The following is a 111,923-nucleotide window of genomic DNA, read 5'->3' as shown; positions in this document are numbered from 1 at the left end:
AAGGCGGCAAGCGCATGAGCGTTGCCGAGACCGGACTGAGAGAGCTGGAAGAGAGTGTGGACTCGCTGATCACTATCCCCAACGAAAAGCTGCTGGCGGTCATGGGCAAGAAAACCAGCCTGCTGGATGCCTTCGCGTCGGCCAACGATGTACTGCTGGGGGCGGTCCAGGGTATTGCTGACCTGATTACCCGCAACGGCATGATCAACGTCGACTTCGCCGACGTGAAGACGGTGATGTCCGAGATGGGCATGGCCATGATGGGTACCGCCCGCGCCACCGGTGAAAACCGGGCCAGGGAAGCTGCCGAGGCCGCTGTTCGCAGCCCGCTGCTCGAGGATATCAACCTGCAGGGCGCCAAGGGTATCCTGGTTAATATCACCGCCGGTATGGACCTCAACCTGGGCGAGTTCTCCGAGGTTGGCGACATCGTCCGGGAATTCGCCTCCGACTCTGCTACCGTTGTAGTTGGTACCGTGATCGATCCGGACATGACCGACGAGTTGAAGGTCACTGTGGTGGCTACCGGCCTGGGTGGCGACCGGGAGAAACCCACCAAGGTGGTGGACAACACCCGTACCCTGGATGGCACCACGGATTACAACCAGCTTGATCGCCCGGCGGTACTGCGTCGTCGTGCCGTATCCCAGGGGAATGTGGCGGTTGACCAGAGTCGGGACTCCGACGAACAGGATGTGGATTATCTCGATATTCCCGCATTCCTGCGCCGTCAGGCCGACTGATATTCTGGGTGCATGTGCGGTTAACAGGATGCGGGCCCAAGGGCCCGCTCTGTGACCCAAAACTCACGAACGACGAGACTTGGGGCGATAATGTCATTGTATCGCTGGTCAAATGGTATTCAGTCTCGTCCTCTGGTATCATCGGCGCAGTTTTTTGCATGATGATATCGTTCCTTTGTGAAGGAAATATGTACCGATGATCAGACAACGGACGCTTAAAAATACCATTCGTGCTACCGGCGTTGGCCTTCATTCCGGGGAAAAGGTGTACCTGACCCTGCGGCCGGCCCCGGTGGAAACGGGGATTGTTTTTCGCCGTACTGACCTTGACCCGGCGGTCGAGATCCGTGCCTGTGCGGAAAACGTGGGCGAAACCATGCTGTCGACAACATTGGTCAAGGATGGCGTCCGGGTTGCAACCGTAGAGCATCTGCTTTCGGCGATGGCGGGCCTGGGTATCGACAACTGTTTCGTGGAACTCAGTGCCGCCGAAGTGCCGATTATGGATGGCAGTGCCGGTCCTTTCGTGTTCCTGCTGCAGTCAGCGGGTATTGCGGAGCAGGAAGCGGCCAAGCGCTTCATCCGGATCAAGCGTGAAGTGACGCTGGAAGAAGGTGACAAGAAGGCGACCTTCCTGCCTTTCGAGGGCTTCAAGGTCAGCTTCGGCATCGACTTCGACCACCCGGTATTCAAGGGCCGCGCCCAGACCGCCACGGTGGATTTCTCCAGCACCTCGTTTGTGAAGGAAGTCAGCCGTGCCCGTACCTTTGGTTTCATGCGTGATATCGAGAAGTTGCGCGCCATGAACCTGGCCTTGGGCGGCAGCGTTGACAACGCCATCGTGGTGGATGACTACAAGATCCTCAACGAGGACGGTCTTCGGTACGATGATGAATTTGTAAAGCACAAGGTTCTGGACGCGATCGGCGACCTCTACCTGCTGGGCAACAGCCTGATTGGCGAGTTCCGCGGGGTTAAGTCCGGTCACGACCTGAACAACAAGCTGCTGCGCAAGTTGCGGGCGGAAGAGGATGCCTGGGAAGTGGTTACCTTCGATGACGAGGCGACCGCACCCATCTCCTACATGAAGCCTGTGCTGGCTGCATCGGCCTGAGGCGGGACGCCTCAGCCGGAACGGTCGCTTGCGTGACTGGCGAGTTTTTCGAGAACCTCGCGTAAAGCTTTATCCTTCGTGTGCCCGGCCTCCTCTTCGAGGAGCCGGGCATTTTCTTTGCTGAGGGTCATCGGTGAGGGCGGCTTCTTCAGTGAATAGCGTCCGGGGCGCACCTTCACCTTCAGTTTCCAGACGAATTCAAACGCTTCTTCCCGACGCAGGTCGGCCATGATTTCCTGTTGCCGGAACCGTAACTGGCTGGCCCGGGTCGCACTGTCGGTCTGCAGGACCAGTTCCCCGTCCCGGTAGCTGACGAAGCGAACGCCGTTGGCGAGCTCCTCCGGTACGGACTGCAGGACCCGCTGCTCCGCCTTCTGGTGCATCGTCGCCCTGGCCACCAGTTCCCTCAGGTGGTGGGACTGCTCCTGATTGTCAGGGGTAAGGGAAAGTGATGGTCTGGTCTTCATGACGGTTTCCGAATTCGACGTGATAGCTGTGGTTTGTATACACTAGTGTCCCTTGTGGCGCAGTTCCGTGACAGTCGGTGCCAAAGTATATCCCGCGCTATGGGAGCTTTGCCTTCTGTGCAAGTATTAGCCAGTCTTCGGGTGGCAGTGATCCGCGTATCACTGACTTCAACCGGTCTCTATGGCCCGTGGCGGGCCTGGAGGCCGTTAACAAAGCGTAACAGCCTGACAGCCAAAAGGAAGACATCCTTCTCCTTTTAATGGTCACGTCCGGTTTATGATCAGGCCAGATTTCAGAGTGACGACCAACCGGGGAGGTAAACGCTTCCGGGGTCGCCAGGGAAAGGAATCGGTCGTCGGGACAGGGATTGTTCATAACACGTTATTGGTTAGAGACAATGAACATCATCCTTGTAGGTCAGAACCACGGTCGTTCGAAAGTCTTCACGCTGCATCCTGGCGGTATCCTGGTGGCTGCGGCTTTCGCACTGGCTGTCGTGGCCCTGTGTGCCTGGGCCGGTTACCAGGCGGCTATGGCACGGGTTGCCGACCGCCCGGTGGTGCCCTCCTATATCCTGGCCCAGTGGCATGAAACTCTCCAGGATCAGGAAAAGCAACTGGCGGAACTGGAGCGGGATGCCCGCGAGCAGGTGGATGCCATGACCCTGCGGCTGGGTGAAATGCAGGGCCGCCTCCTGCGGCTGGATGCCCTGGGGCAGCGCTTTGTGGACAATGGCGCCGTCGCCGCTGACGAGTTCAACTTCGATGAAGCGCCTGCGGTGGGCGGTCCGGAGGAGGAAGCCGGCACGGCCCGTTCCTTCACCACGCCCCAGTTGACGCAACTGATCAACCAGCTTGACCGGCGAATCCGCGATCGGGAGCAGCAACTGCGTCTGCTGGATACGCTGATTTCCAATCGTCGCATGGAAGACGAGCGCTTTGTGGAAGGCCGGCCCATCACCTGGGGTTGGCTGTCGTCGCCATTTGGTTATCGGACCGATCCCTTCAGTGGCAAGCGTACCTGGCACAACGGTGTGGACCTCGCCGGCAAGGACGGCAGTGACATTATCTCGGTGGCCGCCGGTGTGGTCACCTTTGCCGGTGAGCGCCATGGCTACGGCAACCTGGTGGAGGTTGACCATGGTGGCGGCCTGGTTACCCGCTATGCCCATGCCAAGACCGTGGAAGTGGAGGTTGGCCAGGTGGTCCAGAAGGGCCAGGCCATTGCCACCATGGGATCCACCGGCCGCTCCACCGGCCCCCATGTGCATTTCGAAGTCTTGCAGAATGGCAAGGCCCGCAACCCGGTGACCTATATCCAGCGGGCGTCCCGTTAGGAGTCAGTGCGGCAGAAATCGCGCCCTGATGTGTCCGTGACCGGTCGATAAGTCGTCGGTCCGCCCGCTCCATGTGATCCAGCCCCGGTTTCCGGGGTATTTCCCGCCATGCCTGAAGTCGGCCGCCTTTTGTCCTCTTGCAAAATAAGGTTAGAATGCCGGCTTCCTCCGTTTAATCAAAGAAGCAGTGGTCTATGTTCACGAAGCTTGCAACGAAGATGTTCGGCAGTAAAAACGCCCGCGAGGTCAAAAGGATGCGTAAGGTGGTATCGCGCATCAACGCACTCGAGGAATCCCTCGAAGGGCTGTCAGACGATCAGTTGCAGGCCAGGACCACGGAATTCCGGGACCGTCTGGAGAAAGGCGAGACCCTGGACCAGTTGCTTCCGGATGCCTTCGCCACCGTGCGCGAGGCCAGCCGCCGGGTCATGGGCATGCGTCACTTCGATGTGCAGCTTATTGGCGCCATGACCCTCCATGAAGGCCACATTGCCGAGATGAAGACCGGGGAGGGCAAGACCCTGGTGGCCACCGCGTCGGTGTACCTGAACGCCCTGGCCGGTCGTGGTGTCCACGTGGTGACGGTGAACGACTACCTCGCCCGCCGGGACGCCGAATGGATGGGCAAGCTCTATCGTTTCCTGGGCATGACCGTGGGCGTGGTGGTGTCCGGGCAGCCGCCGGAAGAGAAGCGTGAAGCCTACCAGGCGGATATTACCTACGGCACCAATAATGAGTTCGGTTTCGACTACCTGCGCGACAACATGGCGTTCAGCACCCAGGACAAGGTCCAGCGCCCCCTGAACTACGCCATCGTGGACGAAGTGGACTCCATCCTCATCGACGAGGCCCGCACCCCGCTGATCATCTCCGGTGCCGCCGAAGACAGCTCCAAACTGTACCGGGAAATCAACACCCTGATCCCGTCCCTGGAGAAGGGTGAGGTACCCGAGGATGAGGGTGAGCCCACCGGCGACTTCACCATCGACGAGAAGTCCAGGCAGGTGGAGCTCACCGAATCCGGCCATGAGAAAGTGGAACAACTGCTCCTGGACCGGGGACTGCTGAAGGAGGGGGACAACCTCTACTCCGCCGCCAACCTGGCCCTGCTGCACCACGTCCATTCCGCCCTGCGTGCCCATCACCTGTTCCACCGTGAGGTGGACTACCTGGTACAGAATGGCCAGGTGGTGATCGTGGATGAGCACACCGGTCGCACCATGCCGGGCCGTCGCTGGAGCGAAGGCCTGCACCAGGCCATCGAGGCGAAGGAAGGGGTCGACATCAAGGCCGAGAGCCAGACCCTGGCCTCCACCACCTTCCAGAACTATTTCCGCATGTACGACAAGCTGGCGGGGATGACCGGTACTGCCGATACCGAAGCCTTCGAATTCCGCCAGATCTACGGCCTGGATGTGGTGGTGATTCCGCCCAACAAGCCGATCCAGCGTACCGACTACAACGACCTGATCTACCTCACCCAGGAAGAGAAGTTCCACGCCATCATTGACGAAATCAAGGATGTGACCGCGGAGAACCGCCCGGTGCTGGTGGGTACCGCCTCGGTGGAGGCATCGGAGGTGCTGTCGGCACTGCTCAAGAAGGCCCGTATCGAGCACAAGATTCTCAACGCCAAGCACCACGAGAGCGAGGCCCAGGTAATTGCCCAGGCCGGTCGCCCGGGGGCCGTCACCATCGCCACCAACATGGCTGGTCGGGGTACCGACATCATGCTGGGTGGTAACTGGGAAACCGAGGTGGCTTCCCTGGAAGAGCCCACCCAAGAGCAGATCGACACCATCAAGGCGGAGTGGGAAGAGCGTCACCAGCAGGTACTGGCGGCCGGTGGCCTACACATCATTGGTACCGAACGCCACGAATCCCGCCGGATCGACAACCAGCTCCGGGGCCGCGCCGGCCGTCAGGGGGACCCGGGTTCCTCCCGTTTCTTCCTGTCCCTGGAAGACAACCTGATGCGCATCTTCGCCCCGGACCGGGTCAAGAAGCTAATGCAGGCCATGGGCATGAAGAAGGGCGAGGCCATTGAGCACCGCATGGTCACCAACGCCATCGAGAAATCCCAGCGCAAGGTGGAAGGCCGCAACTTCGACATGCGGAAGACCCTGCTGGAATACGACGATGTGGCCAACGACCAGCGGACCGTGATCTACGAGCAGCGGAACGAGGTGATGGCCTCCGAGGATGTGTCGGAAATGATCGATGGCATCCGCGCCGACGTGGTGGAAGAGACCATCAGCGAGTTTATTCCACCCCAGAGCATGCCGGAGCAGTGGGATGTGCCTGGCCTGGAAACCCACCTGGCATCAGAGATGTCCATCGAGCTGCCCATCCAGCAGTGGTTGGACGAGGACAAGAAACTTTACGAGGAAAAACTGCGCGAACGCATCCTGGAAGAGATTGTCGCCGCCTACCGGACCAAGGAAGAGGTGGTGGGCGCCGATTCCATGCGCAAGTTCGAGAAGCAGGTTTTCCTTCAGGTGCTGGACACCCTGTGGAAGGAGCACCTGTCCAACATGGACCACCTGCGTCGTGGTATCCACCTGCGGGGCTATGCCCAGAAGAATCCCAAGCAGGAATACAAGCGCGAGGCCTTCAATCTGTTTGAGGCCATGCTGGACAGCATGAAGCGTGACATTACCCGGGTGCTCTGCCATGTGAAGGTCCAGACCCGCGAGGAAATGGAAGAGGTTGAGCGCCAGCGCCGCGAGCAGTTGGAGAAGGATCTGGCCGCCGCCCGCATGCGCCACGACCAGACCAGTGCGACCCAGGCTGAGCAGGGCAGCCAGGGGCAGGGTGAAGGTGACCGGGCCAGTGGAGCCACGCCGGAAACCTATGTCCGCCAGGACCGAAAGGTGGGCCGAAACGAGCCCTGTCCGTGCGGGTCCGGCAAGAAGTACAAGCAGTGCTGCGGCAAGATCGCCTGACGCCGCACTGAACCGAACCAGAATAACCCGCACCTCCGAACCACCGGGGCTGCGGGTTTTTTTATCTTCAGACACGATTTCAGAGGGCCGGTCCCGGACCGGTCGGCAAAGGAGGAAGTTATGGCGGTAGGTCCCGCAACGTTACCAGAACCCTTCCATCCCGTGGCGGGGGTCAGGCTCGGCATCGCCAGCGCCGGCATCAAGAAGCCGGGCCGAAAGGATGTGGTGGTCCTGGAACTGGCAAAGGGCAGCCGGGTAGCCGGCATCTTCACCACCAACCAGTTCTGTGCCGCGCCGGTCCATGTGACCCGGGAGCACCTGGCGGAGGGTGAGCCCCGCTACCTGCTGATCAATACCGGCAATGCCAATGCGGGTACTGGCGCCAGGGGCCTGAAGGATGCCAATAAATGCTGTGAGGCTCTGGCAGGGGAAGCGGGTGTGAAGGCGCATTCGGTACTGCCGTTCTCCACCGGGGTCATCGGCGAACCGCTGCCCGTGGACCGGATCGTGGCGGCCCTGCCGGACGCCCTGGCCAACCTGTCCGCCAACAACTGGGCCCAGGCCGCAGCGGGCATAATGACCACCGATACCCGCCCCAAGGGTGCCACCCGGCAATTGGACATCGATGGCCGCACGGTGACGATCTCGGGCATGAGCAAAGGAGCCGGCATGATCCGCCCGAACATGGCTACTATGCTGGGCTTTATCGCCACCGACGCTTCGATATCGCCGGCGGTCCTGCAGAGGCTGAGCAGTGAGTTGGGTGAGAAGTCCTTCAATCGCATCACCATTGATGGCGACACCTCCACCAACGATGCCTGTATGCTGATCGCCACCGGCCAGTCCGGTGCTGGCGTGGCCACGATCGAAAGCGAACACTATGAGTCCCTGAGGGACGCCTTGCAGTCGGTCTACCTGGAACTGGCCCATGCCATTGTCCGGGACGGGGAGGGTGCCACCAAGTTTGTCACCATCAATGTCACCGGCGCCGCTGGCCAGCGGGAAGCGCTGGATGTGGCCTATACTGTCGCCCACTCGCCCCTGGTGAAGACTGCGTTGTTTGCCTCCGACCCCAACTGGGGGCGGATCCTGGCCGCGGTCGGCCGTGCCGGTGTCGACGGGCTCGACCTGGATGCCGTGGAGATCTTCCTGGGGGAGGTCTGTCTGGTGCGGGAAGGTGGTCGTGCCGACGACTACACCGAGGAAAGGGGCCAGGCGGTGATGGACCAGGAGGAAATCACCATCCGCATCGATCTCAAGCGTGGACGCATTGAGGAAACCGTGTGGACCTGCGACTTCTCCCATGACTATGTCACCATCAATGCGGAGTATCGCACCTGATGGCCGAAGGCACCCGTAAGCTTGTCCACGTAGCGGTGGGGGTGATCTGGCGTGATGGCCGCATCCTTATCGCCCGGCGCCCCGACGGTGCCCATCAGGGAGGCCTGCTGGAGTTTCCCGGTGGCAAGGTGGAACCTGGCGAGGGTGTTCAGCAGGCCCTGGCCCGTGAACTGCTGGAGGAAACCGCCGTCAGCGTCTCCCCGGAAAGGCTGGAACCCCTGATTCGTATACGCCATGACTACGGCGACAAGGAAGTGCTGCTGGACGTCTGGCAGACCCATGATTCCACGGGATCACCCCACGGTGTGGAGGGCCAGCCGGTATTCTGGCTGGCGCCGGAGGAACTGACGGCCAGTGACTTTCCCGCTGCCAACCGGCCCATCATCAGCGCCATCCGGCTGCCACGACAACTGGCCATCACCGGTGACGTGAGCACGGTCGGGGATGCAGTCGAGGGCTGTGTCCGGGGAGCTGGAAACAAGACACCTCCATTGGTGCTCCTGCGCCTGCCATCCCTGACATCGGAGGCGTACACTGGAGCGGTGGGGCAAGGCCTGCAGCGCCTGCCTGATACCTCCGTGATGGTGCATGACTGCCCGGAACTGGTGGCGGATCTGCCGGTGGCCGGGGTGCACCTGAGCTGGCGTCGGGCGGCCCTGCTGACGGAGCGACCGGTGCCGGATGACCGCTGGTTCGGGGTGTCCTGCCACAACGCCGAGGAACTGGCCCATGCGGCGGCCATCGGGGCGGACTACGCCACCCTGGGGCCTGTGCTTGCCACCCCCTCCCATCCGGAGGCCGAAGGCATGGGGTGGGATCGGTTCGCCGAACTGACGGACAACGCGGTACTGCCGGTCTATGCCCTGGGGGGCGTCGGCCCGGATTATCTCGACAAGGCCATACAGGCCGGCGCCCAGGGCATTGCCGGTATCTCCTGGTGGTGGATCGCACCCGACAACAGACCGGAGGCAATATGAGCAAACTGACCCACCTGGATGACCAGGGCGCGGCCCGCATGGTGGATGTGGGCAGCAAGGAGGTGACCGAGCGTGAAGCGGTTGCCGAGGGGCGGATCCTGATGGACCCGACAACCCTGGCGATGATCGTGGACGGTGAGCACCCCAAGGGCGATGTACTGGCCGTGGCCCGGGTAGCCGGCATCATGGCGGCCAAGAAGACCCATGACCTGATCCCCCTGTGCCACGCCCTGAACCTGTCCTCGGTCAAGCTGGCGTTCACGCCACAGCAGGAGCCGTCATCGGTGCATATTGAAGCCCGCTGCAAGCTGGCTGGCCAGACCGGCGTCGAGATGGAGGCGCTGACCGCCGTCAGCGTTGCGGCGCTGACCCTCTACGATATGTGCAAGGCGGTGGATCGGGGTATGGAGATTACGGCCGTACGCCTGCTGGAGAAAAAGGGTGGTCGCAGCGGGCATTGGCAGGCGGAGTAGTGCTCGCATTTTGGTGGAGGGTCAGGTACCGGGTAGGGCTTTCCGGAACACGCCGTAGATACGTCCCTGTAGGCTCTTCAAAAACGTCCCTGTTTTTGAAGGTTCCGGAAAGCCCTACCCGGTACCTGCCCTTCATGCATGTGTGTAGGCCATCCGAATTTTCCTGCTAGGCGTATCTAGAAGGGTTTTCACACTTTCCATAAGCTTTGTGGGGGTATACGGGATATCTGGAACTACGCCGACTGGCCGCCATCTGCTAGAATGCCCCGCTCATTGCATTTAGGACTCACGAGGAAACACTGTGGCTGTTCGCTACATCCAGACCTGTCGCCTGCCCACGCCTTTTGGCGTTTTTCAAATGCACGGTTTCGAGGAACCGGACACGGGCAAGGAGCATGTTGCCCTGACACTGGGAGACCTGGACAGTGACCAGCCCATGCTGGCCCGTACTCACTCTGAGTGCCTGACCGGTGATGCCCTGTACAGTATGCGGTGTGACTGTGGCTACCAGCTTGAGGAAGCCTTGAGAAGCATCGCAAAGGAGGGGCGGGGGATTCTCATGTATCTGCGCCAGGAAGGCCGTGGCATCGGGCTGCTCAACAAGATCCGCGCCTACAAGCTACAGGACGAGGGTGCCGACACGGTGGAAGCCAATGAGCGCCTGGGCTTTGCTGCTGACCTGCGGGACTACAGCATGTGCAAGGACATGCTCGATCATCTGGGCATCCGCAGCCTCCGTCTGATGACCAACAACCCCCGCAAGGTGGATTCCCTGCGTGGCCTGGGTATCGATGTTGTCGAGCGGGTTCCCCTCCACGTTGGCCGTAACCCCCACAACGAACATTACCTGGACACCAAGCAGAGCAAGCTGGGGCACTGGCTGGAGACGCATCAGGACGACGATCCGGAGTAGTTTTTTTACACGCAGGAAGGCCAGGTCCGAAAGCGGCTGACTCCACAGGTCGTCTGACGGTGTCAGGGTGAGGGGAGCTTTCGGAGCGGCGACAAGGAGGTCGCGCTGCAAGGTCGGTCCAGGGACGGACCGTGAATTGCAGCGGAGAAAGCTCCCCTTACCCTGGCGCCAGCCCGCCATATCGGGATTCCATAAAGCTAGCGTCCACTTCCCCCGTCCGGGCTTACGGGGCAGCCTTCAGATCTGGTTTGCCGGCAGCCAGCCGCTTGCGAATAGACGCCTCGATGCCAGCGGCATCCAGCCCGACCTCAGTGAGCAGCTCCCCGTGCTTGCCATGGTCCACATAGCGGTCCGGCAGCCCCAGTTGTAGCACCGCCTTCGCGATCCCCTCCCGGTTCAGGAACTCCGTCACCGCACTGCCGGCCCCCCCGGCAACGGTATTCTCCTCCAGGGTCACCACCACATCGTGGGACGCCACCAGCTCCGCCACCAGGCGTTCGTCCAGTGGCTTCACAAAACGCATGTCCGCCACCGTCGCATTGAACTTGTCGGCCGCCTCCAGGGCCGCGGACAGTCGTGTCCCGAAATTCAGGATGACCACCGATTCGCCTTCCCGGACCACACGGCCCTCGCCAATCGGCAGGGTCTTCAGTTCCTGCTCGATCATCGCACCCGGACCGGTCCCCCGGGGGTACCGCACGGCGGCCGGGCCGTGGTACATCAGCCCGGTGTGCAGCAACTGCCGGGTCTCATTCTCATCCGACGGCGTCATTACCACCATGTTCGGCACGCAGCGCAGGTAGCTCAGGTCGAACGCGCCGGCATGGGTCGGGCCATCCTCGCCCACCAGGCCAGCCCGGTCGATGGCAAACAGCACATCCAGATTCTGGATGGCCACGTCATGGATCAACTGGTCATAGGCCCGTTGCAGGAAAGTGGAATAGATCGCCACCACCGGCTTGGCGCCATCACAGGCCAGGCCTGCTGCCAGGGTGACCGAATGCTGCTCGGCAATGGCCACGTCGTGGTAACGGTCCGGAAAACGCTTCGAAAAGGCCAGCAGGTCGGAGCCTTCGCACATGGCCGGCGTGATGCCGACGATGCGCTCGTCCTGCTCCGCCGCATCGCACAGCCACTGGCCGAATACGTTGGCATATTTCGGCAGTTTCGGCTTGGGCTTCACCGGCTCCGGCTTGCTCGGTGGCAGCGGTTCGATCTTGTTGATGGCGTGATAGCCAATGGGGTCGTCCTCCGCTGGTGCAAATCCCTTGCCCTTGCGGGTCACCACATGGAGGAACTGGGGGCCATCCAGCTCACGGATGTTCTGCAGGGTATCCACCAGCAGCGGCAGGTCGTGGCCGTCGATGGGGCCGATGTAATTGAAGCCCAGCTCCTCGAACAGGGTGCCGGGGGCAATCATGCCCTTGAAGTGCTCCTCGGTCTTGCGGGCCAGGGCCATCAGCGGCGGTGCCGCCTGCAGCACCTTCTTGCCGCTGTCCCGCACCTGGTTGTAGGTACGGCTGGACAGCAGGCGGGCGAAGTAGTTGGACAGGCCGCCCACATTCTTGGAAATGGACATGTCGTTGTCGTTCAGGATCACGAGCATGTCTGCATCCAGGTGACCGGCGTGGTTCAGGGCCTCGAAGGCCATGCCCGCGGTCATGGCACCATCGCCGATCACCGCGATGCTGCGGCGGCCGGTCTGCTGCTGCCGGGCAGCCAGGGCCATGCCCAGGGCGGCGCTGATGGAGGTGCTGGAGTGGCCCACGCCAAAGGTGTCGTACTGGCTTTCCGACCGCTTGGGGAAGCCGGCCAGGCCGTCCTTCTGGCGGATGCTGCCCATCCGTTCCTTGCGACCGGTGAGGATCTTGTGGGGGTAGGCCTGGTGGCCCACATCCCATACCAGGCGGTCTTCCGGGGTATTGAAGACATAGTGCAGGGCTACGGTCAGCTCCAGCACACCCAGGCCGGCACCGAAATGTCCGCCAGACTGCCCAACGGTCCAGAGCAGGAACGCACGCAGTTCCCGGGCCAGTGCCGGCAGTTCTTCCTCCGACAACAGGCGTAGCTGGTCTGGCGTGTCAATCCCGTCCAGCAGCGGTGTATGGGGGCGCTGGGTGGGGATTTCCTTGAAAATATCTGATTCCTGCATCCGTCCGGGTCTTGTCTCGGTGATTGAGGGGAACGTTACGGCCATGGTCCGACTGACGTCCCACAGGCTAAAGCGTCCATTATAGGCGATGGAGGGGGCGGTTTCAGTAGCGTCGCGACACCACGAATTCCGCCATGCCCCTGAGGGCGTCCGCTTCCGGACCAAAGTCCGCCAGGGTTTCCCTGCATTGTTGCAACAGTGTGGCAAGATAGTCCCGGGCACCGTCAACCCCCATCAGCGCCGGGTAGGTAGGTTTACTACGGGCCTGGTCAGAGCCCTGGGGCTTGCCGATCACGCTGGTGTCCCCCTCGATGTCCAGCAGGTCATCCTGTACCTGGAAGGCCAGGCCGATGGCCCGGGCGTATTGGGCAAGAGGCTCCTGGTGAGGGTTCCCGGCGCTGGCGCCCGCTACGGACAGTACGCCAAGTTGCACGCTCGCCTCGATCAGGGCACCGGTCTTGCGTCGATGCATCTGCTCCAGGTCGTCCAGGGACAGCTGCTGCCCTACCGCCCCCAGGTCGATGGCCTGGCCGCCCACCATGCCGGTGCTACCGCTGGCCAAGGCGAGCCGCTGCACCATCTCCAGGCGAGCCTCTGCAGTCAGTGACGGGTCGGTGGACAGCCATTCGAAGGCGAGGGCCTGCAAGGCATCGCCGGCCAGGATGGCGGTGGCTTCGTCGTACTGGATATGGGTGGTGGGGCGCCCCCGGCGCAGCTCGTCATCGTCCATGGCCGGGAGATCGTCGTGAATCAGCGAGTAGGCGTGGATCAACTCGACGGCACAGGCGGCCATCAGCGCCTGTTGCGGTTGCCCGCCCACGGCGGTGGCGGCGGCCATGGCCAGGGCCGGACGGATGCGCTTGCCGCCACCCAGCACGCTGTAACGCATGGCACCATGAAGGCGACGGGGCTCCGTGGTGTCATCGGGCAGGCGACGGGTCAGAGCGTCGTCGGTAAGGGAGGCGCAAGTGGCAAGGAAGTCACCGGTGGAGGCGTGGTGCATTGTCAGCCCTGCTCCCCATCGTCTTCCGGCGGATTGAACGGCTGGGCCTCCAGGCTGCCGTCTTCCCGCTCCACCAGTTGCTGTACCCGTTGCTCCGCCTGTCGCAACGCCTGCTGACATTCCCGGGTCAGCCTGACACCTCGTTCAAAGGCACCCAGCGACTGCTCCAGGGACAGCTCCCCCTGCTCCAGGTCCCTGACCAGCCCTTCCAGCTCGGCGAGGGACTTCTCGAAATCGGCAATGGATGTGGTTTCCGGGGTATCAGCCATGGGGCTCTCCGTCAGCTTCACGAGGCGCGTTGGGTTGCGGCAAGTATACCAGAGCGATCATCGGGGCCGAACCTTCGCCGATGAATGTCAGCCGTTACCTGGCACTTGCCAGCAGAAATTCTGCAGGTTGTCTGGAGCGCCACCCCGCGACCAGGTCTGCTCCGTCACCCGGACCTCGCCATCACGGCCAACCGTGATTATGGTGCTGGCCCGGGTTCCGTAGAGGTCGGAACGGATAAACGGCGACGACAGGAACCGTTCCTGTTCCAGCCCGATACCGGTATCGGGCAGCAGGTGATCCGGGGCCGGTGTCGTGTCCTTCAGCTGCGTCATCAGTGTGCGGTGCAGGGCATCCGGAGCGTCCGGGTTGCACTGGGCAAGGGTTTCCCGAAGCTGTTCCCGGAGTCGTACCAGTTTCGGCCAGGGGCTCTGCAGCAGGTGGTTGCTGACACCATAGCTGCCCCGGTGCAGGTTACGGCCCGGGTGGGCGTCCCGGTTGCTGTAGTACCAACCGTAACTAGAGTACCAACCGTGACGAGAGTGCCAGCCCTGTTCCGGGGTGACCTGGATCAGGTTGAAACCGGCGTACAGGTTGCCGTTGTCGGCCAGGTATTGCTGCACCTCCTGCCTGGGTTGCTGCTGGACCATCAGGGGCAGCTTGCCCCGCGTCAGCCGCCCGGGTTCGGCACTGCCTTCCCGCACGTTGGTTACGGCGCTGACCACGCCAGCCCGCGATATCGCCAGCCAGGTGCCGCCGGAGCGGTCATCACGGCCTGCCAGCAGGTCGCTGTCCGGCCACCAGTGCATGGGCGTGGTGGGGCGGTCATGGAACTCGTCACGATTGGCGGCCAGTACCAGGGGGAAGTCGCGGTGCTGGTCAATGGCAAAGAGGATAAGGCACATAGGTTTCCGTCTGATTGCTGGAGGGGGGAAATGCTGACCCCTGATGCTTTGTGTATGATACACGCTTTGATTTTCGATGGACGGTGGTGTGCATGTCCCTGGTTCTGGTATTCGGGCTCTATCTGGCCCTTGGCGCCCTGGCCGGCATCCTGGCGGGGCTGTTCGGTATTGGTGGCGGCCTGGTGATCGTACCGGTGCTGATCTTCAGTTTCGGGCTGCAGGGCATCAGTGCCGACATCGCTGCCCACCTGGCTGTGGGTACGTCCCTGGCGACCATTGTGTTCACCTCCGTCAGTTCCATCCGCTCCCACCACCAGAAAGGCGCGGTGCGCTGGGAGCTGTTTCGTCCCATGGTGGTGGGTATCGTGGTGGGTGCGGCACTCGGTGCCTGGACGGCGTCACTGTTAAGTGGAGAAGCACTGGAACTCATCATCGGTGTGTTTGTCATCCTGGTGGGGCTGAAGATGCTGCTCGACCTCAACCCGACAACCGCCAGGCCTGAGCCCGGCAAGCCGTTGCTGTCAGTGGCCGGCACGGTCATCGGCTGGGGATCGGCCATTTTCGGCATTGGTGGTGGCACGCTGACGGTGCCCTTCCTGAGCTGGCGTAGCGTGCGGATACAACAGGCAGTGGCCACCTCGGCGGCCTGCGGCCTGCCCATCGCTATCGCCGGTGCCGCCACCAACCTCTGGACCGGCTGGGGCAACCCGTTGTTGCCGGACTATGCCGTCGGTTTTGTCTACCTGCCGGCGATGGTGGGTATCGTGGCGACCAGTGTGATCTTTGCTCGCTTCGGCGCCATCCTGGCCCACAGGCTGGATGCCAAACTGCTGAAACGTCTGTTTGCCGTTCTGTTGCTGATTGTTGGCACCCGTTTCCTTTTCTGAGGTTTGTGCATGCTCAAACACCCGCAGTTCGATCCCGTGGCCATTTCGGTTGGTCCCCTGAAGATCCACTGGTATGGCCTGACCTACCTGGTGGGATTCGCCGTGGGCTGGTGGCTGGGCAAGGTTCGCGCCCGCAAGGAGTGGACCCCGCTTAACGAGCAGCAGGTGGGTGACCTGCTGTTCTATATCGCCCTGGGCGTGATCCTCGGGGGCCGCTTCGGCTATGTGGTGTTCTACAATTTCGACCAGTTTGTCGCAGACCCGCTGTGGTTGTTGCGGGTCTGGGAAGGGGGGATGGCCTTCCATGGCGGCCTGATTGGCGTCATGCTCGCCATGTGGTGGTACGGGCGCAAACTGGGCTGCGGTTTCTTCCGCATCGCGGATTTCGTGGCGCCACTGGTGCCCGTGGGTCTGGGGGCAGGGCGCATCGGTAACTTCATCAACGGTGAACTCTGGGGGCGCTCGACGGATGTGCCGTGGGGTATGGTGTTTCCCCAGGCGCCGGATGCGCTGGCACGGCACCCGTCACAGCTTTACCAGTTTGCCCTGGAGGGCGTGGCGCTTTTTGTTATTCTCTGGCTATTCTCATCGAAACTGCGCCCGACCATGGCGGTTTCCGGGTTGTTCCTGATCCTGTACGGCTGTTTCAGGGTTATCGTTGAATTCTTCCGTCAGCCGGATTCCCAGTTGGGTTACCTGGCCTTCGACTGGCTGACCATGGGGCAGTTGCTTTCGCTGCCGATGGTCATCGCCGGTGCCCTGCTGATGGTGTTTGCATACAGAGGCGTGAAGTCATGAAAGCCTACCTTGATCTAATGAACGATGTGGTCGCCAACGGCACCGACAAGGGGGACCGCACGGGGGTGGGGACCCGATCGGTGTTCGGGCGCCAGTTGCGGTTTGACCTGGAGCAGGGCTTCCCGCTGCTGACCACCAAGAAGGTGCACCTGCGCAGCATTATCTATGAGCTGTTGTGGTTCCTTCAGGGTTCCACGGACAATAACTGGCTCAAGGAACGCAAGGTCAGTATCTGGGATGAGTGGGCGCTGGACAATGGTGACCTGGGACCGATCTATGGCAAGCAGTGGCGCAGCTGGCAGTGCCCCGATGGCCGGGTGGTGGACCAGATCAGCGAGGTGATTGAGCAGATCCGCACCAAGCCAAACTCCCGCCGCCATATCGTCACAGCCTGGAACCCGGCCGAGTTGCCGGACGAGTCCATGAGTCCCCAGGATAACGCCCGGGAGGGCCGTATGGCCCTGGCACCCTGCCACTGTCTGTTCCAGTTCTATGTGGCGGACGGCCGGCTGTCCTGCCAGCTCTACCAGCGCAGTGCGGACCTGTTCCTGGGGGTGCCGTTCAATATTGCATCCTACAGTCTGCTGACCCATATGATCGCGCAGCAGTGTGATCTGGAGGTAGGCGAGTTTGTGCACACCTTTGGTGACTGTCACCTGTACCAGAACCACCTGACCGACGACATTGTGTTTGAGCAGTTGAAACGCAAGCCTGGGTGGTTGCCTACACTTCGGATTCTGCGTAAGCCGGATTCGATCTTTGATTACGAGTATGGAGACTTTGAGGTTGAGGGGTATGAGCCTCAGGGTGTGATTAAGGCGCCTATTGCTATCTGATTTGTGTTGGTGGTCTGAGTTGGGTTGGCCCGCTTGTTTTGGTGCATGTGCACGAGCCCCCGGGGCCTTTTTCTGAAACACGCCGCAAGTACGTCCATGTAGGCTCTTCAAAAAGGTCCCTCTTTTTGAAGGTTTCAGAAAAAGGCCCTGGGCACTCGTACACCCAAAGCATTGAGTAAGCTTCTCCAGCTTTGACTACACCGCCTAATGAAACTGAATCCAGCGTTGTCCTTCGGTACTTGAGGACATCGCCATTGTTTGGGGGCAGATGCCGGGTAAGGCTTTCCGGAACCTTCAAAAACAGGGACGTTTTTGAAGAGCCTCCAGGGACGGATTTACGGCGTGTTCCGGAAAGCCTTACCCGGTAGCTGTCCATGCACCAGTCCATGAAGGCCCGCTCCAATGAGAAAAGCACTAATAGTAGCCATGTCCCGAAACCGGGTCATAGGCCGCAACAACAAACTCCCGTGGTACCTGCCGGGGGATCTGAAGTATTTCAAGCAGGCCACCATGGGCAAGCCCATCATCATGGGCCGCAAAACCTGGGAATCCATTGGCAGGGCACTGCCGGGCAGGCTCAACATCGTGGTGTCATCAAAGGAACTGGAGTTGCCCGAAGGCGTGGCCAGGGTGGCGACGCTTGAGGAGGCATTCAAAAAGGCTGAAGCCCAGGCAATGCTCGATGGCATTGATGAGGTGATGGTGATCGGGGGAGGTCAGATCTACGAGGCCGTGCTGCCGGAAACCGACCGTATCTACATTACCCAGGTCCACGCCGAGGTTGAAGGGGATGCCTTCTTCCCGGAAGTGAACCTGGAGCAATGGCAGGAACTCGGACGGGAGGATTTCTCCGCGTCCGATAACAACCCCTACGACTACAGTTTCGTGGTCTACCAGCGCCCTCAGGCGTCCTGACGGCGTTTACCGGCGGGCTTGAAACCGTCCCGCTTGCCACCGGGTTTGCCACCCGGCTTGCCGCGATAACCGCCGGGCTTGCCCGAACCACCTTTCTTGAAGTTGCCACGAGGCCGGCCCTGCCGGCCGCCGGGGCCGCCCTTGCCCTTGGGCGGACGTGCCGACGGAATCGGCAGCTCGGACGGGGTTTCCAGGGGCAGTGATCCCGGCTGGGCCGATTCCATCCAGCAGGCCAGGGCACCGGCCAGCATGGCCATGTCGATATCATTGCGCTCGGCAATATCGTCCAGCAGGCCCATAGCCTTGGCCAGCTTGCCATCCTCGGCGAAGCCCAGGAGCTGTTGTTCGAACTGTTCCTGGCGCAGTTTCTGCAGGGCGGCCGGTGTCGGCAGTTCGTAGGATTCCATGGGCGAGTTGGTGGCCCGCTCCAGGGTGCGCAGCCAGCTCCGCTCCCGGGGGGTGACCAGCAGGATTGCCTTGCCGGTACGGCCGGCGCGACCGGTACGGCCTACACGGTGGATATAGGCTTCGCTGTCGTAGGGCACGTCATAGTTGATGACGTGGGTGATCCTGGGCACATCCAGGCCCCGGGCCGCCACGTCGGTGGCGATAATGATGTCCTTCTTGCCGCGCTTGAGGTCTTCCACCGTCTGTTCCCGCTGGCGCTGGTTCAGGTCGCCATTCAGGGGGGCGACGGAGTGTCCGCGGGCGGCCAGCTTCTCGGCCAGCAGGGTGGTTTCCGCCTTGGTGCGCACGAAGATGATCGCCGCATCAATGGGCTCCACCTCCAGGATGCGGGTCAGGGCGTCCAGCTTGCGGTCACCAAAGGTGGGCAGCACGAACTGGGAAATACGCTCGACGGTGCGGGTTTCGCTCTTGATCTTCACTTCCCGGGCATCGCTCAGGTAGGTGTTGGCGACCCGGGCGATGGCCGGCGGCATGGTTGCCGAGAACAACGCGCGCTGGCAGCTATCCGGCGTGGCGGCAAGGATTGCCTCCACGTCGTCGATAAAGCCCATGCGCAGCATTTCGTCGGCTTCGTCCAGCACCAGCGCCTTGATGTTGTTCAGCTTGAGCTTGCCGCGGCGCAGGTGGTCCAGCAGGCGGCCGGGGGTGCCGACAATGACCTGGGCACCCCGGTTGAGGGCCTTGAGCTGCGGTGCGAAGTCGGCGCCGCCATAGATCGGCAGCACGTGGAGCTGGCGGAAGCCGCTGGCATAGGTGGTGAACGCTTCCGCCACCTGGATGGCCAGTTCACGGGTGGGGGTCAGCACCAGAATCTGGGCGGACAGGTCGTCGGCATCGATACGGCTCAGCAGCGGCAGCGCAAACGCGGCGGTCTTGCCGGTACCGGTCTGGGCGATGCCCAGCAGGTGATGGCCTTCCAGTAGCACCGGGATGGCCTGGGCCTGGATCGGTGACGGGGTTTCATAGCCAACGGAACGGACAGCCTCAAGCACGGCCGGGTTGAGGCCGAGTTCAGCGAAGGTTTGTTCGGACATGTAATTACCTGGTATTCGGGGTGGGGGAGCCACAAGTCTGGTATCCGGGCCTGTAACAGGTCCGGTAAAAAAGGTGCGAGGCTCCTGAAGCTACCGGCTGAGCGCGTCGGGGTAGCTTGTTAATCTCACCCCATAAACCCGGCTGGTATCGTCACGGACCAGCCGCTTACGGGAAGGGGCGTCCATGGATCTGGTCATCGTGCTGACAATGACGGGGCGGAGTATACGCGGTTGTCACAGGCATTTATAGCGCCACCAGGTAGGTAGTTGCCGGTGCGACTTGTGCCGGGGGCGGATTTGGGGCAGTCTTTTTGCCTCAGATAATACGCATCCTTATTAATTAGCCGGAGTTCAGATTGCCATGACCCTTGAGGACATCCTTGCTTCCGCTTCCCGTAACGAAGTGATCATTCCCGCCAACTGGGCGCAGGGCCGGGCCACCTTTGGTGGACTGACCGGTGCGCTGGCCTGTGAACGGATGCAGTCGGTGGTCACCCCAGGGCGCCCCATGCGTGCCATGCAGGTGTCCTTCGTGGGACCGGTGGAGCCGGGTATTCCGGTGGCCCTGGAGGTGGAACTGTTGCGGGAAGGTAAGTCGGTAAGCCAGGTGCTGTTGCGCATGGTGCAGGATGGCTCTACCCGGCTGGTTGCCCTTGGCAGCTTTGGCAGTGGCCGTGAGTCCGAAGTGTCGGTATCGCCACTGCCGGCACCGGAGGCGCCCGCCCCCGAGGACTGTGAGCCGACCCCGTTTATCGAGGGTATGATGCCCAACTTTGCCCAGTTCATTGAAATGCGTTGGTGTTTTGGCAGCCGCCCGTTCAGCGGGCAGAAGCATCGCGATATGGGGGGATGGATGCAGTTCCGGGAAGCGCCCTCAAAGCTGGACGAAGCGGCCATCATGGCATTGATTGACGCCTGGCCGCCGGTTCCCCTGTCCCACCTGACCAGCTTCGCTCCCAACAGTTCACTGACCTGGTCGGTGGAGCTGATGGACCCGCTGCCGACGGTGAAGCCGGACGACTGGTTGCTCTATCACGCCTCCATTGACCGGGCCAGCGACGGGTACGGCAACGTGCATGCGCAGATCTGGAACCGTCAGGGAGAGCTGGTGGCTATCAGCCGTCAGACCGTGGCGGTATTCGGATAGAGCTGGCGGGTGGCAGCCGGTCAGGCCGCCAGGCTTGGCCGGCAGGCATCAATGATCACCCGGGCGAAGCTGTCGGAGGCGTCCTCCTGCAGGAAGTGACCGCCTGACAGGGTGACATGGGGCTGGCCCAGTGCCCCGGGAATACGCCGTTGTAATGGCCGGTGCCCGCCGCGGGTGCCCGCATCCGAATCGCTGAAGCAGGTAATGAACGGCTTCTGCCATCCTTCCAGGAAACGCCACAGGCGCTGACGGTTCAGGTCCTTGTGATGCTGTCGCAGGGCACGGGCGAAGGACCGTGCACCGGCTTTGTAACGGTCGTCCGGGAATGGCGCGTCGTAGGCGGCCAACTCGGTCCTGCTCAGCGGTCGGGTGGTGCCTAGCTGGATCAGCTGGGGTACCGGGAACCAGGGGCTATAGCGTGCAAACATCTGCCAGAGCCCGGAGACCGGCGCATGGTCCTGCCCGGCCCGGGGAATCACGGCGTTGGCGGCAATAATGCGCCTGAACCGTTCCGGCTGACGCATCACCAGCGCCAGGGCCAGCAGTGAGCTGCGGTTCTGGCACACCAGGGTGATGTTGTCCAGGTCCAGGGAAAGCAGCCATTTCTCCAGCCAGTCCAGGTGTTTTTCGAAAGAGTAGTCTTCCTGGCTTTCCGGCTTGTCGGATTTGCCGAAACCGATCATGTCCGGCGCCAGCACCCGCAGGCCGGCCCCGGCCAGCGACGGAATCATGTGCCGGTACAGGTAGGACCAGCCATGTTCGCCATGGAGCAGGACCACCGGGGCTGCCACGGTCGGGCCGTGGTCCACGTAGTGGAGGCGCAGGGGTGTGTCGGTGCCGACATCCGTGAATTGCGGCGGGTAAGGGAAGTCCGGCAGATCCCGGAAACGGGAGTCTTCGGTTCTCAGAATACGCATACCATCGACTGCTCTGGCTGATTGCAAGCGTGACCCCGGGTGTTCCGTCTGGTTAATGCACCGACTTCCAGCATGGCAGGCCTGCCGATGGCCTGCGTGCGCAGTGAATTAACCAGACGAAACACAGGATTGAATGGGGACAGCTTAGAGCAGATGGCGGTTTGTTGTGTGTGCTTTCAGTAACAGAGCGTTATCGATTTGAATCAGACGGCGATCCGGTTCTCGTGACGCTGCTGTTCTGCGCCCTTCATGGCTTCGTCGCAGCAGTTCACGGCACCGCAGTCGTCCGCTGAGCACAGGCCAATGGTCATGCAGGGAAGGTCATAACGGTTTTCACCGTCATTGGAAAAGATCCGGTTGGGTGACAGTATTGACCGGCAATGACCGCACAGCAGGGTTGGAACCGTGCTGTGTTCCGCCAGCCGTGCGACATAGAAATCGTGATGTTCAGTCATATTTTGCTCCTTTTCTTCGGGTGCTCCTTTCCGACGCTCACTGACTCAACGATAAATCGGACGGAACACAGGGTCCACCATACGGGGCCAATATGACAATTAAAGGTCTGACAGGTGGCCTGACAAGTACGTCAATATGCCTACGATCGGTTCACCGGCGGATAAACGACGGCCCATGGAGACCGCGTCAATTGGGCGGTGTCAGGATTCCGGTGGGGGGCGACGGTTGGAGCGCTTGTCTTCCCAGCTGAGTTCCCGGGGGTCGTACCAGTCAAGTTCCCGGCAGACCTGGTGTCGGGTGAGGTTGGACAGGGTGTCCCAGAGGGTTTCAAACTCCTCCACGGCGCGGTCCCTTTGTCGCTGTTGCCGGCTCTGCAGGCGGTTGATCAGTTGCGGCAATCGCAGTGCATCGCCCAGCTGGCCCGGCACAAGCACCTCCTGCCCCATGACCTTGCGGCGATGGGTCCGGCGCGCGAGAACCCCGGCCAGGGTCTCGGCGGCCTGCAATGCGGTTTCCTCATTAAAGCCGTTACCTGACACCGTTGTGACCTTTCCTGTGCTAACTGGTTCCGTTGCGGCCCCCAATCCGGTCATACTGTGTCGGGAGACATAGGCGGCCTTTATCGGAATTGTCCAAACCAATTACTATAACTCCATCGGGACCGTACTGGCCATGCTGCCGGCCGACCGGTCACGGGTCCCTGTCCGTCCACCTGTACAAAGGAATGATGTTCAATGAAGTACGAGAGCCTGGAGCGCTGGACCTTCCTGGCAAGCCTGCTACTGGTTTCGCTGGCTTTCCTTTTCCTCCTCAAGCCATTTACCGGGCCGATCTTCTGGGCCGTGGCCATTGCCGTGATCTTCCACCCCGTGCGTCAGTGGCTGTCGCGGCGAATTGGCGAACGGTCCGGTCTGGTGGCCTTCCTGACCCTGCTGATCTGCCTGTTCATCGTGATCATTCCGGTCATGATCCTGGTGTCCACCATGGTGGCCGAGGGGCTGGCCATCTATCAGAAAATCCAGGACGGCGATATTCGCCCCGGGCAGTACCTGGACCAGATCAACCAGTCGTTCCCGGCGATCGAGGCTTTCCTCGCCCAGTTCAATCTGGATTTCGCCGAACTGAGGGATCGTCTGGCCTCGGGGATTGCCGGCGCCAGCCAGTTCCTGGCCAAGCAGGCCCTGGGGTTGGGGCAGAACACCTTCCAGTTCTTCCTTAATACCGCCCTGATGGCGTACCTGGCGTTCTTTCTGCTGCGGGACGGTTCCCGCCTGGTGGAACTGCTGATCCAGGCGTTGCCGCTGGGCGACGAGCGCGAGCGCATGCTGTTTACCAAGTTCGCCGAAGTCACCCGGGCAACGGTAAAGGGCAACCTGTTCATCGCCGTTGTACAGGGGGCGCTTGGTGGCCTGATCTTCTGGATACTCGGTATCACCGGTGCCGTGCTGTGGGGCGTGGTCATGGCGATCTTCTCGCTGCTGCCCGCCGTGGGTGCCGCGGTGGTCTGGGTGCCGGTTGCGATCTACCTGGTGGCGATCGGCGATTATGTACCGGCCACCGTGCTGACGGTGTTTGGCGCTGTTGTCATTGGCCTGGCGGATAACCTGCTGCGTCCGATCCTGGTGGGGCGGGATACCAAGCTGCCGGATTACATCGTGTTGCTGTCGACCCTGGGGGGGCTGGTGATGTTCGGCATCAACGGGTTCGTGATGGGCCCCCTGGTGGCGGCGCTGTTCATGGCCTTCTGGGGACTGTTCATCCGGGAGTTCAGTGAGCAGGAGCCGGTGCAGACCAAGCCGTAGTAGTGGTCTGCAGGCCCTCTCCCCCGTCGGTGTTACAGCGCCGGGGGAGAGAGCGGAGCAGGTCAGTCCAGTTTGGTCAGGTCCCGCACCGCACCCTTGTCGGCACTGGTGGCCAGCAGGGCGTATGCCTTGAGGGCGGCCGACACCTTGCGGAGTCGGGGAGCCGCGGGCTTCCAGCCTTCCGCGTCCCGCTGCTCACGGCGGCGATCCAGTTCATGCTGGTCGATCTCCACATTGATGGTGCGGTTGGGGATATCGATGCGGATCAGGTCGCCATCCTCGATCAGACCGATGGCGCCGCCAGCGGCGGCTTCCGGTGAGGCATGGCCAATGGACAGCCCGGAGGTGCCACCGGAGAAGCGGCCATCGGTCAGCAGTGCACATTCCTTGCCTAGCCCCTTGGATTTCAGGTAACTGGTGGGGTATAGCATCTCCTGCATGCCGGGGCCGCCCTTGGGACCTTCGTAACGGATGATGACCACGTCGCCGCTCCTGACCTGGTCGCCCAGGATACCTTCCACCGCCGAATCCTGGCTCTCGAAGACCCGGGCCGGCCCTTCGAAGACATAGATGCTTTCGTCGACGCCGGCGGTTTTCACCACGCAGCCATCCAGGGCGATATTCCCGTACAGGACGGCCAGGCCGCCTTCCGATGAATAGGCGTTCTCCACCGAGCGGATGCAGCCGCTCTCCCGGTCACCATCCAGGGACGGCCAGCGGGTGCTCTGGCTGAATGCCTGCTGGGTGGGAATGCCGGCGGGGCCGGCCTTGTAGAACTCCACCACTTCCGGGGTCGGGTTGCGCATGATGTCCCAGGTGTTCAGGGCCTCGGCCATGGTCCTGCTGTGGACGGTGGGCAGGTCCGTGTTGATCAGGCCACCGCGCTCCAGCTCGCCCAGGATGCCCATGATCCCGCCGGCCCGGTGCACGTCTTCCATATGGTATTTCGGGGAGTTTGGGGCCACCTTGCACAGTTGGGGGACCTTACGGGAGAGTTCGTCGATCTCATTCAGGGTGAAGGGCACGCCGCCCTCCTGGGCCGCCGCCAGCAGGTGCAGGATGGTGTTGGTGGAACCACCCATGGCGATGTCCATGGTCATGGCGTTTTCAAAGGCGGCCATAGAGGCGATGCTCAGGGGCAGCACGCTGGCGTCGTCCTGCTCGTAAAAGCGTCGTGCGTTGTCCACGATCTGGCGACCGGCCCATTTGAACAGGCGCTCGCGGTCGGCGTGGGTGGCCAGGGCGGAGCCGTTGCCGGGCAGCGCCAGGCCGATAGCTTCGGTCAGGCAGTTCATGGAGTTGGCGGTGAACATGCCGGAACAGGAACCGCAGGTGGGGCAGGCACTGCGTTCGTACTCTTCCACCTGCTCGTCACTGGCGTTGGGGTCGGCGGCGATGACCATGGCGTCCACCAGGTCCAGTTTGTGCTCCGACAGCTTGGTCTTGCCGGCTTCCATGGGGCCGCCGGATACAAAGATGGTGGGAATGTTCAGGCGCATGGCGGCCATGAACATGCCCGGGGTGATCTTGTCGCAGTTGGAGATGCACACCAGCGCGTCGGCGCAGTGGGCGTTCACCATGTACTCGACGGAATCGGCGATGATCTCCCGGGAAGGGAGGGAGTAGAGCATGCCGTCATGGCCCATGGCGATGCCATCGTCCACGGCAATGGTGTTGAACTCCTTGGCAACGCCGCCGGCGGTTTCGATTTCGCGGCAGACGAGCTGGCCCAGGTCCTTCAGGTGAACATGGCCGGGAACGAACTGGGTGAAGGAGTTGGCTACGGCAATAATCGGCTTGCCGAAGTCGTCGTTGTTCATCCCGGTGGCACGCCACAGTGCCCGCGCGCCCGCCATGTTGCGCCCGGCGGTGGAGGTTCGTGAACGGTAGTCTGGCATGGCTTCAATCTCTCATCATCGTTATAGCAAACCGTTGAGGATACCAGATTCCGGTCCCGTCGAATGGTTGTTTATCGCCGTCGTGTTTACAATGGTTCACAGTCAGGGCGCATTACATCAGGAAAAGGACGTTGTCGATGACCGTTCGTGAAAACGTGGATCTCAGCCAACTGAGAGCATTCCATCCCCTCAACCGCTTGTCGGATGACCAACTGGTGGTACTGATAAACCGGGCCGAACGCCGGGTCAGTCGCCCCGGCCAGAAAATACTGGAGCGTGGCGCCCGTGACGGCATGGACTTCTTTTTGCTGAAAGGAGCGGTGGAACTGACAGCGGGGGACGGTCGTCAGACCACCGTCACGGCCGGTTCCGAGCAGGCGATGAATGCCATTTCCCGACTCCAGCCGCGGATGTTTGATGTCACGGCGGTGCAGCCCTGCCAGTTCCTGGTCATCGAGCAGTCCGTGCTCAACAACATGTTGCAGTCCGCGCCGCTGGAGCATTCCGACGACAAGGCGGGTGAGGACACGGATATGGACACAGACGAGGACCATCGCCTGCTGATGGAGTTCTACGCCGAACTGCGGTCCAACCAGGTGAGCCTGCCCAGTTTGCCTGACGTGGCCTGGAAAGTGCGACGGCTGGCGGACCGGGAGGATTCCTCGGTGGAGGATATCGGCAAGGCGATTACCGCTGATCCGGCCATGTCCGCCAAGCTGGTCCGGGCCTGCAACAGTGCGCTCTACCGTGGCTACAGTGAGGTGCGCAATGTCCACGACGCGGTGGTACGGCTGGGGGGGCGGACAACCCGGCAACTGGTGACGGTATTCGCCATGCGGGAAGTGTTCCGCAGCCGGCAGCCGGAACTCCAGAAGGCCATGGACGAACTCTGGCGGGAGGCCCGGACCGTGGGTGCCCTGGCCTATGTGCTGGCGGAGTCGGCGACGCGGGTGGCCCCGGAAGAGGCGCTGCTGGCAGGGCTACTCCACAATATTGGTGCCGTGCCCGTGCTGGTGCATGCCGAGCATCACCCCGCGTTGCTGGCCAGTCCCACTGAACTGCGCCGGGCGATGGCGGAACTGCAGTCGGACATTGGTTCCGCCATCCTGGAAACCTGGCGGTTCCCGGACACCTTTGTGGAGGCGGCACGCCATGGCGATGACTGGTTCTACGAATGTGCAAAGGACAGGCCGCAACTGGTGGACCTGGTGATCGTCTCGCGCTTGCATGCGCGCATTTCTGCTGACCAGAATGAGGGGCTGCCGGAATTCGAGCAGGTGCCGGCATACCGTCGCCTGGGAGCCCTGGAGCTGTCCGCATCCCGCAGCCTGAAACTGTTGACGGCTGCGCGGGAGCGGCTCGACCAGCTCCAGGATCTGTTATCGCCACGTTGAACATCCAGGATCGGAGAGACCATCGGTGACCCAATTACTGGACCATGTGCCGCTGTTTCCCCTGAGTACCACGGTGCTGCCGGGCGGTCGACTCCCGCTGCAGCTTTTCGAACCCCGTTACCTGGATATGCTCGCCACCTGTCTGCGGGAACAACGGGGGTTTGTGGTGCTGTTGTTGCGGGAGGGGAACGAGGCTGGCGCCGATGCCGTCTTCTACGACATTGGCACCTACGTACAGATCGTTGATTTTCAGCAACTGGACAATGGCCTGCTGGGTATTACCGTTGAGGGGCTGTGGAAGGTGGCGGTGCACCGGAGCTGGCAGGCCCCGGATGGCCTGAACGTGGGGCATGCCGAACGATTGCCGGACGAGCCGGAGGACGCCCTGCCCACCGGTCGCTCAGAGCTGGCGTCCGTGCTGCGGGCTCTGCTTCGACACCCGGTGGTCAATCGCCTTGAGCTTGAGGTGGACTTCTCCAGCGCCCGCGAGGTGGGCTGGCGCCTGATTGAGCTATTGCCCCTCAATGGCCAGGAGAAACAGCGCCTGCTGGAATACCAGGACCCGCTTGCCAGGCTGGACAGGCTGAGCGACCTGCTGGAGGCCATGGAATGATCATCAGGTCGGGGCGTAGGCCGCCACGGCGTCCGGCCACTGCCATAGGATGTAACCCACCAGGGTGCCCAGCCATAACAGGATGATCATGGCGATGATCGGGTCCAGGGTCAGCGGCACCCGGTCGTGACGGCTGAAACTGACCCGTACCAGTCCGCAAAGGGTCAGTCCGAGCAGCAGTCCCCCCACCATGTCAGAGAACCAGTGGACGCCCAGCACCACCCGGCTGAAGGCCACCAGTATCATGGGGATGCTGAAGGTCAGGTAGACCCGCCAGCGGCTGGATGGCTTCCATTCCCTTGCCACAAAAGCGCCGGCCAGGCCGAGGAACACCGTGATGCCGGTGGCATGACCGCTGGGGAAGGCATAGCTGGCAGGAGGTAGTTCGACCAGTGGCGGGCGTTCCACCGCCAGTCCGGTTTTCATCAGTGTGACACTGGCAGACGTTAGCACCAGGGCCCCGAGTACATGGCTGGCGGCACTGTAGTAGCCGCGGAACCCCAGAGCGGCGGCCAGCATCAGGGCGCCCGTTACCAGTATTGCCGGGTCGCCGGCCAGGGTCAGGGCGATGGCGGCCGGGTCGGTCAGCGAATTGCGCAGGATTCCGCTGATGTCGGCGAAGAAACTGTCCAGCGGTGCCAGTACCGCCGTTGCCTGGCTGAGCAGGGTCCACAGTACAAGGCTGCCACCGGCGCCAAGGGTCAGGATGATAGAGGCCAGGGGAAACTCCTCCCGGCCCTGTGGCCGGCTACTGGAGAACCGCTGCCAGAGATGGTGGGTGGTACCGTAGCGAATGACTTTCCCTTCCAGCCACTGATACAGGGGACTGCGGCTGCGAAGCCCGAGTTGGAGCCGGAAGAACAGGAAATAGGCCACCAGCAACACAATCACGGCTCCGGCGGCCAGGGCATACAGGCCCGGAGGGATGGGTTCGGGGCCAACCAGTGCCATGCCCACGCTGTAACCGGGCAGCAGGTAGAACGGCGCCCAGGCAAGTGCCGAGGCCAGGTTGACCAGGGTAAAGCGGCGGACAGGCATGCCGAAGGCACCGGCCACCATCGGGATCAGCGGTCGCACCGGCCCCACAAATCGGCCGATGACCACACTCTTGCCGCCGTGGCGGACGAACAGAAGTTCCGCCCGACGGAGCATGGCCGGATGTCGGCGGAAGGGCCAGACCTGGTGCAGCCGGCCCCGGAACTGTCGCCCGAGCCAGAAACTCAGGCCATCACCAACAATGGCGCCGGCCGCCCCCCAGGCCAGGATTTCCAGAACGGGAATGCCGGCCTTGCCGGCCAGCACCGCGGTCGCGAACAGGATGGCCACGCCGGGCACCAGGAGCCCCGCCATCGCCAGGGATTCCAGCAGTGCGGTCATGAAAATGGCTCCGGCCACCCAGCCGGGGTTGGCGGCCAGCCACGCCGTCAGCGCCTGGATAGCTTCCTGCATCAGGCTGCCCGGCGTGGATCGGCGGTAAACCAGACCCGGTCATGCCCCCGTCGGCCGGCTTCCTCCAGCGCGTCGGTGGCCCGTTGCCTGAGGCGTTCCGCCAGGGTGTCCTGGCTGATATGAGTGGTGGCTCCAATGCTCACCGTCATGCGGCCTACCTGGGGCCATTGCGCCTCTGCAATGCTGCGACGGATGCGTTCGGCCGTGACCCGGGCGCCTTCCTCATGGGTGAAGGGGAGAATCAGGCAGAACCGCCCCTTGCCCAGGAAGTAGAGGGTGTCGCCGGCCCGGATCAGGGTGAACAACTGCTCCGCCAGTCGGCGGTAGAGAGTCTGGGTCTGTTCTGTGCCAAGCAGTTCACGTACTTCGTCGTGGTGGTCGATGTCCATCATCAGGATCGAGACCGGGTGGCCGGTCGCCTTGGCGCGACTGATCTCCTTGTGCAGGGTCTCGTCCAGGAAGCGGGCATTGTGGGCCCCGGTGAGGGAATCGATGATCGCCAGGTCCTCGGCGGACTGGGCCATATGGTCATAGTGCCAGCTTGCCAGTCCGGCGCTGGCCACCAACAGCACAAACGCCATGATGGCCGGCAGGCTGTCGGCCAGGGGCAGGTCGAGGGCCAGCAGCAGCATCAGGAGTAGCGCGACGGGCAGGGTTACCTTGAGAGCGGCCCGCAGGGGCAGCACCAGGAACGCCAGGGCGAACACCGGGAAGCTCCAGAGGGCAGCGGTGGAGGGGCCGTCGACCCAGAGGGCGGCCAGCACGGGAAGTTCCAGCGCCACCACCAGGGGGGCATGGCCCCGGGCCCGGAGCTGATAGTTTCTCACCGCCAGGGTGTAGAGGCAGGCGCCGAGGCCAGTGGCTGCCAGGCCGGCCGCCAGGTAGAACAGGCCATAGAAGCCGAACCGCAGGTTCTGCATGGCCAGTATGGCGAAGAACAGGGCGCACAGGCCATAGGCGGCGGAACTGGTGATGGTTCGCAGTCTGGTCTCGGTCACGTTACCGGGCTCCCTTCGGCGTCGCCGGGTGGCGTGTGGGTCCAGGTGCTCCAGGACTGGACACGGTTGCCCCCCTTCTTCTGGGCACTTTGCAGGGCGCTGGCCACCGACTGCTGGAGTGTGTCCGCGTCATCGCCGATGTTCAGGCCGGCGACGCCAGCGCTGACGGTCACATCCAGGCTGTAGGACTCCAGCAGCGCCATCAGGCCCAGGCGTATCTGTTCGGCCCGTTTGCTGGCACCTGCGGTAGGTACCCCGGGCAGGATGATCAGGAACTGCAGGTCGGCCACCCGGTACCAGGTGTCGAAATCCCGCAGGCGTGAGTGCAGGTAGCGGCCAATACGGGGCAGCAGCGCCTGTATATCCGTGTCGGCGTCCGGTTCGCTCAGGTGGGCGTCCAGGCCCAGCAGCACCACGGACATATCCAGGCCTTCCCGCTCACTGCGCTGGATCTCCTTGTACAGGTCAGCGGACAGATACTCCCGGCTGGCCGCCTGGGTCAGCTCATCGGAGCGTCTCAGCGGAACCAGTTGGCGTGCCTTGTGTTCCCGCAGCAGGAAGAACAGGCCGGCCAGGATGGTGGTCAGTGCCAGTGTGCTGATAATCTGGTGCCGTTGCGGATCGCCCGCCATGGATGTCAGCGCCAGGAAGACAATCACCATTGAGACGATGGTCAGGGCTGGTGCCAGCCGGGGTGGTAGCAGTCCGAGGATGATCAGGGGCAGGGCATACAGCCAGTAGGTCAGGGGTTCATCGCCGAGCCAGAGAGCCGCCCCCAGGACCAGCGCAAGCAGCAGCACCAGCAGGTGGTTGGCCAGTTGCCACAGACGCTCATGCCGGAGCCTGGGCAGGGCAGGGCTGGTCCAGACAATGCCGGCGGTCACCACTGAGGCAAGGGCCGGGAACAGCTTGCCAAGGATCAGGCAGAATATGGCGAGTATCAGGAGTGCCAGGCTTCCCAGCCAGGCCAGTCGGCTCAGTACAAATCGCTCGGCCTTCTGGGCCATGGTGTCGTCCTTCCTGCTGTCGGTACTGGTGGCCGGGACAAACCGGTGATAAGAGCACTGGTACCTGCCGGTAACCACTGGCGGTCACAATGAATAATGATAACATCAATGTGCCAAATTCGCTGTGGTCGGGCATAATAACGCCCCGTTTCCCATTGATACAGCGCAGGGGCCGCATGGCAGGTCCCGGTCATCCGCCGGGTTACGCCAGGTGGTGATCTGTCCCCACAACCGGAGCTACCGATTCCATGGATATTGCAGCCTACATGGCCGATGTTGGTCAGCAGGCCCGTGAGGCCGCAACGGCCATCGCCCGTTCCTCGACGGCGATCCGCAACCAGGCCCTGCTGGCCACCGCGGACGCCCTTGATGCCGCCCGTGACGCCCTGGCCGGGGCCAACCGGAAAGACCTGGAGAGCGGGCGCGCCAACGGACTGGAGCCGGCCATGCTGGACCGCCTGGAGCTCACGCCCACCCGTATCGACAGCATGATCGAGGGCCTGCGCCAGGTGGCCGGCCTGCCGGACCCGATCGGTGCGATCACCGACATGGCCTACCGGCCCTCGGGCATCCAGGTGGGCAAGATGCGGGTGCCCCTGGGGGTAATCGGTATCATCTATGAGTCCCGGCCCAATGTGACCGTGGAAGCGGCCAGCCTGTGCCTGAAATCCGGCAATGCCACCATCCTGCGGGGCGGATCGGAAGCCATCCATTCCAACCAGGCCATCGCCGAATGCCTGGTGACCGGGCTGCGGGACGCCGGCCTGCCCGACACCTCGGTGCAGGTGATCCGCACCACCGACCGGGCGGCGGTGGGTGAGCTGATCACCATGCCGCAATTTGTGGATGTCATCGTGCCCCGGGGCGGCAAGGGGCTGATCGAACGCATCAGCCGCGATGCCCGGGTGCCGGTGATCAAGCACCTGGATGGCGTCTGCCACGTCTACGTGGATGCCCATGCTGATCCCGAGAAGGCGTTGAAAGTGGCGGTGAACGCCAAGACCCAGCGTTACGGCACCTGCAACACCATGGAGACCCTGCTGGTGGACCAGGAGATTGCCGAGGACATCCTGCCGCTGCTGGCAGGAGCCTTCCGCGAGCACGCTGTCGAGCTGCGGGGGTGCGACGCCAGCCGGGCCATCATCCCGGACATAGTGGCCGCCACCGAGGACGACTGGTACGAGGAATACCTGGGGCCGGTACTGGCGGTTCGAGTTGTCGACGGGCTGGACGGTGCCATTGACCATATCAACCGTTACAGCTCCCAGCACACCGACAGTATCGTCACCGAGAACTACACCCGGGCCCGTCGCTTCATTACGGAAGTGGATTCCAGCTCCGTGATGGTGAATGCCTCAACCCGCTTCGCCGACGGCTTCGAGTATGGCCTGGGGGCGGAGATTGGCATCTCCACCGACAAGATCCACGCCCGAGGGCCAGTGGGTCTGGAAGGACTGACCTCCCAGAAATACGTGGTTTTCGGCGACGGCCACATCCGGACCTGATATGCACCTAATCTACGGCGGTACCTTTGATCCCGTCCACAATGGTCACCTGCGGGTGGCCATTGAACTCCGGGAGCGCCTGGAGGTGGACTGCATCCACCTGATGCCCTGCCATATTCCACCCCACCGGGCCACCCCGGGAGGCACCAGCGAGGATCGCCTCGATCTGCTGACCCTGTCAGTAGCCGAAGAGCCCGGGCTGTCGGTGGATGGTCGTGAGCTGCGTCGGGGCGGCTCTTCCTACACCGCCGACACACTGCGTCAGCTACGCCGGGAACTGGGGCCGGATAAACCTCTGGCCATCGTGCTGGGCACCGACGCGTTCAGTGGTTTTGATCGCTGGGAGGAGTGGGAACAGATTCCGGAACTTGCCCACATCATCCTGGTCAGACGGCCCAACGCGGAACTGGAGCCCGGCTCCGTGCCGGAGCGTTTACTGGCCGAGCGTCGGGTTGAGCACCTGCACGAGATCAAATCCATGCCGGGCGGGGGAATCTATGAAATTGAACCTCCCATGCTGGACATTTCCGCTACCGGAGTGCGGGAGCGCCTGGAACAGGGGCGGTCCATAAGGTTCCTGGTGCCGGATGCGGTGGTGACGGAAATTCGCAGGCGGGGCCTCTACGGCGGTGAGCCCGGCCAATGATTGGTGATACAATAGAGCAATACCCACTCCCTGTAGCCGGCACTGGCCGGTTACACCAGACAGGATGATTATGCAGGCAGACGAGCTGAAAGCACTTGTTATTGATGCGCTTGAAGGGGTGAAAGCCCAGGATATCAGTGTTATCGATGTGACCGACCGAACCAGCGTTACCGACTACATGGTACTGGCTTCCGGCACCTCGGGGCGGCACCTCCGTTCCCTGGCGGAGGCCGTAGTCGCCGATATGAAGGAGCGTGGCATCCGGGAGGCCACGGTCGAAGGCGGTGACTCGAGCGACTGGATCCTGGTGGACCTGGGGGATGTGGTGGTTCACGTGATGATGCCGGCAACCCGTGAATTCTATGACCTGGAACGCCTGTGGCGTGACGCCCCCGGCCTCGGTGCCGCCGGCAGCGAATAGGTATGCGTCTGCGGCTGATTTGTGTCGGGCAGAAGATGCCCGGCTGGGTGACCGATGGTTATCAGGAGTATGTCCGCCGCATGCCGAGGGAAATGCCCCTGGAGCTGGTTGAGGTGCCCATGGCCCATCGGGGCAAGAACCCGGACGTGGCCCGGCTGATGCAGCAGGAAGCGGATGGGGTGCTCACCGCCGCGGGGGATCGGGACCGGGTGGTGGCCCTGGAAGTGGGTGGTCGCCCCTGGTCGACGGAGGACCTGGCCCGGCAACTGGAAAACTGGCAACTGGACGGTCGTGACGTCAGCTTTCTCGTGGGCGGCCCCGATGGCCTGCACGCCTCCTGTCGGGATCGGGCGGACCAGCAGTGGTCCCTGTCACCCCTGACGCTGCCTCATCCCCTGGTGCGCATCGTACTGGCGGAGCAACTCTACCGGGCCTGGTCGATTACCCGGAACCATCCCTACCACCGCGCTTAGGATTGATCCATGGCCTGGGGCGAATTCAAGGACACCGCCGCCGAACGGCGACTCTTCCAGCGTCGTGTCCTGGTGATGCTGGGGTTGGTGGTGGCGCTCTTTTGCGTCCTTATCGGCCGTTTCTACCAGTTGCAGGTTATTGAACACGACACCTACACCACCATTTCCGACCAGAACCGCGTGCAGGTACGCTCGGTTCCGCCCACCCGTGGCCTCATCTACGACCGCAATGGCACCCTGATCGCGGAGAACCGTCCGGTGTTCAGCGTGACGCTGGTGCCGGAGCGGGTGGAGGGCATGGACCGGACCCTGGCCAGGCTTCGGGACCTGCTGGCCATCTCCGATGAGGAGATGGAGCGTTTTCGCCGCCGCCTGCAGGAACCCCGCCGCCCGTTCCAGGAACTGCCCCTGCACTACGACCTTACCGAGAAGGAAATCGCCAGTATGGCGGTTCACCGCCACGAGCTGCCGGGCGTCGAGGTGAGTGCGGAACTGGTGCGCCACTATCCGTTCGGTGAGCTGAACGCCCATGCCCTGGGGTACGTGGGGAGAATCAACCGTGAGGAATTGCAGCGTATTGACCCGGTGAACTACGCCGGCACCAACTATATTGGCAAGTCCGGTGTCGAACGGGTCTACGAAGAGGCGTTGCACGGTCAGGTGGGCTATGAGCATGTGGAAACCAATGCCCGTGGCCGTACCCTGCGCGTACTGGAACGTGAGAACCCGGTGCCCGGCGAGGACCTGATGCTGCACCTGGACATGCGCCTGCAGCAGCGAGCCTTCGAACTGTTGGAAGGCCGTCGGGGTGCCATTGTGGCCATTGAGCCGGACACCGGCGGTATCCTGGCCCTGGCCAGCGTACCGGGATTTGACGCCAACCTGTTTGTCACCGGCATTGGCGTGGAGGAATACCGGGAACTGAGCAGTTCCCGGGACAAGCCCCTGTTCAACCGTGCCCTCCGGGGCCAGTACCCGCCGGGATCCACCATCAAGCCCATGATGCTGCTGGCAGGCCTGGACAGCGATACTTTTACCCGGGACAAGACCATCTGGGATCCCGGGTACTTTGAAATCAAGAGTGGCGGTCGTCGCTGGCGGGACTGGAAACGGGGCGGTCATGGCTGGGTTGATGGCCGGAAGGCTGTCGCCGAGTCCTGCGATATCTATTTCTATGAACTCGGTCTGGAGATGGGGGTCGATATCATGCATGACTATCTGTCCCGTTTCGGGTTCGGCATGGATGCCACCCTGGATGTGGGCGGGGCCCTGCCGGGGCTGCTGCCCTCCCGGGACTGGAAGCGGGGCATGCGGAATGAGCCCTGGTATCCGGGCGATTCGGTGAACATGAGTATCGGCCAGGGCTTCTTCCTGGCCACACCGCTGCAACTGGCCACGGCCACGTCCCTGGTGGCCAACCGGGGGGAATGGGAGCAGCCCCGCATGCTGAAGGATGTCGTGGGCGATACCGCCCTGGCGTCGGTGCTGCAGCCGGAATACCTGGACGACCTGACGGTCGACAATCAGGATACCTGGGAATACGTGGTGGATGGGATGGTGGAGGTCATGCACGGTCGTAAGGGGACCGCGCGGGGCGCGGCGGAAGGCGCAGACTACCGCATGGCGGGCAAGACCGGCACCGCCCAGGTGTTCAGCCTGGCGGAGGACGAGGAGTACGACGCCGAGGAGATCCGGGAGCGGCTGCGGGACCATGCCCTGTTCGTCGGCTTTGCGCCGGCGGATGACCCCCAGATCGTGGTGTCTGTGATCGTTGAGAACGGCGGCAGTGGCAGCGGTACCGCCGCGCCGGTGGCACGGGCCATGTTCGACGCCTGGCTCAAGGAGTTCAACGCGTCGGATGCTGTGATCAGCCAGGCGGAAGGAGAACAGCCATGATCGGCCGGTCCGCGACCGTGGAGGCCACCAGCAGCCTGCAGCGCCCGGTCAGCGTGTGGCACCGCCTGCATCTGGACCCATTGCTGTTGCTGTTGCTGTTGCTGGTATCCGGCGGTGGGCTGATTGTGCTCTACAGTGGTGCCGATGCCAGCATTGGTGTGGTTGAGGCGCAGGCCATGCGCCTGGGGGTTGCCTTTGTCGCCATGTTCGTCTTCGCCCAGTTGGATCCTTCGGTCTATCGGCGTTGGTCACCGTGGATGTATGCCGCCGGCCTGGTGGGGCTGGCAGCGGTACTGGTCATGGGGGTCGGTGCCAAGGGGGCGCAACGCTGGTTGGCATTACCTGGGTTGCCACGGTTCCAGCCATCGGAAATCATGAAGCTACTGGTACCCATGGCGGCCGCATGGTACCTGTCACGGCACTACCTGCCGCCACGGTTCCGCCATGTGGTGATCGGTGTCGGACTGGTGCTGGTGCCCATGGTGCTTATTATCCAGCAACCGGATCTGGGCACCTCGCTGCTGGTGGGGGCGGCCGGCATGTTCGTGGTGTTCTTCGCCGGCCTGAGCTGGCGGCTGATCACCGGTTTCATTGCGCTACTGGCGGTGGCGGCGCCGGCCATGTGGTTCTTTGTGATGCGGGACTATCAGAAACAGCGGGTGCTGACCCTGCTGGATCCCCAGAGCGATCCGCTGGGGGCGGGCTGGAACATCATCCAGTCCACCACCGCCATCGGCTCCGGTGGCTGGAGCGGCAAGGGCTGGCTGCAGGGTACCCAGTCCCATCTGGAATTCCTGCCCGAGAGCCATACCGACTTTATCGTTGCGGTGCTGGCGGAGGAGTTCGGTTTCGTGGGCCTGATGATCCTGCTGGCAGCCTATTTCCTGATCATCATGCGTTGCCTGTACATCGCCGTGAACGCCCAGGACTCCTTCAGCCGGTTGCTGGCGGGGGCTCTGACCATGACCTTCGTCGTCTATATCGTTGTCAATATCGGCATGGTGAGCGGCCTGCTGCCCATTGTCGGGGTGCCATTGCCGCTGATCAGCTATGGCGGTACCTCGATTGTCACCCTGATGTCCGCCTTCGGGGTACTGATGGCGATCCATACCCACCGCCGGATGATTACGGCCTAATGACCGGTAATGGTGCGTGCCTTGACCCCGTGGTAATCTCCCGGCAAACAAACTGACCCAGAAGCGCGAATGAAGCACCTGAATTCCCTGTTCTTTCTGCTGGTCCTGGTCTTTCTGCCGGCGCTCGCCCAGGCGACATCCGAAGGTTATACCGATCGCCCCGAGTTTGACGACTTTGTTGACAGCATGGTCCGTGAGCATGGGTTTGATGCGGATAAACTGAGCCAGTGGCTGGCCGAGGCCCGGCACCAGGAACGGATCATCGAACTGATCAGTTCGCCGGCCGAGCACACCCTGCAATGGCACGAGTACCGGACCATCTTTATCAAGCCGGAGCGCGTCGCGCAGGGCGTTGATTTCCTGCGGCAGCATCAGGGTGCCTTTGATCGTGCTGAAGAGGCGTTCGGGGTACCCCGGGAAGTGATTGCCGCCATCATCGGGGTGGAGACCTGGTACGGGCGTTACATGGGGTCCTACCGGGTGGTGGATGCCCTGTCGACCCTGGCCTTTGACTATCCGCCCCGGAGTCGGTTCTTCCGCAGTGAACTCGAGCAGTTCTTCCTGATGGCCCGTGAACAGGGTTTCGAACCGTCCCGACTCAAGGGGTCCTACGCCGGGGCCATGGGCTATGGCCAGTTTATTGCGTCGAGCTACCGCCACTACGCCGTGGATTTCGATGGCGATGATGTGGCCGATATCCTGGATAACCCGGTGGATGCCATCGGCAGCGTTGCCAACTATTTCAGCGAACACCGGTGGCGCCCGGGCGGCCCCGTGGCCATCCGCCTGGATGACGATATCCAGGTGCCGGAGCGCCTGATGACCCGGGAACTCCGGCCCCGGTTTACGGTCTCGGAGTTCCGTGAGGCCGGAGTGCCCTTGCCGGACTCCCTCGCCGGTGACGAACCGGCACGGATCATCCGGCTGGAAGGGGATGACGGGCCACAGTGGTGGCTGACGTGCCACAATTTCTATGTGGTTACCCGCTATAATCACAGCCATCTGTATGCCATGGCGGTACAGGAGCTTGCCGGGGAATTGGCAAAAGAGCTGGAGACCGTTGCGGAGTCAGGAGTCGGAGAATGACCGTGAAGTCACAGGACAGGTTGTCGATATTGAGCGTACTGGCGCTGCTTGCCACTTTGCTGGCGGGGTGCGCCTCTGACGGTGGTAACTCCGGGCGCTACAGCATGTCCCAGGACCGTGGCCCCGAAGCGGATGTGGATGTCAGCGGCGTGACCAATGCCGTGCCCCGGTATGAAGAACCCCGCAGCGCCGGCAACAAGTCTCCTTACACGGTCTGGGGTAAGAAATACTGGGTCATGGAGCACGCCAGTGCCGACGGTTATGTAGAAACCGGTATTGCGAGTTGGTACGGCAAGAAGTTTCATGGTCACCTGACTTCGAATGGCGAGACCTACGACATGTACAAGATGTCGGCCGCCCACAGGAGTCTGCCTCTGCCCAGCTATGCCCGGGTGACCAATCTCGATAATGGTCGTTCGGTGATCGTCCGGGTGAACGACCGCGGGCCCTTTCACGGCAATCGTCTGATAGACTTGTCCTGGGCCGCCGCCAAGAAGCTGGACTTCCTGGATAACGGCACCGCCAGGGTTGAAGTGGCGGCCATTACCGTGCGCCCGGACGGCAGCATGACCCTGGCCGGGCAACCGTGGCCAAAGGCCAGTGACGCGACTGCCGAAGCGCCCGCCGAGTCCGATGCCTCTTCGGGTGAGGCCCTGTTCGTGCAACTGGGTTCGTTCAGCCAGGTTGCACCGGCACGCCAGCTTGAGCAGGCGGTCCGTCAGCGCACCGGAGAGTCCGTACGGGTGCGCCAGATAACAACTACGTCCGGCGAGTTTCACCGGGTCCAGGTGGGCCCCTTCGGGGATTCGAAGGATGCTGAACGCGCCATGGAGCGGCTGGCCTCTGAAGGCTTCCCCCAGGCCATGGTGCTGACTGACAGTCACTGAGAACTTCGTCTTCGGGGTATTATTGGCCCCGCTGGTTCATCCATTGATCAAAACTGATGTGAACAACCTCATGACCCCTCAATACCTCTGTCGTTTCCTTGCCACACTCGTCCTGCTGGCCATGCTGCCGCTGGTATCCCAGGCCCAGCAGGTACTGATCCCGTCACCGCCGCAAATCAACGGCACCTCCTACGTCCTGATGGACCCGGCCAGTGGCAGGATCATCATGGAAGCCAACAGCGACGAGCGCCTGCCGCCGGCCAGTCTGACCAAGATGATGACCGCCTATATCGTCGAGCGGGAGCTGGATGAGGGCCGCCTGAGCCTGGATGAAATGGTGCCGATCAGCGTCAAGGCGTGGCAGACCGGCGGTTCCCGAATGTTTATCCAGGAAGGCTCGACGGTGAGTGTGGAGGAACTGCTCAAGGGCGTGATTATCCAGTCTGGCAACGATGCATCCGTGGCCCTGGCCGAGCATGTTGCCGGTTCGGAAGGGGCGTTCGCGGATGTGATGAACCAGCAGGCTCAACTGATCGGTATGGAAAATACCCGTTTCGAGACCGCCACCGGGTTGCCTCACGAGAACCAGTACTCCACCGCCTACGACCTGGCGCTGCTGGCCGCTGCCATCATCAACGACTATCCGGAAAACTATCCGCTATACGCCGAGAAGCACTTCACCTACAACAACATTCGCCAGCCCAACCGGAACTCCCTGTTGTGGCGTGATCCCTCCGTGGACGGCCTGAAGACCGGCCATACCGAGGAGGCCGGCTATTGTCTGGTGGCTTCTGCGGAGCGTGAGAACACCCGACTGATCGCCGTGGTCATGGGCACCGACAGCAGCGAGGCCCGGGCCCGTGAAGTGCAGAAGATGCTCAACTATGGTTTCCGTTACTACGAGACCGCCCGCCTGTTCGACTCTGGTGAGAGCCTGCTGGAAAGCCGCGTGTGGAAAGGTGAGCAGGACCAGCTTAACCTTGGGCTGGCGTCCGATATGGTGTTGACTATTCCCCGTGGCGCCCGTGATTCCCTGGAATCCGTGGTGGAAGTGGACTCGGTGATCGAGGCCCCGGTGTCAGCCGGCGACGAACTGGGCACGGTCACCATCAGCTTTGATGGCAAGGTACTGGCGGAGCGTCCGCTGGTGGCTATTGAGCCCGTGCCTGAAGGCGGCTTTTTCAAGCGCCTGATTGATGCCGTCAAGCTCTTCTTCCATAACCTGTTCAACTGAACCGGGCAGGAAATGCACCAGTAAGGCAGGGCCATCAGATGTCACAACCCAAAGCCCCGAAAATCGAGTTCCCCTGTGACTATGTCATCAAGGTCATTGGTCACGCCGCCCCGGATTTCACGGATTATGTGGTCTCGGTGGTGGAGGCGCATGCCCCGGGCATCCGCGAAGAGCACATATCGGTGACCGACAGTCGCAATGGCCGCTTCACATCGGTGCAGTTGACCATCGTCGCCACTGGTGAGCCCCAGCTCAAGGCACTGTTTGAGGATCTGAAGGCCAGTGGCCGGGTCCATATGGTCCTTTGATGGCGCACGCTGACATGCCGCTGGTGATCCGTGACCTGGGACTGCGTCCCTATGAGCCCGTGTGGGAGGCCATGAAGGCGTTCACCGCTGGTCGCGACCGGTCGGTGCCGGACGAGCTCTGGTCTGTGCAGCATCCACCGGTATACACCCAGGGGCAGGCTGGCAAGGCGGAGCACATCCTCGCGCCCGGCAATATTCCCGTGGTCCAGGCGGATCGTGGTGGCCAGGTGACCTATCACGGTCCGGGCCAGTTGGTGGTTTACCTGATGGTCGACCTGCCCCGGGCGGGGCTGGGTGTGCGCCAGCTGGTGAACATCATTGAGCAGTCACTGGTTTCCGTGCTGGCCACCGAGGGTATCGAGGCCGCTCCACGACCGGATGCGCCCGGTGTCTATGTGGACGGCGCGAAAATTGCGTCCCTCGGCCTGAGGGTTCGTCGGGGTTGTTCCTTCCACGGTCTGGCCCTTAACGTGGATATGGACATGGAGCCGTTCACCCGCATCAATCCCTGCGGGTTTTCCGGCATGTCCATGTGCCAGGTTCGCGATTTCAGTCCGTCCGCCAACCTGGATGCCCTGGCCATGCGGTTGACCGACACGCTCGCTGTCGCCCTTGGCCATGATACCCAGGCCGTGCAGCGTGAGCCGGATTTGCCCGGTGTCGGTCATAATCCGGCGTCCTGAGGCTGCTATCATCTGGTAGGGCAGTCCCCGGCACCGCCCGCCCAGACAGGCGCCCCGGGGCTCCTTCAAATCTTGGAACAGGGGGTGGTCGGCCACCCCTCAGGTGGACCATGTCCGGATCCCGTAAGCCAAAAACCGTTTCCCGTATCCGCACCGGCAGTTTTGAGCGCCGCCTCAGCATGACCCGTGCTGGACTGTATGCCGGTACCCGGATGGCCTCCCACATGGCCACAAGCTGGCTGTCCGGCTCCGAGCAACGGGAGCAGCGTCGCCGGGACATGCTTTCGAAGCAGGCACGTTTCCTGGTGGAGGAACTGGGTCAGCTCAAGGGCAGCGTGGTCAAGATTGGCCAGATGATGGCCCTCTACGGGGAGCATTTCCTGCCCGAGGAAGTCACCGAGGCCCTGCACACCCTGGAAGACCAGACCTCGGCACTGGAATGGAAATCGGTGGAGAAGGTCCTCAAGGAAGAGCTTGGCCCGGATCGCCTGGCCGAGCTGGAGGTGGACCCGGAGCCCATTGGTGCCGCCTCCCTGGGGCAGGTACACCGGGCCCGGCGTCTGTCCGACGGGCTGGAGCTGGTGCTCAAGATCCAGTACCCGGGCGTGGACCGGGCCGTGGACAGCGACCTGGACGCGGTCGCGCAACTGTTGAAAGTGGCCCGTCTGGTGTCCTTCGGGCCGGAGTTCCGGGACTGGCTGGAAGAAGTCCGGGAGATGATGCACCGGGAGGTGGACTACAAGCTGGAGGCATCCACCACCGAACGCTTCCGGGAACGCCTGGCCGACGATCCGCGCCTTGTCGTGCCCCGGGTACTGTGGGAATACTCCACCGCCCATATCATTGCCCAGACCTACGAGCACGGCCATTCCGTCAGCTCGGAAGCGGTACGCGCGCTGCCCGTGGAGCGACGCAGCGAACTGGGCCGGGCGGCGCTGGAACTGTTCTTCCGGGAACTGTTCGACTGGGGGGAGATTCAGACCGACCCCAACTTCGGCAACTATCGCATCCGGATCGCCGGGGAGACCGGGTCCGATTCGGCGCACGACCAGATCGTGCTGCTGGATTTCGGGGCAGTGCAGTCCTACAGCGACGAGTTCCTGGGGCCGGTCATCCAGATGATACGGGCTTCCTACGAACAGGACCTGGAGGCGGTCATCGACGGCGGTGTCAAACTGCACTTCATGAAGCGGGAATGGCCAGAGGACGTGCTGGACCAGTTTGGCCGGGTCTGCATGTCCGTGCTTGAACCCCTGGCGCCGGCCAACTACAACTGGCCCGACTACGCGGTCAATGCCGATGGCCAGTATCGCTGGAAGGAAAGTGACCTGCCGTCACGGGTCGCCCGGGAAGCGGCCCGCTCAGCCATAAGCCGCTATTTCCAGGTGCCCCCCAAGGAGTTTGTCTTCCTCAACCGCAAGCTGATCGGTGTCTACACCTTTATCGCCGTTCTGCGCGCCGAGTTCAATGGCGAACCGCTACTGCGTCAGTTCCTCTACGGCGACGACGGATCGACCTCCCGCTGAGACCTCGGTGGGCCCCTATGGTAAAGACCATCGCCGATGCCTATGATCGCCATTCAAAGCATCAACTGGGCATGCCATGACGTTGATGTCATGATTTTACGACCCTAAAACAGGTATTCCGGAGGTAACCCTTGGACAAGGTGACAATCTACGGTCGCATGAGCTGCGGCTTCTGTGCCATGGCCCGCCAACTCTGTGACCAGAAGGGCTATGAGCACGAATTCGTCGATATGCCCGCCCTGGGCATGACCAAGGAAGATGTGGCCGCAAAGCTTGGTCGCCCGGTACGCACCGTGCCCCAGATCCTGGTGGGCAACGAGTACGTAGGCGGTTTTGATGAGTTCTCGAGGTATGTGATGAGGAGTGTATAGAGAACTCCCCGGCTTCCCGCTTTAGGGAATCTTGTATATTCCGATGTTCGGGTTACCGTCAGGGCCTACCTCCTTAACGGCCACGAAGTGGCCATCGTTGCTGATGTGTTGGAATGCGTAGCCCCAACCTGTAGACCCACTCTGGGTTTTGGAAGGGGTGTATTCTTGTTGAGCTATCAGCTTCCAGGAGTTGACGTCCCAAATCTGGACATCCGTGAGTGTGGTGATAACCAGGCGATTACCTTGTGTTATCCCGACGTGGTGTACCTCACTGCTCAGATCAAATTCGGTGATGAGCTTGAAGGGGGCCAGGTCATACAGGAAGACACTTGTACCCGAGGCGATGGCAAAAACGTTCTCTTTAGGGTGCATCGCTAATTGCCGGTCGGGATTGACTGGTCCTTCAGCTGGAGTGCAGTTGCCGATGGGCTCTTGGGCCGTAACCTCCCATGCGGAACATTTGCCTTCCGCGCCGACAGCCACAATATAGTTTCTGTCTGCTGAAGGCTTCGGCAGTGGCATTAATAAATCGCTAGGCCAGGATTCCAGGCTTTGATCCGGAATGTGGAATCGGTGAATCTGCCCCTGTCGCTCCCCGAAATAGAACCAGTCATCCTGAGTCAGGCTTCCGCGTCTCGTCGGGATAGAGGGGATCTGGTGTATCTCGCCTGTCTTCCATTCGATTGCCGAGTCACCCAGCAAGAAACGGTCATTGCTTAAAGTGCCTCCAAAACGCCCGTTATAGGCTTGTGCGTTTTCTGGCTCCTCAAGGCTAAAGATATTAAGGCGTCCATCTGATGGAGGGGAGTCGTGTTCCTGCCGACTATCTCCTATAGTATCACCGTAAATAAAGAGGCGGTCATCGCTCAGAAAGCCAGCCAATTGCCGCCGGTAGGATTTTCCAAGTACATCATCAGGATTATATCGAACAGGGTTGCTGCCATCCTTGGTGTTTGAAACGAAGACTAGATGTTGAGATTCCCTTGTGTCTACATTCCAGAGTTCAATCTGTACAAGATAGCGGTCTGCGTCTTCCGAGAACTGAAGTCTTTCAATGGTAATGTATGTGTTATCAATATTTGCATCCGACACGCCTCCAAGGTTGAATGAAGACACTTTGTCCAGCGTGTTGTCAGAACTTTGTTTGGATGACTCGATAATATCATGGGGTGCTGAACAACCTGAAAGGCTGACAGCAGTAATGAGGGCAATATTGAGCAGTACATTCATGGCCCTATTTCTCCTTGGGCCTGGCCGAGACAAAGCCATGATAATATTTTGTGAATTTATCAGGTGTCATCTCGTTGATCCGGTTATTCACAGGATAGGGCTTTCCGTTGATTCCCCAACTGTGCAGGTCGAAGTCAAGAGAAGAATTGATGCTCTCTTCAATAGGTCGTGTGCCTGGGTGGGGGGGCTCTCTTTTGGTCAATCATCATCTGAGTGGTTTGGACAACCCAGTGATTTGGAATAGCTGCTGGACACGATAGTTGACGTGTGTTCTTCAATCTGTGTGAACAGTCCCGTTTCCTCGAACCAGGCTTCCAGGGCACCCGGAAACGTCATGCCTGCAATGTTTGAGCCCGGGCCATCCATACTGGCAAACAGGTTGGTGGAGTCACGGACACTGGCTAATGTTACCCAGTCTACCGGTGAAAAATTAAATCCATCATTATCGAGTAGAAGGCCATCTTTCGCATTCAGGCAGTCGTTACTGGGTTCGATAACGAGGTCACCAATCCGGCCTTTGCCATATAATGCCAGCTCCAATGCGTACCTTTCATACTGCTCCGGAAAGTGCTTTGCAATACAGTAGATGAAGGCCGCTGGTCCACAAAGCGGGGTGTTGCCTTGCCTTATGTGATAAGGATTCTGAAGCCTTTCCTGGATCTGCCGTTGGAAAATCGGGCCGGAGCTGATGCATTCGAACGCAAAGTCCGACGGACCCTTGCGTTTGATGGTGGTGCGTAGTTCGTGGAGTGTTTTTCTACGGAAGGAGGACGCGGTCCGAGTGCGCTCTGCGGTAGTCATTGAATATCCCTATTCGTCTGGTCACCGGCCCTACACCTTGTGACTTCTGCTTCACTCTGAGCCGTCTTTTATTGACGAATCAAAGCTATCGAAAGTCCTGATTGATGTCCAGTCTCATTTTTTAAAGTGATGCGGAGTTCATATATTGCTCGGTGGCTACAGCAGCCCGGTAACGGTCGGTTAGGCCCCGGAACTGTGGAATAGTCCCGGGGCTTGGTAACTTTCAGATATCAAACGGCGTCTTAAGCTTCTTCTCCGCCAGGACGTTCTCCAGTTTCGCCACCTTCGGAATACCATTCTCGAACGGCGGGAAGGCCTCCCCCTCGATCAGCGGTTGCAGGTACTGCCGGCAATCGTCGGTGATGCCGAAGCCATCATCGGTGATGTAGTGGATCGGCATCTTTTTCTCCTGGTTGGCCACCTCGCTTAGCGGCGCCTCACCGATGTGCCAGCGATAGGGGCTGGACTGCTCGCGGACGATGATGGGCATGACCGCCTGCTTGCCGGCCAGGGCCATTTCCACGGCCTTCTGGCCGACGGTGTACGCCTGCTCGACGTCTGTTGCGGAGGCGATATGGCGCGCTGCCCGCTGCAGGTAGTCGGCCACCGCCCAGTGGAACTTGTAGCCCAGGGCCTGCTTGACCATGTTGGCCAGGGTGGGGGCCACGCCGCCGAGCTGGGTGTGGCCGAAGGCATCCTTGCCGCCGGCATCGGCGACAAAACGGCCGTCTTCGTACTGGGCCCCTTCGGAGGCCACCACCACGCAGTAGCCATAATCTTTCACCGACTGTTCCACCCGGGCCAGAAATGCCTCGCGCTCGAAGGGAATTTCCGGGAACAGGATGATATGGGGCGGTTCGCCCTGGCCCTTGCCGGCCAGGCCACCGGAGGCGGCAATCCAGCCCGCGTGACGCCCCATGACTTCCAGGATGAATACCTTGGTGGAGGACTCACTCATGGACTTGATGTCCAGGCTGGCTTCCAGGGTTGAGGTGGCCACGTACTTGGCCACGGAGCCAAAGCCGGGGCAGCAGTCGGTGAAGGGCAGGTCGTTGTCCACTGTCTTGGGAACGCCGATGCAGGTAATGGGGTAGCCCATCTTGTCGGCAATCTGGGACACCTTGAACGCGGTGTCCTGGGAGTCGCCGCCGCCGTTGTAGAAGAAGTAACCAATGTTGTGGGCCTGGAAGACCTCCACCAGCCGCTCATACTCGCGGCGGTTTTCGGTCAGGTTCTTCATCTTGTAGCGACAGGAACCGAAAGCCCCGCCCGGCGTGTGCATGAGGGCCCGGATGGCTTCGTCGGACTCTTCAGTGGTGTCGATCAGCTCTTCCCTGAGAGCCCCGATAATGCCATTACGACCGGCGTACACCCTGCCAATCTGCTCCGGATGTTTGCGGGCGGTTTCAATCACGCCGCAGGCACTGGCATTGATAACGGCGGTTACACCACCGGACTGGGCATAGAACGCATTCTTGATGGCCATCTTGGGCTGGCGCCTCCTGCTGGTTGGACACTGGATTCGGAAACTGGCGATCCGGTCTGTCTTCCAGACCGGTTATAGGGGCGAATGATACGTGAATCTGCCATAGTTTTCATGACACCCACCTTGACGGAACCTGACGTATACGGGAGTCTTGAGGGCCTCCGCCGACCGCGATGCAGCGGTTATGAACGGCGGGTATTCATTGGCAACAACGATCGAGGGCGTCTGGCGCACTATGCACATCCATATTCTGGGAATCTGCGGTACCTTCATGGGCAGTCTGGCGGTACTGGCCAGGGAGTTGGGGCACAAGGTGACCGGATCGGACCAGGGCGTCTATCCACCCATGAGCACCCAACTGGAAGCCCAGGGTATCGGGCTGATGGAAGGCTATGGGCCGGACAACCTCAAGCCGGCGCCGGACCTGGTGCTGATCGGCAATGCCATGTCCCGGGGTAATCCCGAGGTGGAGGCGGTGCTCAACCGCAACCTGGATTACATGTCCGGCCCGGAATGGCTGGCCCGCGAGGTACTCAAGGATCGCTGGGTGCTGGCGGTGGCCGGCACCCACGGCAAGACCACCACCACCTCCATGCTGCTGTGGATTCTGGAACAGGCTGGCTTCGAGGCCGGCTACCTGGTGGGTGGCGTGCCCAAGGATTTTCCCGTGTCGGCCCGTCTGGGCAACAGTGACTTCTTCGTGATCGAGGCGGATGAGTACGACAGTGCCTTCTTCGACAAGCGCTCCAAGTTTGTCCACTATCGCCCGCACACCTGCATCCTGAACAACCTGGAGTTCGATCACGCCGATATCTTCGACAACGTGGAAGCCATCGAGCGCCAGTTCCATCACCTGGTACGCACGGTGCCGTCCAAGGGCGCGATTATCCGTCCGGCGGTGGATGAACACCTGGACCGGGCCCTGGCCATGGGGTGCTGGAGCCCGGTGCAGACCACCGCCATCGGCAGCGAGGCCGGCGCCCCGAACTGGCGGGCCGAACTGCTGGCGGACGATGGCTCCAGCTTTATGCTGATCCACCACGAGCAGCCGGTGGCTACGGTTAACTGGAACATGACCGGTCTGCACAACGTCCGCAACGCCCTGTCCGCCATCGCGGCGGCCCGTCATGTGGGAGTGACGCCGGACCATGCCGTGTCCGCCCTCAACCGGTTCGGTGGTGTCAAACGGCGGATGGAGTTGCTGGCGGACATCGACGGTGTCCGCGTCTATGACGATTTCGCCCATCACCCCACCGCCATCGCCACCACCCTGGAAGGCCTGCGCAACCGGGTGGGAAACGAGTTGATCATTGCCCTGGTGGAGCCTCGCTCCAACACCATGCAGCAGGGTGTTCACCGTGAGCGGTTACTGGGCAGCGCTGACCTGGCGGACCGGGTGATCTGGGCCAACACTGGCAAGGCGGAGTGGCTGACCACGCTGATGGAGGAATATCGCAGCGGTGGCGGCGACCCGGAGCGGCACCAGGTCGATGAGACCATCGACGGGCTGATCCACCGGGTTCTCGGCGAGGTGTCCGAGCCCTGCCACGTGGTTATCATGAGCAATGGCGGTTTTGGCGGTATTCACCAGCGCCTGGTTAGCCGCCTGGAGGAGAAGGCCGGTCATGGTCGCTGATGCTGCTGAAACCCGCGTGATCAACCTGGCCATGACCGGGGCCTCCGGCGCCCAGTATGGCCTGCGGTTGCTGCAGTGCCTGGTGTCCCAGGAGTGCCGGGTGAATGTCATGGTCAGCAAGGCCGCCCGGGTGGTGCTGGCCACCGAGACCGAGGTGCATTTGCCGGCGTCCACGACCGGCGCCCTGAAAGTCCTGCAGGAATACACCGGCGCCCGGGACGGTCAGCTCACCGTGTTCGGCCACGAGGACTGGTTCGCGCCCCCGGCGTCCGGCTCCGGCGAGAAGGCGCCCCTGGTGATCTGCCCCTGCAGTACCGGCAGCCTGTCAGCCCTGGCCACCGGTGCCAGCAACAATCTGATCGAGCGGGCCGGGGACGTGGCCCTGAAGGAGCGCCGTCCGCTGATACTGGTGCCCCGTGAGGCACCGTATTCCGAGGTGCACCTGGAAAACATGCTGAAACTGACCCGCATGGGGGCGGTGATCATGCCGGCAAGCCCCGGTTTCTATCACAATCCCGCGTCGGTGGACGACCTGGTGGATTTCATCGTCGCCCGCTTGCTGGACCACCTGGGCCTGCCCCAGGCGCTGGTGCCCCGTTGGGGTGAGGGCAAACAGGAATGATCGAGCAGTTCTCGGCAGAAATCGCACAACTGAACCTGTCGATGCCGGCACTTCGCCTGCTGGGCACAACGCTCGCTCTGTTGCTGATTGTGCTGGTGGTCCGGGCGCTGCTTTCGAAGGTGATCCGCACGAGCATCCAGTCCACGGAATTGCGTCGCAAGTGGCTGGTACAGACCCGCAATGGCCTGATCCTGGTTTTCCTGCTGGGTCTGGTGATGATCTGGGGCCAGGAATTGCGCACCCTCGCCCTGTCCATCGTGGCTATTGCCGTGGCGTTCGTGGTGGCCACCAAGGAACTGATCCTGTGTTTTATGGGGTCCCTGGTGAAGGGCGGCGCCCGCTCCTTCGACATTGGCGACCGCATCCAGGTAAAAGACTTCCGCGGTGACGTGATTGACCAGAACCTGCTGGCCACCACTATCCTGGAGGTGGGGCCGGGCAAGCTGACCCACCAGCGCACCGGGCGTGCCACGGTGATCCCCAATTCCCTGTTCGTGTCCGAACCGATAATTAACGAAAGCTTCACCGAGGATTATGTGTTGCACGTATTCACCGTGCCCTTCAAGCGGGAGGATAACTGGCAGAAGGCGCAGGAGGTGTTGCTGGAAGTCACCCAGGCCCAGTGCCAGCCCTACCTGGAATCCGCTCGCAAGTACATGCGCCGGCTAGGCGACCGGCGTGGTCTGGAGGTGCCGATGGTGGACCCGAGGGTCAGCATCCAGGTGCCCCTGGCCGGGGAAATCCATCTGGTGGTGCGTTATCCCTGCCGGCCTGCGCAGCGCAGTGCCATTGAGCAGAACATTCTGGCGGAGGTGTTTGGGAAGCATGATTTCCTGCCGGTCGCCAAGAGTGCCGGGAAAGTAGATGAAAGCTCCGAAGAGCAGTCGTTGGATTAGGTCTTGGGTCTGGAGTATCCGTGTGGGGGAGGTCGTTAGGATGCACGTACGAGCGACGGCTACGAACCAGCCGGTTCGATAAGATCACTTCAATATCGGGGGGGTTCTTATCTGCCACTTCCTGAGGGAGGAAGTGGTGCCGAGGAGAGGACTTGAACCTCCACGGGGTTGCCCCCACTAGCACCTGAAGCTAGCGTGTCTACCAATTTCACCACCTCGGCAGGTGACTACAACGTCTTGCTATCTTACTGAATTCGTAAATGAATTCAAGCTTTCCGTTGCCGGCTGGGGTGTGCCCCTCAACCGATGGCGCGTACTTTAATAATTCATTTGGGGTCTGTCAAACACTTTTTGAGGTCGTTCTGTAAAAAATTTCCGGGTCGTGTAGGCATGATCCCTTAAGGCGATTTCACGGCATTGTTAGGTGGCAGTGGGGGCAGGGCGTTATACTCCCGGTACATTCTGCCGGGTCTGGATGCCTTTGAATCATCTGGTCCGGGTAATTCGCCAGGGTTCTGGGTGGGTCTGACCACCAGAACGGAAGAGCTTTGCCGAATTAACCGGACAGCGGATCAAAGGTGTCCGGGCCTGGTTGCAGCCGATAATCGGCATTCAACCAGAGAAGAGAGGAATATGACTTCCAGAGAACAGACGGGTGATCCCCACGCGGATCGCGAAGCACAAAAATACGATAACCCCATCCAGAGCCGGGAATTTATCCTGGACCACCTGCGCCAGCGCGGCGCCCCCGCCACCCACGAAACCCTTTGCCAGGAACTGGGCCAGAACAGTGAGGAGGGCATCGAAGCCCTGCGTCGCCGGCTGATTGCCATGTGCCGGGACGGCCAGCTCATCTGCAACCGCAAGGGCCGTTACCTGCCCATTGACGAGGCGGACCTGGTGACCGGGCGCGTGTCTGGCCACAAGGACGGCTTCGGTTTCCTGATGCCGGACGATGGCGGCTCCGACCTGTTCCTGAGTGCGCGCCAGATGCGTCAGGTTTTCCACGGTGACCGGGTAGCCGCCCGTGTCGAAAGCGTGGATGACCGGGGGCGCCGTGAAGGCAAGATCGTGGAGGTGCTGGAGCACAAAACCACCCAGACCGTGGGTCGGCTGTTCCGGGAGAATGGCATCTCCTTCGTGGTACCGGAGAATCCCCGCATCAACAACGAGATCATGGTGGCCGAGGAAGACTGCGGCAAGGGCCGTCACGGCCAGTACGTGGTGGTGGATATCCTTCGGCAGCCGACCCAGCGGGCGAAACCCACCGGTCGGGTCGTCGAGGTATTGGGCGAGCATATGGCGCCGGGTATGGAGATCGATGTGGCCATCCGCTCCTACGACATTCCCCACGCCTGGCCACCGGAAGTGGGCCGGCAGGCCGCTGGCATCGCCGAGGAAGTGCGGGACGAGGACAAGCAGAACCGGGTCGATATCCGGCACCTGCCCTTGGTAACCATTGACGGCGAGGATGCCCGGGACTTCGACGACGCCCTCTATTGCGAGCGCCGCCCCCGGGGCGGTTATCGTCTGATTGTGGCCATTGCCGATGTGTCCCACTATGTCCGCCCCGGCTCGCCGCTGGACGAGGAGGCCATCAACCGTGGTAACTCGGTGTACTTCCCGGACCATGTGGTGCCCATGCTGCCGGAGAAGCTCTCCAATGGCCTCTGCTCCCTGAACCCGGGGGTGGACCGGCTGTGTATGGTGGCGGACATGACCATCAGCGCATCGGGACGACTCAGCAGTTACAGCTTCTACCAGGCGGTGATGCACAGTCATGCCCGGCTCACCTATACCAAGGTCAGCCAGATGCTGGAGCACCCGGACACCGAGACCGGCATCGGCCTGTGCCAGCTCTATTCCGATATCCTGCCCCAGCTCCACGACCTCTACGATGTCTACAAGGTATTCCGCAAGGCGCGAACCGAGCGGGGTGCCATTGATTTCGAGACCACCGAGACGCGGGTGATCTTCGACGCCAATCGCAAGATCGAGGAGATCGTGCCGGTGGTGCGCAACGACGCCCACAAAATCGTCGAAGAGTGCATGCTGTGCGCCAACGTGGCCACGGCCCGGTTCCTGAAGAAGTACCGGGTGCCGGCCCTTTACCGCGTGCACGATGCACCGTCGGAGGAGCGCCTGCAGTCGGTCCGGCTGTTCCTGGGGGAGCTTGGCCTGCAACTGGGTGGCGGTGACAAGCCGACCTCGGCGGATTACCAGGAGTTACTGAACAGTATCAAGGACCGCCCAGATGCCCATGTGATCCAGATGGTCATGCTGCGATCCCTCAGTCAGGCGGTCTACAGCCCGGAGGAGAGCGGCCACTTCGGGCTCGGGTTTGCCAGCTATGCTCACTTCACATCGCCCATCCGGCGCTACCCGGACCTGATTGTCCACCGGGCCATCAAATCCATCGTTCACCGCGAGGAAGGGGCGAAGGACGTGGTGCACCCGCCCGAGCGTGATCCGGAACTGGCGGAGTACCCCTACGACCAGGCCCGCATGGTGCAGTTGGGTGAGCACTGCTCCATGACCGAGCGCCGGGCCGATGATGCCACCCGCGACGTTATGGCCTGGCTCAAGTGCGAGTTCCTGCGGGAGCATGTAGGCGAAACCTACGACGGTGTTATCGCCGCCGTCGTGCCCTTCGGTTTCTTCGTGGAACTGGAGGGTATCTATATCGAGGGGCTGGTCCATATCTCCACCCTGGGGGGCGACTACTACCACCACGACTCCGCCAAGCACCGGCTGGTGGGCGAGCGTACCTCGACCAGCTTCCAGTTGGGCGACAGCGTGCGGGTCCAGGTGGTTAGAGTCGATCTGGACGACCGCAAGATCGATTTGGAGCTGATCAGCGAGCCCACCCGTCGTTCCGGTGCCAGGAAGGGCGGTCGCAAGTCGTCCGCCGCCAAGGCTCCCGCCGGTTCGGGGAAGGGCGGCAAGTCCGGTAGCCGGTCCAGGGGGCATGGTGGCAAGTCTTCGGCAAAGGACCAGCTCGTGGCTGATGCGGCCCGGGAGGCGGAGAAGAAGTCATCCGGCAAGAAGGGGGCTGGCGGTAAGGGCGGCAGCACGTCCGGCAGCAAGGCCGGTGGCGGCAAGTCCGCCACGCGCAAGGGCGGTGCCCGCGGGAAATCCGGTTCCGGTCGATAACAGGTAGGAAAGTTCAACGTGTCGGAAGAGTTTGTATTTGGCTGGCATGCCGTTGATGCCGTACTGAAGAAAGAGCCGGATCGCCTCCAGCAGGTGTGGATCCAGCAGGGGCGCCAGGACCGGCGGGTGCGGCAGGTTACCGAAAGCCTGGACCAGTTGGGGGTGCGCTGGCAGGAAGTCCACCGCAAGGAGCTGGACAAGCGGGTCTCCGGTGCCCACCAGGGCGTGGTGGCCCGGGTGTCGGAAAGCCGGGAATGGAGCGAGGACGACCTGTACGCGCTGCTGGCGGCCCGTTCCGAGTCTCCCTTGCTGTTGATCCTGGACGGCGTCACTGATCCCCACAACCTTGGGGCCTGCATGCGCACGGCGGACGCGGCCGGTGTGGCCGCCGTCATCGTGCCGAAAGACAAATCCGCCACCCTCAACCCGACAGCGCGGAAGGTGGCCTGTGGTGCTGCCGAAACCGTTCCCTTCGTGCGGGTGACAAACCTGGCCCGGTGCCTGCGGACCCTGCAGGAGCAGGGCGTCTGGCTGATCGGCACAGCCGGCGAGGCGGATGCCACCCTGTACCAGGCGGATTTCAACGGCCCGGTGGGGCTGGTGATGGGGGCGGAAGGCAAGGGTATGCGCCGGCTGACCCGGGAGCATTGTGACCATCTCATCAAGATTCCCATGCAGGGCCTGGTGGACAGCCTGAATGTGTCCGTGGCGACCGGGGTCTGTCTGTATGAGGCCGTGAGGCAGCGCCGCAGTATGTAGTTTTCGGCGTTGTGGCTTGCTTCTGTCGACGCGGGTGGTATATTTGCCGTCGCTTGCTGATAGGCAGGCATTTCTACATCCAATCGTCCATGGAAGGAGTCTGTATATGAGGCAGTTTCGTGTCTATCACCATGCCGATCGTGGCGCTGAAGCCGTTAAGGTCGGGTTTTCATGGCCCTGTCTGCTCTTTGGCCTGATCTGGCTGCTCGTTAAGAAACTCTGGAACGCTGCGGCAATTGTCGCCTCTCTCGTCGCCGCTTCACTGGTCGTCGATGTCATGACGGCCCAGGTTGGCCAACCAAACCCGGTTGGCCTGCTGTTGAACGCGGCATTCCTGATCGGCTGGCTGATTTTCTCGACCAAGGCCAACGAATATCGTGAGACAGTGTTGCAGCAGCGGCAGTATGAGTTGCTGGGACAGTTCGAAGCGGACACTCCCCAGCAGGCTGTCAGCCTGGCTCTGACCCAATCCGGCGGGGCGTCGGATGCGGGAGAAGGCGTCCTTTCCGGCTAAGCAGGCCCGTCCCCCCGATGGGGTCGGTTGCATCCTGATGAATTCAGTCATAGAATACCGCACCCCTTTTCCAAGGGTCGGGGTGCTATTGCCTGAAAACCGGTGGTAATACCGGCTTGGGCCATTACCCCAGAAACCGGCAGCCTGGCTGCCGACTCCTTGCTTTCCGCAGAGATAATACGCCTGCGGGAGGCTGTTCAAACCGTAGGGAGAAAACATGCGTCACTACGAAATCGTATTCATGGTGCATCCCGATCAGAGCGAGCAGGTGCCCGCCATGATCGAGCGTTACACCGGCCTCATCACCGATGATGGCGGTAAGATTCATCGCCTTGAGGACTGGGGACGTCGTCACCTGGCCTACCCGATCAACAAGATCCACAAGGCCCACTACGTCCTGATGAACGTCGAATGTTCTCAGGCAGCCCTTGACGAGCTGGCTCACAACTTCCGCTTCAACGATGCGATCATCCGTGAAATGGTGATCCGTCGTGATGGTCCGGATACTGAAATGTCTCCGATGAAGGCTGCTGAGTCCCGGGAAGACCGTCGTTCCGACGACCGTCCGCGCCGCAACACTGAAACCAGTGAGCGCCGTGAGGACCGTCAGGAAAAGTCGTCCCAGGACGAAGAAGAGTAATCACCCCATCCGGAGTTGAGGAGTTAATCAATGGCTCGTTTTTTCAGACGTCGTAAGTTCTGTCGCTTCACGGCAGAGGGTGTCAAGGAGATCGATTACAAGGATCTGGACACCCTGAAAGGTTACATCACCGAAACCGGCAAGATCGTGCCCAGCCGGATCACCGGCACCAAGGCCCGTTACCAGCGTCAGCTGTCGACCGCCATCAAGCGCGCTCGCTACCTGGCCCTGCTGCCGTACACGGACAGCCACGACAACTAAGATCGTTCAGGACCCGGGACCATGCGTGCACTGGCTCAGTATGTAATGCGCGGTCCCCTGCAAGCGGGCGGCGTTGCTGCCCTGGCAACCGCGATTCCCTACCTGTCATGGATCGGGGCTGCGGTTGTCGGCCTGGTAGTACTCAGGCTCGGGCCCGTTCAGGGGCTGAATATCGGCCTCTGGGCCCTGCTGCCGGCCCTTGGCTGGGCCTGGTTCGGCAACGAGCCGTCGGTTATCGCGGTCTTGTTGCTGGTCTACCTGATGGCGGCGGTGCTTCGCGGCACCATGTCCTGGGAGCGCAGCCTGCTGGCAGGCTCCGCCCTTGGCCTGGTCATCGGGCTGCTGCTGCCAAGCCTGTTTTCCGACATGCTGGCGGCCGTTACGGATGCTTTCCTGGAAATCTACCAGTGGGCCTATCCGGACATGGCGGCCCAGCTCGGTGAAGACTTCAGGCCGGCGGTACGCAGTATGGTGAATGGTCTTATGCCCGGTACCTATCTGGGCATGGCGGTGGCCGTGATCATGCTGTCCAGGTACTGGCAGGCAGCGTTGTACAATCCGGGTGGATTCCGCCGTGAGTTCCACGGTTTCCGCCTCTCCAGGGGCGTGGCAGCGGTCTGTGTCCTGCTGCTCCTGGTGGCCCCGATGGCCGGGATCAACCCGTTGCTGCTGGGGTGGGTGGCCGGTCTGCCGCTGCTGGTGGCCGGCATCGCGCTGGTTCATGGCGTGGTTGGCTTGAAGAAGGCCAGCAACCTGTGGCTGGTGGCGTTCTACGCCTTGCTTGTGGTTCAGGGTTTTACGATCAGTCTGTTGTTAATGCTGTTGGCAATTGTGGATAGCTGGCTGGATATCCGGAGACGCATCCGTCCTGCCGGGCCGGCTGAATAAAGCGCGAAGAGGTTAACGAGATGGAAGTTATTCTGCTCGAGAAAGTTGCAAACCTGGGTTCCCTGGGTGACAAGGTCAAGGTAAAGGCCGGTTACGGTCGTAACTTCCTGCTGCCATATGGCAAGGCGGTTGCCGCGACCGAGGAAAACCTGAAGGCGTTCGAAGAGCGTCGTGCAGAACTGGAAAAAGCGGCCGCCGATAAGCAGGCTGCCGCCCAGAGCCGCGCCGAAGCGCTGGAAGGTCAGTCCTTCACCATCAGCTCCAAGGCCGGTGACGAAGGCAAGCTGTTCGGCTCCATTGGTGTTCGCGATATCGCTGATGCCATTACGGCTGCCGGTACCGAAGTGGAGAAGAGCGAAGTCCGTCTGCCGGAAGGCCCGATCCGGGTGACCGGCGAGTACGAGATCGAGCTTCAGCTGCACACCGACGTAACCGTGACCGTTCAACTGGCCGTTGTCGCCGACTGATCCGGATTTCACCGTTATGTCTTGAGGGCCGGGCGGAGGTTTTCCGTTGGGTTCTCAGTTTCACAGGCCCGGGCTGCCTAGGCAGCTTCCGGGCCTGTGTGTTTCTGGTATCCTAGGAAAATATCTGGCAAATCTGGTCCCCGGCAATCGCCCGGATTCCGGCCCGTCGCCACCAGTCGTCTCTGTTTCAGCATCCGAGAGTTTGCATGGCCACCAGCAGTTTCAAGGCATCCAGCGCCGACCTGGAAACCTCCAGGATCAAGATTCCCCCCCATTCCGTGGAAGCGGAGCAGGCCGTGTTAGGTGGCCTGATGCTGGACAACCGTCGTTTTGACGAGGTGGCCGAGACTATCTCGGCGTCGGACTTTTACCGGCAGGATCACAGGCTGATCTACGCTGCGGTCGAGCGTCTGGCCTCGGAAAGCGAGCCACTGGACGTTGTAACTCTGGCGGAATATCTGGAGCGGGCGGGGGATATCGAGGATGCCGGCGGCCTGTCCTACCTGGCGGAACTGGCGGAGAAGACTCCCAGTGCCGCCAATATCCGGGCCTACGCTCAGATCGTGGCCGAGCGTTCCATCCTGCGGCAGTTGATCGAGGTGTCCGGCGGCATTGTCGACTCCGCTTTCAATCCCCAGGGGCGCACCAGTGCCGACCTGCTGGATGAGGCCGAGCGCAATGTGTTCCGTATTGCCGAGTCCCGCACCAAGGAGGGCTCGGGCCCCAAGCCTATCAACCCGATCCTGACCCAGGCACTGACCCGTATCGAGGAGCTGTTCGAGTCCGGTGAAAAGGTTACCGGTGTGACCACGGGCTTCACCGACCTGGACGAGTGGACCTCAGGCATGCAGCCGTCGGACCTGCTGATCGTGGCGGGGCGGCCGTCCATGGGTAAGACCACCTTTGCCATGAACATCGTCGAGAACGCGTTATTGTCCACCGGCGAGCCTGTGCTGGTGTTCAGTATGGAGATGCCGGCGGACTCCATCGTCATGCGGATGCTGTCGTCCCTGGGGCGGATCGACCAGACCCGCATGCGTAGCGGCAAGCTGGAGGAGGACGACTGGCCCCGGCTGACGTCGGCGGTCAGCCTGCTCAAGGACAAGCCCCTGTACATCGACGATACCCCGGGCCTGAGCCCCACCGAGATGCGCTCCCGGGCCCGCCGTGTGGCCCGGGAGAACGGCGGCAAGCTCAGCCTGATTATGGTGGATTACCTGCAGTTGATGCGGGTGCCGGGCAACACCGAGGGCCGTACCGCCGAAATCTCGGAGATCTCCCGTTCCCTGAAGGGCCTGGCGAAGGAACTGAGTTGCCCGCTGGTGGCCCTGTCGCAGCTTAACCGGAGCCTGGAGCAACGGCCCAACAAGCGCCCGGTGAACTCGGACCTGCGGGAATCCGGCGCCATCGAGCAGGACGCCGACGTGATCATGTTCGTCTACCGGGACGAGGTCTACAACGAGGACACCCAGGATAAGGGCATTGCCGAGATCATCATCGGCAAGCAGCGGAACGGTCCCATCGGGACGGTGCGGCTGGCCTTCATCGGCAAGTACACCAAGTTTGAGGATCTGGCCCACGGTGACTACGGCGGGGATTACTGATGCCGCGCGAGACCGTTGCCCGCATTAACCTGGACAGCCTGAGGCACAATTTCCGCATCGCCCGTGAACGGGCGGGCGGTGCCCGGGCCATGGCGGTGGTCAAGGCCGATGGCTATGGCCACGGTATCGAACGGGTGGCCCGGGCCCTGGCCGGGGAAACAGACCACTACGCCGTCGCCTGCCTGGAGGAAGCCGTGGCGCTCCGGGAGGCGGGGCTGACCCAGCCGGTGTTGCTGATGCAGGGGGTGCACCAGGCGTCCGACCTGGCGTTGTGTGAAGCCGAGGGCTTTACCGTGGTGGTGCACCACGAACACCAGGTTGAATGGCTGGAATCCGGCGGTGCCCGCCCCCGGGTATGGCTCAAGGTCAATTCCGGCATGAACCGCCTGGGCTTTGCGCCGGGGGAGGTCGCGGCGGTGTGCCAGCGGCTGCAACGCAGCGGTATCCGGGTGACCGGCGCCATGACCCATTTTGCCTGCGCCGACGACGACACCAGCGACCGCACCGCCGAACAGACCGCCCTGTTTGACGAGGCCACGGGGCCCCTGGGGCCCATTGCCCGCAGTGTGGCCAATTCAGCGGCCCACTTTCGGCCGGGGCAGCGGATGTATGACTGGACCCGCCCCGGCATCATGCTCTATGGCTCGTCCCCCATGCTGGGGCATCATGGGCCCGAACTGGGCCTGAAATCGGTGATGACACTGGAATCGCGGCTGATTGCCCTCCGCCACCTGGGGCCGGGGGAGGCCGTGGGTTACGGCGAGACCTGGCGCGCCACCCGGCCAACGGTCATGGGTATGGTCTGTGCCGGATATGGCGATGGTTACCCCCGCCATGCGGTCAACGGCACCCCGGTGGGGGTGCGGGGAACACGGGCCTCCCTGATCGGCCGGGTGTCCATGGACATGCTGGCGGTGGACCTGACAGGTGTCGACGATGCCACCGTGGGTGATCCGGTGGAGCTCTGGGGACCGAATATTCCTATTGACGAGGTAGCGGCCTGCGCCGGTACGATCAGCTATGAACTGCTGACAGGCGTGACCGGGCGGGTACCCCGGGTGGCGCTGGACAGTGGGTCCACAGGCGGGATGACGGGATCGGATTCGTGAATGTACTGGTAGTCCATAACAACGGGGTATTGGGGCGCCTGCTTCTGAAGCGGCTGGCCCGCACCCATCTTGAGGTGACACCGCTGCTGATCAGTGACCTGTCGCATCTGGACCTGTCCGGGGTACCGCAATGGATACCGGAGGGCACGGATGTAATCGTCAACGCCATGTGGCTGACCGATCCAGAGCCTGCCGAGGCAGATCCGGAACAGGCTCGCACCAAGGCTTTCTCACTGCCTATGGCCCTGGCGGAGTACGCTGCTGCAAAGGATATGATCCTGGTACAGCTATCCACCTCCTACGTCTTTGACGGCCGCAAGCAGAGCGCTTACCTGTCTTCCAATCCCGGCAATCCGATTGGCCAGCTTGGTATCTGGCAGTGGGAGTGCGAGCAAGTGCTGCGAACGGTCCTTCCCCGGCACATCCTGCTGCGCACCGGCTGGGGGCTGCAGCGGTTTATCCGCAAGGTGGTGGAGTCGGCGCGGCAGGGGGAATCCCTGTGCCTGTCGAGTCGGCACCGGGGGCAACCGGTGGCCGCCAGTGACCTGGCGCGGGTGATCAGTGCCATCCTGATGCAACTGGACTGTGGCGCCGAGGTCTGGGGCACCTACCAGTACGCTGGCGCCGAGGAAATCAGCCAGTATGAACTGGGCCTCGCCATTGCCGACAGGCCGGAGGTGAATGGCGACGGTGACGAGAAGGCGGTCCATGTGATGGATGAGCAGCCGGACTGGAGCGCCGTGGAACCGGAAAACGCCACGCTGGGCTGCACCAAGATACGCAATACCTTTGGCGTCAAGCAGCAACCCTGGCGGATCGCCCTGACCGAGGAGCTTGAGCTGTCAGGCCTGGGCGTTGCCCAGGGCCATGGCCTGAAGGGCCTCAATGTTGACTAGTTCGATGTCCCGACCGCGGGCCCGTATCAGGCCCTGATTCTGGAACCGGGTGAACACCCGGCTGACCGTCTCCACCGCCAGGCCGAGGAAGTTGGCGATGTCGTTGCGGGCCATGGGCAGGTTGAAGTGGGTGGGCGACAGCTTGCGGCGATAGAAACGGGTGGACAGGGACAGCAGCAGTGCCGCGATGCGTTCCTCCGCCGTATTCTTGCTTAGCAGCACCGATAGCTGATGGCTGTTGCGGATCTCCTGGCTCATCAGGTGCAGGATGTGGTGTTGCAGGCCCGGCATGATATGGACCAGTTTCTCCAACTGGTCCACCGGTATCTCGCAGACACTGGTGCGTTCCAGAGCCTTGGCCGAGGATGCGTGGGTGTCGTCACTCATGCTGTCCAGCCCCACCAGGTCGCCAGGCATGAAGAACCCGGTGATCTGCTCTTCCCCGGATTCGGTCACCACCGATGTCTTGATGGCCCCGCTCTTGACGGCAAAGCAGGAACGGAAGGGCGCATTCTGGGTAAACACCTGTTCACCCCGGTTGATGATGTGATCACGGTTGACCACGTCGTCCAGCCGGTTCATCTCACTGCTGTCCAGTGCCAGCGGCAGGCACAGGTTGCTCAGGCTACAGTACTGGCAGGAGGTCCTGGACTTGGCGGAGGCTTGGCGGACGTGTATGGGCTGATTCATGGCGAACCCTGGTAGCTGGTGACTGGTCCGTAATACTGACCCTCATTAAGCGACACATTAATACCTGCCGCGAGGTTTGCCAATGCCCGTGAGGCCAACAGGCCCCGGAAATATCGTTCCGGGGCCTGGGTGCTGCTGCTCGGATATTCACACTTTGCTGAAAACCAGCGATGCGTTGGTGCCACCAAAGCCGAAGCTGTTCGACATCACTCTGTTCAGGCTCTGCTCTCGGGCATCCGGGCCGACGATGGGCATCCCGGCCAGTTCCTCGTCCGGGTTCTCCAGGTTGGCGGTGCCGGCGATAAAGCCATTCTGCAGCATCAGCAGGGAGTAGATGGCCTCCTGTGCACCGGTAGCACCCAGGGAATGCCCGGTCAGCGACTTGGTGGAGGAAATCGCGGGTACCCTGTCCCCGAACACATTGCGAACTGCCTTCATCTCGGCCACATCCCCCACCGGCGTGCTGGTGCCGTGGGCATTGATGTAGTCGATGTCACCCTCTACGGTTGCCATGGCTTGCTGCATGCACCGGGCGGCGCCTTCGCCGGACGGGGCCACCATGTCGTAGCCGTCGGAGGTGGCGCCATAACCGGTCAGCTCCGCAATAATGTTGGCGCCGCGTTTACGGGCGTGCTCCAGTTCCTCCAGCACCAGCATGCCACCACCGCCGGCGATCACGAAGCCGTCGCGACCAGTATCGAACGGGCGGGAGGCCGCCTCGGGGGTGTCATTGTACTTGAAGGACAGGGCGCCCATGGCGTCGAACAGCATGGTCAGGCTCCAGTCCTCTTCCTCGCCGCCACCGGCGAAGACGATGTCCTGTTTGCCGTTCTGGATCTGCTCCATGGCGTGGCCGATGCAGTGGGCGCTGGTGGCGCAGGCCGAGGACATGGAATAGTTCACGCCACGGATCTTGTAGGCGGTTGCCAGGCAAGCGGATACGGTGGAGGTCATGATACGCGGTACCATGAACGCCCCGATACGCTTGACGCCCTTCTCCCGCATGATATCCGTGGCTTCCACCTGGCTGGAGCAGGAGGCGCCGCCGGAGCCGGCAATCAGGCCGGTACGGTCGTTGGACACCATCTCCGGTGTCAGGCCCGCCTGTTCAATGGCCTGTTCCATGGACAGGTAGGCGTACATGGCGGACTCACCCATGAAACGGCGGATCTTGCGGTCGATAACCGAGGTGTCCACGTCCACGGTACCGCAGATCTGGCTGCGAAAGCCGAGTTCCTTGTAGGTTTCGTTAAAGCGGATGCCGGACTTGCCCTGTCGCAGGCTGTCGGTCACCTCGTCGGTGGAGTTGCCAAGGCAGGACACGATGCCCATGCCGGTTACCACTACCCGTCTCATACAGTTCTCCTTGATGTCAGTCCGGCCCGTTCTTGGTGACCGGCCCTGAGGATGTTCCGGCGGATCCGGATTGCCCGCCCCTTCAATTCTGGTGTGGGAGTCTAGGCAATTTGCACGCTGATTGGTATTTGACCTTTGTCATGTTCGACCGTTCCCCAATCCGGGGAAAGGGGTTACCGGCGGCGTTTGCGGTTGGTCTTGCGCTCTTCCTTCCGGGTCGCTTCCTGTTCCTGGCGAAGCACTTCCCGGGCCTGCTCGGTTTCCACCATGGCCGGTGTTTCCAGGGATACCGTGCCGAGAGTGCCGGTCCGGAGTTCATTGAGCAGCACTTCCGAGACCTTGTGCAAGTCCGGGACACCGCCCCGGGCAAAGAAGCGGCGCCTGGCGGCGATGGCGTCCATCAGGGCCAGGCCGTCTTCCGGCACCCCGTCCAGGCCATACCGTTCACAAACGCGCTCAGGGTAGGCCTGGAGCAGGTAATCCGCTGCGAACAGGGCCACATCCTCGTACTCAATCACCGCCGCCCGGATGGCGCCGGTGACCGCCAGGCGGTAGCCGCACTCCTCGGGCGACAGCTTGGGCCAGAGAAAGCCCGGCGTATCATACAGCAGGATGTTGTCGGGCAGCTTGATGGCCTGTTGGGCCCGGGTGACCGCCGGCTCGTTACCGGTCTTCGCCACCGGACGGCCCGCCAGGGTATTGATCAGGGTGGACTTGCCCACGTTGGGAATGCCCAGGATCATGATGCGCAGGGCCCGGGTGTCGCGGATGCTGTCCGGCACCATCTGCTGGGCAAGCTTGAGAATCGCCAGGGCCTCGTCACGGTGGTTGTGGCTCAGGGTGACGGCCCGTATGCCTTTTTCCTGTTCCAGCCAACGTTGCCACTGTGCGGTGATGTCCGGGTCCGCCAGGTCGCGCTTGTTGAGCACCTTGATGACCGGGGTCTCTCCCCGCAGTGCCGGTACCATCGGATTTTCGCTGCTGAAGGGAATGCGCGCGTCCAGGACCTCGATGATCAGGTCCATTTGCGGCATGACCTGTTTGATCTCCTTGCGGGCCTTGTGCATGTGGCCTGGAAACCAGTTGATGGCCATGGTCTGAGCTCCTGGCGTGATTTGGCGGTTTGGGTGGTTTGCTGGTCTGGATTGTGACAGGGCGCCATTATGGCGGGGAATAAAGAATTTTTCACATTTCTCTGAAAGTCGCTCGTGACGGGGCCTGGAGCAATGTGTCCAGTATATATGTCGTCTTTGACGCTGGTTGCGGGGTGAATTCCGAGGTTGATTTCTTTAGGGTGAGCATGTTCCGATGCGACATCGACATCAGATTAAGAAAGTTACCACGGAGAAATACATGACCTTGATTCGTAACCTTGCCGTAGCACTGATTGCCCTGACCTTTGCGGGTTTCGCCGCGGCGCAGCAGCAGGACCAGGTATCCCAACTGGCCCAGATGGTAGGACTCAGTGATGAGCAGCAGTCAGAAATTCGCGGCATCATGGAAGAAACCCAGGGTGAGCTCCAGGAACTCCAGGCAGAGGCAAGGGAGATCCAGCAGCAGCTCCAGGCGCAGATTGGTCCCGACTATGACGAGGCCACCATCCGCGAAGACGCCGCCCGCCTGGGTGAGCTGAACGGTGAGATGACTGCACTGTCCACCCTGATGCAGGCTCGCATCGACAGCGTGTTCACCGAGGAGCAGCGTAACACCCTGGAAGAGCGCATGCGCCAGATGCAGCAACAGCAGCAGCAAATGCAGCAGCAGATGCAACAGCGCCAGATGCAGCAGCAACAGCAACAACAGGGCGGCGGCATGCAGTAAGGCCCCGCCATTGCCCGGACAGTCCTGTTCGGACACAAAAAACCGCACCGCCCCTCCGGGCCGTGCGGTTTTTTTGTGGCAGTCTGGTGGTGTTCCTGGGCTAGTGTCCCGGCGCATTCCTTGCCGCCGGGGCGATGGCTGTTATGGGAGGTTTCCCTCAGGTCCGAAGGGTTTGACCAGCAGGATCAGCCGGGGTAGCAGCATCAGCGCGCCCATCAGGGCCATGAACATGGCGAAGCCGGTGAACAGCCCGAAATAGATGGTGGGCAGAAAGTTGGACAGTACCAGGATCGAGAAGCCGATGATGATGGTCAGGGTAGTGTAGGACATGGCCCGGCCAATGCTCTGGTGGCAACGGTGCATGGTGGCGATGTAGTCCCGGTCCTTTTCGAACTCCACCCGGAACCGGTGAATGTAGTGGATGGTGTCGTCCACGGCGATGCCCACGGTAATAGCGGCCACGGTGATGGTCATCATGTCCAGCGGTATACCCAGCCAGCCCATCAGCCCCAGCACCGAGCCGGCGGCCAGCAGGTTGGGAGCAATGCCCACCAGGGCCAGTGTCAGGGACCGGAACAGCGCCAGGAACATCAGGCTGATGGCCAGGAACACGATGCCCAGGGTGCGGATCTGGGAATCGAACAGGCTTTGCAGCATGTTGTTGTACATCACCGTCATGCCGGTGAACAGCAACTGGTCCTCTTCGAACCCGAGTTCGCCGGTCAGGTGGTTGCGGATTTCCTTCAGCAGCTCATCCCGGCGCAGTTCGGGCAGGGAGTCGATCAGGCGCACGCTGATCCGGGCCTGGTGATGCTCCTCGTTGATGTAGGGGGTCAGCAGGATCGGTTTCAGATCGTCCGGCAGGAACGCCGGTACGAAGGCCACCTGCATGGCATCCAGGGGGGCGCCACCGTTGACGTCCGACAGCAGGCGCAGGGTGGTGGTGATGGACAGCACCTTGCCGGTTTCCGGCAGGCTGGCCAGGTACTCGTGCACCTGCTCCAGGCGCTGCAGTTTCTGCCACGTAAACCAGGTGTCCCGAAGGTCGCCGCCCTCGCAGTCGTCCACGAAGGGGTCGCAGTCACTGACGAAGGGATCGGCCTGGGACTCGTCCGGTCGCTGCAGGTCGGTAATCACGATATCCAGGGGTGTGGTGCCCCCCAGCTTGCGGTCGATCACCAGCATACCCTTGTGGATCTCCGTGTCGGACTTGAAGTAGTCGATAAAGCTGTTCTCCACCGACAGGCGGGCCATGCCGGCCACGCACAGTACCGCCAGCACCAGGGAGCCGATCAGCACGGTGCCGCCGAAGCGCTCGGTGACACGTGCGAAGGCATCCGTCACCGGCAGGCTGCCGGGGGCGAGCTGGCGGGGAGTCGGGTCCGGCAGCAGTGATACCAGCACCGGAAACACCAGGAAGCTGATGGCGAAGGCCAGGGCCAGCCCCAGGGTCATCATCCAGCCGAAGTCGATCACCGGGCGTATGCCGCTGAACGTGAGCGAGCCGAAGGCCACCATGGTGGTCAGTGCCATGTAGAAACACGGCTTGACCATGGCCGACAGGGTGTCCCGCAGGTGCTGTTTCTGGTCCTGGTCCGGGTTCTCCTGCTGGAACTCCCGGTAGCGCACCATCAGGTGGATGGTCAGCGAAAGGGTCATGATCAGCAGTAGTGACACGAAATTGGAGGAAATGACTGTCACCGGCCACTGCATCCAGCCCAGGTAGCCGGACACCAGCCAGACCGTGAGGCCGCAGCAGAGGATGGGGACCACAACCCACTGCCAGCGGCGGAAGATCACCACCAGGGTCAGTAGCAGGAACACCAGAACGCCAACACCGAAGGTGGACAGGTCGTTCTGGATAAAGCGGATCATGTCCGAGGCGATCATGGGCACGCCACCCAGGTGAATCTCCGCCTGATCCCGGTACTGGTCGAGGATGGTGCGGACATCGGCAATGGTCTGTGCCCGCTCCGCTTCCAGGCGCTCCAGCAGGGCAGTGAAATCATCCGATACCCGCTCCAGTTCCAGGGCCTGTTCCTCGTCCAGCTTTCCGGCCCGCTCCAGTTCCCTCAGTTCATTGCGTCGGAACAGCAGGTCGAAGTACTCGTCCGGGGTGGGCAGGTTCACCTGGATGGCGGTGGTGCTGGCGTCCTCGCTGATCAGCATGTTGGGGTAGAGGGGATTGGATAGCAGGGATTCCCGCGCCCGGTCCAGGGGCACATCGTTCTCGTCCAGGGTCAGTATTTCCGATTCCACCGTGTCCAGGGTGAGGTCGGGGCTGTGCAGCAGGGGGACGTTGAGGATGCTGTTGGTGGAGCCCACGGGCTCCAGGTCAGCGAGGTCATTACGCAGGTGGCGCAGGGTGTCGATGGCGTCCCGGGTGAATAACGCATCATGGGGCCGGTACGTCACCACCAGGAAGTCGTCGGAGGCACCAAAACGCTGGTTGACCGTGCGGTAGTCCTCCAGGGCGCTGTCGTTTTCCAGTACCAGGGACTCGGCGGAGGCATCCAGGCGGAACTGGTGCAGTTTCAGGCTGGCCACCAGCAGCACCAGGGCAAACAGCGCCAGGGTGATCCAGGGGTGCGTCAGTACGAGCCGGTCATAGAACCGATAGAGGGAACGCATGAGGTAAGCAGACTCCATTGCAATAAGGACACGCGAAGTCTGCCACAGTGATCACAAAATTGTGAAAAATCCCGTTAAATTAACTGGCTTCTGTTACCGACACCGCCCCGATATCACCCGCTACTGAACGCTGACCTGACGGGATACCTGCTCCAGCGAGTCGATCAGTTGCTTGAGGCGCTTGCCCATCTCGGCACTGGCGGCCAGTTCCCGGACCATGGTCTCGGTGGTCTCGCGGATGGCCTGGACATCCGCCAGTAATGCGTCCGTGCCGGCGGTCTGGTCGGCGGACACGCTGGCGATCTCGGCGTTGGTGTGGTCGATGCGACCGACCATGCCCTTGATGTCCTCCAGGGCCTGACGGCCCTCCATGGCCTCGTTGACGCAACGTGAGGCATCCGTGGAACTGGTGGTCATCTGGTCCACGGCGGCTTCCATCGCCTGTAGCAGACGGTCGATGGTGCCCTGGATCTGGTCGGTGGAATCCTGGACCCGCTGGGCCAGCTTGCGCACCTCATCCGCCACCACCGCAAAGCCCCGCCCCTGCTCACCGGCCCGCGCCGCTTCGATGGCGGCGTTCAGTGCCAACAGGTTGGTCTGCTCGGCAATGCCCTTGATCTCGGTTACCGCCTGGCGGATTTCCTGGCTGTTGTTGGCCAGGGCCTGGACCGAAGTGGCGGAGCTGTCGATGGCCCCGGACAGGGTCTGGATGGACTCGGCACTGCGGGCCACCCGGGCGCTGCCGTCCACGGCGGCCCGGTTGGCTTCGTGGGACAGGGTGTTGGCGATGCCCGCCTGCTCGGCAATGCCGGAGAAGCTCTGCAGCATGGCTTCCACCACCTGGGCGGAGCGTTCGGCACCCTGCTGCTGGCGGGTCAGTTCATCACGCCGGCGTTCGGCGGCGGCAGTGAGTTCCCGCACCTCGCCATGCAGCCGGCTGATAGCCTCCAGCATACCGCTGACCACATCGCCGGTGCGCTGCTGCATGGCGTTGAAGGCTTCCGCCATCTCACCGATCTCGTCGGTGGAATCCACCAGCGCCCGCTCGCTGAGGTTACCGGACATCTGCACGGATACCATGGTTTTCTTCAGGCGGTGGACGTGACGCTCAATGAACGAGATCAGCAGTTGGGAGCCGGCCATCTCCAGTAGCATCAGCAACGCCACGATACCCGCATAGGCCGGGGCGGTTTCCATGAAGACATCCCCGAATGTCTGCCCCGTCAGGGTGGCGGTGTTGTGCATGGCATAGAGCACCAGCAGGCACATCACTGCGAAAACCACAATGTTCAGCAGCCAGAATTTGTATTTGAGACGGGCGTTTTTCAGCAGAGTCAGCATGTTCAACCTGTTGTCGGGTGGTGTCCGCCCGTCGTGTCGGGCGACCCTGGTAACGGGGCAGCGGATAACCATAGCAGCAAACGATGAAAGCCTGATTGCCCTGGATCAGATAAGGAATCAGGTTTCACAAAGTCTTACAAAAAACTTGTCGGCCGGGGCAGAAAAAAATTGAGGGTGATCAGCGAAATATCGGGGAAGGCAGCGGGCAGGCGCCCGCTGCCGAGTCAGGGAACTCAGTCTACCTGGCGGACCGGGATGGCGCTGGTGTCCCGGGGCACCGCCGGAACCGCCAGGCCCAGGTTGTTCTTCTCGAACACCCGGTCGGCCCGGTAGCTGGAACGCACCATGGGGCCGGAGGGGACTTCCATGAAGCCCTTTTCCAGGCCGATGTCCCGGTAGTGGTTGAACTCCTCCGGGGTGACATACCGTTCCACTGGCAGGTGGTTCGGTGTCGGGCGCAGGTACTGGCCCAGGGTGAGGATGTCCACGCCGATGGCGCGCAGGTCATCCATGGTTTGCAGGATCTCCTCCTCGGTCTCGCCCAGGCCGAGCATCAGGCTGGTCTTGGTGAGCACGTCGGGGCGATGCTGCTTGGCGTGCTCCAGCACGCTCAGGGTCTTCTCATAGCCGGCCCGGGGATCTCGCACCCGGCGGGTCAGGCGGCGTACGGTTTCCACGTTCTGGGCGAAGACATCCAGTCCGGAATCCACCACCCGCTCCACGTGGGGCATGACGGCATCGAAATCCGGGGTCAGGGCCTCTACCGCCACTTCCGGCGTGCGCGCCTTGATGGCAGCCACGCAGGCGGCATAGTGGGCGGCGCCGCCGTCGTCCAGGTCGTCCCGGTCCACCGAGGTCAGCACGATATAGCGCAGGCCCATGAGTTCCACCGACTTGGCGGTGTTCTCCGGCTCCTCGTGATCGAGCCATCCCTTTGGGTTGCCGGTATCTACCGCACAGAACTTGCAGGCCCGGGTGCAGACGGAACCCATCACCATGATGGTGGCGGTGCCGTTGTTCCAGCACTCGCCGATATTGGGACAGTGGGATTCCTCGCAGACCGTGCTGAGGCGATGCTCATTGACGTTGCGCTTGACCGCCTCATAGCGTTCGCCGCCCGGCATGCGCGCACGTAACCATTTCGGTTTACGTTGCACGGGGGTATCCGAGTTGGCGGATTTCTTGACGCCGTCCTTGATGGCTGAGAATCCGTGTTCGTTACGGAACTTGGAGCCGCTGGTAATGCGGGGCTTGGCGCTGTCGCTCATGGCAAGCGGAGTCTCTGTGGGATGGGTGTATATGACAAGGTTAAGGGCACCAATCCATGGATACAAGCAAGATAGGGGAAATCCCGGTTGCCACTTTGGTCGATCACCCGGAGGTGCAGCGCTGTTGTGCCGCCAGTTCCTCGAGGCTTTCCAGCCAGCGATCAAGCCTGTCGATATCCAGGGCCGAGGCATACAGCCCCTGCTTGGTCCGCCGCCACAGGATATCCTCGGCGGTCACCGCCCATTCGTGGCGTACCAGGTACTGGACTTCCCGCTCATAGAGCGTGCCCAGGAAGTGGTGCCCCAGGTCCCGCAGGCTTTCGCTGGCCCCCAGCAGGCGGTAGCTGTCGGTGCCGTAGCATCGGACCAGGCGCGAGGCGAGCTTGTCCGGTAGCCATGGGTAACGGGCTGTCAGGTCGTCCCGGAGCTGCGGTTGGGTTTCGAAATCGCCGCCGGGCAGAACAGCGGTGCGTGTCCAGCGCCCCGAGGCCTGGGGGAAGTACAGGCACAGTTTATCGGTGGCGGCCTCGCTCAGCTTGCGGAAGGTGGTGAGCTTGCCGCCGAATACCGACAGCAGGGGCGTTTCCCCCCGGGGGGCGTCCACCTCGAAGGAGTAGTCCCGGGAGGCCTTCTGGGCGCTTTCCTCCTCGTCGTCCATCAGGGGGCGCACGCCGGAATAGGACCAGACCACGTCCTTTGACGTGAGCTGGTGCCGGAAGTAGTGGTTAACGATATCCAGCAGGTAGCGGGTTTCCTCATCGGATATGGCGGCCTCCGAGGGATTGCCCTCATAGTCCACGTCGGTGGTGCCCACCAGCGAGAAATCGTCCTCGTAGGGAATCACAAAGACAATACGCTGATCCTCGTTCTGCAGGATATAGGCCTCGGAGTCCCGGTTCAGGCGGGGCACCACGATATGGCTGCCCTTCACCATACGGATCATGCGCGGCGCCTGCTGTCCCAGGGTGGAATCGAACAGGCTGCTGACCCAGGGGCCGGCGGCGTTCACCAGGGCCTTGCTGCGGACCACCCGGGAATCCCCGGTGCGAGTGTCCAGCAGGGTGACCTGCCAGGATTCCGGCCCCCGCTCGGCCCGGACACAACGGGTGCGGGTGAGCACCGTGGCGCCCAGTTCCTCCGCCTTGCGGGCAGTGAGCACCACCAGCCGGGCATCGTCCACCCAGCCGTCGGAATACTCGAAACCGCGGGTGATCTCCGGTTTCAGGGGATCAGCCGGGGTGAAGGTGACCGAGCGGGAGGCGGGCAGGCGCTCGCGCTTGGCCAGGTGATCGTAAAGGAACAGTCCGGCGCGGATCATCCAGGCCGGGCGCAGGTGGGGCTGATGGGGCAGCCGGAAGCGCAGGGGCCACATGATATGGGGCGCGTTGGCGAGCAGCGATTCCCGTTCCGCCAGGGCCTGCCGGACCAGGCGGAACTCGTAGTGCTCCAGGTAGCGCAGCCCGCCATGGATCAACTTGCTGCTGCGGCTCGAGGTGGCGGACGCCAGGTCATTCATCTCGCACAGCAGCACTTTCAGTCCCCGGCCCGCCGCATCCATGGCGATTCCGGTGCCGTTGACGCCACCTCCCACCACCACGACGTCATAGTTCCCTGTTTTGCCGGTCATCTCTGTGTCCCCGCTGACTGGTCCGTCTCAACGTTTAACAGTATGGGAAAGGCGCCGGTATTCGTAAAGGAAAAACAGGGAAAACAAACGAAAATTTCAGCAAACTGTCATACCACGTGCAGTGCAACCTGGTGCTCCTGCAGCAAATGACGGATTTCCTCCGGCGGGGACCGGTCGGTAAAGACATGGTTGGCCTGGGTAATGGTGCCCAGCCGCACCATGGCGTTGCGTCCGAACTTGGTGTGGTCCGCGGCCAGGAGTACCTGGCTGGCGTTGCCGATTATGGCCTGGGCCACCCGAACCTCCCGGTAGTCGAAGTCCAGCAGCGAGCCGTCGTCGTGAATGCCGCTGATGCCGATAATACCGAAGTCCATGCGGAACTGGTTGATGAAATCCCGGGTGGCTTCGCCCACGATGCCGCCATCCCGATTACGCACCTCGCCGCCGGCGATAATGATGGTGAAATCCTCCCGGGCGGACAGGATCGATGCCACATGCAGGTTGTTGGTCACCACCTTCAGGTTGTTGCGGACCAGGAGGGCACGGGCAATGGTCTCGGTGGTGGTGCCGATATTGATAAACAGCGAGGCGTTGTCCGGGATCATCTCCACCAGGGCGGCAGCAATACGTTCCTTGGCCTCCAGCTCCATGATCTTGCGGGCCTGGTAGGCGGTGTTGACGGTGCTGGAGTCGATACCGGCGCCACCGTGGTGACGGCGTACCCGGTTCTGGCCGGCCAGCTCGTTGAGATCCCGACGGATGGTCTGGGGGGTGACCTGGAAGTGATCCACCAGTTGTTCCGTGGTCACGAACCCCTGTTGGCGAATCAGTTCCAGGATCTGGTCCTGCCGCTGATGCTGTGGCATGTGGTCTCCGGATGTTCGTCATCGAAAAGTCATGAAAGCGTCGGGAGTATAGCCCAATAAGGGCATGATGACGTTAATTCAGTGTGTTAACCGTGAGGGGCAGCGCAGCATTGCCCGTACTGTCTGTTATTCGCCGAGGATGCGCTGATTGTTTGCGAACATACGAACCCTGTACTAGAAACAATAGGATCGTTCACCGAAAACCGGACTCACCCCCGGTGGTGAGCATGACGAAAAGGAAAGCAGGCGGAACACTCCAACCTGCATAAGAACAAGTAAGGAAACCGGATGTCGCTGCAACTGGAGAATATCTCCCGTGCCGTGGACGGCGTGGATTATATCCGTGATGCGAACCTGACCTTCGAGGCGGGCTCGTTCAACGTTCTGCTGGGGCGCACCCTGGCGGGCAAGACCTCTCTCATGCGCCTGATGGCCGGGCTGGACCGGCCCGATGCCGGGCGCCTGCTCTATAACGGCAAGGATGTGACGGGGCAGAGCGTGCAGAAACGCAATGTCTCGATGATCTACCAGCAATTCATCAACTATCCGAACCTGACGGTGCACGAGAATATCGCCTCGCCGCTGCGTCTGGCCCGCATGGACCGTAGCGAGATCGACCGCCGTGTGCGGGAGACCGCCGCCATGCTGCGCATCGACAACCTGCTGGAGCGCTACCCACTGGAACTGTCCGGCGGCCAGCAGCAGCGTACCGCCATGGCCCGGGCCCTGGTCAAGGACGCCACCCTGATCCTGTTCGACGAGCCGCTGGTGAACCTGGACTACAAACTGCGGGAGGAGCTGCGGTCCGAGCTTCGACACCTGTTCCGGGAGCGCCAGTGCATTGCCGTCTACGCCACCACGGAGGCCAACGAGGCCCTGGCCCTGGGCGGCACCACCACGTTGCTCCATGAAGGGCGGGTGATCCAGACCGGGCCGGTGGCGGATGTCTACCGGCGACCGGTAAATACCCTGGCGGCGGAGCTGTTCAGTGAGCCACCCATGAACCTGATGCCCGGTCGGGTCAGCAACCGCAATGTCAGCTTTGATGACATCAGCAGCCATAGCCTGACCCGGGAGCTGGAAGGCCTGCCGGAGGGGGATTACCTGTTCGGCGTGCGCCCCAGCCACGTCGGGCTGGCACCGGCCAGTGACGATGACCTGAAGATCGACATGGAAGTGGAGCTGGGGGAAATCAGCGGCTCGGAAACCTTCCTGCATGTCCGCAACCGGGAACTGGAGATGGTGATTCAGGAACTGGGCGTTCACGCCTACCATCCGGGAGATAACGTGCAGGTCTATCTGCCCATGAACCGGCTGTTCGTGTTTGACCAGCAACATGCGCTGGTCCACACGCCAACGGATACGGGAGGTCTGAATGGCTGAGATCTCCCTGACTGCCATGGCCCACAGCTATAGCCGGGCCCCGTCCGGGCCGGACGACTATGCCATCCGGCACCTGGACCATGTCTGGCAGAAGGGCGGCGCCTACGCCCTGCTTGGCCCGTCCGGCTGTGGCAAGAGCACCATGCTCAACATTATCTCCGGGCTGCTGGCGCCCTCCGAGGGGGAAGTGCTGTTTGATGGCAAGCGGGTCAATGACCTTTCGCCCCGGGACCGCAACATCGCCCAGGTGTTCCAGTTCCCGGTGGTGTACGACTCTATGACGGTGTTCGACAACCTGGCGTTTCCCCTGCGTAACAGCAAGGTGCCGAAAGCCCGGATCCGTGAACGGGTGGAAGAGATCGCCGGCGTGCTGGAGCTGGAAAACCTGCTCGGTCGCAAGGCCCGCAACCTGACCGCCGACGAGAAGCAGAAGGTCTCCATGGGCCGGGGGCTGGTGCGGGAGGATGTGTCCGCGATCCTGTTCGATGAACCGCTGACGGTGATCGACCCCCAGCTCAAGTGGAAACTGCGCCGCAAGCTCAAACAGATCCATGAGCAATTCGATATCACCATGATCTATGTCACCCATGACCAGTTGGAGGCCTCCACCTTCGCGGACAAGATCGCGGTGATGTACGAGGGGCGAATCGTGCAGTTCGGCACGCCCACGGAGCTGTTCGAGAACCCCAACCACACCTTTGTCGGTTTCTTCATTGGCAGCCCGGGCATGAACCTGATGCCGGTCGGTCGCTCCGGTGACGGCGTCCGGTTCGGGCAGACGGACATCCCACTGTCGGCGGACCTGTGTGATCGGCTGAAGGGGCTGGACACCGACAACCTCAAGCTGGGCATCCGGCCGGAGTTCGTGGAACTGGCGGAACCGGGGCAGGGTGCTCATGCCGCCGTGGTGGAGGACGTGGAGGACCTGGGTACCTATCAGATCCTCAGCGCCCGACTGGAGGAGCAGACCCTGAAAGTGCGACTGCCTGAAGACACCCGGGTGGAACGGGGTCAGACCGTCCACCTGCATTTTCCGACCCGGTGGCTGAAACTCTACGCCGACGAGTACCTGGTGGAGGAGGCGTCATGAGCAAGATACCGGATAATCGTGCCTGGTGGCTGGTGCTGCCGGTATTCCTGCTGGTGGCGTTTTCCGCCCTGGTGCCGCTGATGACGGTGGTGAACTACTCGGTGCAGGATATCTTCGGCCCCGGCAATGCCTACTATGTGGGCACGGAATGGTTCCGGGATGTGCTGCGGGATGAGTATCTGCGGGAATCGCTGTATCGGCAGATAGGCTTCTCGGCGGCGGTGCTGGCCATCGAGATTCCCCTGGGCATCGGGATCGCCCTGATGATGCCCAAGGGTGGCATCCGCGCCTCCCTGTGCCTGATCCTGCTGGCGATTCCCCTGCTGATCCCCTGGAACGTGGTGGGTACCATCTGGCAGATCTTCGCCCGGGGTGATATCGGTCTGTTCGGCTGGGGGCTCAATGAGCTGGGGTTCAACTACAACTACACCGGCGACCCGGTGGATGCCTGGCTGACGGTGCTACTAATGGATGTATGGCACTGGACGCCCCTGGTGGCTCTGCTGTGCTACTCCGGTCTGCGGGCCATTCCGGAAGCCTTCTACCAGGCGGCGGAGATTGACCGGGCGTCCCGCTGGGCGGTGTTCCGGTACATCCAGTTACCACGCCTGCGCAATGTGCTGGTGATTGCCGTGCTGCTGCGGTTCATGGACAGTTTCATGATCTACACCGAGCCCTTCGTGCTCACCGGTGGTGGGCCGGGCAGTTCCACCACCTTCCTGAGCCAGACCCTGACCACCATGGCGGTGGGGCAGTTTGACCTGGGGCGGGCCGCCGCCTTCTCGCTGGTGTACTTCCTGATCGTGCTGCTGGTGTCGTGGCTGTTCTTCACCGCCATCACCCACATGGACAAGGACCGGTAGGAGGCCGTCATGAAGCAGAGAGTTCGCTCAAAAGGGGTTGGCATCACGGTCTTTATCGTGCTGCTGATGACACCCATCTACTGGTTGCTGAACATGTCGTTCAAGACCAACCAGGAGATCCTCAGCGGCCTGACCCTGTGGCCCCATAACTTCACCCTGGACAACTACCGGGTGATCTTCACCGACCCGAGCTGGTACTCGGGCTATATCAACTCCATGATCTACGTGGTCATGAACATGGGGATCACCCTGGTGGTGGCGCTGCCGGCGGCCTACGCCTTCAGTCGCTACCGTTTCCTGGGGGACAAGCACCTGTTCTTCTGGCTGCTGAGCAACCGCATGGCGCCGCCGGCGGTGTTCCTGCTGCCGTTCTTCCAGCTTTATTCGTCCATCGGCCTGTTCGATACCCATATCGCGGTGGCCCTGGCCCACTGCCTGTTCAACGTGCCCCTGGCGGTGTGGATCCTGGAGGGGTTCATGTCCGGGGTGCCCCGGGAGTACGACGAGATGGCGTACATCGACGGTTACTCCTTCCCCCGGTTCTTCGTGAAGATCTTCATGCCCATGATCCGCTCGGGTATTGGTGTCACCGCCTTCTTCATTTTCATGTTCTCCTGGGTGGAACTGTTGCTGGCACGCACGCTCACCTCCGTGGACGCCCAGCCCATCGCCGCCATCATGACGCGAACGATCGGCGCCAGCGGCATCGACTGGGGTGTGCTGGCGGCCGCCGGGGTGCTCACCATCCTGCCCGGCGTGCTGGTGGTCTGGTTCGTGCGCAACCATGTGGCCCGGGGCTTTGCCCTGGGGCGTGTGTAAGGGGGGCTTATGCTGGACTGGATGAACTGGACCCAACCCGTTGCCATTTTCTTCGCTGTTATCGCCGGCATCCTGGTGGTGATGTCGGTGTTCGAGATCGTTTCCCCCTGCGTCGAGCGCAAGGGTTTCCTGCCCATCGCCACCACCCGTGGCGACCGCCTGTTTATCGGGCTGTTGTCCGCCGCCTATATCCACCTGGTGTTCCTGGGGGTCAGTGAGGTGTCCCTGTGGATTGCCCTGGCGGTGTCGGTGGTGTGGGGGCTGGTGCTGTTGCGGTGGGGGTGAAACGGCCATGGATCAACCGGTTTCAGGGAGGATGAACGAATAGACAGGAACGCAGACGAACAGGTCCCCGTGACCAGTCAGATCGACAGGACGATATATCGTCGTCACTGCCAACAATAACCATCCGGCCCGATTCCCATGGGGTCGGAGCAAAGGAAGAGACGAGGTTGGATATGTTGAACAACAAGAAAGATCCGCGACTGCTGCTCCTTGGTGCCGCACTGATGGCGTTAGGAGCAGGCTTCACCGGGTCGGTCAGCGCCGACCAGTATGAAGATGCCGCCCGCAAGTGGGCGAAGGAGTTCTCCACCTCCACCCTGAGCGAAGAACAGCGGCTGGAAGAGCTGATGTGGTTCGCCAGGGCGGCGGAGGATTTCCGGGGTATGGATATCAATGTGGTGTCGGAGACCATCGCCACCCACGAATACGAGGCCAGCCGGTTGGCACAGGCATTCCGGGAGATCACCGGCATCAACCTGACCCATAACCTGATCCAGGAAGGGGACGTCATCGAGAAATTGCAGACCCAGATGCAGTCGGGCCGCAATATATACGATGCCTACGTTAACGACTCCGACCTGATTGGTACCCACTGGCGCTACGGCAAGGTGGTGCCCATTTCCGACATGATGGAGAACGAGGCAAAGGACTACACCCTGCCAACCCTGGACCTGGACGATTTTATCGGCCTGGATTTCACTACCGCGCCGGATGGCAAACTGTACCAGTTGCCCGATCAGCAGTTCGCCAACCTGTACTGGTTCCGGGCGGACTGGTTCGAGCGGGAGGACCTGAAGGAACAGTTCAAGGACATATACGGCTATGAGCTGGGCGTGCCGGTGAACTGGTCCGCCTATGAGGACATCGCCGAGTTCTTCACCGTACACGTCAAGGAGATTGACGGCGAACGGGTCTACGGCCACATGGATTACGGCAAGAAGGATCCCTCCCTTGGCTGGCGCTTTACCGATGCCTGGTTCTCCATGGCCGGTGCCGGCGACAAGGGGTTGCCCAACGGCCTGCCGGTGGACGAGTGGGGTATCCGGGTGGAAGACTGTCATCCGGTGGGTTCCAGCGTGACCCGGGGTGGCGCGGTGAATGGTCCGGCGGCGGTCTACGCCACCACCAAGTACCTGGACTGGATGGAGAAGTACGCCCCGCCGGAGGCTCCGGGCATGACCTTCTCCGAGGCAGGGCCGGTGCCGGCACAGGGAAACATCGCCCAGCAGATCTTCTGGTACACCGCCTTTACCGCCAGCATGATCGAAGAAGGCCTGCCGGTGGTGAACGAGGACGGTACCCCGAAATGGCGCATGGCGCCGTCGCCCCACGGTCCCTACTGGGAAGAGGGCATGAAGCTGGGTTATCAGGACGTGGGTTCCTGGACCTTCTTTGACTCCACCCCCGAGGAGCGTCGCCTGGCGGCCTGGCTGTACGCGCAGTTCACCGTGGCCAAGACGGTGTCCCTGGAGAAGACCCTCAAGGGCCTGACCCCGATCCGCGAGTCTGATATCAACTCCCAGGCCATGACCGATGCGGCCCCCAGGCTGGGCGGTCTGGTGGAGTTCTATCGCAGTCCGGCCAGGGTCCAGTGGAGCCCCACCGGCACCAACGTACCGGACTATCCGAAGCTGGCCCAGCTCTGGTGGCAGTATATCTCCCAGGCCGCCAGTGGCGAGGCGACTCCCCAGGAAGCCCTGGACGGCCTGGCGGAAGCCCAGGACAACATCATGATGCGCCTGGAGCGGGCCAAGGTCATGGAGACCTGCGGGCCACGGCTGAACGAGGAAAGGGAGGCCGAGTACTGGCTGGACCAGAACGGCGCACCCAAGCCCAAGCTGGAGAATGAGAAACCCCAGGGCGAAACTGTGCCTTATGATGAGCTGGTCAAGAGCTGGCAGGAAGCAAGGGAGAGTTGATCTGAAAGCTGCTCAGACTGTTAAACCATTGAGGGGCGCATTGTGCGCCCCTTTTTTATGATGGCCAATGGACTTGCCAGGATTTCCGTGGTGCAATGCCGACCATTGCGGTTGGTGCTGACAGGCGTCAGGTTGACCGACCCCCATGGATGTTGTCTGTCTCGACGCCGGAGAGTTATGAAGTCCAGCCTGGTAGGCCTGTTATTGTTGCTGTCGGCATGCCTTGTATCCACGCCTGTGTTGGCGGCGGAATTCCGTGTGGCGGTGAGCGAGAATGCGTCGGATATCATCCGCGTGGAGAACGGTGAGTTGGCGGGAATTGCGGCGCCGATCTATCAGTGCGTGTTCGGTGGCACAGGGTTTGATTTCTCGTTTGTGCAGTTACCGCTGGTCCGTAGCCTGTTCCACCTGGAGAACGGCGAAATCGCGGTGGCCATGCCGCTGGCAAGTTCACCGGATCGTGACCGGTACGGCGTCTTTCCCGGTAACCTCATCGATATCAGGTACCTGCTCCTGTCCTTCCGGGAATTACCGCCAATGGAGGAGGCCGGTGACCTGCTCTATGTGTTGCCCAGGGGGCATCTTGGGGCGCGCTTTGTGGAAAGTGTCCGGACAAGGAGGATTGAGGTGAGCTCCTGGCAGCAGGTGTTCACCATGCTCAAATTGGGCCGGGCGGACTTCACTATCGTGCCCCAGGTAATACTGCCGGACATCCTCCGGGAGGTGGATGAGCCCTTATATACCCAGCCTGCGGGCTCCGTTCCCTCCTCCCTCTATGTGTCCCGGGCTTTCCTGGACACCGGGCTTGAACAGCGACTTGCCGAGAGTATCGACACCTGCCGCGTGCGGTTCGAGGATGAGATACGGCAGAAACAGCGTATGTCCGGGTATCCGGAGGAGGCGTTGCAGTCGCAGGATGACCCGGAGGGATAGGTCGGGAGGAGGCCGCTGGCCCCTCCCGGTTGCTGACTAGCCGGCGGCCTGCAGAGCCTGGTCGATATCGGCAATGATATCGTCCACATGCTCGATGCCGATGGACAGCCGCACCAGGTCCTCGCTCACCCCCGCACTGCGCAGTTCATCCGCATTGAGTTGCCGATGGGTGGTGGTGGCCGGATGGCAGGCCAGGGACTTGGCGTCGCCAATGTTCACCAGCCGGTAGATCAGTTGCAGCGCGTCGATAAACTTCGCCCCCGCGTCGCGACCTCCCTGGATACCAAAGCTCAGGATGCCCGAAGCCTTGCCGCCACAGATTTTGTCGCAGGTGGCCTTATACGGGCTGCCGGGCAGGGCAGCGTAGTTGACCCACTCCACCTTGGGGTGATCCTGCAGGTACTGGGCAACCTTCTCGGCATTCTCGCAGTGCCGCTCCATGCGCAGGGCCAGGGTTTCCAGGCCCTGCATGATCAGGAACGAATTGAACGGCGACAGGGCACTGCCGGTGTTGCGCAGGGGCACCACCCGGCAGCGGCCGATAAACGCCGCCTCGCCCAGGGCTTCCGTGTAGACCACGCCATGGTAGGAGGGATCCGGCTCATTGAGCATGGGGAACTTGTCGGCGCTGGCCTTCCAGTCGAACTTGCCGGAATCCACCACCACGCCGGCCACGGTGGTGCCATGGCCGCCAATGTACTTGGTCAGGGAATGCACCACGATATCCGCACCATGCTCGAACGGGCGGCACAGGAAGGGGGTGGCCACGGTGTTGTCCACGATCAGCGGAATGCCGTGTTTGTGGGCGATCTCGGCCCATTTCTGGATGTCCACCACGTTGCCCGCCGGGTTACCGATGGACTCGCAGAACAGGGCGCGGGTCTGGTCGTCGATGGCCTTTTCGATGGCGTCATAATCATCGTGGGCCACCATACGGCAGTTGATACCCTGGTTGGGCAGGGAATGGGCAAACAGGTTGTAGGTGCCGCCGTAAAGCTGGGCGGTACTGACAATGTTGTTGCCAACGGTGCAGATGGTCTGCAGGGCGTAGGTGATGGCCGCCATGCCGGAAGCCACCGCCAGCGCACCCACACCACCCTCAAGTTGCGCCATGCGTTCCTCCAGCACCCCGTTGGTGGGGTTCATGATGCGGGTGTAGATGTTGCCCTGCACCTTCAGGTCAAACAGGTCCGCGCCGTGCTGGGTGTCGTCAAAGGTATAGGATGTGGTCTGGTAGATGGGGGTCGTCGCGGCGTGGGTCGTGGGGTCGCCGCTGAAGCCTGCGTGCAGTGCCAGGGTTTCTGGTTTCATGTTGGTTGACTCCTTTATTGGTTTTTTTGGTGTCTGGGCATTAGCCGGATGGTGGAAGAGTATGGCACAGAAATAGTGCTCCATGAGACGACGATGGGCGCCATTGCATCGTAGAACCGGTTGTCTTGCTCACGTATAGTGACCAATGAATTCGGGATTGTCCGATTCAAACAAAAACAATGTCAGGAGTACCCCCAAAATGAAAAACACGTCCATTGGCGTGGGACTGGCCGTTCTGGGTCTGGTCTCACCGTTGTCCGCCCAGGCCACTGATCTCAGGTTTGCCTCGGGTTATCCCCAGGGCAGTATCACCAGCGATGCCCTCGGTGTCTTTGAAAGCCGTCTGGATGAGTTGTCCGGTGGTGAACTCGGTGCCCGGGTGTTCGAGCTGTCGCTACTGAACCTGCGGGAGACACCCTCAGGCATCCGCGATGGCATGGCTGACATGGGTGTGGTGCTGACGCCCTATTTCCCTGGCAATTTCGCCCACACCAATATGGTGGCGGAAGTGTCCATGTCCATTGAACTGACGGAGGGCGGTTCCGACCAGGCCGGGCTCGTCTACACCGGCGCCATGTCCGAGTTCATCTTCCTGAACTGCGAGGAATGCCGTGACGAGTTCGCGGCCCAGAACCAGCTGTTCCTTGGCAGTGCCGCCACGCCTCCCTATTCCCTGCTGTGCCGGGAGAAGGTGGACAGCCTGGAGGCCCTTGAAGGCAAGAACCTGCGTACTTCGGGCGCACAGTGGGCCCGGTGGGCGGAATCAGTGGGTGCCAACCCCATCACCATGTCGGTCAATGAAATCTACGAAGGCCTGAGCCAGGGTGTGGTGGACTGTTCAGTCCAGTCCACCTCGGAGTTGTCGGTGTTCAACCTGTTCGAAGTGGTGGACGACATTACCGTGAACTACCCCAGCGGCGTATTCAGCGGGGTCGGCTCAGCCAACATCAACCTGGATACCTGGCGCTCGCTCTCCGAGGCCCAGCGCAAGGCCCTGCTGGAGGCCACCGCCATACTGTCGGCCGAGTTCAGTTGGGGCTATGAGCAGGGTGCCGTCGACAACGAGGAAACCGCCCGGGAGCAGGGCATTGGCATCACCCAGGCGACAGACGCCATGAACGCGGACAACCGCGAGTTCATCAAGACCGACCTGAAAACCATTGCCCAGGGCTATTCCGAGCGCTACGGCATCGAAAACGCCGAAGCCCGGATTGAGACCTTCCGTGAGTTGCTCAGCAAATGGCGTGGGCTGATCGACGATGTCCAGACCAGTGAGGAACTGGCGGACATCTACTGGAAGGAAGTGTTCTCCAAGGTCGATGCCGGCCAGTACGGTCTTTAAAGCACTGATGGGGCCATCCGGTAAAGGATGGCCCCATCAGCGTCAGCCGGTGGCCGGCTCCCGGTCCGGGAAGATCGTGTCGTAGGCCCAGGTAAAGACAAAGGCATAGACCAGGTAGAAGAGCACGAAGGCGATATCAACGATCAGCGCCTCCAGCAGGCCAATGTCCATCCACCAGGCAATGATGGGCAGGAACGCCAGCATCAGCCCCAGCTCGAAACTGATGGCATGGAGGAAGCGCATGCCCAGGGACTTATGGGTGGACCCCGTCCATCGCTTCAGTCCGTGGTCGAACATCAGGTTGAACAGATAGTTCCAGACGGTCGCCATGGTGGCGCCAATCACGCCCAGTACACCAGTCTTACCGGTATCAAAGCCGAAGGCCGCAGCGGCCAGGGGTACGGATAGCAGCAGGCCGATCACCTCGAAGGAAATGGCCTGGCGGATTCTGTCTCTGGTGGTTCTCATGGTTGGGAAAAATCAGAAAACGGGTCGTCCCGCGTTCAGGTCCCGGTATGGGTGGGGTCGTCCCCAATGACTGCATAGTTTGTCCAAGTATACTGAGCAGGCTACCTGTCATCCATCAGAAGGAACCACGATATCGGCCAGGGGGTTATCCCTGTCATGCCGGGTCCCGATCGGACCTTGAGACATAGCCGGAGGCCGGCATGAGAGGCTCGTGGAGCCGAAAATGTTTCAAAGAACTTGGATCCTGTTGAGGGTGCGGCTAAGTTTGAAGCAAACGGCAAAAGGCCATCAATCGCCTTTAACGCGGGGGATAGAACAGCTTGCAGAAGAAACCGATTGTACACCTTCCTCGAAAACGTCCGCGACAGGACCGGGCCAGGTTCACCGTTCAGGTTATCTACGATGGCTTTGTGAGGATCTGGTGCAGGCAGGGGCCCCAGGCGGTCACCACACGGGCGATAGCAGAGGAAACGGGCTTTGCGGTAGGCACCATTTACGAATACTTCCCAAACACCACGGCGCTACTGTCGGGGTATGTCCGGCACTGTATAGAGTGGGATATTGAACGGCTCAGGACCAGGGATCAGCAGCAGTGCAATGCGGCCTGGACGGAGCGATTGTTTGACGTTGTGCGGGTAACGGCGGGGGCTGACCCGGAAGCCCCTTACCTGGATCGCACCATGCTTCTGCAGGAAGGGCAGATAGCCCTGGAAACACATCACCGCCGGGCCTTCGAAAGATTGTCGGATACCTGGATTGAGATTGTGTCTGGCTGGCCTGACCTGGCCAGCCCGCCCGCCCCTGAAGTCATTCGAACCCTGTTCACCATGGTATGGGGGGCCCGACGCTATCGCCTGCTGGCCCAGGTGGAAGCCCGGGAGCTCGGCGACTGGCTGGACTCAACGTATGACATGTGCCTGAGCCTGATCGGAGCCCCCACCGATCAGGGCAGGACCACGATATGACCCTCATCGGGACCCACCCTGTTGTGGCATAAACGCCCGATAACCTGCGCGGCCTCTTCCAGACCGTCGCTGAAGCACAGACTCACCCAGGGGGCGTCCGGATTGCTCAGGGCCTGGATGAACTCCGCCTGCCTGGCGTCCATGGCCGTAAGTACGGCACGTCCACCCAATTCCCTGACCCGCTTGCGGTAGTGAGGTGCGGCGAAGAAGAAACGGGTCTTGAGGTTGTTATCGTCAATACTTTCATAATTGAACTCCAGGTTGGATGACGAACCTGCATAACAGTCGTGCACCAGGTTGTTGCCAAAGTGCTGGTGAATACGTTCTCTCAAGTGACTGTCGCCCGAGAAATCGATGTAAAGAGTGGGGCTGTCGGCATCGATCGACGACAGTTCATCATAGGTAGCGACTGACGGGTAGCAATCCAGTCTTTCGACAAAGGCCCGGTTTCTGTCCGAGGTCAGTCCGATGATCCGGGCATCGGTATTTCCCTGGATGCAGAACGCCGAGCCGAACGCCGTTTTGCTGGAGGCGCTGGAAATGACGATCTGGCGGGCGCCGAAAAAGTCGTTATCCATCAGGTAGTCTGAAAGCATGTACGAGGTGAGGAACAGCGGGCGCAGCAAAATCCGGTAATCGCTTTCCGGAGCGCTGGTATCGGTGTCACCACAGTTGGTGTAGTAGTTGTACGCTGCCGGCAGGCCCTGGCGATGGTCTGATACCTCGACAAAGCCCCGCGGGGTCACCTTGTCGATGACGAGCTTCAGGTGCGTGGCCATCGGATAGTATCCAAAGTACCGGTCTCCCACCCGGACGCCATCGGTTGCCGAGGCAATGACGCGGCCAATACCCCATACGGGCATGTGTCCCCAGTCATCCCGGCCGGTGGGGAAGAACTTCCAGTACTCCATGGCATCCCCGAAAGCCGCATAGGTAATGTTGTTCGTTGTCAGGCCAAAGCGCTCAAGTCTGATGATGGCCTCACCCTCGCTTAACTCCGCCTCCATTTGACCGTCCTCGATTCGGCTCTCATGCAGTTGCTCCTTGTGGGTGAGCAACCGTTGAAAGGTCATGGTTTCTGATGGGGTTTGGGAAGTCATGGTCGCAAGCTCTCTTAAACAATGGGCGAGAAGCTATGGTAGCAACGGGCGCCGGCGGGATGGTTCAGGTTTGCAGGTCCTTGAATGGCGAGGCCGGGCGCCCGATTCCTCGGGCACAGGGAGGGGCGTGTTCAGGTTTGGTCAAGGCGCGATGGTGGCTTTTCGGGGTATCTGCTCAAGACTGGGGTGGCTTGGGGCGGTGCATCTGGAACTTCTGGGCGGCACCCACGGTAAAGTAGTCCGCCGGCCCGCCACCGCGAAGCACCGGCTCCGCTGCGGCGGTATCATAGATGCCATCGCGGATAAGGTGCCGGGCGATATGCACGCCAACCACTTCGCCGAATACCATCCAGGTGTCCGCCTTCCGCCCGTCGGCACCGGCAAGCTGGAGTACCTGGGACGTACGGCACTCCAGCGCCACCGGACTCTCCGCCACATGGGGCACGGAAATCACCCGGGAGGGCTTGGGTGTCAGGCCGCCCAGGGTGAACTCATCCACCTCCGGCCCCACCTGGGCACAGGTCTCGTTCATGGCTTCACTGAGGGAGCGGGTCACCAGGTTCCAGCAGAACTCGCCGGTGGCCTCGGCATTCCGCACCGAGTCCTTGTAGCCGATACTGGAAAAGCCAACGATGGGCGGGTGGTAGTTGAAGGCATTGAAGAAACTGTAGGGGGCGAGGTTAAGCACGCCGTTACTGTCCCGGGACGAGATCCACCCGATCGGACGTGGCGCCACCAGGGCATTGAAGGGATCATGGGCCAGGCCGTGCCCGTTGGCCGGTTCGTAGAAATGGATATCCTCACTCATAAAGCGCACCTGAATGTGACGGGAAATTCTGTAAGTATTCGATAGCCGGGCCAATTCCGATCAACCAGCCATATACTCCCTCTCCCCAACGAGGGACCAGCGAAGCGCAGAACAGCCGCAGGCTGGCCCGAAGGGTGAGGGCCAAAGGCCCGAATAATGGGTCGGGGAGAGGGGGAGCGCCCGCCGGGCGCCTGAGAGCATAATAGGAGACTTAGCCCTTACTCCTTAGATCAGCAACAGAATGGCGGCCTGATCGGGCAAAAAACAACCGCTCAGACATGACCGAGCAACCCAAGCACACCAAAGATAATCAGGTACCCCGCCACGATGTAGTTCAGCAGGCGAGGGAAGATCAGGATGCCAATGCCGGCGGCGAGACTGATCAGGGGCGCGAGTTCCAGGTGAAGTGTCATAGTGGTTGAGTCCTGTTGTAGTGGCCCGGGGCCTGCTCGTCATCTGCCAATGCAGGCCAGGCAGGAGTTACGGAGAATCCGAAAAGCTCCGCTATAGCCTAGCAAAACAATCGACTATGGACAGTCGGGCTGGAAACAGTCGTTCCTTCCTGGCCATAATCCAGAAATGGACCATGATATCCGGGCACAACCGGACAAGGCGGGGGAACCAGGAGAGCCATGACCTCAACAGACGAAAGCCAGATCACTGACAAGCAGCGCGAGGCCACCCTGAGGCGGCTGGAGCGTTTCAGCACCGTCATGGACAGCGCCGTCCGTATCCCGTTTACCCATATCAACGTCGGGGTAGAGGCCGTGATCGGGCTGGTCCCGGTGATAGGCGACGCCGCCGGTCTCGTGCTCTCCGGCTATGTCCTCATGGAAGCCCACCGCATGGGCGCCAGCCGTCGGGTGAGGGCCCATATGCTCAAGAACATCGTGATCGACGCGGTGGTTGGTAGCGTTCCGCTGCTGGGGGATGCGTTTGATGTGTTCTACAAGGCCAATATCCGCAATACCCGGTTGCTCAGGGAGGAGTTGGAGCGGGATATGGGTGGAGGCCAAGGCTGAAAAAGTCCGGCTCTTTCGAGCTGAGCTTTTTGCAGTCTTGTACCAAGAGGCAGAGTATTCAGCCTGCGGCCCGTGGCTCCGACATTTTCCGCACGCTTCGTGCACTTCGGTCGAACCGCCGATCCCAGAATTATGAGACCTGTGTGAGAAAGACAAAATAGCACTATGGCTCGCAATAACAACCAGTTAGATGGCCTAGTTGGACAGATTCGGACAAAAAAGCCACTCCTGAGGTCAATTGGACAACCATAGTGTACAGTCTGTAATATGTGCATAAAAATATTCAATGAGTCATTCTTATAGTTCGTTTTGAGATGTTTTAACTGAGGGGGCATAGATTTGGCTGCGCCTAGGGTGTTTGTGAGCTCTACCTGTTTCGATTTGGCCGAGGTACGTGATAGCTTAGTCGGGTTTTGTCACGGTTTTGGTTTTGAAGTCGTTTTGAGCGAGCAAGGTGACGTTTTCTATCACCCTGACCTTCATACTCACGAAAGTTGCGTCAATGAAGTTTCGAATTGTCAGTTGTTGATATTGATTATTGGTGGAAGGTTTGGAGGCTCTTATAGGATTGATCCTTCAAAATCGATCACAAATGCAGAATACTCTGCGGCCAAAGAAGTTGGATTACCCGTTTTTACCTTTGTGAAAGAAGGTGTCCTTGCCGATCATCATGTATATCAAAAAAATAAGTCTAAGCCTTTTTCTTCTGAAATTGAATATCCGTCGATTGACAAGCAAGAGTTTGCGGAAAATATATTCAACTTTATAGACGCCGTCCGCGGGGCAGATGTAAATAACGGTTTTTTTGATTTTAAATACGCTAAAGATATTCATGAGAGTTTAAGAAAGCAGTGGGCGGGAATGTTTTTTGAGTACCTTTCTCAGAGGAGCATCTCTAATCAGCTGAGCTCCACTAATGAATCTATTCGCAACCTATCAATAGCTTCTCGGAAAATCGAAGAGCTAGTAAAAAGTGTATATCGGCAAGTTGATGAGGTGGGTGCGAACGATTCTATATCTATTATAGATCTTGAAAGTGAGGCAAGTAAGTTTTTTGCTGAACTGGCTTCTAAAATCGATAATAAGGGCTTTATCCCCTTTAAGAAAATTGAAAGTTTATCCGCTAATCCTCCAAATGAATGGTGGAATTTCATTTTACAAATAAGCGATGATTTTGAGTTAATTCCAGATGTTATGATTGATGAGGATAGATCAACAAGCGTTATACTTAATCAATCTTCAGGAATCGTTGTTTGTGATATAGAAGGAAAGATGACACCCGGTCAAAAGAAGTTGAAGGAAAGGCTAGAATCTGGTTACAAGGCGTTCTTAAACCTTTCAGTCGATTCTCGCAAGAATGTCATTTCAAAATATGACGATCTTCCATTTTGATTTTTTAGGTCTTATCAGTTCCTGCAATACTCGATAATTTTATCTTTCTGCTTTTCGCTTATTTCCTGTTGTTTCCAGAATACACACATCTGGTGATTCATCCGGTTTTCCTGAGCAGCACGCTGCCCATGCTCTTTTGCGATCTCCATTTGCCGCCGGTGCTCTTGTTGAAGTTTCACGCTCTCTTGGATTGCGGTAGGTTTCCACCTTTCCCTTTCTGGTCCACTCATCTCCCAAAGCGCTACCCCGTTAGGATTCACATAACAGTTGGCATGTAATCGTAACGATTCGGGTCGAGAGCAGCGGTTCCGCCACATAGTTTCAGTGACATGCTCTCCGTAAGCTCTGGATGCGCTGTGTATGGCGTCAGTGATGGTGTCTGCTTGGGCAACTCCCAGGAAAGGGAGAGCTAGAAGAAAAAAACAAATCCTTTCATTACTGCGTCCTCTAGTCGTGCCGATCCTGGAACCACTTCTCCATCACTCGTCTTGTTACTGCTATCGCTCGGCGTGACTGTCTACATACCTGTGAATTCGCTTCGTCGTAGTTAGGGGTTGGTCCTTCCGGCTTTGAGCCCTGCCGCATAGAGGCCAATATAGGGCATGATAGTCCACCACTCTGCAGAACGCATCAACAACCGGGCACGGGTGTCTTTTGATGAGCTGGGGCGAGGTTATCCACTGGGGGCGAGTGGAGCTAGGCGTAGGGGGGCTGGATGCAATAGATGGCTATATGAAGAGCTTCATTTTCGATGCAACGATTTGCCGGCGTCAGTCTGCAAATTCGAACAGAAGAAATCCGGTCAGCATGCTGAGAGCTCCGAGGCACATCCAGTAAACATGAACTTTCAGTGCAAGGCGTATGGGGAACGGCTGATCCCTGAAATCTATGGCGAGTTTGTCTTTCCTGCGTACCCGTGCACTCATAAGATCGCCTGCGTAGCTATTCAGGCTTATGCCCCTTGCCAGCCAGCTATCAGGATACTCCCTGTTTGCTGGTCCTCCTGGAATTGCTATTTCATCCAGTTTCGGGATCAGCCTGATGGCCAGATAGACAACATAGATAATCCAGAATGGGCCGGTAATCATCGAGAAAGCTGTGGAAAGGATTGCGGCATTGGTGATAAATGATTCCTGGGTTTCCGTGAGCCAGAACACCAGGAATGCGGCCCAGAGGCCAATCGGTATAGAGAGATAACACAGTATGCCGGTAATAGACATTTTCAGGGGTTCATCCTCTGGTCTCGTTGTTGTTCATTACACCGAGGGGCGGTCATTGGGGCGCTTTGTTGAGGTCCATCCTGCGCGGCTACCGGATGATCTCCATTAGGACAAAGTCGACCAGAAGAGCCAGTACGATACTGCACATCCAGTAGACGTGAACCCTTAAGGCAAGGCGTACGGCGGGAGGTTGCTGCTCCATCTCTATCGGGAGATTGCTTCTTCGTCGCGCCCGCGCGCTCAAGAGATTAGCCGCGTAATTATTAAGACGAGTGCTCCTCGTCAGCCAGTTACCATGATTCGAATCCTCTGCTGAAGGCGCCTCACCGGACAACTGATCCAGCCGGGGAACCAGTTTCTTGATCAGGTAAACGACGTAGAAAATCCAGAACGGCCCCGTGATCAGGAAGAAGCTCGCCAGCAGCATCGACACGTATACGAGGACGTCACCTTGCGTTTTCATGAACCAGGAGACGGCAAAAGCGCCCCAAAGCGCCAAGGGTAATGAAAGATACAAAAGTATGCCGGTCACTGACATCGCGGCCTACCTGATACGAGCCTGGCGTCCTCAGGCTCAAGACGGGGACGTTGGACAAATACTTTCGGGCGGTTCCGAGAGCCAGTCATAATTTGCCAACGACCTGTCCTGGTGCGACACCATGATCGAAACAGGGAGGCGACCAAAGCTGCCACGTTGGAGTCATAGTGAAGTCTTATTCTCATTCTCTAGGTTGGCATAAGAAGAAAGCCGATCAGCAGTGTCAGGTTGATTCCGAACATCCAATAGACGTGCACTCGCAAAGCCAGACGCACCGCCCCAGGTTGCTCTCTGAGATCGATTGGCAGGTTGTACTTTCTTCGGGCCCTTGAGCTCACTAAATTGGCGCTATAGACGTTCAGGGCCATGAATTTGGTCATCCAATTGGTGGAGTACCGTCTGGAATCCGTGAGCTCGGGCTCGGCCAGACTGTCCAGCCTGGGAACCAGGGTTTTGGCGAGGTAGATGACGAGAATTATCCAGAAAGGACAGGTAATGATGGCGAACCCTCCCGCCACCATGGCCGTATCAGTAGTAATGGGGTAGGGCGAACCGATGGTCCATAGAAAGGCTGCGGCTATCCACAGCCCAATGGGTAAGGACACATAAAAAAGTATGCCAAAGACCGACATTCGAGCGAACCTACCTTATCGTCCTTTCGTAAATGAGTTCCCCGCCAGCTTTCCCAAACTTTGATCCAGCATAGCCGCCAACAAGAGAGCCTGTAGTACCAGCGACGATCCCGCACCAGAATGCGCTGGTTCCCCAACTGGGAAGCCCGAATGCCAGCGTACAAGTGCCCCAGGTAGCTAAAGCGCCGCCGCCAGCCGCGCCTGCAATTCCCCCCGCTGTCTCTCCTCTAAGCGAGTACTTGGTGAAATCACAATTCTCGCTGTCCGTTTTGCACGCTTCCCGAATGTTGAGCTCATTCACTGAGATACCGATAGCCATTGTCAGGTACCCACCAGCCTTCAGGTAACGCGATGTTCGACTATAACGGTCAAAGTGTGTCTGGAAGGCATCGACATTCTCGGCGGCGCCCAGGCGCTTCCATTGAATGACCTGGCTCTTGGTGCTGATCTTCAGGGCATCCTTGGCCCTGTCGCCTAGGGCGCTCCCCATGGTGATGCTTCTGCCGTAACGGCCAATAGCAGTATCCAGCCGGCTGTATATCTGTCTGCGTTTTTCGTAGAAGTGCGAGGTCAGTTTGCCATGGGCCTGGAACGCATTCACGTATGCCCGCTCGAGCTCTTTCAGGGACTCGCCAACCATCTTGTTGGCTTCGGAGCTGAAGGAAATTATGGAACCGGCAAGGCTGTTCCCGATGGATACGCCATCAAGCAGCAGGTTCGGATCCTCGGAGACATTGTTCACGAGTTGCGGGTTGTCGGCGATAAGGCGTCGCTGTGGAGCGTCCATACCGTTGACGATCTGCCGATTGATCCGGCCGATCAGATTGATAATGCCGGTTTCCACCGCCGGGTCGTAACAGATCAGCTTGGGAAGGTAGAGCAGTTGTCCCTCAAGGACTTCGTTGTACTGGTTGGCTGCAAGCTGATTATAGTGCAGGAAGTCCCTTGCCAGGGCGGAATCCATGCTTCCGTAGAGTTCAAGGGCCAGTAGTTCGAGGTGGGTCTGACGGCGAACGACGTGCAGATACACTTCGTCTGTAGTGGACATGATACGCTCCCTGCGTGAAGTTTCCTTTCCGTGGTCGGATTATGCGTTTTGGGATGGTCACGGTCAAACCGTAGTCGCCAGTATGCGGCCGGTGTCAGTAACCAAATCGTAGTGGCCGGCTACGACTTTGCCGGACCCTGAACGCATGCCGTGCAGGCCCCTAGTAATCGGACTCCCTGGGACGAGGAACGACCGGGCAGACGTCAAAGGCTTCGGCCTTTGTGCTGCCGTTTGCATTTTTATAGGGTGCGAAACAGTCATGGGCTCTTTGGTAGCGTTCCATGGCCTGTTCATAGTGTGCGTCCCGCTCGGCAGGTGTGGCGTTGTCCGGTAAAGGGGGCAGGGGTGGGAGCTCAAGCTTGCCGGTGGTGTTTGAGGTTGGCTGCTCTTCCTGTGGTTCCTCGGGCTTTTCCTCGCGGCTTCGGTTGCCCTCAGCGGTGCTCTCGGCAGCTTCATGAATGTTTTCCGCTATCGTCTGCGCCGCTTCGACGTCGGCCTGGCTCGGGGCCGTACCGGAGAGTTCCACGGAATCAGCGTTGTCCCTCTGATGGGCCGGGAGTTCATCGCTGAAATGGACGTTTCCATCCTCGTCGGTCCATTGATAGATCTGTGCCGTGGCCTGAAAGGTGATGAGAAGGGCGGTAACAGCCAAAGCTCCACAGGGTATCCAGACATTCATGGCATCATCCTTGATTGCTTCTGAAGGGGTAACGATGTTGCTGCCGGGGCCGGCAGGTGGTCCGGCCCACAGTACGACTATTTTTAGCGCATGTTGGGGTTGGTTACAAATCGATAGGTGGGCATAGCTCCTGTCAAACCGACTTCGTTGGTTCGACTCTTTGTCAGTCAGAATGAAAAAGGGTCCACGCTTGCGCGAGAACCCTTTCTAACCCTACGTTCAAGGTTCCTTGAAGCTCTGGCGAAGCGATCAAATGCGCCTGGAATGGGCGGAGTTAACCTGCGGGCGTCACCGTTTTAACATTCTGCACACCGATCTCGGTCATCACTTCAAGGACCTTCGGCATCTCGGCCACGCTTTCACCGGACAGCTGGATAGTCACGGTTTCCGGTTCTCCAAAATTATCCCTGATGACCGCCGCAGCGCGCTGGGTCTCGGAAAAATCGACCTCTACGTCATCAATCAGGAAGGTAAACCCCTCCACCTGTCGTATTTCAAGGAAATTGGCCTGTGCCTGGCCTGGGTCACTTGCGGGAACGAAATCGATCTCGTAGAAGGAGGCCATGTCCTGGCAATTCCACGGTGCGCTGGTGACATCTTCGATCCCATCCTTGATGAAGGGGTAGACGTCAGCGTAATTGCCAATGTTCGCCCGGTCCGCGATTACCGCTTTAACCTCGTCCGTCTCCAGGTCTTCTTCAAGGTTCTCGTAGATGGCTTTTTCGACGTCCGAAAGCCACATGCCCTCATACTCACTTTTCAAATACGTAGGGTCGAAGGCATCGCATAGGGTATCCGCATCGGTCGTAAGCTGATTTTCCGAGCCACATGCGGAGAGCATCGTGAAGGAAAACGCCAGACAGAGAGTAAACGGTGTTCTGTAAGTTCCTCTCTTCATGACTGATCGCCTGAGATCTCACGATTAAAGTCGATGAAGGACCTGACGATTTTCTCAAAACTATCTTTCAGCGATTCGGGATTGCTCCTGACTTCACGGACGATGGTCATGGCCTCTGTTGAACTGACCGTTACGCCGGAATCCCGAAACATTTCCAGGAACTGCGTGGCGACACCCGCCGCCGCTCCTGGGTTGGACCAGTCTATTTTCTGGATCTCATCGACAAGGGGCTTATGCTTGCTTTTGACGGCTTCGAGGTAGCCCTCGGGAAGGTTGATGGCTGATTTGATAAAGCCAGTACAGAGTATGGTAAATATCGCACTCCAGGCGGTAAATGGCCTGGGAGATACCGTTGCCTTGCCGGCAAGGGCTCCCGCGAGCTGTCCCCTGGTTTTTTCGTCACTGGCGACACGATCCAGGGTATTGGCCACTAGCCTTTCACTATCAACTTGCAGCTGCGAAGTAACGAATTGTTCAAGCTTCTCATGCAAAGTCGGCGCGAGTTCTTTGATGCGTTCTCGTTCACTAAGAATCGTTTCCGCCAGTTCCTTCGATGAGCTCATTTTCGATCTGGCCTGCGCACTGGAAACCAGAACGTCTGAACCAACCACCATGATCAACGCCGGTATGCTGGCCGCCGAGATGACTCCCATTATGAAGTACATCTCGTACTTCACTATTGTCTTAATCAGTGACGTTTTTTTCGAAACCTGATAAGCCAACTCTCCGTTGGTTATGTCATAGGCAAAACTATTGAGGTCCTGGATGAAAAAATTGTAGTTATCTGCTCTGCCAGGGGACACTCTGAGGAAGATTACTGAATCGCAGGAAATCTCGTAGATAACACGTTTATCCCCATGCCATGCATGTACTTGTCCGGCTTTCAGGGTGAATTCAGGCAGTTTCCAGCCAAGTTGGTTCGTTGGCCTCATGACCTGTTCATTGTGATCGTCGAAGGGGCGATACTTGTTGATATCTGCCGTAATGTTTCTTGGGAGGGTAGGGCTGATAGCGTGTTGGTTGCAGGCTCTGACCAAAGCCCAGCTTCCGTCTGGCTGCCGTTGCAGCTCGTGAATCCTTTCCATGTGAGCCTCCTAGCCCAGTCTTTTCCCTTAGGGAAGTGCGACAGTGATAGAGCGGGGCAGATGTCCTGACGACTGCTCCATAACACCACAGGTCGTCAGCTTACCAATCATCCGCAAGGTGCGCCACTGGCAAGCAGGGAGGCGGGATAGACCGCAAAGAGTAGTGAAAGCGGGGTTAGTCTTGCTGTCGACATGTCCGTCCGGGCTTTTCGGTGCCGGTAGCAAGGGGCGCAGCATTCAGGCCTGGCGGCCTTCACCTTTTGGGCCGTCGTCGCGTTGCTCCGGTCGACCCGCCTGCCTCGGTTCCACTCCATCTATCGGGCATTAAAAAAGCCCGACTCTTGCGAGCCGGGCTTTTCGAATACTGGTAGCAAGGGGCGGAGTCGAACCGCCGACCCCAGCATTATGAGTGCTGTGCTCTAACCAACTGAGCTACCTTGCCATTTCGGTTGGGAATACGTCCCAAACGAGGCGCGTATTTTCAGTATTTGCGCCTGTTCTGTCAAGGCTTCCGGGGTAGTTTTTTCCCGGAAGTTACACGTTAAAACGGAAGTGGATGACGTCGCCGTCCTGGACGATGTATTCCTTGCCTTCCAGTCGCCATTTGCCAGCGTCCTTGGCGCCCAGTTCGCCGTTGTACTGGACGTAGTCGTCGTAGCTGACGATTTCCGCGCGGATGAAGCCCCGCTCGAAGTCGGTGTGGATCACGCCGGCGGCCTGGGGGGCGGTGGCGCCGATGCGTACGGTCCAGGCGCGGACTTCCTTTTCACCGGCGGTGAAGTAGGTCTGCAGGCCCAGCAGCTTGTAGCCGGCGCGGATGACCCGGTCCAGGCCCGGCTCTTCCATGCCCATCTCGTCCAGGAACATGGCCTTCTCGTCGTCTTCCAGTTCGGCGATCTCGGCTTCGATCTTGTTGCAGATGGGCACGACCACCGCGTTCTCTTCGGCGGCGATGGCCATCACCTTGTCCAGGTGCGGGTTGTTCTCGAAGCCGTCTTCGCTGACGTTGGCGATGTACATGGTGGGCTTGACGGTGAGCAGGCACAGCTCGCGGATCAGGGCCATCTGGTCGTTGTCCAGGTTCATGCCGCGCACCGGCTTGCCTTCGTTCAGTACCGGCAGCAACTGCTCGAACATCTCAAGCTGGGCCTTGGCGGTCTTGTCACCGCTCTTGGCGACGCGCTGGACCCGCTTGATGGCTTTCTCGACGGTGTCCAGGTCGGCCAGGGCGAGTTCGGTATTGATGATCTCGATGTCGGACGCCGGGTCGATCTTGTTGGCCACGTGGATGACGTTTTCGTCCTCGAAGCAGCGCACCACGTGGGCGATGGCGTCGGTCTGGCGGATGTTGGCCAGGAACTGGTTACCCAGGCCCTCACCCTTGGAGGCGCCTTCCACCAGGCCGGCAATGTCCACGAACTCCATGGTGGTGGGGATCACCTTCTGGGGCTTTACGATCTCCGCCAGTTTGTTCAGGCGCGGATCCGGCATGGGCACCACACCGGCGTTGGGCTCGATGGTGCAGAACGGGAAGTTCTCGGCGCCGATTTCCGCCTTGGTCAGTGCGTTGAATAGTGTCGATTTGCCGACGTTGGGCAGGCCGACAATGCCGCAATTGAATCCCATGGAATGCCTCTGGTGGAACGAAAATGTGTGCGCGGATTATACCGGGGAGCGTTAGCAGGTGCGAGGGCCAGACTACACATGGCGCCTTGTGATCTGGGGTGGGTTGCGGTTGTGAGTAGAACGTACGATGGGGGCAGTGTAGCGAAACCAAACAAATTGTGCCGAGTGCCCGCCGCTGTTATCTTTCTTCACCAGAACTTGCGGTTTGCTCCCAGGTTAAGCGGTATAAATTTAGTGTCGGGGAATCAGGAGTTTTCCCCTTTCTCACAAAAGGACTACGAACATGAGTTCTCAAGGAACGAGAAAAATCGAGTTGTCACATCTGCGACAAATTTGGCCTGCCCCGTCTGTTAGCGACAAAACCCTCAAAGAGGTTGCACAAGAATGCACCGTATCCATGGTGCTGTGTAAGATCGATACAGAGTTTCGAGCGGCTCATTTCTTCGCCCAAGTTCGCAAAGAAACTGGGGGTAATTTCCGTTTGGAAGAGAGCCTTTACTATAGCCCATCTGCGCTGAAGGCCACTTTTGGCTATTACATGAAGCATCCTCAGGAGGCCGACCAACACGGATACGACAGGAGTCTAGGCAAGAAAGCAGATGAAGAGGCAATTGCCAACAGGGCTTATGCCAATCGAATAGGTAATGGTCCAGTTGCTTCTGGTGACGGTTGGAAGTATCGGGGGCGAGGTATGATTCAACTGACTGGCCGTTCCAATTACCTCCAGGCTCAGGCTACCCATAATAGGTTATGGCAGACTCCGGTCGACTTCGTTTCAAATCCAGATTTGCTGTTTCAGCCGAAGTATGCAGTAAGAACCGCTCTCATATTCTGGCTTGATCATCAGCTTTATTCTTATGCAGATAATGGGATTTCTCGAGCCGTGTCAGATTCTATTACCGCCGTGATCAATAAGAACACCAATACCTACAGGGAGCGGCATAATCTGCTGGAGAGAATGATCCTTACAGGAGTTTTCAAAGGTGTTTTCTGATCGTGTGAAGGTGATGCTCTTTAGTCTTTTTCTTTCAGTCGCTTCCGCTCAAGCCTTCGGGGCCGGCTTGGTTGCTCAGTTAGAACTTGTCGAGGCGGATCAGTACCGGTTGACTGTACTGGATCGAGCCAGCCTGGAAGTCGGTTCCTACGTTCTGTCATTCGGCGACAAGGCTTTTTTGTATTCAGAGCAGTCTGAACGTCTTGAATGTCGAAATGAAACGTTCGATGTTATTCGCGTTCATGGATTTCAGGGTGAGAGCGACAACTATCATCGCCGAGAGCACTTCCTGGTATTCGGGGTGGAGGGCGAACTAAGGGCGTATCTGGCGATTCCTGACTCTGTGGTTAATGAATCCGGTTTCGTGACTGAAGGGGGGCAGGTTCGACCAGCGATTTGTCCAAAGATCGTCTTCTCCAGTGAATACAGATGGCCGAACCCCGAAAAGGAATCCCCTGATGCTCCAGGGGGAGCGGGTTTGTTGAGGATAGAGGGGCACGAATATCTGTTGTACTTTTCGGGGCTCTCCAGTCCGAAAATCCCGGTGCAGGCTGATGGTGGGGCCGAGTTGAAGTTGATGGATTCCCGCAGATTCGAGTGTGGTGGCAGGCGTTTGGTGGCGGTGCCGGTGATGTTCAACCTTCCAGCACAGGGTGGTACGCACTTTTATCGTTACTTTATCTTCCATGACAAAGGCAGGGTACTCCAGGCAGAGGGAATGATGACGGTGTCGGATACAGTTGCGTGTGCGGAGATATGTGCCAGGATCGATGCTCTGGATCCTGTGGAGGCATTATGAGTGGTTCTGGTGAAGGGTGATGGCTCGCCGAGTCGCTATTCAGCAGGCCTGAAGCTGTGCAGCCGGTTCATGGCGGCGGGAAGTTTGCCGTTGGCGGCATCCGGCAGTACCCGGATAATCTCGTCGATAACGGCGTTCAGCTCCTCGGTTTCCCGCTTGCCCAGTCGACCCAGTACGTAACCGGTGACCTGGCGGCTGTCGCCGGGGTGGCCGATGCCGATACGCAGTCTCTGGAAGCTGTTGGTGCCCAGGTGGGCGATGGTGTCCCGCAGACCGTTGTGGCCGCCATGGCCGCCGCCTTTCTTGAGTTTGGCGGTGCCGGGGGGCAGGTCCAGTTCGTCGTGGGCGACGAGGATCTGTTCCGGGGCGATCTTGAAGAAATCCGCCAGGGCCTTGATGGACAGGCCGCTGCGATTCATGAAAGTAGAGGGATTTAACAGGTGCAGGTCCAGGCCCCGCCAGTGGATGCGGGCGTAAAGCCCGTGGTACTTCCTTTCGGGGCGGAGCGTCTGGCCCGCTTCACGGGCCAGCGCTTCGACGAACAGGGCGCCGGCGTTATGGCGGGTATTCTCGTAGTCGGCCCCGGGATTACCGAGACCCACAACCATGACGATATCCTGTGCCATAGACGCCAACTCCCCGGACAGGGATTACTCCTTGTCTTCGCCGGCTTCCTCGCCGCCTTCTTCGTCTTCGTCGTCAACCTTGGCGCCACGGGGCAGGTGTACGGACGCAACCGCCTGGTCGTAATCTTCACCGTGCTGCAGGGCAGCGGAGCGAACGCCTTTCGGCATCTTCAGATCACTCAGGTGGATGGTCTGATCCAGTTCCAGGTCCATCACGTCGATTTCGATGAACTCGGGCAGGTCCTGGGGCAGACAGATCACTTCCACTTCGTTCAGCTGGTGGGAGATGATACCGCCCTGCAGCTTGACGACCGGAGCCTTGTCTTCGTTCAGGAAGTGCAGCGGTACGTTGACGTGGATCTCGTGGTCCTTGTCGACGCGCTGGAAGTCAGCGTGGGTCAGGATCGGCTTGTACGGGTGGCGCTGCAGATCCTTCAGGATGACGCTTTCTTTCTTGCCCTGAAGATCGATGGTCAGGATGTGGGAGAAGAAGGCCTCGTTTTCCAGGTCTTTCTTCAGTTCGTTGTGCCAGATGGCGATGGGCGTAGCTTCCTTGTTGCCACCGTAGATGATGGCAGGAATTTTACGCTCCTCGCGACGCAGGCGGCGGCTCGCACCTTTCCCCTGGTCATCGCGAGGAAATGCTTCGATCACGAAATCCTTCTTGGACATGGTCATTACCTCGTTCGATCATCCGCCGGGCCCGCGACCAGGCTTGCGACGGTGATGTCAGTGAAGCCGGATTTGTTCCGGCGCTTAAAGCAGAACTGGAGCCCCGTCAGACAGGGCTCCAGTTCCGGATACGTCAGATGTTCTCTGTTCGTCTGGCGTTACGACTGGCTCAGACGTTCTCGAACATGGCGCTGATGGATTCTTCGTTGCTGACGCGACGAATGGACTCTGCCAGCAGGCCTGCCATTCCGAGGGGGCGGATTCTATCACAATTCTTCGCCTTGTCACCCAGCGGGATGGTGTCACAAACCACTAGTTCGTCCAGTTGCGACGCATTGATGTTGTCAATGGCCGGGCCGGACAGCACCGGGTGGGTGATGTAGGCGACCACCCGCGAGGCGCCGTGCTCCTTGAGGGCATTGGCGGCCTTGCACAGGGTGCCGGCGGTATCGACGATGTCATCCACCAGGATGCAGGTCTTGTCTTTCACATCACCGATGATGTGCATGACCTGGGACACATTGGCCTTGGGGCGACGTTTGTCGATGATGGCCAAGTCGGCATCGTCCAGGCGCTTGGCCACGGCGCGGGCGCGAACCACGCCGCCCACGTCCGGCGATACCACGATAAAGTTGTCGAAGCGCTGCTTCTCGATGTCCTCAAGCATGACCGGGGTGGCGTAGATGTTGTCCACCGGGATGTCGAAGAAGCCCTGGATCTGGTCGGCGTGCAGGTCAACGGTCAGTACCCGGTCCACACCGATGGAGGAAATCATATCCGCCACGACCTTCGCGCTGATCGCCACCCGCGTGGAGCGTACCCGGCGATCCTGGCGTGCATACCCGTAATAGGGGATAACCGCGGTGATGCGCGTGGCGGAAGCGCGGCGCAGGGCGTCGGCCATCACGATCAGTTCCATCAGGTTATCGTTGGTGGGGTAGCAGGTGGGCTGGATGATGAAGACGTCGTGGCCGCGGACGTTCTCGTTGATCTCGACGGTGGTCTCACCGTCACTGAAGCGGCCTACGTTAGCCTGTCCCATGGGAATATGAAGTTTCTGGGCAATCGCCTTGGCCAGATCAGGATTGGCGTTGCCGGCGAAAATCATCAACTTGGACACGGCGGTATCCTTCTGTAACTCAGCGTTGGATTCAGAGGACGAGGAAGAAAGGTGGCTGGGGTGGCAGGATTCGAACCTGCGCATGACGGGATCAAAACCCGTTGCCTTACCACTTGGCGACACCCCAGTATCGTGCTGCTCTTTCGGCATCATGTCAGCTCTGTCAGCTTTTTGTGAAGAGGTGAAAGGTTCACCCCTCTAGCTACGAACCCCGTGATGCCGGTAGGTCTTTCAGCCCAAACAGTCCGGGCTTCAGCTTCTGTTGGGAAACGTCCAAAGACGCAAGCCCCGGTTCCGGTTAATCTTGCGGGTCCGAATGTGCTCAGCCAGTCCAGGCTAATTTTTACCTCTGGATACAGTTGCTTAACTACATCCTCACAATCGTTTCGGTACCCCGAGGCGTCTCCCTCAAAAGCGGGCGCTATTGTGATTCGAGGGGTATTTCTTGTCAACCCTGGATTCGAAAAAATTTCCCCGGTGCTGATCTCAACGTCCGGTTTTAATACAACAAACCAGTCTTCCGGTGGTGAGGCGGGGGTGAGCTTCTCTCCCACGCCTTCACCGAGCGCCGCCTTCCCACGGACGAACACCGGCACATCGGCTCCCAGGGTCAGGCCCAGATCCGCCAGCCGGTCTTCCGGCCATCCGGTCTGCCACAGGTGGTTCAGGCCGACCAGGGTGGTGGCTGCATTGGAGCTGCCGCCGCCCAGGCCACCCCCCATGGGCAATTGCTTGTCCAGTGTGATGTCCGCACCAAGGGTGGTGCCTGACACTTCCTGCAGGCGCTCAGCGGCGCGGACGATCAGGTTCTGGTCCCGGGGGACTCCGTCGATGTCCGGTTGCAGATTGATGGCACCGTCGTCCCGCAGCTTGAAGGTGAGGGTGTCGCCGTACTCCAGGAACTGGAACAGGGTCTGCAACTCATGATAGCCGTCGTCCCGGCGACCGGTGATGTGGAGGAACAGGTTGAGCTTGGCCGGCGAGGGCAGGGTGATGTCGTTCATTCGGTGGTCTGCTTCTTTACTAGCCATCACGGTCGGTCTGCCAGGATGACACCACCAGGCGTACCAGTTTCTCGCCCTTGCGGGCGGTCAGGCGGGCCGGCAATGCCGGTTGGCTGTCGACGAAGTCACGCCAGCGCTCGTAGCGAATGGTCCAGCCCAGTTGCTCAAGCTGGGCCAGATCGCCCTGGGGGTCGAACGCCAGCCGGAAGTCACCCTCCGGTGACGGCAGGCCCCGTACCCACCACACCAGGGCGTCGATGGGCAGTTCCCAGCCGGTAGCGGCGTAGATCAGGCCCTGGGGGTCGCTGGAGGAATAGGTTTCGCCATCGGGCAGTTCCATCCGGATGAACCCCGGCGAGCCTTCCAGCCGGGTGCTGCCCATGCCCAGGAAGCTGGAGGACAGGGACAGTTCATAGTGCTCATGGTCCTGTACCCACTGGTTGATCACGGCGGAGGCGCTGTCCTCCGGCTGGCGGACGGCGAGCTTGCCCGTCAGTTGCCACTGGCTGAAGTTCTGCAGGCTGGCCTGTCGCTGGGCCCAGTCCGCCGGTGGCTGTTCGGTAAGGCCTGCCGGCAGGGGTTCCTGGCGAACGGTGGCGCAGGCACCCAGGCCCAGGGCCAGTGCCAGTATGAGGAAGGGCTTCCAGCAGGTGGTCATGGGAGTGGTCACAGGTCGTCAATGTCCAGTCGGTCGAGGGTTTCCAGGAGCAGTTCATGGTCCGGATCGTCGTCCAGGGCCCGTTCCCAGATCACGCGGGCCTGGGCCTTCTGGTCGGTTTGCCAGAGTACTTCGCCATAGTGGGCGGCAATTTCCGGGTCGGGGTAGATCTCGTAGGCCCTGCGGAGGTACTCCAGTGCCCCCTCGGTATCCCCCTGGCGAAAGAGCACCCAGCCCATACTGTCCAGGATGGCGGGATTCTGCGGTTCCAGGGCGAGGGCTTTTTCTATATGGGAGCGGGCCTCGGACAGGCGTTCGGTGTGGACTGTCAGCACATAGCCCAGGGCATTCAGGGCGGTGGAGTTGTCCGGCGCCAGTTCCACCATGGTGTTGAGGTCGGCCAGGGCCTGGTCGATGTTATCCAGCTTTTCATGACTCATGGAGCGGGCATACAGCAGGCTCTGGTTTTCGGGGTAGGCGGCCAGGGCCTCGTTGGCGGCTTCCACAGCCATGTCGTGCCGGTCCAGTGACTGTAACAGGTTAACTTCCGCCAGCCAGAGATTGGCGGCGTCATCGGGGTTGGCTTCCCGCACCGAGCGGATCTGTTCCAGGGCGGCATCCAGGTCGCCGTCCCGGGCCCTCAGTTCCGCTGCCCGGGAGAGGGTCGGATAATAGTGGGAGCCTTCCGTCACCTGTTCATACAGGGTGATGGCTTTGTCGTTGTCACCTTCCTGCTCGGCTACCTGCCCCAGGTAATAGTAGGCCTGGCTGCTGTACTGACGGCTGCGGGTCAGGCGTTCAAGCTGTTCCCGCGCCAGGTCAAGCTCGCCGTTCTCAATGGCTACCAGGGCCCAGGACAGGCGCAGGCCGGGTTCGTCGGGGAAGCGTTCCGCCAGGCGGGCGAACTCATCCTGGGCGGCGCGCAGCTCGTCTTCGTTCACCAGTATCCGGGCGTACAGGGTGCCAAGCTGGCGGTTGTCCGGGTAACGCCGGGAACTCGTTTGCAGGTGCTGCAGTGCCTCGCTGGTACGGCCCAGGTCGTAGAGCACTTCGCCCTGCAATACCAGGGCGGGCTGGAACTCGGGGTCCTGTTCCAGCAGCGGTGCCAGGGTGTCCAGGGCCGCCTGCGGTGAGCCGGTGAGGTCCTGGAGCAGGGCGTTGCTGTAGCGGATTTCCTCGTTGTCCGGATGGCGCTCCTGCAATTCGTCGAACAGTCGCAGCAGCTCCTGTTGTTGGTCCGCCGGTAGCCGTGGCGCCATGGCAGCCAGGCTGTCAAAGTTGGCATCGCCACCCAGGTTGAGGATCTGCTCCAGTTCGGTGAGGGTGGCCTCCATGTCGCCATCCCGCAGGGACTGGATAGCAGCGGCGCGGCGGGCGTCCTGGCTGTAGGGGGCGGCTTCGATCCAGGTGTTGGTCAGGGTGCGTGTTGCCTCCTGGCTGTTCAGGGACTCGGCAATCAGCAGCGCCCGGCGGATAACACCGGTGTCCCCGGTCTGGCGCGCCGCTTCCACATAGTTGGCCAGGGTGACGTCGTACTGGCCCCGCTGGGCGGCGATCTCGCCAGTCAGCAGCAGGTAGAGTTCCTCAGGCCGGAAGGAGCGTTCGGCGACGGGTTCCTCTGCGACCGGTTCCACTTCGGTGACGGTTTCCTGCGGTTCGGCGGGCTCTGCCGGGGCTGGCGCTTCCCGGTCCATGCTGGCACAACCGGTGAAGGCGAGAAGGCTGATGGCGAGATACAGGGCTTTTCTTGGCATTGGGCTTCCTGACGTCTTGGGCATGGACACGCTACCTGTGCCGCTGATTGGAGAACCTGGGAGTCTGCGCGGCAGAAATCGCGCGGACTCCCAGGGGTTCTCCCGGCCTATGATGGCATAAGCCGTTGTTGTGCCCAAGTCACCGGAGTCGCACCCGGGTAACGGGATAAGGGGATATACCGTCAGCACTGGGTGGCAGTAGCCCGGTTGCGCCGGTAAAATACGGTTATTCATGAGTCTGCGTCGGCACACTCGTTCCGGCTACGGAGTTTCCGCGTTCACTATGGCATTGATCACACTGGGCATTAACCATCGCACGGCGCCGCTGGAGATCCGCGAGCGGGTCGCCTTTACGCCCGAGCGCATGCCGGATGCGTTCCGTGAACTGCAACTGGCCACCGGTGCCAGCGAGGCGGCCATCCTGTCCACCTGCAATCGCACCGAGCTGTACCTGGCCGGTGACGACGACTGCGGCCCGGCGGTATTGCGGTGGCTGGCCGGTTTCCACCAGGTGGCGGCGTCAGACCTGGAGAACTCCATCTATGTCCACCGGGACAGTGATGCCGTACGTCATGTCATGCGCGTGGCGGCGGGGCTGGATTCCATGGTACTGGGTGAACCCCAGATCCTCGGGCAGTTGAAGGATGCCTATGCCCTGGCCCGGGAGCATGGCGCCAGCGGCTCGTTCCTGTCCCGGCTGTTCGAGCATACCTTTTCGGTGGCCAAGCGGGTGCGCACGGAAACCGCCATTGGCGAGAACCCGGTGTCGGTGGCCTATGCCGCTGTCAGCATGGCCCACCACATCTTCTCCGACCTGTCCCGCAACCGGGCGCTGCTGATCGGCGCCGGCAAGACCATCGAACTGGTGGCCCGGCACTTGTCGGATGCAGGTGTGAAAGATTTCATCGTGGCCAACCGTACGGTGGAGCGGGCCCAGGCCCTGGCGGAGGCCCATGGGGGCCACGGCATTGTGCTGTCGGAGATTCCGGACCACCTGCAGGATGTGGATATCATCATTTCCTCCACCGCAAGCCCGCTGCCCATCCTGGGCAAGGGGGCCGTGGAGCGAACCCTGAAGAAGCGCAAGCACCGCCCCTACTTCATGGTGGATATCGCCGTGCCCCGGGATATCGAACCGGAGGTGGCCAGTCTGGCGGATGTCTACCTGTACACGGTGGACGACCTGCGCCACGTGATCGAGGAGAATCTGCGTTCCCGGGAAGGTGCCGCGAAGGAGGCCGAGAACCTGATCATCTCCGGTACCCAGGACTTCCTCAGTCAGATCCGGGCGCTGGATGCGGTCTCCACCCTTAAACAGTACCGCCAGCGGGCCGAAGACCTGCGGGACCAGGAAGTGGCCAAGGCCGTCAAGGCTCTGAACAACGGCAACGATCCGGAAACCGTCCTCCGTGGCCTCGCCCGGGGCCTGACCAACAAGTTACTGCATGAACCCTCGGTCCAGGTGCGCAAGGCATCCGCCGAAGGGCGTCCCGAGGTGGCCGAGTGGCTGCGTGAACTGCACCAACTGGAAGCCGTGGATCCACGGGACGCCCCCATCACACTGGAAAAACTATGAAAGCATCCATTCAGGCCCGCCTCGAACAGCTGGTTGACCGCTTCGAGGAGGTCAGCGCGTTGCTGAGCGATCAGGGCGTGATTGCCGACCAGAAACAGTTCCGGGAATTGTCCAAGGAATTCGCCGAAATCGAACCCGTCGTCCATTGCTTCCAGGCCTGGCGTCGTACCCTGGACGACCTGGCCACCGCCGAGGAGCTTGCCCGCGAAGGGGATGCAGACATGCGGGAGATGGCGGAAGAGGAAATCGACACCGCCCGCGCCAGGCGCGACGAGCTGGACGAGGAACTGCAGCGCCTGATGCTGCCCAAGGACCCGGACGACGGCAAGAACGTGTTCCTGGAAATCCGCGCCGGCACCGGCGGTGATGAAGCAGCCCTGTTCGCCGGCGACCTGTTCCGCATGTACAGCCGCTACGCCGAAACCCGCAAATGGCAGGTGGAAGTGATCAGCGCCAGTGAGGGAGAACACGGCGGCTACAAGGAAATCATCAGCCGGGTGACCGGTGATGGCGTATACGGCGCGCTGAAGTTCGAGTCCGGCGCCCACCGGGTGCAGCGGGTGCCGGAAACCGAATCCCAGGGCCGCATCCATACCTCCGCCTGTACCGTGGCGGTAATGCCGGAAGCGGACGAGGCCGAGGCCATCGAGATCAACAAGAACGATCTGCGGGTGGACACCTTCCGGGCGTCCGGTGCCGGTGGCCAGCACGTCAACAAGACGGATTCGGCGATCCGTATTACCCATATTCCCACCGGCATCGTGGTGGAGTGTCAGGAAGAGCGTTCCCAGCACAAGAACCGGTCCAAGGCCATGAGCTTCCTGCAGTCCCGCCTGAAGAACATCGAGGCGGAAAAACAGGCCCAGACCCAGGCCGCCACCCGCAAGAGCCTGGTGGGCAGCGGCGACCGTTCCGAACGCATCCGCACCTATAACTTTCCGCAGGGGCGGGTGACGGACCACCGGATTAACCTGACCCTGTATAAGCTGGACGAGGTGATTGCCGGCGACCTGGCCCCGGTGCTGGGCCCCCTGCAACAGGAACACCAGGCCGACCTGCTGGCCAGCCTGTCGGATGAGTGAGCAGCCACTGACCTGCGGACAGGCGCTGGCCGGGGCGGTCGACCGTATTGGCGGCGAGTCACCCCGGCTGGATGCGGAGTTGCTGCTGGCGGAGGTCACGGGCTGGAACCGCAGCCGCTTCCGGGCCTTTCCAGAGGCGCAACTGACCCCCGACCAACAGGCGGGCTTCTGGCAACGGGTTGAACGGCGGGCGTCCGGCGAGCCGGTGGCCCATATCCTCGGCCACCAGGATTTCTGGACGCTTACCCTGGAAGTTACCCCTGATACCCTGATTCCCCGACCGGATACCGAGTGCCTGGTGGAAGCGGCCCTGTCACTGCCCCTGCCGGAGAAGGTGCGGATGGTGGATCTGGGCACCGGCACCGGCGCCATCGCCCTGGCGCTGAAGAGCGAGAAGCCAGACTGGCTGGTGCTGGCAACCGACTGCGTACCAGAAGCCGTGGCCCTGGCCAGACGCAATGCCGAGCGCTGTGGACTACCGGTGTCTGTCATCCAGAGTCACTGGTTCGAGGATCTGGAGCATCAACCTTTCGACCTGATCATTTCCAATCCCCCTTATATAGAGGAAGGCGATCACCATCTGCAAGAGGGCGATGTCCGTTTCGAGCCGGCTTCCGCCCTCACGTCCGGCCCCGACGGCCTGGATGCGATCCGTCACCTGGTGGCGGAAAGTCAGCACTGGCTTACCCCGGGTGGCTGGCTGGTACTGGAACATGGTTACAATCAGGGCGAAGCGGTCCGCGATCTGTTCCGGCAGGTCGGACACTCCGGGATCGAAACGCGGCGGGATTATGGTGGCAATGACCGGTTGACCCTCGGTCGTCGATAGACAGGAGCAATTTCATGCTGAACGATGACGAACTCCTCCGATACAGCCGACAACTGCTACTTCCCCGCTTCGACGTGGAGGGCCAGCTTGCGCTGAAACAGGCCAAGGTCCTGGTGGTGGGCTGCGGTGGCCTGGGATGTCCGGTTGCCCTCTACCTGGGTGCCGCCGGCGTGGGCAACCTGGTGCTGGCGGATGACGACCGGGTGGAGCTGGCCAACCTCCAGCGCCAGGTGGCATTCGACCAGTCCGCGATCGACCGGCACAAGGCGGAGGCCCTGGCGGACCGGGTTCGGGCCATCAATCCGGAGATTTCGGTAACGGCCCACATTGGGCGGCTGGAGGGTGATGCCCTGGCAGCCAGAGTGGCGGATGTGGATCTGGTGCTGGACTGCACGGACAATTTCAATACCCGCTTTGCCCTGAACCGGGCTTGCGTGGCCGCCAGGGTCCCGCTGGTGTCCGGGGCCGCCATCCGGGGCGAGGGTCAGGTGTCGGTCTACGACTCGCGGGATGAAGTGAGCCCCTGCTATCACTGCCTTTACCCGGAGCAGGGCAATGAGGACCTGACCTGTTCGGAGGCGGGGGTAATCGGTCCGCTAGTGGGCATGATCGGCGCCACCCAGGCCATGGAGGCCATCAAGGTGTTATCGGGGAAGGGGCGGCCCCTTGTGGGTCGGTTGCTGATTCTGGATGCCTGGCAGATGGAGTGGCGGGAGATGAAGCTGGCCCGGGATCCTGGGTGTCCAGTTTGTTCTTGAGTCTTTTAGCTTTCTAATTCGCGGCAGCAGCGAATAGCACCCAAGATATCAGCCTGTGAGGTGAGGACCTTTTCCGGGACCTTCAAAAACAGGGACGTTTTTGAAGAGCCTCCATGGATGGATTCACGGCGTGTCCCGGAAAAGGTCATCGCCTTGCAGGCCTGGCATGGAGTTCCAGTCTTGCAGGACTGGCAGCTAGGGGGCAGGGCACGCGGGGCGATATCTTTTTCCGGGACACGCCCGGCAAGTACGTCCATGTAGGGCTCGACGAACGCCGTCCCTGGCGTTCGACGGTCCCGGAAAAAGCTCTCACCCCACGCGCTTCGGGCTGAGGTGCTATTCGCTGGCGGGTTATTCGGCTTTCTTTATAGATTGAAACCGCGCAATAGCCTCCTTCCGACTCTCTTTCAGATCCACGATGGGTCTGGGGTAACCCTTCGGAATAACACCACCCGCACCGGGGTTGTGAATCCGTTTTGCATCGAGATCCTTCAACTCCGGCACCCAACGCCGGATAAAGTCCCCCTTCGGATCAAACCGCTCGCTCTGGGTGACCGGATTGAACACCCGGAAATAGGGCGCCGCATCCGTGCCGGTGGACGCACTCCACTGCCAGCCGCCATTGTTGGACGCCAGGAACCCATCCACCAGATTCTGCATGAACCAGGCCTCACCCTGGCGCCAGTCGATAAACAGATTCTTGGTCAGGAACATCGCCGTCACCATCCGCAATCGATTGTGCATCCAGCCGGTTTCCCGCAACTGGCGCATGGCTGCATCCACCAGGGGAATACCGGTGCGGCCTTCCTTCCAGGCCTCGAAATGCTCGCCGGTGGGGTTCCAGTGCAATGCCTCCGTCTCCGGCTTGAACGCCTTGTGCATGCTGACCCGGGGGTAGTGGTACAGGATGTGGATATAGAAGTCCCTCCAGGCAATCTCATTCACCCAGGTACTGAACCCCTCCTGATTGCCGCCTTGCCCCTGGGCTTCCCGGGCGGCCAGCAGGCACTGGCGACCGGAGAGAGTGCCGACTGCAAGATAGGGGGACAGTTTGCTGGTGCCGTCGACGGCGGGAAAGTCCCGCTCGGCCTTATAGTCTCCGCAACGCTCATCCAGAAACTGGTCGAGCTGGTCATGGGCCGACTGCTCGTCCGGTTTGGCCAGGGCCGGCGGGGGAGTGCCAAAGCCCAGGTCCTGGGCCGTGGCGGTGTAGGGTGACCACTCCACCGAGGCGCCAACCGGTTTCGGAACAGGGAGTATGGTCGGAGACGTTTCCTCCACCCACTGGCGCCAGCGGCGGGAGAACGGTGTGAACACCGAATAGGGCTCGTCCTGGCCGGTGCGGATGCTTCCAACTGGGGCGACTGTCTGGTCACGGTACTTGCAGACGTCAATGTCCGATTTCCGGAGGACATCCCGCACGGACCGGTCCCGGCGGCGCTCGTTGATGCCGTACTCTTCATTGAAACGCAGTTGGCGGATGCCATGCTGGTGGCAGTGGTCCTCCAGGGCCCGGACGCTGGCGGCGAAATCGTCGCACTTGATGACCTCCAGCGGAATGCCGAGCCCGGCCAGTTGCCGGCCGACGTCACCCAGCAGGCCCAGCAACAGTTGCACCTTCGCAGGCGACCAGTCGTGCTGTCGCCATTGACCTGGAGTTACGATAAACAGGGCCCGTACCGGCTCACCTCGCTGGCACGCGGCAGTCAGAGCGGGGTTGTCGGCGAGTCGCAGATCATTGCGGAACCAGACCAGTTGGGTCATGAGGCAGTCCTGAGATGGTGTTGGAGAATGAGATCGGCTCTCCTATATTCGCCGCATTGCCGCAGCTGGATTATAGTGAATGTAGATTGTTGATTCATTGATGGTTCTTCGTCGGCAATTATGCGTATTGAGTGCATACCCATTGCCGCTTCTAATGCGCCTGTCCGACGGGTAGGCCTGAGCTGGCTATCACCAACAGGGAGCAAAACACGATGCCCGGAAATACACCGTCCAAACAACGCCCCGGGGAAGGTGTCAGCAAACGGGTTCCTCTAGGCTGGCGCGAATGGCTGGCCCTGCCCGAACTGGATATTTCCCGGATCAAGGCAAAAGTGGACACCGGCGCCCGCACCTCCTGCCTGCACACCTTCCGCACCGAACCCTACACAGTGGACGGGCAGCGGCGGGTGAAGTTCTGGGTACACCCCGAGCAGCATAACCTGCACAAGGTGGTGGAGTGCGATGCCGCCGTGATCGACGAGCGGCCGGTGACCGACTCCGGTGGCCACAAGGAGCTGCGCATGGTCATCGAGACCCGGGTACAGGTGGGCGAACTGAGCTGGCCTATTGAAATGACCCTGACCAATCGTGACACCATGCGTTTTCGTATGCTGCTGGGACGCACGGCCATGGCCGGCCGTTGCACCGTCATGCCTGAAGCCTCTTACCTGGCCGGAGATCCGGTACTAAGGAATGATGAATGAAGATAGCGATTCTCTCCCGCAACCGGCACCTGTACTCCACACGTCGCCTGGTGGAAGAGGGCATCAACCGTGGCCACGAGGTGCGTGTTATTGATGCGCTGCACTGCTCCATGAACATCACCTCGGCCAAGCCACAGATCCACTATCACGAAGAAGTTCTGGAGGACTTTGACGTCGTCATCCCGCGAATCGGCGCGTCGGTCACCTTCTACGGCACGGCGGTACTGCGCCAGTTCGAGATGATGGGCGTTTTCCCGGTAAATGAGTCTGTCGCGATTTCCCGCTCCCGGGACAAGCTTCGCTCCCTGCAGTTGCTGGCCCGTAAAGGTGTGGGCATGCCCGTGACCGGCTTCGCCAATAAACCGGACAACGTACCGGAACTGCTCAAAATGGTGGGCGGTGCCCCAGTGGTGATCAAGCTGCTGCAGGGCACCCAGGGCATCGGCGTGGTGCTGGCGGAAACCCGCAAGGCGGCGGAAAGTGTCATTGAGGCCTTCATGGGCCTGAAGGCGGACATCCTGGTGCAGGAGTTCATAAAGGAGGCTGGCGGGGCGGACATCCGCTGCTTCGTGATCGGCGACAAGGTGATCGCCGCCATGAAACGCCAGGGCGCCGAGGGCGAATTCCGCTCCAACCTGCACCGGGGCGGCACCGCCTCTCTGGTACGGATCACCCCGGAAGAACGACGCACCGCCATCATGGCCGCCAAATCCATGGGTCTGAACGTGGCCGGCGTCGACCTGCTGCGCTCCTCCCGTGGCCCGCTGGTGATGGAGGTCAACTCCTCCCCGGGCCTGGAAGGCATCGAGAATGCCACCGGCAAGAACGTGGCAGGTATGATCATCAACTGGACCGAACGCAACCAGAAGCCCTGGAAAACCGGCACCAAAGGGGGCAGGGGATAACGCCCGCTGGCTGAAAGTCCCCAATCCGAATACCGGCTCTACCGATCAACAAGAAGGACAACAACCCCATGGCCCGCGCCCCATTTGTCATAGCGGACACGGAAATCAAGGCGGGCACCCGGCAGACCGTCGAGGTGCCCGTTGCCAAGCTCTACACCCATACACCGCTGCACATCCCGGTGGAAGTGGTCCATGGCCGTCGGGACGGACCAGTGCTGATGGTTTGCGGCGCCATCCACGGCGACGAGATCAATGGCGTCGAAATCGTACGCCGGGTATTGAAGAACTCTGCCCTGCGGCACCTGCGGGGCACCCTGGTGGCGGTGCCCATCGTTAACATCTTCGGCTTCGTGCAACGCACCCGCTACCTGCCGGACCGCCGCGACCTGAACCGCTGCTTCCCGGGCAGCGAAAGCGGCTCCCTCGGTGGCCGCATCGCCTACCTGCTGCGCACGCAGATCATGGAAAAGGTCACCCACATCATCGACCTGCATACCGGCGCCATCCACCGCTTCAACCTGCCGCAGATCCGCGCCGAACTGAAGAACCCGGAAACCGTCCGCATGGCCGAAGCCTTCGGCGCCCCGATCATCCTCAATGCCAGCCTGCGCGAAGGTAGCCTGCGGGCGTATGCCGATTCCCAGGACATCCCGGTTATCACCTTTGAAGGCGGCGAAGCCCTGCGGTTCGACGATGTGGTGATCAGCAGCGGGGTGAAAGGCGTGGTCCGTGTCATGCGTGCCCTGGAAATGGTCCCCAGCAAGAAAGGCCCGAAAGCCCCACGCAAACGCTCGGAAACCGCCGCCATGTCCACCTGGGTACGGGCGGATCTCGACGGCATCATGCGACCGGTGGCCCGCCTGGGCCAGAAAGTCCGCAAGGGCCAGCGCCTGGCAATGGTGGCGGACCCGTTCGGCGAGACCGAGGTGAGTATACTGTCCCCTATCTCCGGCATCGTTATCTGTGTGAACAACCTGCCACTGGTCAACGAGGGCGAAGCCATCTACCACGTGGCCCGCTTCGACGAACTGGGGGAGGCGGAGAAGGCCATGGACTACTTCCGCTCCTCACTGGATCCGGAAGTGACCGAGGCGGTGTTGCCGGTGCATCCTTGGGACAATGATCCCAAGTAGATAAACACCATCTTTGGGCCTGGGTCGGCATTAACGCCGATGTTTGTCGGCTGGGGTGCCGGGGGAGGTTTTCGCAGCAGCGCCATGGATGGCGCGGAGCAAGGTCGGTCCATGGAGGGACCGTGAATT

General features: G+C 60.8%; 107 protein-coding genes and 3 tRNA genes (1 of these 110 running past the window's edge). 63 read left to right on the top strand and 47 right to left on the bottom strand.

The window, feature by feature from the left end:
- Together ftsZ and lpxC are read left to right on the top strand one after the other, a co-directional pair.
- Positions 1-743, top strand: partial view of a cell division protein FtsZ gene (ftsZ, locus tag ACJO3T_RS07070; protein WP_406961313.1) — the 3' portion only. It extends 415 nt beyond the left edge of the window; only the last 743 of its 1,158 coding nucleotides appear in the window; its start codon lies off the left edge, out of view; it ends in the stop codon at positions 741-743.
- A gap of 196 nt (positions 744-939) precedes the next feature.
- Positions 940-1,857, top strand: a complete 918-nt coding sequence (lpxC, locus tag ACJO3T_RS07065) for a UDP-3-O-acyl-N-acetylglucosamine deacetylase (protein ID WP_406961315.1) — start codon at positions 940-942, stop codon at positions 1,855-1,857.
- A gap of 11 nt (positions 1,858-1,868) precedes the next feature.
- Here the strand turns inward: lpxC and ACJO3T_RS07060 are convergent, their stop codons facing one another.
- Positions 1,869-2,324, bottom strand: coding sequence for a DUF721 domain-containing protein (locus ACJO3T_RS07060; RefSeq protein WP_406961316.1), 456 nt, complete (start codon positions 2,322-2,324; stop codon positions 1,869-1,871).
- A 398-nt stretch (positions 2,325-2,722) separates the two neighbouring features.
- On the opposite strand from ACJO3T_RS07060, the gene ACJO3T_RS07055 reads away from it, so the two are divergent.
- The 6 genes from ACJO3T_RS07055 (at position 2,723) to ribA (ending at position 10,310) form a co-directional block, all read left to right on the top strand.
- Positions 2,723-3,661 (top strand): M23 family metallopeptidase, encoded by a 939-nt coding sequence (locus ACJO3T_RS07055; RefSeq protein WP_406961318.1) that lies wholly within the window; start codon positions 2,723-2,725, stop codon positions 3,659-3,661.
- A 194-nt stretch (positions 3,662-3,855) separates the two neighbouring features.
- The gene (gene secA, locus ACJO3T_RS07050) at positions 3,856-6,606 is read left to right on the top strand and encodes a preprotein translocase subunit SecA (protein ID WP_406961320.1); all 2,751 of its coding nucleotides are present in this window, start codon (positions 3,856-3,858) and stop codon (positions 6,604-6,606) included.
- Positions 6,607-6,726: 120 nt separating this feature from the next.
- Complete coding sequence (gene argJ, locus ACJO3T_RS07045) at positions 6,727-7,947, top strand: bifunctional glutamate N-acetyltransferase/amino-acid acetyltransferase ArgJ (protein WP_406978148.1); 1,221 nt, start codon at positions 6,727-6,729, stop codon at positions 7,945-7,947.
- Complete coding sequence (locus ACJO3T_RS07040; protein ID WP_406978147.1) at positions 7,947-8,924, top strand: Nudix family hydrolase; 978 nt, start codon at positions 7,947-7,949, stop codon at positions 8,922-8,924. Before argJ ends, ACJO3T_RS07040 begins: the two co-directional genes overlap by 1 nt.
- Positions 8,921-9,397 carry a cyclic pyranopterin monophosphate synthase MoaC gene (moaC, locus tag ACJO3T_RS07035; RefSeq protein WP_406961326.1) on the top strand — a complete coding sequence of 159 codons (477 nt, stop codon included), beginning with the start codon at positions 8,921-8,923 and terminating at the stop codon, positions 9,395-9,397. The genes ACJO3T_RS07040 and moaC overlap by 4 nt, the downstream gene beginning before the upstream one ends.
- A gap of 301 nt (positions 9,398-9,698) precedes the next feature.
- Positions 9,699-10,310: a GTP cyclohydrolase II gene (gene ribA / locus ACJO3T_RS07030; RefSeq protein WP_406961328.1), complete on the top strand. Its 612-nt coding sequence runs from the start codon at positions 9,699-9,701 to the stop codon at positions 10,308-10,310.
- Between the two features lie 223 nt (positions 10,311-10,533).
- Here ribA and dxs read toward each other — a convergent pair whose 3' ends face one another.
- The 4 genes from dxs to ACJO3T_RS07010 all read right to left on the bottom strand — a co-directional run bounded on the left by dxs (position 10,534) and on the right by ACJO3T_RS07010 (position 14,637).
- Positions 10,534-12,462 carry a 1-deoxy-D-xylulose-5-phosphate synthase gene (gene dxs, locus ACJO3T_RS07025; protein ID WP_406961330.1) on the bottom strand — a complete coding sequence of 643 codons (1,929 nt, stop codon included), beginning with the start codon at positions 12,460-12,462 and terminating at the stop codon, positions 10,534-10,536.
- Between the two features lie 103 nt (positions 12,463-12,565).
- Entirely contained in the window at positions 12,566-13,465 is a 900-nt protein-coding gene (locus ACJO3T_RS07020) for a polyprenyl synthetase family protein (protein ID WP_406961332.1), read from the bottom strand.
- A 2-nt stretch (positions 13,466-13,467) separates the two neighbouring features.
- The gene (locus tag ACJO3T_RS07015) at positions 13,468-13,734 is read right to left on the bottom strand and encodes an exodeoxyribonuclease VII small subunit (protein ID WP_406961334.1); all 267 of its coding nucleotides are present in this window, start codon (positions 13,732-13,734) and stop codon (positions 13,468-13,470) included.
- An 87-nt stretch (positions 13,735-13,821) separates the two neighbouring features.
- The gene (locus ACJO3T_RS07010; RefSeq protein WP_406961336.1) at positions 13,822-14,637 is read right to left on the bottom strand and encodes an NRDE family protein; all 816 of its coding nucleotides are present in this window, start codon (positions 14,635-14,637) and stop codon (positions 13,822-13,824) included.
- Positions 14,638-14,729: 92 nt separating this feature from the next.
- Here ACJO3T_RS07010 and ACJO3T_RS07005 point away from each other — a divergent pair, with 92 nt between their 5' ends.
- From ACJO3T_RS07005 to ACJO3T_RS06990, 4 genes are all read left to right on the top strand, one after another.
- Positions 14,730-15,524 (top strand): sulfite exporter TauE/SafE family protein, encoded by a 795-nt coding sequence (locus ACJO3T_RS07005; RefSeq protein WP_406961338.1) that lies wholly within the window; start codon positions 14,730-14,732, stop codon positions 15,522-15,524.
- Positions 15,525-15,533: 9 nt separating this feature from the next.
- Positions 15,534-16,322, top strand: a complete 789-nt coding sequence (lgt, locus tag ACJO3T_RS07000; RefSeq protein ID WP_406978146.1) for a prolipoprotein diacylglyceryl transferase — start codon at positions 15,534-15,536, stop codon at positions 16,320-16,322.
- Positions 16,319-17,158: a thymidylate synthase gene (locus ACJO3T_RS06995; RefSeq protein WP_406978145.1), complete on the top strand. Its 840-nt coding sequence runs from the start codon at positions 16,319-16,321 to the stop codon at positions 17,156-17,158. The genes lgt and ACJO3T_RS06995 overlap by 4 nt, the downstream gene beginning before the upstream one ends.
- Positions 17,159-17,560: 402 nt before the next feature.
- Entirely contained in the window at positions 17,561-18,073 is a 513-nt protein-coding gene (locus ACJO3T_RS06990) for a dihydrofolate reductase (RefSeq protein ID WP_406961343.1), read from the top strand.
- Here the strand turns inward: ACJO3T_RS06990 and ACJO3T_RS06985 are convergent.
- Positions 18,061-19,575: a DEAD/DEAH box helicase gene (locus ACJO3T_RS06985; RefSeq protein ID WP_406961345.1), complete on the bottom strand. Its 1,515-nt coding sequence runs from the start codon at positions 19,573-19,575 to the stop codon at positions 18,061-18,063. The genes ACJO3T_RS06990 and ACJO3T_RS06985 overlap by 13 nt on opposite strands.
- A 361-nt stretch (positions 19,576-19,936) precedes the next feature.
- On the opposite strand from ACJO3T_RS06985, the gene ACJO3T_RS06980 reads away from it, so the two are divergent.
- Positions 19,937-20,722, top strand: a complete 786-nt coding sequence (locus ACJO3T_RS06980; protein ID WP_406978144.1) for an acyl-CoA thioesterase — start codon at positions 19,937-19,939, stop codon at positions 20,720-20,722.
- Between the two features lie 20 nt (positions 20,723-20,742).
- Here ACJO3T_RS06980 and ACJO3T_RS06975 read toward each other — a convergent pair whose 3' ends face one another.
- The 3 genes from ACJO3T_RS06975 to ACJO3T_RS06965 all read right to left on the bottom strand — a co-directional run bounded on the left by ACJO3T_RS06975 (position 20,743) and on the right by ACJO3T_RS06965 (position 22,634).
- Positions 20,743-21,639, bottom strand: a complete 897-nt coding sequence (locus ACJO3T_RS06975; RefSeq protein ID WP_406978143.1) for a haloalkane dehalogenase — start codon at positions 21,637-21,639, stop codon at positions 20,743-20,745.
- A gap of 203 nt (positions 21,640-21,842) precedes the next feature.
- The gene (locus tag ACJO3T_RS06970; RefSeq protein WP_328189402.1) at positions 21,843-22,094 is read right to left on the bottom strand and encodes a hypothetical protein; all 252 of its coding nucleotides are present in this window, start codon (positions 22,092-22,094) and stop codon (positions 21,843-21,845) included.
- 201 nt (positions 22,095-22,295) lie between these two features.
- Entirely contained in the window at positions 22,296-22,634 is a 339-nt protein-coding gene (locus ACJO3T_RS06965; RefSeq protein ID WP_406961352.1) for a hypothetical protein, read from the bottom strand.
- Positions 22,635-22,829: 195 nt separating this feature from the next.
- Between ACJO3T_RS06965 and ACJO3T_RS06960 the strand changes: the two genes are divergently transcribed.
- Positions 22,830-23,897, top strand: coding sequence for an AI-2E family transporter (locus ACJO3T_RS06960; protein WP_406961354.1), 1,068 nt, complete (start codon positions 22,830-22,832; stop codon positions 23,895-23,897).
- Between the two features lie 62 nt (positions 23,898-23,959).
- Here the strand turns inward: ACJO3T_RS06960 and ilvD are convergent, their stop codons facing one another.
- The gene (ilvD, locus tag ACJO3T_RS06955) at positions 23,960-25,795 is read right to left on the bottom strand and encodes a dihydroxy-acid dehydratase (protein ID WP_406978142.1); all 1,836 of its coding nucleotides are present in this window, start codon (positions 25,793-25,795) and stop codon (positions 23,960-23,962) included.
- A 137-nt stretch (positions 25,796-25,932) separates the two neighbouring features.
- On the opposite strand from ilvD, the gene ACJO3T_RS06950 reads away from it, so the two are divergent.
- Both ACJO3T_RS06950 and ACJO3T_RS06945 read left to right on the top strand, forming a co-directional pair.
- Entirely contained in the window at positions 25,933-27,189 is a 1,257-nt protein-coding gene (locus ACJO3T_RS06950; protein ID WP_406978141.1) for an HDOD domain-containing protein, read from the top strand.
- Between the two features lie 25 nt (positions 27,190-27,214).
- Positions 27,215-27,802 carry an LON peptidase substrate-binding domain-containing protein gene (locus ACJO3T_RS06945; protein ID WP_406978140.1) on the top strand — a complete coding sequence of 196 codons (588 nt, stop codon included), beginning with the start codon at positions 27,215-27,217 and terminating at the stop codon, positions 27,800-27,802.
- Positions 27,803-27,805: 3 nt separating this feature from the next.
- Here ACJO3T_RS06945 and ACJO3T_RS06940 read toward each other — a convergent pair whose 3' ends face one another.
- Genes ACJO3T_RS06940 through ACJO3T_RS06930 form a run of 3 tightly spaced genes read right to left on the bottom strand, consistent with a single transcriptional unit; the run spans position 27,806 to position 31,256 of the window.
- On the bottom strand, positions 27,806-29,251 hold the full coding sequence (locus tag ACJO3T_RS06940; protein WP_406961361.1) for a bifunctional DedA family/phosphatase PAP2 family protein: 1,446 nt from the start codon (positions 29,249-29,251) through the stop codon (positions 27,806-27,808).
- Positions 29,251-30,249 carry a GGDEF domain-containing protein gene (locus tag ACJO3T_RS06935; RefSeq protein ID WP_406978139.1) on the bottom strand — a complete coding sequence of 333 codons (999 nt, stop codon included), beginning with the start codon at positions 30,247-30,249 and terminating at the stop codon, positions 29,251-29,253. The genes ACJO3T_RS06940 and ACJO3T_RS06935 overlap by 1 nt, the downstream gene beginning before the upstream one ends.
- Positions 30,246-31,256, bottom strand: a complete 1,011-nt coding sequence (locus ACJO3T_RS06930) for a GGDEF domain-containing protein (RefSeq protein ID WP_406978138.1) — start codon at positions 31,254-31,256, stop codon at positions 30,246-30,248. The genes ACJO3T_RS06935 and ACJO3T_RS06930 overlap by 4 nt, the downstream gene beginning before the upstream one ends.
- Positions 31,257-31,504: 248 nt before the next feature.
- Here ACJO3T_RS06930 and ACJO3T_RS06925 point away from each other — a divergent pair, with 248 nt between their 5' ends.
- The 13 genes from ACJO3T_RS06925 (at position 31,505) to ACJO3T_RS06865 (ending at position 43,428) form a co-directional block, all read left to right on the top strand.
- A complete protein-coding gene (locus tag ACJO3T_RS06925; protein ID WP_406961367.1) occupies positions 31,505-32,761 on the top strand; it encodes a glutamate-5-semialdehyde dehydrogenase in 1,257 nt (418 codons plus the stop codon).
- Between the two features lies 1 nt (position 32,762).
- Positions 32,763-33,407, top strand: a complete 645-nt coding sequence (gene nadD / locus ACJO3T_RS06920; protein ID WP_406978137.1) for a nicotinate-nucleotide adenylyltransferase — start codon at positions 32,763-32,765, stop codon at positions 33,405-33,407.
- A gap of 70 nt (positions 33,408-33,477) precedes the next feature.
- Positions 33,478-33,828 (top strand): ribosome silencing factor, encoded by a 351-nt coding sequence (gene rsfS, locus ACJO3T_RS06915; protein WP_406961371.1) that lies wholly within the window; start codon positions 33,478-33,480, stop codon positions 33,826-33,828.
- A 2-nt stretch (positions 33,829-33,830) separates the two neighbouring features.
- Positions 33,831-34,301, top strand: coding sequence for a 23S rRNA (pseudouridine(1915)-N(3))-methyltransferase RlmH (gene rlmH, locus ACJO3T_RS06910; protein ID WP_406961373.1), 471 nt, complete (start codon positions 33,831-33,833; stop codon positions 34,299-34,301).
- Positions 34,302-34,310: 9 nt separating this feature from the next.
- Positions 34,311-36,197, top strand: a complete 1,887-nt coding sequence (gene mrdA / locus ACJO3T_RS06905; protein ID WP_406961375.1) for a penicillin-binding protein 2 — start codon at positions 34,311-34,313, stop codon at positions 36,195-36,197.
- The gene (gene rodA, locus ACJO3T_RS06900; RefSeq protein ID WP_406961377.1) at positions 36,194-37,333 is read left to right on the top strand and encodes a rod shape-determining protein RodA; all 1,140 of its coding nucleotides are present in this window, start codon (positions 36,194-36,196) and stop codon (positions 37,331-37,333) included. Before mrdA ends, rodA begins: the two co-directional genes overlap by 4 nt.
- A gap of 69 nt (positions 37,334-37,402) precedes the next feature.
- Entirely contained in the window at positions 37,403-38,419 is a 1,017-nt protein-coding gene (mltB, locus tag ACJO3T_RS06895; RefSeq protein ID WP_406961379.1) for a lytic murein transglycosylase B, read from the top strand.
- Positions 38,416-39,306: a septal ring lytic transglycosylase RlpA family protein gene (locus tag ACJO3T_RS06890; RefSeq protein ID WP_406961381.1), complete on the top strand. Its 891-nt coding sequence runs from the start codon at positions 38,416-38,418 to the stop codon at positions 39,304-39,306. The genes mltB and ACJO3T_RS06890 overlap by 4 nt, the downstream gene beginning before the upstream one ends.
- 70 nt (positions 39,307-39,376) lie before the next feature.
- Entirely contained in the window at positions 39,377-40,540 is a 1,164-nt protein-coding gene (locus tag ACJO3T_RS06885) for a D-alanyl-D-alanine carboxypeptidase family protein (protein ID WP_406961383.1), read from the top strand.
- A gap of 38 nt (positions 40,541-40,578) precedes the next feature.
- Positions 40,579-40,848: an HP0495 family protein gene (locus tag ACJO3T_RS06880; protein WP_406961385.1), complete on the top strand. Its 270-nt coding sequence runs from the start codon at positions 40,579-40,581 to the stop codon at positions 40,846-40,848.
- A 14-nt stretch (positions 40,849-40,862) separates the two neighbouring features.
- Positions 40,863-41,531 (top strand): lipoyl(octanoyl) transferase LipB, encoded by a 669-nt coding sequence (gene lipB, locus ACJO3T_RS06875; RefSeq protein ID WP_406978170.1) that lies wholly within the window; start codon positions 40,863-40,865, stop codon positions 41,529-41,531.
- Positions 41,532-41,641: 110 nt separating this feature from the next.
- Positions 41,642-43,057 (top strand): ABC1 kinase family protein, encoded by a 1,416-nt coding sequence (locus ACJO3T_RS06870; protein WP_406961386.1) that lies wholly within the window; start codon positions 41,642-41,644, stop codon positions 43,055-43,057.
- Between the two features lie 140 nt (positions 43,058-43,197).
- Positions 43,198-43,428 carry a glutaredoxin domain-containing protein gene (locus ACJO3T_RS06865; RefSeq protein ID WP_406962363.1) on the top strand — a complete coding sequence of 77 codons (231 nt, stop codon included), beginning with the start codon at positions 43,198-43,200 and terminating at the stop codon, positions 43,426-43,428.
- Positions 43,429-43,449: 21 nt separating this feature from the next.
- Here ACJO3T_RS06865 and ACJO3T_RS06860 read toward each other — a convergent pair whose 3' ends face one another.
- The 3 genes from ACJO3T_RS06860 to ACJO3T_RS06850 all read right to left on the bottom strand — a co-directional run bounded on the left by ACJO3T_RS06860 (position 43,450) and on the right by ACJO3T_RS06850 (position 46,945).
- Complete coding sequence (locus tag ACJO3T_RS06860; RefSeq protein ID WP_406961387.1) at positions 43,450-44,658, bottom strand: WD40 repeat domain-containing protein; 1,209 nt, start codon at positions 44,656-44,658, stop codon at positions 43,450-43,452.
- Between the two features lie 198 nt (positions 44,659-44,856).
- Positions 44,857-45,459 (bottom strand): hypothetical protein, encoded by a 603-nt coding sequence (locus tag ACJO3T_RS06855; RefSeq protein WP_406978136.1) that lies wholly within the window; start codon positions 45,457-45,459, stop codon positions 44,857-44,859.
- Between the two features lie 223 nt (positions 45,460-45,682).
- Complete coding sequence (locus tag ACJO3T_RS06850; RefSeq protein ID WP_406961391.1) at positions 45,683-46,945, bottom strand: 6-phosphofructokinase; 1,263 nt, start codon at positions 46,943-46,945, stop codon at positions 45,683-45,685.
- A 235-nt stretch (positions 46,946-47,180) separates the two neighbouring features.
- On the opposite strand from ACJO3T_RS06850, the gene mpl reads away from it, so the two are divergent.
- Genes mpl through ACJO3T_RS06835 form a run of 3 tightly spaced genes read left to right on the top strand, consistent with a single transcriptional unit; the run spans position 47,181 to position 50,099 of the window.
- Positions 47,181-48,581: a UDP-N-acetylmuramate:L-alanyl-gamma-D-glutamyl-meso-diaminopimelate ligase gene (mpl, locus tag ACJO3T_RS06845; RefSeq protein ID WP_406978169.1), complete on the top strand. Its 1,401-nt coding sequence runs from the start codon at positions 47,181-47,183 to the stop codon at positions 48,579-48,581.
- The gene (locus tag ACJO3T_RS06840; RefSeq protein WP_406978135.1) at positions 48,571-49,203 is read left to right on the top strand and encodes a flavin prenyltransferase UbiX; all 633 of its coding nucleotides are present in this window, start codon (positions 48,571-48,573) and stop codon (positions 49,201-49,203) included. Before mpl ends, ACJO3T_RS06840 begins: the two co-directional genes overlap by 11 nt.
- Positions 49,200-50,099, top strand: a complete 900-nt coding sequence (locus ACJO3T_RS06835) for a mechanosensitive ion channel domain-containing protein (protein WP_406978134.1) — start codon at positions 49,200-49,202, stop codon at positions 50,097-50,099. Before ACJO3T_RS06840 ends, ACJO3T_RS06835 begins: the two co-directional genes overlap by 4 nt.
- 134 nt (positions 50,100-50,233) lie before the next feature.
- Here ACJO3T_RS06835 and ACJO3T_RS06830 read toward each other — a convergent pair.
- Positions 50,234-50,320, bottom strand: a tRNA-Leu gene (locus ACJO3T_RS06830).
- Between the two features lie 412 nt (positions 50,321-50,732).
- Between ACJO3T_RS06830 and rnr the strand changes: the two genes are divergently transcribed.
- From rnr to ACJO3T_RS06780, 10 genes are all read left to right on the top strand, one after another.
- Positions 50,733-53,252 (top strand): ribonuclease R, encoded by a 2,520-nt coding sequence (gene rnr / locus ACJO3T_RS06825; protein ID WP_406961397.1) that lies wholly within the window; start codon positions 50,733-50,735, stop codon positions 53,250-53,252.
- A gap of 18 nt (positions 53,253-53,270) precedes the next feature.
- Positions 53,271-54,011 (top strand): 23S rRNA (guanosine(2251)-2'-O)-methyltransferase RlmB, encoded by a 741-nt coding sequence (gene rlmB / locus ACJO3T_RS06820; RefSeq protein WP_406978133.1) that lies wholly within the window; start codon positions 53,271-53,273, stop codon positions 54,009-54,011.
- Between the two features lie 106 nt (positions 54,012-54,117).
- Complete coding sequence (locus ACJO3T_RS06815; protein ID WP_406961401.1) at positions 54,118-54,525, top strand: DUF2628 domain-containing protein; 408 nt, start codon at positions 54,118-54,120, stop codon at positions 54,523-54,525.
- A gap of 217 nt (positions 54,526-54,742) precedes the next feature.
- Positions 54,743-55,165 carry a 30S ribosomal protein S6 gene (gene rpsF, locus ACJO3T_RS06810; protein WP_406961403.1) on the top strand — a complete coding sequence of 141 codons (423 nt, stop codon included), beginning with the start codon at positions 54,743-54,745 and terminating at the stop codon, positions 55,163-55,165.
- Positions 55,166-55,195: 30 nt separating this feature from the next.
- Entirely contained in the window at positions 55,196-55,426 is a 231-nt protein-coding gene (rpsR, locus tag ACJO3T_RS06805; protein WP_328189536.1) for a 30S ribosomal protein S18, read from the top strand.
- A gap of 21 nt (positions 55,427-55,447) precedes the next feature.
- Positions 55,448-56,314, top strand: coding sequence for a YybS family protein (locus ACJO3T_RS06800; protein WP_406961405.1), 867 nt, complete (start codon positions 55,448-55,450; stop codon positions 56,312-56,314).
- A gap of 20 nt (positions 56,315-56,334) precedes the next feature.
- The gene (rplI, locus tag ACJO3T_RS06795; RefSeq protein WP_406961407.1) at positions 56,335-56,781 is read left to right on the top strand and encodes a 50S ribosomal protein L9; all 447 of its coding nucleotides are present in this window, start codon (positions 56,335-56,337) and stop codon (positions 56,779-56,781) included.
- Positions 56,782-56,987: 206 nt separating this feature from the next.
- Positions 56,988-58,385, top strand: coding sequence for a replicative DNA helicase (gene dnaB / locus ACJO3T_RS06790; RefSeq protein WP_406961409.1), 1,398 nt, complete (start codon positions 56,988-56,990; stop codon positions 58,383-58,385).
- Positions 58,385-59,494 carry an alanine racemase gene (gene alr / locus ACJO3T_RS06785; RefSeq protein WP_406978132.1) on the top strand — a complete coding sequence of 370 codons (1,110 nt, stop codon included), beginning with the start codon at positions 58,385-58,387 and terminating at the stop codon, positions 59,492-59,494. Before dnaB ends, alr begins: the two co-directional genes overlap by 1 nt.
- Complete coding sequence (locus ACJO3T_RS06780) at positions 59,491-60,390, top strand: sugar nucleotide-binding protein (protein WP_406961413.1); 900 nt, start codon at positions 59,491-59,493, stop codon at positions 60,388-60,390. The genes alr and ACJO3T_RS06780 overlap by 4 nt, the downstream gene beginning before the upstream one ends.
- Here ACJO3T_RS06780 and fnr read toward each other — a convergent pair.
- The 3 genes from fnr to ylqF form a co-directional block, all read right to left on the bottom strand.
- On the bottom strand, positions 60,337-61,080 hold the full coding sequence (gene fnr, locus ACJO3T_RS06775; RefSeq protein WP_406978131.1) for a fumarate/nitrate reduction transcriptional regulator Fnr: 744 nt from the start codon (positions 61,078-61,080) through the stop codon (positions 60,337-60,339). The two genes, ACJO3T_RS06780 and fnr, sit on opposite strands and share 54 nt — an antisense overlap.
- Positions 61,081-61,227: 147 nt before the next feature.
- Complete coding sequence (fabB, locus tag ACJO3T_RS06770; RefSeq protein ID WP_406978130.1) at positions 61,228-62,436, bottom strand: beta-ketoacyl-ACP synthase I; 1,209 nt, start codon at positions 62,434-62,436, stop codon at positions 61,228-61,230.
- A gap of 173 nt (positions 62,437-62,609) precedes the next feature.
- Positions 62,610-63,530 (bottom strand): ribosome biogenesis GTPase YlqF, encoded by a 921-nt coding sequence (gene ylqF / locus ACJO3T_RS06765; protein WP_406978129.1) that lies wholly within the window; start codon positions 63,528-63,530, stop codon positions 62,610-62,612.
- Between the two features lie 259 nt (positions 63,531-63,789).
- On the opposite strand from ylqF, the gene ACJO3T_RS06760 reads away from it, so the two are divergent.
- Positions 63,790-64,257 (top strand): Spy/CpxP family protein refolding chaperone, encoded by a 468-nt coding sequence (locus ACJO3T_RS06760; protein ID WP_406978128.1) that lies wholly within the window; start codon positions 63,790-63,792, stop codon positions 64,255-64,257.
- A gap of 141 nt (positions 64,258-64,398) precedes the next feature.
- Here ACJO3T_RS06760 and ACJO3T_RS06755 read toward each other — a convergent pair whose 3' ends face one another.
- The 5 genes from ACJO3T_RS06755 to ACJO3T_RS06735 form a co-directional block, all read right to left on the bottom strand.
- Positions 64,399-66,888 (bottom strand): efflux RND transporter permease subunit, encoded by a 2,490-nt coding sequence (locus ACJO3T_RS06755; RefSeq protein WP_406978127.1) that lies wholly within the window; start codon positions 66,886-66,888, stop codon positions 64,399-64,401.
- A gap of 120 nt (positions 66,889-67,008) precedes the next feature.
- Positions 67,009-68,229, bottom strand: coding sequence for a methyl-accepting chemotaxis protein (locus ACJO3T_RS06750; protein ID WP_406978126.1), 1,221 nt, complete (start codon positions 68,227-68,229; stop codon positions 67,009-67,011).
- A 233-nt stretch (positions 68,230-68,462) separates the two neighbouring features.
- On the bottom strand, positions 68,463-69,497 hold the full coding sequence (lipA, locus tag ACJO3T_RS06745; RefSeq protein ID WP_406961426.1) for a lipoyl synthase: 1,035 nt from the start codon (positions 69,495-69,497) through the stop codon (positions 68,463-68,465).
- Between the two features lie 103 nt (positions 69,498-69,600).
- The gene (glpD, locus tag ACJO3T_RS06740) at positions 69,601-71,124 is read right to left on the bottom strand and encodes a glycerol-3-phosphate dehydrogenase (protein ID WP_406978125.1); all 1,524 of its coding nucleotides are present in this window, start codon (positions 71,122-71,124) and stop codon (positions 69,601-69,603) included.
- Between the two features lie 107 nt (positions 71,125-71,231).
- On the bottom strand, positions 71,232-71,990 hold the full coding sequence (locus ACJO3T_RS06735) for a DeoR/GlpR family transcriptional regulator (RefSeq protein ID WP_406961430.1): 759 nt from the start codon (positions 71,988-71,990) through the stop codon (positions 71,232-71,234).
- A 288-nt stretch (positions 71,991-72,278) separates the two neighbouring features.
- Between ACJO3T_RS06735 and ACJO3T_RS06730 the strand changes: the two genes are divergently transcribed.
- The 7 genes from ACJO3T_RS06730 (at position 72,279) to ACJO3T_RS06700 (ending at position 79,282) form a co-directional block, all read left to right on the top strand.
- Positions 72,279-73,373 carry an ABC transporter ATP-binding protein gene (locus tag ACJO3T_RS06730; RefSeq protein WP_406978124.1) on the top strand — a complete coding sequence of 365 codons (1,095 nt, stop codon included), beginning with the start codon at positions 72,279-72,281 and terminating at the stop codon, positions 73,371-73,373.
- Positions 73,366-74,463, top strand: coding sequence for an ABC transporter ATP-binding protein (locus ACJO3T_RS06725; protein ID WP_406961434.1), 1,098 nt, complete (start codon positions 73,366-73,368; stop codon positions 74,461-74,463). The genes ACJO3T_RS06730 and ACJO3T_RS06725 overlap by 8 nt, the downstream gene beginning before the upstream one ends.
- Positions 74,460-75,326, top strand: a complete 867-nt coding sequence (locus ACJO3T_RS06720) for a carbohydrate ABC transporter permease (RefSeq protein WP_406961436.1) — start codon at positions 74,460-74,462, stop codon at positions 75,324-75,326. Before ACJO3T_RS06725 ends, ACJO3T_RS06720 begins: the two co-directional genes overlap by 4 nt.
- 9 nt (positions 75,327-75,335) lie before the next feature.
- A complete protein-coding gene (locus ACJO3T_RS06715) occupies positions 75,336-76,145 on the top strand; it encodes a carbohydrate ABC transporter permease (RefSeq protein ID WP_406961438.1) in 810 nt (269 codons plus the stop codon).
- 9 nt (positions 76,146-76,154) lie between these two features.
- Positions 76,155-76,430 (top strand): DUF2160 domain-containing protein, encoded by a 276-nt coding sequence (locus ACJO3T_RS06710; RefSeq protein ID WP_406961440.1) that lies wholly within the window; start codon positions 76,155-76,157, stop codon positions 76,428-76,430.
- 173 nt (positions 76,431-76,603) lie between these two features.
- Complete coding sequence (locus ACJO3T_RS06705; protein ID WP_406961442.1) at positions 76,604-78,349, top strand: ABC transporter substrate-binding protein; 1,746 nt, start codon at positions 76,604-76,606, stop codon at positions 78,347-78,349.
- A 177-nt stretch (positions 78,350-78,526) separates the two neighbouring features.
- Complete coding sequence (locus ACJO3T_RS06700; protein WP_406961444.1) at positions 78,527-79,282, top strand: transporter substrate-binding domain-containing protein; 756 nt, start codon at positions 78,527-78,529, stop codon at positions 79,280-79,282.
- A gap of 36 nt (positions 79,283-79,318) precedes the next feature.
- Here ACJO3T_RS06700 and ACJO3T_RS06695 read toward each other — a convergent pair whose 3' ends face one another.
- Complete coding sequence (locus ACJO3T_RS06695) at positions 79,319-80,593, bottom strand: O-acetylhomoserine aminocarboxypropyltransferase/cysteine synthase family protein (protein ID WP_406961446.1); 1,275 nt, start codon at positions 80,591-80,593, stop codon at positions 79,319-79,321.
- A 199-nt stretch (positions 80,594-80,792) separates the two neighbouring features.
- Between ACJO3T_RS06695 and ACJO3T_RS06690 the strand changes: the two genes are divergently transcribed.
- Entirely contained in the window at positions 80,793-81,935 is a 1,143-nt protein-coding gene (locus ACJO3T_RS06690) for a C4-dicarboxylate TRAP transporter substrate-binding protein (RefSeq protein WP_406961448.1), read from the top strand.
- Positions 81,936-81,977: 42 nt separating this feature from the next.
- On the opposite strand, the gene ACJO3T_RS06685 is transcribed toward ACJO3T_RS06690, so the two are convergent.
- Positions 81,978-82,403 (bottom strand): PACE efflux transporter, encoded by a 426-nt coding sequence (locus ACJO3T_RS06685; protein ID WP_406978123.1) that lies wholly within the window; start codon positions 82,401-82,403, stop codon positions 81,978-81,980.
- A gap of 410 nt (positions 82,404-82,813) precedes the next feature.
- On the opposite strand from ACJO3T_RS06685, the gene ACJO3T_RS06680 reads away from it, so the two are divergent.
- Positions 82,814-83,368, top strand: coding sequence for a TetR/AcrR family transcriptional regulator (locus tag ACJO3T_RS06680; protein ID WP_406978122.1), 555 nt, complete (start codon positions 82,814-82,816; stop codon positions 83,366-83,368).
- Here ACJO3T_RS06680 and ACJO3T_RS06675 read toward each other — a convergent pair.
- From ACJO3T_RS06675 to ACJO3T_RS06665, 3 genes are all read right to left on the bottom strand, one after another.
- Complete coding sequence (locus ACJO3T_RS06675; RefSeq protein WP_406978121.1) at positions 83,347-84,468, bottom strand: DUF2855 family protein; 1,122 nt, start codon at positions 84,466-84,468, stop codon at positions 83,347-83,349. The genes ACJO3T_RS06680 and ACJO3T_RS06675 overlap by 22 nt on opposite strands.
- A 175-nt stretch (positions 84,469-84,643) precedes the next feature.
- Positions 84,644-85,276, bottom strand: a complete 633-nt coding sequence (locus ACJO3T_RS06670) for a flavin reductase family protein (RefSeq protein ID WP_406978120.1) — start codon at positions 85,274-85,276, stop codon at positions 84,644-84,646.
- A 272-nt stretch (positions 85,277-85,548) separates the two neighbouring features.
- Positions 85,549-85,689: a DUF3096 domain-containing protein gene (locus ACJO3T_RS06665; protein WP_406961456.1), complete on the bottom strand. Its 141-nt coding sequence runs from the start codon at positions 85,687-85,689 to the stop codon at positions 85,549-85,551.
- A gap of 219 nt (positions 85,690-85,908) precedes the next feature.
- Here ACJO3T_RS06665 and ACJO3T_RS06660 point away from each other — a divergent pair, with 219 nt between their 5' ends.
- The gene (locus ACJO3T_RS06660) at positions 85,909-86,298 is read left to right on the top strand and encodes a DUF4112 domain-containing protein (RefSeq protein ID WP_406978119.1); all 390 of its coding nucleotides are present in this window, start codon (positions 85,909-85,911) and stop codon (positions 86,296-86,298) included.
- 354 nt (positions 86,299-86,652) lie between these two features.
- Positions 86,653-87,690 carry a DUF4062 domain-containing protein gene (locus ACJO3T_RS06655; RefSeq protein ID WP_406978168.1) on the top strand — a complete coding sequence of 346 codons (1,038 nt, stop codon included), beginning with the start codon at positions 86,653-86,655 and terminating at the stop codon, positions 87,688-87,690.
- A 770-nt stretch (positions 87,691-88,460) separates the two neighbouring features.
- Here the strand turns inward: ACJO3T_RS06655 and ACJO3T_RS06650 are convergent.
- The 9 genes from ACJO3T_RS06650 to ychF form a co-directional block, all read right to left on the bottom strand.
- Positions 88,461-88,910, bottom strand: a complete 450-nt coding sequence (locus ACJO3T_RS06650) for a hypothetical protein (protein WP_406978118.1) — start codon at positions 88,908-88,910, stop codon at positions 88,461-88,463.
- A gap of 88 nt (positions 88,911-88,998) precedes the next feature.
- Positions 88,999-89,448 (bottom strand): hypothetical protein, encoded by a 450-nt coding sequence (locus ACJO3T_RS06645; RefSeq protein ID WP_406978117.1) that lies wholly within the window; start codon positions 89,446-89,448, stop codon positions 88,999-89,001.
- 188 nt (positions 89,449-89,636) lie between these two features.
- On the bottom strand, positions 89,637-90,080 hold the full coding sequence (locus ACJO3T_RS06640) for a hypothetical protein (protein ID WP_406978116.1): 444 nt from the start codon (positions 90,078-90,080) through the stop codon (positions 89,637-89,639).
- Positions 90,081-90,090: 10 nt separating this feature from the next.
- Positions 90,091-91,128: a hypothetical protein gene (locus ACJO3T_RS06635; RefSeq protein WP_406978115.1), complete on the bottom strand. Its 1,038-nt coding sequence runs from the start codon at positions 91,126-91,128 to the stop codon at positions 90,091-90,093.
- A gap of 160 nt (positions 91,129-91,288) precedes the next feature.
- Entirely contained in the window at positions 91,289-91,807 is a 519-nt protein-coding gene (locus ACJO3T_RS06630) for a DUF4124 domain-containing protein (RefSeq protein ID WP_406978114.1), read from the bottom strand.
- A 274-nt stretch (positions 91,808-92,081) separates the two neighbouring features.
- Positions 92,082-92,705 carry a peptidylprolyl isomerase PrsA family protein gene (locus ACJO3T_RS06625; RefSeq protein WP_406978113.1) on the bottom strand — a complete coding sequence of 208 codons (624 nt, stop codon included), beginning with the start codon at positions 92,703-92,705 and terminating at the stop codon, positions 92,082-92,084.
- Positions 92,702-93,790 (bottom strand): hypothetical protein, encoded by a 1,089-nt coding sequence (locus tag ACJO3T_RS06620; protein ID WP_406961468.1) that lies wholly within the window; start codon positions 93,788-93,790, stop codon positions 92,702-92,704. Before ACJO3T_RS06620 ends, ACJO3T_RS06625 begins: the two co-directional genes overlap by 4 nt.
- Before the next feature lie 365 nt (positions 93,791-94,155).
- A tRNA-Met gene (locus tag ACJO3T_RS06615) sits at positions 94,156-94,232 on the bottom strand.
- A 92-nt stretch (positions 94,233-94,324) separates the two neighbouring features.
- A complete protein-coding gene (gene ychF / locus ACJO3T_RS06610) occupies positions 94,325-95,416 on the bottom strand; it encodes a redox-regulated ATPase YchF (RefSeq protein WP_406978112.1) in 1,092 nt (363 codons plus the stop codon).
- A gap of 283 nt (positions 95,417-95,699) precedes the next feature.
- Between ychF and ACJO3T_RS06605 the strand changes: the two genes are divergently transcribed.
- Together ACJO3T_RS06605 and ACJO3T_RS06600 are read left to right on the top strand one after the other, a co-directional pair.
- The gene (locus ACJO3T_RS06605) at positions 95,700-96,410 is read left to right on the top strand and encodes a glycoside hydrolase family 19 protein (RefSeq protein WP_406978111.1); all 711 of its coding nucleotides are present in this window, start codon (positions 95,700-95,702) and stop codon (positions 96,408-96,410) included.
- On the top strand, positions 96,400-97,209 hold the full coding sequence (locus ACJO3T_RS06600; RefSeq protein WP_406978110.1) for a hypothetical protein: 810 nt from the start codon (positions 96,400-96,402) through the stop codon (positions 97,207-97,209). The genes ACJO3T_RS06605 and ACJO3T_RS06600 overlap by 11 nt, the downstream gene beginning before the upstream one ends.
- Positions 97,210-97,244: 35 nt before the next feature.
- Here the strand turns inward: ACJO3T_RS06600 and pth are convergent, their stop codons facing one another.
- The 7 genes from pth to ACJO3T_RS06565 all read right to left on the bottom strand — a co-directional run bounded on the left by pth (position 97,245) and on the right by ACJO3T_RS06565 (position 103,043).
- The gene (gene pth, locus ACJO3T_RS06595) at positions 97,245-97,835 is read right to left on the bottom strand and encodes an aminoacyl-tRNA hydrolase (RefSeq protein WP_406978109.1); all 591 of its coding nucleotides are present in this window, start codon (positions 97,833-97,835) and stop codon (positions 97,245-97,247) included.
- A gap of 24 nt (positions 97,836-97,859) precedes the next feature.
- Positions 97,860-98,507 carry a 50S ribosomal protein L25/general stress protein Ctc gene (locus ACJO3T_RS06590; protein WP_406961595.1) on the bottom strand — a complete coding sequence of 216 codons (648 nt, stop codon included), beginning with the start codon at positions 98,505-98,507 and terminating at the stop codon, positions 97,860-97,862.
- Positions 98,508-98,676: 169 nt separating this feature from the next.
- Positions 98,677-99,627: a ribose-phosphate diphosphokinase gene (locus ACJO3T_RS06585; protein WP_328188953.1), complete on the bottom strand. Its 951-nt coding sequence runs from the start codon at positions 99,625-99,627 to the stop codon at positions 98,677-98,679.
- A gap of 52 nt (positions 99,628-99,679) precedes the next feature.
- Positions 99,680-99,754, bottom strand: a tRNA-Gln gene (locus ACJO3T_RS06580).
- A 22-nt stretch (positions 99,755-99,776) separates the two neighbouring features.
- Positions 99,777-100,631 carry a 4-(cytidine 5'-diphospho)-2-C-methyl-D-erythritol kinase gene (ispE, locus tag ACJO3T_RS06575; RefSeq protein WP_406978108.1) on the bottom strand — a complete coding sequence of 285 codons (855 nt, stop codon included), beginning with the start codon at positions 100,629-100,631 and terminating at the stop codon, positions 99,777-99,779.
- A 19-nt stretch (positions 100,632-100,650) separates the two neighbouring features.
- A complete protein-coding gene (gene lolB / locus ACJO3T_RS06570) occupies positions 100,651-101,289 on the bottom strand; it encodes a lipoprotein insertase outer membrane protein LolB (protein WP_406978167.1) in 639 nt (212 codons plus the stop codon).
- An 8-nt stretch (positions 101,290-101,297) separates the two neighbouring features.
- A complete protein-coding gene (locus tag ACJO3T_RS06565) occupies positions 101,298-103,043 on the bottom strand; it encodes a tetratricopeptide repeat protein (protein WP_406978107.1) in 1,746 nt (581 codons plus the stop codon).
- A gap of 283 nt (positions 103,044-103,326) precedes the next feature.
- Here ACJO3T_RS06565 and hemA point away from each other — a divergent pair, with 283 nt between their 5' ends.
- Genes hemA through ACJO3T_RS06545 form a run of 4 tightly spaced genes read left to right on the top strand, consistent with a single transcriptional unit; the run spans position 103,327 to position 107,288 of the window.
- The gene (gene hemA / locus ACJO3T_RS06560; protein WP_406961601.1) at positions 103,327-104,619 is read left to right on the top strand and encodes a glutamyl-tRNA reductase; all 1,293 of its coding nucleotides are present in this window, start codon (positions 103,327-103,329) and stop codon (positions 104,617-104,619) included.
- Entirely contained in the window at positions 104,616-105,701 is a 1,086-nt protein-coding gene (prfA, locus tag ACJO3T_RS06555; protein WP_406961603.1) for a peptide chain release factor 1, read from the top strand. Before hemA ends, prfA begins: the two co-directional genes overlap by 4 nt.
- Positions 105,694-106,530, top strand: a complete 837-nt coding sequence (gene prmC / locus ACJO3T_RS06550; RefSeq protein WP_406978106.1) for a peptide chain release factor N(5)-glutamine methyltransferase — start codon at positions 105,694-105,696, stop codon at positions 106,528-106,530. Before prfA ends, prmC begins: the two co-directional genes overlap by 8 nt.
- A gap of 14 nt (positions 106,531-106,544) precedes the next feature.
- On the top strand, positions 106,545-107,288 hold the full coding sequence (locus ACJO3T_RS06545; RefSeq protein WP_406961607.1) for a HesA/MoeB/ThiF family protein: 744 nt from the start codon (positions 106,545-106,547) through the stop codon (positions 107,286-107,288).
- A 351-nt stretch (positions 107,289-107,639) separates the two neighbouring features.
- Here ACJO3T_RS06545 and phrB read toward each other — a convergent pair whose 3' ends face one another.
- The gene (phrB, locus tag ACJO3T_RS06540; RefSeq protein WP_406978105.1) at positions 107,640-109,052 is read right to left on the bottom strand and encodes a deoxyribodipyrimidine photo-lyase; all 1,413 of its coding nucleotides are present in this window, start codon (positions 109,050-109,052) and stop codon (positions 107,640-107,642) included.
- A gap of 212 nt (positions 109,053-109,264) precedes the next feature.
- Between phrB and ACJO3T_RS06535 the strand changes: the two genes are divergently transcribed.
- The 3 genes from ACJO3T_RS06535 to ACJO3T_RS06525 all read left to right on the top strand — a co-directional run bounded on the left by ACJO3T_RS06535 (position 109,265) and on the right by ACJO3T_RS06525 (position 111,794).
- A complete protein-coding gene (locus ACJO3T_RS06535) occupies positions 109,265-109,756 on the top strand; it encodes an ATP-dependent zinc protease family protein (RefSeq protein ID WP_406961611.1) in 492 nt (163 codons plus the stop codon).
- Positions 109,753-110,661: a 30S ribosomal protein S6--L-glutamate ligase gene (gene rimK / locus ACJO3T_RS06530; protein WP_406961613.1), complete on the top strand. Its 909-nt coding sequence runs from the start codon at positions 109,753-109,755 to the stop codon at positions 110,659-110,661. Before ACJO3T_RS06535 ends, rimK begins: the two co-directional genes overlap by 4 nt.
- A gap of 68 nt (positions 110,662-110,729) precedes the next feature.
- Positions 110,730-111,794 (top strand): succinylglutamate desuccinylase/aspartoacylase family protein, encoded by a 1,065-nt coding sequence (locus tag ACJO3T_RS06525; RefSeq protein WP_406961615.1) that lies wholly within the window; start codon positions 110,730-110,732, stop codon positions 111,792-111,794.
- Positions 111,795-111,923 lie beyond the last annotated feature (129 nt).

The organism is Marinobacter shunpengi, assembly GCF_045449715.1.
GTDB lineage: Bacteria > Pseudomonadota > Gammaproteobacteria > Pseudomonadales > Oleiphilaceae > Marinobacter.
The sequence above is the reverse complement of the archived record's forward strand: the minus strand, read 5'-3'. Positions and strand labels throughout refer to the sequence as shown.

Bases quoted from the DNA above. Each gene is read 5' to 3' on its own strand.
- lpxC (WP_406961315.1), top strand. From the start codon at position 940: ATGATCAGACAACGGACGCTTAAAAATACCATTCGTGCTACCGGCGTT.
- ACJO3T_RS07060 (WP_406961316.1), bottom strand. From the start codon at position 2,324: ATGAAGACCAGACCATCACTTTCCCTTACCCCTGACAATCAGGAGCAG.
- ACJO3T_RS07055 (WP_406961318.1), top strand. From the start codon at position 2,723: ATGAACATCATCCTTGTAGGTCAGAACCACGGTCGTTCGAAAGTCTTC.
- secA (WP_406961320.1), top strand. From the start codon at position 3,856: ATGTTCACGAAGCTTGCAACGAAGATGTTCGGCAGTAAAAACGCCCGC.
- argJ (WP_406978148.1), top strand. From the start codon at position 6,727: ATGGCGGTAGGTCCCGCAACGTTACCAGAACCCTTCCATCCCGTGGCG.
- ACJO3T_RS07040 (WP_406978147.1), top strand. From the start codon at position 7,947: ATGGCCGAAGGCACCCGTAAGCTTGTCCACGTAGCGGTGGGGGTGATC.
- moaC (WP_406961326.1), top strand. From the start codon at position 8,921: ATGAGCAAACTGACCCACCTGGATGACCAGGGCGCGGCCCGCATGGTG.
- dxs (WP_406961330.1), bottom strand. From the start codon at position 12,462: ATGCAGGAATCAGATATTTTCAAGGAAATCCCCACCCAGCGCCCCCAT.
- ACJO3T_RS07020 (WP_406961332.1), bottom strand. From the start codon at position 13,465: ATGCACCACGCCTCCACCGGTGACTTCCTTGCCACTTGCGCCTCCCTT.
- ACJO3T_RS07015 (WP_406961334.1), bottom strand. From the start codon at position 13,734: ATGGCTGATACCCCGGAAACCACATCCATTGCCGATTTCGAGAAGTCC.
- ACJO3T_RS07010 (WP_406961336.1), bottom strand. From the start codon at position 14,637: ATGTGCCTTATCCTCTTTGCCATTGACCAGCACCGCGACTTCCCCCTG.
- ACJO3T_RS07005 (WP_406961338.1), top strand. From the start codon at position 14,730: ATGTCCCTGGTTCTGGTATTCGGGCTCTATCTGGCCCTTGGCGCCCTG.
- lgt (WP_406978146.1), top strand. From the start codon at position 15,534: ATGCTCAAACACCCGCAGTTCGATCCCGTGGCCATTTCGGTTGGTCCC.
- ACJO3T_RS06995 (WP_406978145.1), top strand. From the start codon at position 16,319: ATGAAAGCCTACCTTGATCTAATGAACGATGTGGTCGCCAACGGCACC.
- ACJO3T_RS06990 (WP_406961343.1), top strand. From the start codon at position 17,561: ATGAGAAAAGCACTAATAGTAGCCATGTCCCGAAACCGGGTCATAGGC.
- ACJO3T_RS06985 (WP_406961345.1), bottom strand. From the start codon at position 19,575: ATGTCCGAACAAACCTTCGCTGAACTCGGCCTCAACCCGGCCGTGCTT.
- ACJO3T_RS06980 (WP_406978144.1), top strand. From the start codon at position 19,937: ATGACCCTTGAGGACATCCTTGCTTCCGCTTCCCGTAACGAAGTGATC.
- ACJO3T_RS06975 (WP_406978143.1), bottom strand. From the start codon at position 21,639: ATGCGTATTCTGAGAACCGAAGACTCCCGTTTCCGGGATCTGCCGGAC.
- ACJO3T_RS06970 (WP_328189402.1), bottom strand. From the start codon at position 22,094: ATGACTGAACATCACGATTTCTATGTCGCACGGCTGGCGGAACACAGC.
- ACJO3T_RS06960 (WP_406961354.1), top strand. From the start codon at position 22,830: ATGAAGTACGAGAGCCTGGAGCGCTGGACCTTCCTGGCAAGCCTGCTA.
- ilvD (WP_406978142.1), bottom strand. From the start codon at position 25,795: ATGCCAGACTACCGTTCACGAACCTCCACCGCCGGGCGCAACATGGCG.
- ACJO3T_RS06950 (WP_406978141.1), top strand. From the start codon at position 25,933: ATGACCGTTCGTGAAAACGTGGATCTCAGCCAACTGAGAGCATTCCAT.
- ACJO3T_RS06940 (WP_406961361.1), bottom strand. From the start codon at position 29,251: ATGCAGGAAGCTATCCAGGCGCTGACGGCGTGGCTGGCCGCCAACCCC.
- ACJO3T_RS06930 (WP_406978138.1), bottom strand. From the start codon at position 31,256: ATGGCCCAGAAGGCCGAGCGATTTGTACTGAGCCGACTGGCCTGGCTG.
- ACJO3T_RS06925 (WP_406961367.1), top strand. From the start codon at position 31,505: ATGGATATTGCAGCCTACATGGCCGATGTTGGTCAGCAGGCCCGTGAG.
- nadD (WP_406978137.1), top strand. From the start codon at position 32,763: ATGCACCTAATCTACGGCGGTACCTTTGATCCCGTCCACAATGGTCAC.
- rsfS (WP_406961371.1), top strand. From the start codon at position 33,478: ATGCAGGCAGACGAGCTGAAAGCACTTGTTATTGATGCGCTTGAAGGG.
- rlmH (WP_406961373.1), top strand. From the start codon at position 33,831: ATGCGTCTGCGGCTGATTTGTGTCGGGCAGAAGATGCCCGGCTGGGTG.
- mrdA (WP_406961375.1), top strand. From the start codon at position 34,311: ATGGCCTGGGGCGAATTCAAGGACACCGCCGCCGAACGGCGACTCTTC.
- rodA (WP_406961377.1), top strand. From the start codon at position 36,194: ATGATCGGCCGGTCCGCGACCGTGGAGGCCACCAGCAGCCTGCAGCGC.
- mltB (WP_406961379.1), top strand. From the start codon at position 37,403: ATGAAGCACCTGAATTCCCTGTTCTTTCTGCTGGTCCTGGTCTTTCTG.
- ACJO3T_RS06890 (WP_406961381.1), top strand. From the start codon at position 38,416: ATGACCGTGAAGTCACAGGACAGGTTGTCGATATTGAGCGTACTGGCG.
- ACJO3T_RS06885 (WP_406961383.1), top strand. From the start codon at position 39,377: ATGACCCCTCAATACCTCTGTCGTTTCCTTGCCACACTCGTCCTGCTG.
- ACJO3T_RS06880 (WP_406961385.1), top strand. From the start codon at position 40,579: ATGTCACAACCCAAAGCCCCGAAAATCGAGTTCCCCTGTGACTATGTC.
- lipB (WP_406978170.1), top strand. From the start codon at position 40,863: ATGCCGCTGGTGATCCGTGACCTGGGACTGCGTCCCTATGAGCCCGTG.
- ACJO3T_RS06870 (WP_406961386.1), top strand. From the start codon at position 41,642: ATGTCCGGATCCCGTAAGCCAAAAACCGTTTCCCGTATCCGCACCGGC.
- ACJO3T_RS06860 (WP_406961387.1), bottom strand. From the start codon at position 44,658: ATGAATGTACTGCTCAATATTGCCCTCATTACTGCTGTCAGCCTTTCA.
- ACJO3T_RS06855 (WP_406978136.1), bottom strand. From the start codon at position 45,459: ATGACTACCGCAGAGCGCACTCGGACCGCGTCCTCCTTCCGTAGAAAA.
- ACJO3T_RS06850 (WP_406961391.1), bottom strand. From the start codon at position 46,945: ATGGCCATCAAGAATGCGTTCTATGCCCAGTCCGGTGGTGTAACCGCC.
- mpl (WP_406978169.1), top strand. From the start codon at position 47,181: ATGCACATCCATATTCTGGGAATCTGCGGTACCTTCATGGGCAGTCTG.
- ACJO3T_RS06840 (WP_406978135.1), top strand. From the start codon at position 48,571: ATGGTCGCTGATGCTGCTGAAACCCGCGTGATCAACCTGGCCATGACC.
- ACJO3T_RS06835 (WP_406978134.1), top strand. From the start codon at position 49,200: ATGATCGAGCAGTTCTCGGCAGAAATCGCACAACTGAACCTGTCGATG.
- rnr (WP_406961397.1), top strand. From the start codon at position 50,733: ATGACTTCCAGAGAACAGACGGGTGATCCCCACGCGGATCGCGAAGCA.
- ACJO3T_RS06815 (WP_406961401.1), top strand. From the start codon at position 54,118: ATGAGGCAGTTTCGTGTCTATCACCATGCCGATCGTGGCGCTGAAGCC.
- rpsF (WP_406961403.1), top strand. From the start codon at position 54,743: ATGCGTCACTACGAAATCGTATTCATGGTGCATCCCGATCAGAGCGAG.
- rpsR (WP_328189536.1), top strand. From the start codon at position 55,196: ATGGCTCGTTTTTTCAGACGTCGTAAGTTCTGTCGCTTCACGGCAGAG.
- ACJO3T_RS06800 (WP_406961405.1), top strand. From the start codon at position 55,448: ATGCGTGCACTGGCTCAGTATGTAATGCGCGGTCCCCTGCAAGCGGGC.
- rplI (WP_406961407.1), top strand. From the start codon at position 56,335: ATGGAAGTTATTCTGCTCGAGAAAGTTGCAAACCTGGGTTCCCTGGGT.
- dnaB (WP_406961409.1), top strand. From the start codon at position 56,988: ATGGCCACCAGCAGTTTCAAGGCATCCAGCGCCGACCTGGAAACCTCC.
- alr (WP_406978132.1), top strand. From the start codon at position 58,385: ATGCCGCGCGAGACCGTTGCCCGCATTAACCTGGACAGCCTGAGGCAC.
- fnr (WP_406978131.1), bottom strand. From the start codon at position 61,080: ATGAATCAGCCCATACACGTCCGCCAAGCCTCCGCCAAGTCCAGGACC.
- fabB (WP_406978130.1), bottom strand. From the start codon at position 62,436: ATGAGACGGGTAGTGGTAACCGGCATGGGCATCGTGTCCTGCCTTGGC.
- ylqF (WP_406978129.1), bottom strand. From the start codon at position 63,530: ATGGCCATCAACTGGTTTCCAGGCCACATGCACAAGGCCCGCAAGGAG.
- ACJO3T_RS06760 (WP_406978128.1), top strand. From the start codon at position 63,790: ATGACCTTGATTCGTAACCTTGCCGTAGCACTGATTGCCCTGACCTTT.
- ACJO3T_RS06755 (WP_406978127.1), bottom strand. From the start codon at position 66,888: ATGCGTTCCCTCTATCGGTTCTATGACCGGCTCGTACTGACGCACCCC.
- ACJO3T_RS06750 (WP_406978126.1), bottom strand. From the start codon at position 68,229: ATGCTGACTCTGCTGAAAAACGCCCGTCTCAAATACAAATTCTGGCTG.
- lipA (WP_406961426.1), bottom strand. From the start codon at position 69,497: ATGAGCGACAGCGCCAAGCCCCGCATTACCAGCGGCTCCAAGTTCCGT.
- glpD (WP_406978125.1), bottom strand. From the start codon at position 71,124: ATGACCGGCAAAACAGGGAACTATGACGTCGTGGTGGTGGGAGGTGGC.
- ACJO3T_RS06735 (WP_406961430.1), bottom strand. From the start codon at position 71,990: ATGCCACAGCATCAGCGGCAGGACCAGATCCTGGAACTGATTCGCCAA.
- ACJO3T_RS06730 (WP_406978124.1), top strand. From the start codon at position 72,279: ATGTCGCTGCAACTGGAGAATATCTCCCGTGCCGTGGACGGCGTGGAT.
- ACJO3T_RS06725 (WP_406961434.1), top strand. From the start codon at position 73,366: ATGGCTGAGATCTCCCTGACTGCCATGGCCCACAGCTATAGCCGGGCC.
- ACJO3T_RS06720 (WP_406961436.1), top strand. From the start codon at position 74,460: ATGAGCAAGATACCGGATAATCGTGCCTGGTGGCTGGTGCTGCCGGTA.
- ACJO3T_RS06715 (WP_406961438.1), top strand. From the start codon at position 75,336: ATGAAGCAGAGAGTTCGCTCAAAAGGGGTTGGCATCACGGTCTTTATC.
- ACJO3T_RS06710 (WP_406961440.1), top strand. From the start codon at position 76,155: ATGCTGGACTGGATGAACTGGACCCAACCCGTTGCCATTTTCTTCGCT.
- ACJO3T_RS06705 (WP_406961442.1), top strand. From the start codon at position 76,604: ATGTTGAACAACAAGAAAGATCCGCGACTGCTGCTCCTTGGTGCCGCA.
- ACJO3T_RS06700 (WP_406961444.1), top strand. From the start codon at position 78,527: ATGAAGTCCAGCCTGGTAGGCCTGTTATTGTTGCTGTCGGCATGCCTT.
- ACJO3T_RS06695 (WP_406961446.1), bottom strand. From the start codon at position 80,593: ATGAAACCAGAAACCCTGGCACTGCACGCAGGCTTCAGCGGCGACCCC.
- ACJO3T_RS06690 (WP_406961448.1), top strand. From the start codon at position 80,793: ATGAAAAACACGTCCATTGGCGTGGGACTGGCCGTTCTGGGTCTGGTC.
- ACJO3T_RS06685 (WP_406978123.1), bottom strand. From the start codon at position 82,403: ATGAGAACCACCAGAGACAGAATCCGCCAGGCCATTTCCTTCGAGGTG.
- ACJO3T_RS06675 (WP_406978121.1), bottom strand. From the start codon at position 84,468: ATGACTTCCCAAACCCCATCAGAAACCATGACCTTTCAACGGTTGCTC.
- ACJO3T_RS06670 (WP_406978120.1), bottom strand. From the start codon at position 85,276: ATGAGTGAGGATATCCATTTCTACGAACCGGCCAACGGGCACGGCCTG.
- ACJO3T_RS06665 (WP_406961456.1), bottom strand. From the start codon at position 85,689: ATGACACTTCACCTGGAACTCGCGCCCCTGATCAGTCTCGCCGCCGGC.
- ACJO3T_RS06660 (WP_406978119.1), top strand. From the start codon at position 85,909: ATGACCTCAACAGACGAAAGCCAGATCACTGACAAGCAGCGCGAGGCC.
- ACJO3T_RS06650 (WP_406978118.1), bottom strand. From the start codon at position 88,910: ATGTCTATTACCGGCATACTGTGTTATCTCTCTATACCGATTGGCCTC.
- ACJO3T_RS06645 (WP_406978117.1), bottom strand. From the start codon at position 89,448: ATGTCAGTGACCGGCATACTTTTGTATCTTTCATTACCCTTGGCGCTT.
- ACJO3T_RS06640 (WP_406978116.1), bottom strand. From the start codon at position 90,080: ATGTCGGTCTTTGGCATACTTTTTTATGTGTCCTTACCCATTGGGCTG.
- ACJO3T_RS06635 (WP_406978115.1), bottom strand. From the start codon at position 91,128: ATGTCCACTACAGACGAAGTGTATCTGCACGTCGTTCGCCGTCAGACC.
- ACJO3T_RS06630 (WP_406978114.1), bottom strand. From the start codon at position 91,807: ATGAATGTCTGGATACCCTGTGGAGCTTTGGCTGTTACCGCCCTTCTC.
- ACJO3T_RS06625 (WP_406978113.1), bottom strand. From the start codon at position 92,705: ATGAAGAGAGGAACTTACAGAACACCGTTTACTCTCTGTCTGGCGTTT.
- ACJO3T_RS06620 (WP_406961468.1), bottom strand. From the start codon at position 93,790: ATGGAAAGGATTCACGAGCTGCAACGGCAGCCAGACGGAAGCTGGGCT.
- ychF (WP_406978112.1), bottom strand. From the start codon at position 95,416: ATGGGATTCAATTGCGGCATTGTCGGCCTGCCCAACGTCGGCAAATCG.
- ACJO3T_RS06605 (WP_406978111.1), top strand. From the start codon at position 95,700: ATGAGTTCTCAAGGAACGAGAAAAATCGAGTTGTCACATCTGCGACAA.
- pth (WP_406978109.1), bottom strand. From the start codon at position 97,835: ATGGCACAGGATATCGTCATGGTTGTGGGTCTCGGTAATCCCGGGGCC.
- ACJO3T_RS06590 (WP_406961595.1), bottom strand. From the start codon at position 98,507: ATGTCCAAGAAGGATTTCGTGATCGAAGCATTTCCTCGCGATGACCAG.
- ispE (WP_406978108.1), bottom strand. From the start codon at position 100,631: ATGAACGACATCACCCTGCCCTCGCCGGCCAAGCTCAACCTGTTCCTC.
- lolB (WP_406978167.1), bottom strand. From the start codon at position 101,289: ATGACCACCTGCTGGAAGCCCTTCCTCATACTGGCACTGGCCCTGGGC.
- ACJO3T_RS06565 (WP_406978107.1), bottom strand. From the start codon at position 103,043: ATGCCAAGAAAAGCCCTGTATCTCGCCATCAGCCTTCTCGCCTTCACC.
- hemA (WP_406961601.1), top strand. From the start codon at position 103,327: ATGGCATTGATCACACTGGGCATTAACCATCGCACGGCGCCGCTGGAG.
- prfA (WP_406961603.1), top strand. From the start codon at position 104,616: ATGAAAGCATCCATTCAGGCCCGCCTCGAACAGCTGGTTGACCGCTTC.
- prmC (WP_406978106.1), top strand. From the start codon at position 105,694: ATGAGTGAGCAGCCACTGACCTGCGGACAGGCGCTGGCCGGGGCGGTC.
- ACJO3T_RS06545 (WP_406961607.1), top strand. From the start codon at position 106,545: ATGCTGAACGATGACGAACTCCTCCGATACAGCCGACAACTGCTACTT.
- phrB (WP_406978105.1), bottom strand. From the start codon at position 109,052: ATGACCCAACTGGTCTGGTTCCGCAATGATCTGCGACTCGCCGACAAC.
- ACJO3T_RS06535 (WP_406961611.1), top strand. From the start codon at position 109,265: ATGCCCGGAAATACACCGTCCAAACAACGCCCCGGGGAAGGTGTCAGC.
- rimK (WP_406961613.1), top strand. From the start codon at position 109,753: ATGAAGATAGCGATTCTCTCCCGCAACCGGCACCTGTACTCCACACGT.
- ACJO3T_RS06525 (WP_406961615.1), top strand. From the start codon at position 110,730: ATGGCCCGCGCCCCATTTGTCATAGCGGACACGGAAATCAAGGCGGGC.